Annotated in this window: 70 protein-coding genes and 5 pseudogenes (2 of these 75 cut by a window edge); 30 read left to right on the forward strand and 45 right to left on the reverse strand. The window is 72.9% G+C overall.

Annotated features, from left to right (window positions below):
• Together rsgA and Sdia_RS18355 are read right to left on the reverse strand one after the other, a co-directional pair.
• Positions 1–349 carry the start of a ribosome small subunit-dependent GTPase A gene (rsgA, locus tag Sdia_RS18345; protein WP_229831353.1) on the reverse strand. The gene continues 743 nt to the left of window position 1, outside the view, so only the first 349 of its 1,092 coding nucleotides appear in the window; it begins with the start codon at positions 347–349; its stop codon lies off the left edge, out of view.
• 932 nt (positions 350–1,281) lie between these two features.
• Positions 1,282–1,767 (reverse strand): GbsR/MarR family transcriptional regulator, encoded by a 486-nt coding sequence (locus Sdia_RS18355; protein ID WP_189500276.1) that lies wholly within the window; start codon positions 1,765–1,767, stop codon positions 1,282–1,284.
• 140 nt (positions 1,768–1,907) lie between these two features.
• On the opposite strand from Sdia_RS18355, the gene Sdia_RS18360 reads away from it, so the two are divergent.
• Entirely contained in the window at positions 1,908–2,396 is a 489-nt protein-coding gene (locus Sdia_RS18360; RefSeq protein WP_100458379.1) for a DUF6653 family protein, read from the forward strand.
• Positions 2,397–2,921: 525 nt separating this feature from the next.
• Here the strand turns inward: Sdia_RS18360 and Sdia_RS18365 are convergent.
• Together Sdia_RS18365 and Sdia_RS18370 are read right to left on the reverse strand one after the other, a co-directional pair.
• Positions 2,922–3,105, reverse strand: a pseudogene (locus Sdia_RS18365) (helix-turn-helix domain-containing protein); the annotation flags it as partial.
• Between the two features lie 118 nt (positions 3,106–3,223).
• Positions 3,224–3,514, reverse strand: a complete 291-nt coding sequence (locus Sdia_RS18370; protein WP_189500274.1) for a recombinase family protein — start codon at positions 3,512–3,514, stop codon at positions 3,224–3,226.
• Positions 3,515–4,229: 715 nt separating this feature from the next.
• On the opposite strand from Sdia_RS18370, the gene Sdia_RS18380 reads away from it, so the two are divergent.
• From Sdia_RS18380 to Sdia_RS18400, 5 genes and pseudogenes are all read left to right on the forward strand, one after another.
• Entirely contained in the window at positions 4,230–4,538 is a 309-nt protein-coding gene (locus Sdia_RS18380; protein ID WP_189500272.1) for an acyl carrier protein, read from the forward strand.
• Positions 4,498–4,668 (forward strand): annotated as a pseudogene (locus Sdia_RS30785) (beta-ketoacyl synthase N-terminal-like domain-containing protein); the annotation flags it as partial. The gene Sdia_RS18380 and the pseudogene Sdia_RS30785, both read left to right, overlap by 41 nt.
• 22 nt (positions 4,669–4,690) lie before the next feature.
• Complete coding sequence (locus Sdia_RS18390; protein WP_371874303.1) at positions 4,691–5,788, forward strand: thioesterase domain-containing protein; 1,098 nt, start codon at positions 4,691–4,693, stop codon at positions 5,786–5,788.
• Entirely contained in the window at positions 5,683–6,234 is a 552-nt protein-coding gene (locus Sdia_RS18395) for a carboxymuconolactone decarboxylase family protein (RefSeq protein ID WP_189500270.1), read from the forward strand. Before Sdia_RS18390 ends, Sdia_RS18395 begins: the two co-directional genes overlap by 106 nt.
• A gap of 79 nt (positions 6,235–6,313) precedes the next feature.
• Positions 6,314–7,231: a hypothetical protein gene (locus Sdia_RS18400; protein ID WP_189500269.1), complete on the forward strand. Its 918-nt coding sequence runs from the start codon at positions 6,314–6,316 to the stop codon at positions 7,229–7,231.
• Positions 7,232–7,387: 156 nt separating this feature from the next.
• Here the strand turns inward: Sdia_RS18400 and Sdia_RS18405 are convergent, their stop codons facing one another.
• From Sdia_RS18405 to Sdia_RS18420, 4 genes and pseudogenes are all read right to left on the reverse strand, one after another.
• On the reverse strand, positions 7,388–7,717 hold the full coding sequence (locus tag Sdia_RS18405; protein ID WP_229831333.1) for a MarR family winged helix-turn-helix transcriptional regulator: 330 nt from the start codon (positions 7,715–7,717) through the stop codon (positions 7,388–7,390).
• 249 nt (positions 7,718–7,966) lie between these two features.
• Positions 7,967–8,446: pseudogene (locus Sdia_RS18410) on the reverse strand (transposase); the annotation flags it as partial.
• Positions 8,447–8,736: 290 nt separating this feature from the next.
• Positions 8,737–10,620: a caspase, EACC1-associated type gene (locus tag Sdia_RS18415; RefSeq protein WP_189500267.1), complete on the reverse strand. Its 1,884-nt coding sequence runs from the start codon at positions 10,618–10,620 to the stop codon at positions 8,737–8,739.
• Positions 10,617–10,967 carry an effector-associated constant component EACC1 gene (locus Sdia_RS18420; protein WP_189500266.1) on the reverse strand — a complete coding sequence of 117 codons (351 nt, stop codon included), beginning with the start codon at positions 10,965–10,967 and terminating at the stop codon, positions 10,617–10,619. Before Sdia_RS18420 ends, Sdia_RS18415 begins: the two co-directional genes overlap by 4 nt.
• A 143-nt stretch (positions 10,968–11,110) precedes the next feature.
• Between Sdia_RS18420 and Sdia_RS18425 the strand changes: the two genes are divergently transcribed.
• The gene (locus Sdia_RS18425) at positions 11,111–12,049 is read left to right on the forward strand and encodes a TetR/AcrR family transcriptional regulator (RefSeq protein WP_223123495.1); all 939 of its coding nucleotides are present in this window, start codon (positions 11,111–11,113) and stop codon (positions 12,047–12,049) included.
• A gap of 400 nt (positions 12,050–12,449) precedes the next feature.
• Here the strand turns inward: Sdia_RS18425 and Sdia_RS18430 are convergent, their stop codons facing one another.
• On the reverse strand, positions 12,450–13,505 hold the full coding sequence (locus tag Sdia_RS18430) for a Gfo/Idh/MocA family protein (RefSeq protein WP_189500265.1): 1,056 nt from the start codon (positions 13,503–13,505) through the stop codon (positions 12,450–12,452).
• Between the two features lie 551 nt (positions 13,506–14,056).
• On the opposite strand from Sdia_RS18430, the gene Sdia_RS18435 reads away from it, so the two are divergent.
• On the forward strand, positions 14,057–15,202 hold the full coding sequence (locus tag Sdia_RS18435) for a calcium:cation antiporter (protein ID WP_189500264.1): 1,146 nt from the start codon (positions 14,057–14,059) through the stop codon (positions 15,200–15,202).
• 763 nt (positions 15,203–15,965) lie between these two features.
• On the opposite strand, the gene Sdia_RS18440 is transcribed toward Sdia_RS18435, so the two are convergent.
• The 6 genes from Sdia_RS18440 to Sdia_RS18465 all read right to left on the reverse strand — a co-directional run bounded on the left by Sdia_RS18440 (position 15,966) and on the right by Sdia_RS18465 (position 22,686).
• Positions 15,966–16,553: a GAF domain-containing protein gene (locus Sdia_RS18440; RefSeq protein ID WP_100454255.1), complete on the reverse strand. Its 588-nt coding sequence runs from the start codon at positions 16,551–16,553 to the stop codon at positions 15,966–15,968.
• Positions 16,537–17,415, reverse strand: coding sequence for a S8 family peptidase (locus Sdia_RS18445; RefSeq protein WP_100454252.1), 879 nt, complete (start codon positions 17,413–17,415; stop codon positions 16,537–16,539). The genes Sdia_RS18440 and Sdia_RS18445 overlap by 17 nt, the downstream gene beginning before the upstream one ends.
• Before the next feature lie 3 nt (positions 17,416–17,418).
• Positions 17,419–20,562, reverse strand: coding sequence for an adenylate/guanylate cyclase domain-containing protein (locus tag Sdia_RS18450; RefSeq protein ID WP_189500263.1), 3,144 nt, complete (start codon positions 20,560–20,562; stop codon positions 17,419–17,421).
• A gap of 92 nt (positions 20,563–20,654) precedes the next feature.
• Complete coding sequence (locus tag Sdia_RS18455) at positions 20,655–20,861, reverse strand: aroma-sacti cluster domain-containing protein (RefSeq protein ID WP_100454247.1); 207 nt, start codon at positions 20,859–20,861, stop codon at positions 20,655–20,657.
• A complete protein-coding gene (locus Sdia_RS18460) occupies positions 20,858–21,592 on the reverse strand; it encodes an iron-containing redox enzyme family protein (protein ID WP_189500262.1) in 735 nt (244 codons plus the stop codon). The genes Sdia_RS18455 and Sdia_RS18460 overlap by 4 nt, the downstream gene beginning before the upstream one ends.
• A complete protein-coding gene (locus Sdia_RS18465) occupies positions 21,589–22,686 on the reverse strand; it encodes a radical SAM protein (RefSeq protein ID WP_189500261.1) in 1,098 nt (365 codons plus the stop codon). The genes Sdia_RS18460 and Sdia_RS18465 overlap by 4 nt, the downstream gene beginning before the upstream one ends.
• Before the next feature lie 419 nt (positions 22,687–23,105).
• On the opposite strand from Sdia_RS18465, the gene Sdia_RS18470 reads away from it, so the two are divergent.
• The 3 genes from Sdia_RS18470 to lanKC all read left to right on the forward strand — a co-directional run bounded on the left by Sdia_RS18470 (position 23,106) and on the right by lanKC (position 27,414).
• The gene (locus Sdia_RS18470) at positions 23,106–23,273 is read left to right on the forward strand and encodes a hypothetical protein (RefSeq protein WP_162911630.1); all 168 of its coding nucleotides are present in this window, start codon (positions 23,106–23,108) and stop codon (positions 23,271–23,273) included.
• 175 nt (positions 23,274–23,448) lie between these two features.
• Complete coding sequence (locus Sdia_RS18475) at positions 23,449–24,783, forward strand: MFS transporter (RefSeq protein WP_185393656.1); 1,335 nt, start codon at positions 23,449–23,451, stop codon at positions 24,781–24,783.
• 39 nt (positions 24,784–24,822) lie between these two features.
• Entirely contained in the window at positions 24,823–27,414 is a 2,592-nt protein-coding gene (gene lanKC / locus Sdia_RS18480; protein ID WP_189500260.1) for a class III lanthionine synthetase LanKC, read from the forward strand.
• Positions 27,415–27,419: 5 nt separating this feature from the next.
• Here lanKC and Sdia_RS18485 read toward each other — a convergent pair whose 3' ends face one another.
• The 4 genes from Sdia_RS18485 to Sdia_RS18500 form a co-directional block, all read right to left on the reverse strand.
• Complete coding sequence (locus Sdia_RS18485) at positions 27,420–29,222, reverse strand: AfsR/SARP family transcriptional regulator (RefSeq protein ID WP_189500259.1); 1,803 nt, start codon at positions 29,220–29,222, stop codon at positions 27,420–27,422.
• Positions 29,223–29,376: 154 nt separating this feature from the next.
• Positions 29,377–32,298 carry an ATP-binding protein gene (locus tag Sdia_RS18490; RefSeq protein WP_189500258.1) on the reverse strand — a complete coding sequence of 974 codons (2,922 nt, stop codon included), beginning with the start codon at positions 32,296–32,298 and terminating at the stop codon, positions 29,377–29,379.
• A 64-nt stretch (positions 32,299–32,362) separates the two neighbouring features.
• A complete protein-coding gene (locus Sdia_RS18495) occupies positions 32,363–32,554 on the reverse strand; it encodes a hypothetical protein (RefSeq protein ID WP_100454233.1) in 192 nt (63 codons plus the stop codon).
• A gap of 78 nt (positions 32,555–32,632) precedes the next feature.
• A complete protein-coding gene (locus Sdia_RS18500; protein WP_189500257.1) occupies positions 32,633–35,656 on the reverse strand; it encodes a type 2 lanthipeptide synthetase LanM family protein in 3,024 nt (1,007 codons plus the stop codon).
• A gap of 1,020 nt (positions 35,657–36,676) precedes the next feature.
• On the opposite strand from Sdia_RS18500, the gene Sdia_RS18505 reads away from it, so the two are divergent.
• Entirely contained in the window at positions 36,677–37,903 is a 1,227-nt protein-coding gene (locus Sdia_RS18505) for a hydroxymethylglutaryl-CoA reductase (protein ID WP_229831330.1), read from the forward strand.
• A 98-nt stretch (positions 37,904–38,001) separates the two neighbouring features.
• Here Sdia_RS18505 and Sdia_RS18510 read toward each other — a convergent pair whose 3' ends face one another.
• The 5 genes from Sdia_RS18510 to Sdia_RS18530 form a co-directional block, all read right to left on the reverse strand.
• Entirely contained in the window at positions 38,002–38,919 is a 918-nt protein-coding gene (locus tag Sdia_RS18510; RefSeq protein ID WP_189500255.1) for a hypothetical protein, read from the reverse strand.
• A gap of 753 nt (positions 38,920–39,672) precedes the next feature.
• Positions 39,673–40,152: a thioesterase family protein gene (locus Sdia_RS18515; RefSeq protein WP_189500254.1), complete on the reverse strand. Its 480-nt coding sequence runs from the start codon at positions 40,150–40,152 to the stop codon at positions 39,673–39,675.
• Positions 40,149–41,165, reverse strand: coding sequence for a 3-hydroxyacyl-CoA dehydrogenase NAD-binding domain-containing protein (locus tag Sdia_RS18520; protein ID WP_189500253.1), 1,017 nt, complete (start codon positions 41,163–41,165; stop codon positions 40,149–40,151). Before Sdia_RS18520 ends, Sdia_RS18515 begins: the two co-directional genes overlap by 4 nt.
• A gap of 27 nt (positions 41,166–41,192) precedes the next feature.
• Positions 41,193–42,086, reverse strand: coding sequence for a beta-keto acid cleavage family enzyme (locus Sdia_RS18525; protein ID WP_189500252.1), 894 nt, complete (start codon positions 42,084–42,086; stop codon positions 41,193–41,195).
• A gap of 71 nt (positions 42,087–42,157) precedes the next feature.
• A complete protein-coding gene (locus Sdia_RS18530) occupies positions 42,158–43,015 on the reverse strand; it encodes a TetR/AcrR family transcriptional regulator (protein WP_189500251.1) in 858 nt (285 codons plus the stop codon).
• A gap of 295 nt (positions 43,016–43,310) precedes the next feature.
• Here Sdia_RS18530 and Sdia_RS18535 point away from each other — a divergent pair, with 295 nt between their 5' ends.
• On the forward strand, positions 43,311–43,823 hold the full coding sequence (locus Sdia_RS18535; RefSeq protein ID WP_189500250.1) for a hypothetical protein: 513 nt from the start codon (positions 43,311–43,313) through the stop codon (positions 43,821–43,823).
• Between the two features lie 294 nt (positions 43,824–44,117).
• On the opposite strand, the gene Sdia_RS18540 is transcribed toward Sdia_RS18535, so the two are convergent.
• A complete protein-coding gene (locus tag Sdia_RS18540; protein WP_189500249.1) occupies positions 44,118–46,577 on the reverse strand; it encodes a SpoIIE family protein phosphatase in 2,460 nt (819 codons plus the stop codon).
• A 228-nt stretch (positions 46,578–46,805) separates the two neighbouring features.
• Here Sdia_RS18540 and Sdia_RS18545 point away from each other — a divergent pair, with 228 nt between their 5' ends.
• The 10 genes and pseudogenes from Sdia_RS18545 to Sdia_RS18590 all read left to right on the forward strand — a co-directional run bounded on the left by Sdia_RS18545 (position 46,806) and on the right by Sdia_RS18590 (position 56,707).
• On the forward strand, positions 46,806–47,594 hold the full coding sequence (locus tag Sdia_RS18545; RefSeq protein ID WP_189500248.1) for a DUF1963 domain-containing protein: 789 nt from the start codon (positions 46,806–46,808) through the stop codon (positions 47,592–47,594).
• Between the two features lie 646 nt (positions 47,595–48,240).
• Positions 48,241–49,140 (forward strand): helix-turn-helix domain-containing protein, encoded by a 900-nt coding sequence (locus tag Sdia_RS18550; protein WP_189500247.1) that lies wholly within the window; start codon positions 48,241–48,243, stop codon positions 49,138–49,140.
• A gap of 503 nt (positions 49,141–49,643) precedes the next feature.
• Positions 49,644–49,904, forward strand: a complete 261-nt coding sequence (locus tag Sdia_RS18555) for a hypothetical protein (protein WP_124287752.1) — start codon at positions 49,644–49,646, stop codon at positions 49,902–49,904.
• Positions 49,901–49,990, forward strand: coding sequence for a K(+)-transporting ATPase subunit F (kdpF, locus tag Sdia_RS18560; RefSeq protein WP_100454211.1), 90 nt, complete (start codon positions 49,901–49,903; stop codon positions 49,988–49,990). The genes Sdia_RS18555 and kdpF overlap by 4 nt, the downstream gene beginning before the upstream one ends.
• An 8-nt stretch (positions 49,991–49,998) precedes the next feature.
• Positions 49,999–51,663, forward strand: a complete 1,665-nt coding sequence (gene kdpA / locus Sdia_RS18565) for a potassium-transporting ATPase subunit KdpA (RefSeq protein ID WP_189500246.1) — start codon at positions 49,999–50,001, stop codon at positions 51,661–51,663.
• The gene (gene kdpB, locus Sdia_RS18570) at positions 51,660–53,768 is read left to right on the forward strand and encodes a potassium-transporting ATPase subunit KdpB (protein ID WP_189500245.1); all 2,109 of its coding nucleotides are present in this window, start codon (positions 51,660–51,662) and stop codon (positions 53,766–53,768) included. The genes kdpA and kdpB overlap by 4 nt, the downstream gene beginning before the upstream one ends.
• 6 nt (positions 53,769–53,774) lie before the next feature.
• Positions 53,775–54,446 carry a potassium-transporting ATPase subunit C gene (locus tag Sdia_RS18575; protein WP_189500244.1) on the forward strand — a complete coding sequence of 224 codons (672 nt, stop codon included), beginning with the start codon at positions 53,775–53,777 and terminating at the stop codon, positions 54,444–54,446.
• Between the two features lie 93 nt (positions 54,447–54,539).
• Positions 54,540–55,223, forward strand: coding sequence for a response regulator (locus Sdia_RS18580; RefSeq protein ID WP_189500243.1), 684 nt, complete (start codon positions 54,540–54,542; stop codon positions 55,221–55,223).
• A 34-nt stretch (positions 55,224–55,257) separates the two neighbouring features.
• A pseudogene (locus Sdia_RS18585) lies at positions 55,258–55,511 on the forward strand (sensor histidine kinase KdpD); the annotation flags it as partial.
• 263 nt (positions 55,512–55,774) lie between these two features.
• Entirely contained in the window at positions 55,775–56,707 is a 933-nt protein-coding gene (locus Sdia_RS18590; protein WP_100454200.1) for a glutaminase, read from the forward strand.
• A 426-nt stretch (positions 56,708–57,133) separates the two neighbouring features.
• Here Sdia_RS18590 and Sdia_RS18595 read toward each other — a convergent pair whose 3' ends face one another.
• Positions 57,134–58,048 (reverse strand): peptidoglycan DD-metalloendopeptidase family protein, encoded by a 915-nt coding sequence (locus tag Sdia_RS18595; RefSeq protein WP_276529955.1) that lies wholly within the window; start codon positions 58,046–58,048, stop codon positions 57,134–57,136.
• Between the two features lie 258 nt (positions 58,049–58,306).
• Between Sdia_RS18595 and Sdia_RS18600 the strand changes: the two genes are divergently transcribed.
• The 5 genes and pseudogenes from Sdia_RS18600 to Sdia_RS18620 all read left to right on the forward strand — a co-directional run bounded on the left by Sdia_RS18600 (position 58,307) and on the right by Sdia_RS18620 (position 63,230).
• The gene (locus tag Sdia_RS18600) at positions 58,307–58,981 is read left to right on the forward strand and encodes an SMI1/KNR4 family protein (RefSeq protein ID WP_100454194.1); all 675 of its coding nucleotides are present in this window, start codon (positions 58,307–58,309) and stop codon (positions 58,979–58,981) included.
• A gap of 548 nt (positions 58,982–59,529) precedes the next feature.
• A complete protein-coding gene (locus tag Sdia_RS18605; RefSeq protein WP_229831327.1) occupies positions 59,530–60,519 on the forward strand; it encodes an NAD-dependent epimerase/dehydratase family protein in 990 nt (329 codons plus the stop codon).
• Between the two features lie 43 nt (positions 60,520–60,562).
• Positions 60,563–61,672 carry a DegT/DnrJ/EryC1/StrS family aminotransferase gene (locus tag Sdia_RS18610; RefSeq protein ID WP_100454190.1) on the forward strand — a complete coding sequence of 370 codons (1,110 nt, stop codon included), beginning with the start codon at positions 60,563–60,565 and terminating at the stop codon, positions 61,670–61,672.
• Positions 61,673–61,711: 39 nt separating this feature from the next.
• Positions 61,712–62,342: pseudogene (locus Sdia_RS18615) on the forward strand (dTDP-4-dehydrorhamnose 3,5-epimerase family protein).
• A gap of 186 nt (positions 62,343–62,528) precedes the next feature.
• Positions 62,529–63,230 (forward strand): Crp/Fnr family transcriptional regulator, encoded by a 702-nt coding sequence (locus Sdia_RS18620; protein ID WP_100454185.1) that lies wholly within the window; start codon positions 62,529–62,531, stop codon positions 63,228–63,230.
• A 48-nt stretch (positions 63,231–63,278) separates the two neighbouring features.
• Here Sdia_RS18620 and Sdia_RS18625 read toward each other — a convergent pair whose 3' ends face one another.
• From Sdia_RS18625 to Sdia_RS18635, 3 genes are read right to left on the reverse strand one after another with little or no spacing between them, the layout of a single operon-like run.
• Positions 63,279–65,717 (reverse strand): ABC transporter ATP-binding protein/permease, encoded by a 2,439-nt coding sequence (locus Sdia_RS18625; protein ID WP_189500240.1) that lies wholly within the window; start codon positions 65,715–65,717, stop codon positions 63,279–63,281.
• Positions 65,714–66,700, reverse strand: a complete 987-nt coding sequence (locus tag Sdia_RS18630) for an ABC transporter permease (RefSeq protein WP_100454181.1) — start codon at positions 66,698–66,700, stop codon at positions 65,714–65,716. The genes Sdia_RS18625 and Sdia_RS18630 overlap by 4 nt, the downstream gene beginning before the upstream one ends.
• Complete coding sequence (locus Sdia_RS18635) at positions 66,697–68,283, reverse strand: ABC transporter substrate-binding protein (protein WP_124287759.1); 1,587 nt, start codon at positions 68,281–68,283, stop codon at positions 66,697–66,699. Before Sdia_RS18635 ends, Sdia_RS18630 begins: the two co-directional genes overlap by 4 nt.
• A 150-nt stretch (positions 68,284–68,433) precedes the next feature.
• Between Sdia_RS18635 and Sdia_RS18640 the strand changes: the two genes are divergently transcribed.
• Together Sdia_RS18640 and Sdia_RS18645 are read left to right on the forward strand one after the other, a co-directional pair.
• Positions 68,434–69,150: a PIG-L deacetylase family protein gene (locus tag Sdia_RS18640; protein ID WP_100454178.1), complete on the forward strand. Its 717-nt coding sequence runs from the start codon at positions 68,434–68,436 to the stop codon at positions 69,148–69,150.
• A gap of 80 nt (positions 69,151–69,230) precedes the next feature.
• Positions 69,231–69,626 (forward strand): VOC family protein, encoded by a 396-nt coding sequence (locus Sdia_RS18645; RefSeq protein WP_124287760.1) that lies wholly within the window; start codon positions 69,231–69,233, stop codon positions 69,624–69,626.
• A 78-nt stretch (positions 69,627–69,704) separates the two neighbouring features.
• On the opposite strand, the gene Sdia_RS18650 is transcribed toward Sdia_RS18645, so the two are convergent.
• From Sdia_RS18650 to Sdia_RS18725, 16 genes are all read right to left on the reverse strand, one after another.
• Positions 69,705–70,937, reverse strand: coding sequence for a cytochrome P450 (locus Sdia_RS18650; RefSeq protein ID WP_229831325.1), 1,233 nt, complete (start codon positions 70,935–70,937; stop codon positions 69,705–69,707).
• Between the two features lie 102 nt (positions 70,938–71,039).
• Positions 71,040–72,233 carry a cytochrome P450 gene (locus Sdia_RS18655; protein WP_115069419.1) on the reverse strand — a complete coding sequence of 398 codons (1,194 nt, stop codon included), beginning with the start codon at positions 72,231–72,233 and terminating at the stop codon, positions 71,040–71,042.
• Between the two features lie 115 nt (positions 72,234–72,348).
• Positions 72,349–72,750: a DUF3224 domain-containing protein gene (locus Sdia_RS18660; protein ID WP_100454169.1), complete on the reverse strand. Its 402-nt coding sequence runs from the start codon at positions 72,748–72,750 to the stop codon at positions 72,349–72,351.
• Between the two features lie 38 nt (positions 72,751–72,788).
• A complete protein-coding gene (locus tag Sdia_RS18665) occupies positions 72,789–73,208 on the reverse strand; it encodes a nuclear transport factor 2 family protein (protein WP_100454167.1) in 420 nt (139 codons plus the stop codon).
• Between the two features lie 74 nt (positions 73,209–73,282).
• Entirely contained in the window at positions 73,283–74,032 is a 750-nt protein-coding gene (locus tag Sdia_RS18670) for a thioesterase II family protein (protein ID WP_223123496.1), read from the reverse strand.
• Between the two features lie 38 nt (positions 74,033–74,070).
• The gene (locus tag Sdia_RS18675; protein WP_189500238.1) at positions 74,071–75,348 is read right to left on the reverse strand and encodes a beta-ketoacyl synthase N-terminal-like domain-containing protein; all 1,278 of its coding nucleotides are present in this window, start codon (positions 75,346–75,348) and stop codon (positions 74,071–74,073) included.
• On the reverse strand, positions 75,345–75,587 hold the full coding sequence (locus Sdia_RS18680) for a phosphopantetheine-binding protein (protein ID WP_100454426.1): 243 nt from the start codon (positions 75,585–75,587) through the stop codon (positions 75,345–75,347). Before Sdia_RS18680 ends, Sdia_RS18675 begins: the two co-directional genes overlap by 4 nt.
• A 48-nt stretch (positions 75,588–75,635) precedes the next feature.
• A complete protein-coding gene (locus Sdia_RS18685) occupies positions 75,636–76,868 on the reverse strand; it encodes a hydroxymethylglutaryl-CoA synthase family protein (protein WP_100454161.1) in 1,233 nt (410 codons plus the stop codon).
• Positions 76,865–77,125 (reverse strand): acyl carrier protein, encoded by a 261-nt coding sequence (locus tag Sdia_RS18690; RefSeq protein ID WP_202854050.1) that lies wholly within the window; start codon positions 77,123–77,125, stop codon positions 76,865–76,867. Before Sdia_RS18690 ends, Sdia_RS18685 begins: the two co-directional genes overlap by 4 nt.
• Positions 77,125–78,108 (reverse strand): LnmK family bifunctional acyltransferase/decarboxylase, encoded by a 984-nt coding sequence (locus tag Sdia_RS18695; RefSeq protein WP_229831299.1) that lies wholly within the window; start codon positions 78,106–78,108, stop codon positions 77,125–77,127. Before Sdia_RS18695 ends, Sdia_RS18690 begins: the two co-directional genes overlap by 1 nt.
• Positions 78,105–97,664 (reverse strand): SDR family NAD(P)-dependent oxidoreductase, encoded by a 19,560-nt coding sequence (locus Sdia_RS18700; protein ID WP_189500237.1) that lies wholly within the window; start codon positions 97,662–97,664, stop codon positions 78,105–78,107. Before Sdia_RS18700 ends, Sdia_RS18695 begins: the two co-directional genes overlap by 4 nt.
• Positions 97,661–110,269: a non-ribosomal peptide synthetase gene (locus tag Sdia_RS18705; protein ID WP_189500236.1), complete on the reverse strand. Its 12,609-nt coding sequence runs from the start codon at positions 110,267–110,269 to the stop codon at positions 97,661–97,663. Before Sdia_RS18705 ends, Sdia_RS18700 begins: the two co-directional genes overlap by 4 nt.
• A 61-nt stretch (positions 110,270–110,330) precedes the next feature.
• Positions 110,331–111,524, reverse strand: coding sequence for an alpha/beta fold hydrolase (locus Sdia_RS18710; protein WP_185393643.1), 1,194 nt, complete (start codon positions 111,522–111,524; stop codon positions 110,331–110,333).
• Positions 111,505–112,455 (reverse strand): chlorinating enzyme, encoded by a 951-nt coding sequence (locus Sdia_RS18715; RefSeq protein ID WP_185393642.1) that lies wholly within the window; start codon positions 112,453–112,455, stop codon positions 111,505–111,507. The genes Sdia_RS18710 and Sdia_RS18715 overlap by 20 nt, the downstream gene beginning before the upstream one ends.
• Positions 112,452–114,323 carry a non-ribosomal peptide synthetase gene (locus Sdia_RS18720; protein ID WP_189500235.1) on the reverse strand — a complete coding sequence of 624 codons (1,872 nt, stop codon included), beginning with the start codon at positions 114,321–114,323 and terminating at the stop codon, positions 112,452–112,454. The genes Sdia_RS18715 and Sdia_RS18720 overlap by 4 nt, the downstream gene beginning before the upstream one ends.
• Positions 114,320–115,343: the 3' portion of a DUF6039 family protein gene (locus tag Sdia_RS18725; RefSeq protein WP_308693556.1), read on the reverse strand. The gene runs 89 nt beyond the window's last position; 1,024 of the gene's 1,113 nt are visible here — the last part of the coding sequence; its start codon lies off the right edge, out of view; it ends in the stop codon at positions 114,320–114,322. The genes Sdia_RS18720 and Sdia_RS18725 overlap by 4 nt, the downstream gene beginning before the upstream one ends.

The raw sequence follows: 115,343 nt of genomic DNA on the forward strand, positions 1-115,343 counted from the left end.
CGGCCAGGACCTGGCCCCGGGAGGTACGCGAAGCGGTGGACCGGATCAGGGCGGTGCGTCGCTCCAGTAGCGCGTGCAGCACCGGTCCGTGATGGGGGGTGGCGGGGCGGAGGGCGGCCCAGTCGCCCGTGCACGGCGCCACATTCGCCTGGCCGGCGGCATCGGGGATCTCCGCACGGACAATCCCGGCGTCGGTGACCGCCTCACACGAGCCGCGCTCGGCTCGCACGACACGGGCCGGGATCAAACCGGCGGCACGATGAGGGGTGAAGGTGTGCTCGCTCGCCTCGTCCCAGCCGTAATCCGTCAGGGAGTACGGCTGAGCATGGTCGAAAGTAGATTGATGCAACGTAGAGACCCTTGAACAGGGGCCCCGTCGAGCGCAAGGCTCAACCCCTTGCGAGTCGTCGGACTCAGGGAGATGAACGCCAGGTCAGGCCGGGGCCAGGGACGTGAGGATGGTCCGGCGTGCGCTGCGCACGGCAGCGGCCTTCACGGCAGACATCGACTCACCTCCCTCTTCCGGTCTCGCAGCTGACCTGACGGTCTCTTCTGCGTGGAGGATAACACGTGTAATCGCGAACGTCGGGCACAGCAAGGAGCGAAGGGTGCACGCCTGCCCCGTCCACGTCTCGTGCGCAGCGGCTTCCCCCTCACGACCCAGGACGGGTACCGGGTGTCGGCACCGGGAGTCTCCGCGCTCAGCGATGAGGACTGCACCCGGTTGCCCCCGCGACGGAGGCGATCCGGCTGCCCCGGACCGGACCGGGGTGGTCCCGGGCCCGGCCCGGACACGTCTTGGCTGACAAGGGCCACAGCTCGAAGGCGATCCGCATCTGGCTTCGCCGCAAGGGGCATCGCCCACACGATGCCCGAGCGGGCCGATCAGATCCGCGACCGGTCCCGGCGAGGCAGCAGCGGAGGCGCCGCCCGCCGGCCTTCGACCGCAAGAGCTACAAACGACGCAACGTCGTGCGACGGTGCTTCGACCGCCTGAGGCAGTGGCGCGGCATCGCCACCCGTACGACAAGACCGCCGAGTCCTACGAGGCAGCCGTCGCCCTCGCGTCACTCCTGATGCGGGCGTGGCAATTGACAACAGAACCCAGGGCAGCATCGGGGTGCTCCTGGCGAAAGGCCCTGCCCATGCCGCACGTGTCGGAGGTTGAGGTGTACCCCGCGATTCGGCGTGACCACGGCGGCGGCATGAAGAGGCCGGCTGACCTCCGCCCGCCGCACCTCGACAGTGCCGCCTTCGACCAGCGCCCTCGAAGGCACACGCTCAGCCGAGGTCAGCTGCTCGTTTCGCTGTGAAGTCCGTACGCCATCGGTCGATCAGCGGGGGCAGCTCGCGCAGTATGAACGCATAGAAGTCCTCCATCTCCGCCAGTCGCCGCCCAGCCGGGGTGGATGGGCCTCCGGCCGCTGCGAGTCCCTGCTCGGCGACTTCGCCCATGGTGGCCAGTAGCTGGTTCTGCTGCGACATGAGCTTTGCCCAGGCACCATCCGGGAAACGGTAGTGGTCGCGGCGGCTGCCCGGCGCCGGGACCCGCTCCAACAGGCCACTCAGGGTGAGCTGCTTCACGGCGCCGGACACCGCACCGGAGCTGATCTGCAGCTCCTCGCGCAGGTCGGCGGCGGTCGTTGTTTCCCGCTGGCTGAACAGCAGGGAGGCCATCACCCGCGCGGTGGTCTTCTGCATCCCGCCTTGCGCGAGGATCAGCGCCAGCTTCTCTGCCGCGTCCCGCAGCTGCTTGTCGTGGCCCATGCCTACACCTTAACCGAGAACTCCCCACACTCAGAGTCTTCAAAGATCTCTGAACACTGCCTATGCTCGAGGCTGCGGACGCGACTGAGCATCGCGTCCGATGAGCGCCGAATGCGTCGAGCAGAAGGGCCCACCCACCCGTGACTCGCAAGAACGCCGCAGCCACCGTCCACGGAATGTCCGACGAAACCTGGAAGAGGCACGCCAATCCGTGGAGCGTGTGGACTCGCCTCGCCGCCATCCCGGCCTTCGAGCTGGCCGTGTGGAGCCGGCAATGGCTCGGCTGGTGGTGCCTGGCCGCCGTCCTCATCGTCGTTGTCTGGCTCTGGCTCAACGTGCACCTGTTCCAGCCGGTGGAGCCCACCAGCTGGGCCGCAAAGGGCATCTACGGTGAACAGCTCCACGTCGACGGCAAGGTTCCAGCCGAGCACAAGACGACCCTCAACTGGCTGATCGCATCCGGCCTGGTCGGCTTCGCGCTGATCGCCTGGGGACTGACCGCCTTGACCATCTGGCCGCTCGCCCTGGGCACCGTCGTGGCCGTGCTCGCCCAGCTATGGCGGATCGACCGCTACGGCCTGCTGTTCCAACAGCACCTGCACGAGCAGTCCCGGGGTGACACGGCGTGAAGCACCCCCAGCCTTCAGGCGGCGCCCCATCCCCACACTGCTGCGATTTCTCGCGAACATCCATGAGGCCCCAGGCCACAAGCCGCTGCCCGAACCGGTGGACGAACGCTGCTGTTTGAATCGGACGTAGCCTGTCGGCGCCCGCGACGTCGCCAGCTCCTGGTGCGCGCCCCCGACACCACTGCCATCGCCGGCACGGGCGCGCCGCCTCCAGCGCCATGCCGGTCCTCATCTGCAACAGCCGCCCCGGGCCCGGTAGAAGCTCCGCGCAGGAGTCCCCTTGAGCGCCGCCGCTGCACGCGAGGCACGTTTTTGCGGTGGCGGAAGGGTTCGATCCGCCGGACAGGCCCTCGACGTGGCGTTCTGTGCCGCAGCAGTCGTCGCGCTCGACATCTGTACGATCACCGCCGCCAGGTAGCAGACCTCCCTGACGCAGTTCCGGTACAGGGCGCCCGACCAGGGCGGCCAGTTCTGCCCCAGAGACCCCTCACCGGCCCTGAACTGCGGCATTACGAAAGAAACACACTCGCTGATCCCGAACCCGGCGGCGATCTTCGCGAGGGTGGCGTGTTCGCACAGGTACACCAATGCCACCATCGCGCGCTGTGACGGACGGAGCTTGCAGCGCCGGTCGCCCTCACGGGTGACGATCAACATGGGTGACCCAGTCCACGAGTGCATGCGGCAGGACGAGTGCGGCAGGATGCATGACCGACGAGGCCCCCGAGCAACGTGATGGAAACGTCAGACATCTCGATCAACAGCCCGGGGGCCTCGCTCGTTGCGCTTCACGGCCCGTCACCCGATCGGTGGCCAACTCGAAGAACTCAGTGATGCTGATCCCTGGTGATGCGGTCCAGGGAGGTAACCATCAAGGCCTCCCACTCGTACCAGAGCGGGTCCTTCATCCACCGGCCCAGCTTCGGCCGCTCGTCCAGGTTCACCGCACCCGAGACGGTCGAGTCCTCGACTTCGCCTGCTACCGCGTACCGACCTGCTTCTGTGGCAGCGTCCAGCTCCTCGCCTTGGCGGGCAAGAGCAGAGCTGTCCTCGGTGTCGCGGCTGATACGCCGCACCTTGAGGGCCCGCATACCGGGCAAGAGTCGCACATTGGACATAGGTTCACCTTCTGTCACATCTGCCTTGGGCGCCAACTTTGGTGATCTTGTTTCCCCAGGACTGGGAGGCCAACCACGCGATCCAGGCCCGGCCCGCGGAACACCGGGTGTCCTGGCGGCCGTAATCCGGAGATCATCTCCCCAATGACAACCGGCCGTTCAGAAGTGCCCGAGGCCGTTCATGCCGGTTCGGGAGGATGCGGGTTCCCGATGGGCGAGGGGTGACGTTCTCCGTAGCGCCGTCGGGCCCAGGCCCCACCGGAGCGGCCGGAGCGGCGCTCGGACCCGGTGAGCCCGTCCGGCTCCGGGGCGATGGAAGCGGGCGGCGGCGCGGGGCGGCGGGTGGCCCGATGCCGCCGGGCGTCATCGCGCCACCGCCCGGCTCTTGAAGAACTCGTTCCGGGGCGCGGCTCCGGTGGCCCGGCGCACGGTGCGGGCACCATCCCTCCAGGTCACAGCCCCGCACCGTACGGAATGCGGGACTCCGTCACCGATATCAGCACGCCAACTCCCCCTTGAACACCGGTTGGTGCGAACATTTCCCTCTCCCGGACGCCGACCCCTTTGATATCGTCAACCTCGTTGACGATCATTAGGGGATTCGGGGGGTCTCCAGCATGTCTTCCGGGCTGCCGTACCGATGTACCGCCGATCCGCTTGCGGATCTACCCACTTCCGGCATCGAAACAATCCGGCCTCGCACCGGGCGGTGCGCATGACCGGCACACCGGCCGACCGGGACACGACGGCCGTCGCCGACTGGATCGCCGCGCAACTCTGCGCCGAACTGCCCCTACCCGCTGAGCAGTTGAACCGGCAAGCGACCTTCTTCTCGCTCGGCCTCACCTCGCAGGCAGCCGTGGCGATGGTCAGCCGTCTGGCGGTGCGCCTCGGCCGTGACGTCCCCGCCGCCACGCTGTGGGCCTCCCCGACGGTGAACGGGTTCGCCCGCCGCGGTGGTCTCCGCGGAGGACGGCGCCGACGTGCCGGAGGGCCGACGGACCGCCGAGACGCGGCCGGGTGAGCCCCTGGCGATCGTGTCGATGGCGGCACGGCTTCCGGGCGCCGACTCCGTCGCGCAGCTGTGGGAGCTGGTCCTCGCCGGCAAGGACGCGTTCGGCCCGCCCCCGGAGGGGCGGTTCCCGGACGCCCGGGAGGCGATGCCGGACGCGGGCTATCTCAGTCGCGCTCGGCGGGAACTCCCTGCTCGGTGTGCAGTTGGTGTCCCGGATCAGGGCCGCCCTGGGAACGACGCTCCCGCTGTCGGTGCTGTTCACCCACTCCACGGTCGCCGCCATGGCCGGGGCGGTCCGCGACGGGCGGGCGCAGCGCACGACGCTGGTGCCGATCCGCTCCGAAGGGACCGGCCCCACCTCGTACTGGATCCACCCGGTGGGCGGCGACGTCGTCTGCTACCGCGGCCTGGCGCAGCTCCTCGGCATGCCGGTGACCGGCGTCCAGGTCCCCGACGGCCTGGGCTCCTCGTTCGGTCTCGACGAGCTCGCGGATCTGTACGCCGACGCGATCGCCGACGACGCCACGGGCCCGGAGGTACGGATCGCCGGCTGGTCGATGGGCGGGGTCCTCGCGCTGGAGGTCGCCGAGCGGCTGGCGGAACGCGGCTTCGCCGTGGCACCGGTCGTCGCGCTCGACCTGATGGAGCACCCCGACGAGGACCACGGCGAGGTGTCCCACGCCGAGCTGCTGGCCTGGTTCGCCCGGGACGTCGCGCACATCGCCGACGCCCCCGACCCGCTGGCCGGGCACGACCTGGCGGCGGAGGAGGACCCGGCCGCCGTACTGACCGAGCGGCTGCGCCTCGGCGGGCTGCTCGGGCCGGACACCGACGACGAGACGATCGGCGCGCTGTTGGCCCGCTTCACCGCCAACTCCCGTGCCCTGTCGGGCCATCGGCCCGGCACCTACCGTGTTCCCGCGGTACTGGTCCGCGCCGCCGACGGGGCGTCCCAGGACGTGACGTCGGCGTGGGCCGCGGCCACCTCAAGGACCTGGTCGCCGTCCACACCCTCGGCGGTGACCACTACTCCGTGCTCCAGCCCGACCGTATCGAGAGGTTCGCCTCGGTGGTGCGCGCGAGCTGGGACGCAGAAGACCACTGAGCGACAACCCCGTCGCTCGCTTCACACCCCTCAGAAAAGGAAGTCATCATGTCTTTCACCCGTCACGACGCCGCCTCGGCCCCCGAGCAGTCCCGCCCGATCGTCGAGAACACCGCCAAGGGTTTCGGGTTCCTGCCCGCGCCGGTGGCGCTGATGGCCGAGTCGCCGGAGCTGCTGGAAGCCTTCATGACCGGCAACGGGCTGTTCAACAAGACGAGCCTGAGCCAGATGGAGCGTGAGGTCTTCGTCCTCACCATGGCCGCCAAGGTGGAGTGCCACTACTGCGTGGCCATGCACTCCTCCATGCTGACCCGCTCGAAGGCGGAGCCGGCCCTCATTGAGGCGCTGCGCGCCCGCAAGCCCCTGGACGACGCGAAGCTGGAGGCGATGCGTGTCTTCACCCTCGCCGTCATGGAGGGCCAGGGGTACGTGGAGCCGGAGACGATGGAGGCGTTCCTCTCCGCCGGCTACACCCGCCGCAACGCGCTGGAGGTCGTCCTCGGCCTGGGCGTCTACACCATCTCGACATACGCGAACCGTATGACCGAGGCCCCGCTCGACGAGCCCTTCAAGGCCTTCGAGTGGCACTCGGAGCACTGAGTCTCCGGACACTGAGGTGCGCGCGGCGTGACCCGCGCGCACCGACCAGAGGTAGGAACCAAGGGGGAGAAATCAACCGATGAAGATATCCGCAAGCCGTGTGCGCTGGTCGCTGGTGGGCCTCGCGTTCGGTGTCACCACGGTGATCGGGCTCGCACCGATGGTCTCGGCGACGAACGCCTCGGACTCCGCGGCGGTAGCGGCGGAGTCCGACCTTCCGGCGCTCAAGCTGTTCAACCAGGTCTCCCTGGGCGACGGTTTCGTCCAGACCCTGTACGCCACCGACGCCTCGAACCGTCCGAAGGTCCTGGCGGTCAGGATCGACGCGGCGGCCGTGAACACACTGCCGACGACGCCGACCCATGACGGCCAGACCTGTTTCGACAAGGACGGCGACGGCATCAACCTGGAGACGGACTGCGCGAGCGGCCACGAGCGGAACCTGTGGTTCCCCAAGCTCCCGGGGCTTCCGTTCAAGTGGCTGATGTTCAACTGGCAGCGCAACGGCCACGGCCCGACCCATGTCTTCGACAAGCCGCACTTCGACTTCCACTTCTTCATCCAGGATTTCACGGAGCGGAACAAGATCCGGACCGGGCCGTGCAACCTCGTCATCAACTGCGATGACGAGGCCACCGCGATGAAGCCGGTCCCGGCGCAGTTCATGCCTGCGGGCTGGGGCATGCCGGGCGCCGTCGGCCGCATGGGCAACCACATCGTGAACCCCAACGCGGCTCCGGCCAACGGGGATCCGTTCACCCAGGCGTTCGCCTACGGCGTCTACGACGGCCACGTCACCTACTGGGAGCCGGTCGTCAACAAGGACTGGGTCGTCGCGACCAAGCCCACCAAGGTGTGCCAGCCGATCACCCAGGCGCCGGAGGTGGAGCTGTCCGGCTACTACCCGACCCAGATGTGCACCCGCTACAACTCCGCCGGTGACGTCACGTTCACCATGGAGAACTTCGTGCAGCGCACGGCCCCCAGCGGGTCCTGACCTCCGATGCGTCCCCGTCGGATCCCGGCCCGCGCACCAGCACCCTGACGCCGGGCCCCTCGCACCGTGCCCGTGCGGCTCACCGACCGTGAGCCGCACGGGCACCACGCTTTCCCACCGCTTCCCGCGGGCCCGGCCGTCGCGGGGACGCGACGGTCAGGACCCCAGCCAGCCCATGACCCGCTCGATCCCGCCGGGCCGGGCGACCCGGGCCAGCGTGTCCTCGACCAGGGTCATCTCGGGCCCGCCCACGGTCTCGGCCCACTCCTCGCGCAACTCGTTGAGGATCTCGCCGGACAGCATGAGCGCCTCCATCCCGCGTTCCGTGAGGACGACGTCGACCTGGCGCTGGTCCCTGGCGTTCGGGGTCCGCCGGACATACCCCAGCTGCTCCAGCCCTCCGACCGTCTTGTGAGCAGCCTGCTTGGACACCCCCAGCCGCCGCCCGAGGTCGGAGATGCTCCCGCCCTGCCTGATCATTTGCATGGCGAACCCATGGGCCGGCCGCAGATCGGGGTGCCCGGCCTCGGCGAGGCGTACATGCAGCTCGTCGATCAGCGTGCGGAAAGCCTGGAGAAGAAGAAAGGGAAGCGCATTCCCGGGGCGGTGCGAAGACATAAGAGGACCCGTATATACGTGCGATCACTTTATTTAAAGTAAAACTGTATCAGCTCCTGGAAGCCTGATACGCAACCCCGCCCGGAACGATCACAGAATCTCGCCCCCGGGGTTCCATCCGGCCGACCGATATCGAACTTCGGCCACGATCGGTACGCTCTGGCGCTCGCAGATCCGGATGATCCGGTGGGTGCGGGCAGCGGTCAGGTCGTGGGTGCGGCCCGGCAGGGCGGGCGAGAGCCACAGCAGCCGGCCGCCGGGATCGGTGACGACCTGCACGTTCACACCGTGGCGCCGACGCTTGTGGGAGTAGTCGGCCCGGCCGTCGCCGACCCGGTCGCATTCGGCGAGGGTGCCGTCGAGCAGGACGAAGTCGGGTTCGTGGTCGCGCAGCGCCTTCAGCAGGCCCGGTGCACGGGTGGCGAGCAGGTCGAGGACCCCGCTGGTGCAGGCGTGGGCGGTGCACTCGCTGATCCCGAACCCGGCGGCGATCTTCGCGAGGGTGGCGTGTTCGCGCAGGTACACCAGTGCCACCATCGCGCGCTGGGACGGACGGAGCTTGCAGCGCCGGTCGCCCTCACGGGTGCCGATCAGCATGGTGACCCACTCCACGAGTGCGTGCGGCAGGTCGAGTGCGGCAGGGTGTGTGACCGACGAGGCCCCCGAGCAACGTGATGGAGACGTCAGACATCTCGATCAACACCCCGGGGGCCCTCGCTCGTTGCACTTCACGGCCCGACACCCGATCGGTGGCCAACTCGAGGAAGCTCAGTCGCTGGAGGCGGCGCGGGATGCGGAGTGGGCTTGGGGGGGGGCATAGCGGAGCGACGCGGCCCGCATTCCATGCCGGGAGTGCGGGCCACATTTCTGTCAGTGGCGCAGCACGGTCAGAAGAAGAAGTTGCGCATTTTATATTTCCATGCGTCCAGCCGGCTGCATTCCGGGAACTTCACGGTGGGCCGCGTCCATTCACTGTCCAGGTGCTTCTTTGCCATCTCCTCCAGATTGGTACTCACATTCGATTCCCAGTCCTTCGGGATCGCCCGGCACGTCAGATATTCGAAGATCGGATCGCCTGCGGTGAGGCCCACGCCGTAGGATTCAACGGTGCCGGCGAGTCGAACCACATGCCCTTTTTTCGCCTCTTCCCCCTCTCCGGTTCGATAGTCGTTCATCTGATTGAGGCCTGCGAGGATGATTTCATCCGTAATGACGACATGGACATTCTCATCATTCCAGCATTGCTGATACGAGGCCTTCGTCGTATGGTCGACATCCTCCTTCTTCAAGTAGTCCTCCGACGTCGACCCGACGGCGGTGCAGATTCGGTCCCGGTCGTACTCCCGGATGTCGTCGATCCCTTCCACCGAGGCAACGCCCTCTTCCGTTCCCCAGACCAGCGCGGACAGGCTTGTCTTGAAATAGGGGCCGACGAAACTAAGCGGTACGCTGGCGTGTTTCCTGGCCTTCGTTGCCTGGGAACCGTCCATGGTCCAGGTTGCCAGGACGAAGTCCACTTCTCCGCTCTGCAGCAGTCGGTCGCGGTCCTTCGTTTCCACGGCCCGGAACTTCACCTTGTGACGGGGGAATCCAAGGCCAGCCGCGATGTTGTATGCCAAGTCGATTTCGAAGCCCTGCCATTGTCCAGGTGTTGTTTCGCTGGCGAGGCCTGGCTGATCCGCCTTGACCCCGACCTTGATGGTGCCCTTGCCGTGGATCTGGCGGATCTGAGGTGAGTCCTCGGGCGAGACGGAGAACACGGAGTATCCCCCCAGAAGCAGGGCCAGGGCAGCCGCCGCAAGCCCCACGAGGCGGACGGCCTTCCGTTGCATCAACGGGATCGGCTTGCCGTCCGGGATGTTCGCGGTCCGCCGGGGAACTGCGGCAGCCTTTGAGGTGGCAGACGTGCGCGACGGCGGCGGCGTTCCCGTGCCGCTGGTCTCGGCGAGTGGCCGTTGCTGCGCGGGAACAGGCGGCAGGGGAGCGTCACCGGAAGGAGCGTAGGCGGCGTTCTTGATGAACGGGGCGCGGTCCAGGTGGTCGCGGCTCTGCTTCGACGGCTGGGGCCTGTTGCTGAGTGTGAGCTCTTTGCTCAGTCGGCGGAAGATGCTGTCGAGATCAAGGTAGCGAGGCAGGCCCGGGACCCCGTTGCGCAATACAGTCAGTAACGCGCCTGTGAACGCGGTGAATTCCTCGCCAGGCGGTGACACCGCGGTGGCGGTCTCGCTCGCCGCGGCGAGGACGTAGGTTCCCGCCACCTCAAAGAGGGCGGAGTCGGACTGCGACCCGAAGGCGCGGGCGGCGTAGCAACAGTCGAGGATGACGATGCGCCGCTCGGCGCGGCTCTTCTCGACGTGTTCCTTGACCCAGGCGTACGGGACCGCGGTGTCGTGCACGGACTCCCGCTCGCTGCTTCGCACCGCCAGGTGAAAGTGTCCGGACCAGTCGATGAGTCCGTGGCCTGCGTAGTACACCAGCAGGGTGTCGGTGGCCTCCTTGGCGGCCTCCTCCACGGCCCGCGAGAGATCGCGGGGCGATGCCGGGTCACGAAGGACTGTGCAGTTCGCGACGGGAAGGTTCCAGGCGGCGGTGATGAGATCGGCCAGGTCCTCGACGTTGCGGCGCGTCGCCGGCAACTGGTGGAGTTCGTTGAACCGTCCGGCGCCGATCAGCACGATGCGGGTCCCGGACGGGTCGGGCAGGCCCGTGCCGGCGAGGGGGCTTGTCGATTCGCTGCCGTCGGGAGCCGGAGGCTGCTGCGTGGAGGTCATCCTTCGAAGAGGTGTCGGATCATCGCCTCGGTCTCCTCTCCAGAAGCATCACCGGGAATCTCGATCTGCTCTCCCGCCACCCGCACGATGACGGTTTCGGGCGGGCTGGGGCGGCTGGCTCGCCAGGAAGCTATGGACACGGCCAGCGAGGCGGCACTGAATCCGCTGCTGACCAGCAGCGTGATCAGATCCAGCAGATCTCCCTGCAGTCCGGGGATCGCCGGCCGTGCCGATCCTGGTGCGACTTGCGCATGACGGCGCACGGCCGAGTCCGCCTCGAGCCACCGGCCCAACGAGCGGAGTGCGTCCTCGGCTCCGCCGCCACTGCACTGAACGACGATCTCCAAAATGGCCCCCGTTTCATGTCAGGGCGCCAAGTATAGGTAGGACGCACGGAGTTGGCGGGGCATGACCGGATCGGCCCCGGCGCCGAGACCTGGGGGCGGTTCAGCAGCTCGGCTGGGACGTCCTGGTGGACTGCGGACGCATCGTGTTGGACGACGGCTGCCTGCACCCTGTCCTCACGCCGGCGCCACTGCTGCGTCAGGCGGAGCTGGTCCTGCTCGTCGTACGGATGACGGAGGAGGCGCACTCGCTGGCGCATCCGTTGCTCCAGACGCTGCGCGCGGGAGGTGGGAACCAGGTGGGCGTATTGCGGCAGGCGGCGAGGGTGGTCCGCAGAGGGCGTGTGTCGGCGGGGCTCGACCGGGAACGCATCGCCGATGCGGCCGTCGCACTGGCCGACCGCGACGGCCTGGAGGTCTTCGGCGTACGGCGGCTCGCCCAGGAACTGGGGGTCGACCCGATGTCGATCCATCACCATGTCAAAGGCAAAGCGGCGCTGCTCGACGCGATGTCCGAGGCGGTGCTCGCCGAGGTGGCGACCGTCCCGGACGGCGACGGCCCCTCCGATTGGGAGGAAGTGGCCCGCCGGACGGCGCACGAGTACCGGGCCATGGCCTACCGGCACCCGAGGATCTTCCCGCTGCTGGTGACACGGGCCCAGACCTCACCCGTGGCCGTCTCCGCGCTGGAGAGACCGGCCGCCGCCATGCGGGCGGCCGGCCTGCCCGACCGGACGGTCGCGGACGCGCCTCTGGTGCTGTTCGGCTTCCTCGACGGGCACCTGCTGGCGCGCACCATCGAGGAGCCCGGTGCGATGCCCGCCTTCGACGCCACCGCCTACCCGGCCATGGCCGCCCTCGCCCCCGCTCATAACCGACTTCGGTTCCCTGGCGGAGTTCGACCGGATGCTCGACACCGTGCTGGACGGAATCGGCGATCCGCTCCGAATCGACGCCCAGTTCGGCGGCGTGCTCGGCAGCCCAGACCAGGACGGCGTACGCACCCGTCGTCCTCCTCGACGAGGTGGCCTCCGCACTGGACACGCGCAACGAGGCGGCGGTGCACGAGGGCATCGAGCGGCTGACAGGGGGCCGGACGGTGATCATGGTCGCCCACCGGATGCGGACGGCCGGCGCGCGCACCGGGTCGCCTTCCTGGACCGCGGCAGGATCGTCGAGCACGGAAGCCACGACGAACTCCTGCGGCAGGGCGGCCGGTACGACCGGTTCTGGGCCCTCGCCATGTCCCCCGGCCCGACCCCCGGGTAGGGCTTTCGCTGATGGTCCTGCCCCGGTCGGCGCAGGAGGCGATTGCGCACCACAGGGCACTGTCCGCGCCAGAACACCTGTGCACGGGGGGCGATTTCAGCCCCCATCCGGCTGGGGCCGACCGCCGGGGCGACGACTGGACGGAACATCCGTGCACGTTTCTTCCCGCGCTGTCGATGCCGGACGGGAACGTCAGGAACCACCCGAGCAGCTCCCTCATTCGGTCGTCATCACAGGCACCGGAACGGGACGGGAACCGTTGGCCAGCGACTCCGCGCCGGCCACGCCGACCAGTGACGCGGCCACGGCGGGCCGCACCGGTACCAGGGGTGACCCGCCTCGCTCCATCGTGGCCCGGAAGGCGCGCAGGACCCGTACGGTGCCCTCTGCTCCGCGTGCTACGGGTTTCCCGGCGAGGACGAGCGGCACGGGGGTGCGTTCCTCCTCACGGGCGTGGCCGTCCGGGGTCGCCCAGCCCTCCGTGCGGACGCGGACCGACCAGGACCGTTCGCCTGCGGCCCGGACGGACTCGGCCAACGCCTTGGTACCGCGGACCGAGAGCCAGCTCCAGTGGCTGTCGGGTTCCCCCTGGAGGAACCCGTGCCGGGTGAGGGCCATCGCCCCGGTGGACAGCCGTACCGTCATGACGACCGCGGCGCGGGGGTCCTTCTTGTCCACCGAGAACGCCGACACCTCCACCGGCCACGCGTCCGTGAGAGCCAGTACCGGTGAGAGGGTATGGGTGCAGTACGCCGTGGGAGCGATGCGTCCCCGCCAGTGGGCCGGGTCGCCGATCAGGCCCACGACATCCGCCGGGGACATGCCGTGCAGGTAGTCCGCTTCGATCAGACTGACCCGGCCCAGCTCCCCCGCCTTGATCGCCTGCCGGATGAGCCGGACGTGCGGATGAGCCACGTAGTTCTCGGCCAAGGAGTAGGTCGCTGAAGACCTGTCCGCCGCCGCGATGAGCCGCTCCCCTTCCGCGGCGTCCACGCACGCCGCCGATTCGGACAGCACATGGACTCCGCGGTCCAGGAACGCGATGGCCAACGGCGCGTGCTCATCGAAGTCGTTGGCGAGGACGACCCCGTCAAGACGGTGCTCCAGCAAATCCTCCCACCGTTCCGCCAGCACCACGCCGGGTAGCTGGGCACGTGCTGCGGCGCGGCGTTCAGCGTCACGGTCACACGCCGCCACGACCTCCAAGCCCACCTTGCGGCACCAGTCCGCCAGGTGTAGCCCCATCCCGAGTCCGATCACCCCTGTCCGCATACGGGCATCATCCTTTGCCCGCCCTTCCCTCACAGCTGGTTTTCCGCGCCGCAAGCGTGAGCAGACAAGAGCGGCCGGCCGGGTCGCCCGTCCCGACACCGGCGGAAGGACAGCAAGCCGGTCTGACGAACGGGGACTCCCAACGCCTTGGGAGAGCGACGCGCCCCTTTGCCGGCGCCGGAACCCACTGAGCCTGTTCAACCTGAGTCTGCACCGGTCAGGTGGAGGGCGAGGACCGCCCGGACGAGGCTGACGACGCGGATGGTCGAGCACCGGAGCCACCGGGCGCACCACCTCGACGACCGTTCGCGCGAGTGCGGTTCCCAACCCGCGGCAGTGGTCTTCCCGGGTGATGTGCACGTCGCACAGCCCGCCCGAGGGTCGCACCGTCCGTGATGAGGGGCACGTGTCCAGCCAGCGCGGCGACGGGGCGGCAATCGTGCATCGAGCGCCTTGACCAGTAGGATTGTCGCCGGAACGACGCCGACGGGACGGCCCGGACGGAGACGACACGCGCGGGGACGGCCCCGCAGAAGAGGCCCTTTCCTCCCGTGCTCAGAACATCCTCGCTCCGCTCCGTCCTGACCCCGATCGCAGCTGCGCGCATCGTGCTCGGCTGGGTCGCCTTTCTCACTCTGACCCTGGCCGAGCCCGTTCTGGGCGGTCACCTGTCGACCTTCGTGCTGTTCGCGGTGCTCGCCGCGATCGTGTCGGTCATCATCGTCTGCGCCTTCGGCGTCGTCACCGAGGCCGAGCATCTCGCCCGGCGCCTCGGAGACCCCTACGGCACCCTCGTCCTCACGTTGTCGATCGTGCTCATCGAGGTCATCCTCATCTCCGCGGTCATGCTCGGCCCGGGCGATCACGCGACCGTCGCCCGTGATTCCGTCATGGCCGCGACGATGATCGTGCTCACCCTCGTCGTCGGAGCGGCCCTTCTGATCGGCGGCCTGCGCCACAGCGATCTGCGGGTCAACCCGACGGGGATCTCCGCCTACCTCTCGATGCTGGTCGTCCTCGTCGCCGTCGCGTTCGCGTTCCCCGCCGTCATCGGCACCGACGGCGCCTACACGAGGGGCCAGGAAGTGCCGATCCTCGTCCTCACTGTCGTGCTGTACGGGTTCTTCCTCCACCGACAGACCGGAGCACAGAGCGCGGACTTCCAGGAGGTCACAGGCACGGAGCCCGGCGACCCGACGGATGGGAGCGAGCAGTCGGGCATCGGTGCGGTTCTGCGCGAGCACCGTGCCGAGATCGTGGCCCGGATCATGGTTCTGCTGGTCACGGTGGCGCCCATCGTCCTGCTCTCCCATGACATGGCGACGTTCCTCGACGACGGGCTCGACCGGCTCGGCGCGCCGCTCGCCCTCTCAGGCGTCCTCATCGCTCTCATCGTGTTCCTCCCGGAGGGCATCACCACGGTCCGAGCCGCCTGGACGGGAGAGACACAGCGGGTGAGCAACCTCGCCCACGGTGCGCTCGTCTCCTGCGTCGGGCTCACGCTCCCGGTGGTGCTCGCCATCGGACTGCTCACCGACCAGACCGTGATCCTCGCCGAGAGCCCGGCGAACCTCTTGCTGCTCGGCGTGAGCCTGCTCTTGAGCCTCACGACGTTCAGCGCCAGGCGCGTCACCGCCATCCATGGCGCGGCCCACTTGTTCGTGTTCGTCCTCTACGGCATCAGCGTGTTCTCATGACGGCCCCGACGCGGCCGCGTCGACACTGAGCCGACGACGTGGCCTCCACCGGGGGGAACCGGTCGACGTCTGTGGGCCTGTCATCCACGGCCTCGTCGACGACGCACGCGGGCGGCAGTCACGGTCAGGCATCGCCCGGCGCGGTGGTGGTGCGGACCGGTCGCGAGTTCGGCCTCGCTCCGCGGGACGCCGCTTTCCCGGACTCACGAGATCAGGGCGTAGGCCGGCGGCGCTGGCGCGGCCTCACGTCCTCGCCGCTGCTGTATGCAGACAGACGTGCACCTCGTGCGGGCCCTAGGATCGTCCGTACAGCTAGGAGTGTCGACAACGAGCGTTGTCGACACCGAGGGGTATTGATCACGGCGAAGGCATCCGGGGTGGTGGAGGTGTCTGGGCTCCACACCGCGCACGAAGGTCTTCTGCCCCGTATCGCCCGGTTGACCGTTCACGGCAGGCCTCCGTCCTTCCTCATCGGTCAGCCCGCGCACCGTGAAGGCTCGGCCACCGCACGCCCAGCAGTCGGCTCCGACGTCGCCGCCCCTCCGACCGTGCCGGCCACCGACCCGGCGGGCCTGTGCGGTCACAGCACTGGCGGGCCGTCCTCCTCCGGAACGGCCCGTCGGCCCGCTGGAGCCGGGCGAGGCGGGCCCGGGCAGCCAGGCAGGGCTGGCCGGCACCGCACCCACCGAACGTCCGGAAATGATCGGCACGCAGAGCTGGCCCACGGTCCGCCCCTACGCCGTCGGCGTGCAGCGGACACAGGTCAGGCCGGCTCGCGCAGGAGTTGTTCCAGGCTGCCGAGGAGGCGCAGGGCGTCCGCGCGACGGGACGGGGGGAGGTCTGCCGGAGGATCGGGGGAGACCACGCGCAGGGCCGTGGCCGCCTGGCGGGCGAAGAGGGCCAGCAGGTCGAGCTCGGGGAGGCCGGAGCGGGCCTGCGGGGACGGGTCCAGGACCTCCAGGACGCCCAGCACCCGGCCGTCGCTGACCAGGGGTGCGGCCATCAGGGCGTCGGGCACGTACTCGGTGGACTCGGCGACCGAGCGGTCGAAGGAACGGTTGGCGGTGAGGTCGTCGACGACGACCGGTTCCCCCGAGGTGGCGACCCAGCCGGCGATGCCGCTGCCCGCCGGGAACCTGTTGCCGACCAGGAACTCCTCGCCCTCGCCGGAGACGGCCGCGAAGACGAGTTCGTCGCGTTCCTCGTCGAGGAGGAGGACGGAGCCCGCCGCCGCGCCGAAGATGGCGCGGGCCACCTCGACGACGGACTGGAGGAGTTCACGGCGCCGGGCGTCGCCGGCGGCGCCGGGAAGCGGGACCGGGGCGGTGACGGGGTCAGTTCTCGGAGTCATCGGATGCCTCTCCTGCCGGAAGGTGGTGCCGCGGCCCGAGCGTCACGTTGGCCGCGGACAGATAGAGGGCGCTCTTGAGCTGGAAGGGCGTCATCCTCGGACGGGCCGAGAGCAGACGCGCGCTGAGACCGGTGATGTACGGGGTGGCGAAGCTGTTGCCGGTGGTGCGGATGGTGGCGCCGCCCAGCCAGGGAACGGTCACGTTCTGGCCGGGGGCGAAGAACTCGACCGGCGGGGACGGGTTGTAGAGGTGGAGTGCGGGGTCGTCCTCCTGGTGGCTGCCGACGGAGAGCACCGAGGCGAACCGCCAGGGGAAGCTCTCCACCGGCGTGTTGTGGGCGGAGGCGACGAGCACCGTCCGGGCGAAGTAGGCGCGGTCGGCCAGTTCGTGCAGTTGGTGGGCGAACCGGGTCCGGGTGGTGGAGAGGCTGAGGTTGATCAGGTCGAACCCCTGGTCGACGGCCCACCGCAACCCCGCCAGGAGCACGTCCCCGGTGCCGGAGAACCGCTCGCCGAGCACCCGGACGCTGGTGATCTCGCACTCCGGCGCGGTGCGGCGGATGATGCCGGCGCAGGCGGTGCCGTGGCCGCAGGTGTCGCCGGTGGTGGTGGGAAGCACCTCGGCCTCACCGGTGGCCCCGTCCTTGACAACCACCCAGGAGCCGGCGAGTGGCCCGACCAGCGGGTGGTCCCGCTCCACGCCGGAGTCGACGACGCAGACCCGCACGCCGCGCCCGGTCCCCTCGGCGGGGCCGTCCGGCGCGGCGGGGTCGGCGACGACGGGCAGGTCGTCGGGGCCCCGGCCGCGCAGGCTCCAGGTCAGCGCGGTCCCGGGCGGTGCCCCGGTGGTGGTCGTCCCCATGGGTCAACTCGCCTTCTCGGTCGTGGTCGTACCGGCCTGGACGCCGTCGGGCCCGCCCAGCAGGGCTCGGGCGGCCCGCGCCCCTGGCAGGTGGCCCTTGTCGCTGAAGTGCTCCTCGGCGCGGCGGGCCTCCGCCTCGGCCCCCTCGTGCGCGCCGAGCGAGGCAAGGACCCGGGCCCGGTCGAGGGCGGCCGTCGCCCGCAGCGGGAGCGAGTCGGTCAGCGCGGCGGTGGCCACGGCCTCGTCGGCGGCGGCCAGAGCCCTCTCGCCCCGCCCGTAGGTGGCGGCCAGCCGGGCCCGCAGCCCGGCGAGGTCGACGGTGTCGGCGCGGGAGAGCGCGTCGGCCCGGACGGCCGGCGTGAGTCGTTCGGCCGCCTCGTGAACGCGCCCCTCGTCCAGCAGCAGCCGCCCGGTCTCCAGCGCGATGGCGACCCGCATCCCGCCCGCGCCCAGGCGTTCCGCCTCGGCATCGGCGTCGGCGAGCAGCCGCAAGGCCTCGACGCGCCGCCCGGCCAGGGTGGTGACGGTGGCCCGGAAGACCGGGAGGAAGACGCCGGCCTCGGCGTAGGCGAGTTCGGCGGCGAGCCGGGCCGCCTCGGCGAGGGCGGCGTGTGCCTCGCCGGGCCGGTCGTCCAGGGCGAGGAGGACGGCGAGCGGGCAGTTGAGGGTGACGCCGACGGTGGGCCGGCCGTCGCCGTGAGCGGCGAGCAGGGCCCGGCAGCGGTGGATCGCGGCGGCGACGGGTTCGGGCCCGCGCCACAGTGAGACGCCGACGGCTCCCAGGGCCGCCGCCCGCTCGGGCTCCGCGCCCGCGGCGACCGCCTGGTCCAGGACACGGACCAGTTCGCGGTCGGCCTCCTCGTGGCGTCCGGTGGCCTGGCGTTGCTGTCCGAGACGGAGCCGGGCGCGGGCCTGGCCGATCCGGTCACCGGCCGCCTCGAAGACGGGCAGCACGGCGCGGGCGACCGACGCGAGCGCGGCCCCGGGGTCCTGGACGGCGAGGGCGAGGCGGGCGTGGGCGGCCTCGACCGGTACGGTTCCGTCCGCGGCCACCCGGCGCAGCAGGGCGGTGCCCTCCTCGGTCCGGCCGAGCGCGACGCGTACCTCGCCGAGGCGGCGCAGGGCCGTGACCGCTCCGGGCGCGTCGGGCTCGGCCAGTTCGACGGAGCGGCCCAGCAGGCTGTCGGCCCAGGTGAGGTCGGAGCGGGCCACGGCCTGGGCGCCGGCCCGGCCGAGCGCGGTGGCGGCCCGGGCGCGCAGCCGGGCGGTCCGGTCGTCGACGAGGCCGAGCGCGGTCCGCAGGCGGCAGGCACGCTCCAGGTGACCACCGACGGCGGCGTCCCCGGCCTGGGTGACGCTCGGCAGCCGGGCGGCCTGTTCGTGGCGTTCCGCCTTGGTCCGCTTGGAGAGGGAGGCGTACGCCACCTCCTGGACGAGGCCGCCGGCGAAGCGGTACGGGCTGCGGGGTCCGGTGCCCACCGGCTCGACCAGGCGGCGCCGCCGGAGGCGCTGGAGCACCGGCAGGACGGTGGGCGGTTCGTCGCCGTCCGGCGGGGCCGCCGTGCCCGGGGCGGTGGCCGCGAGGCGGGCCAGTTCGGCGGGGTCGAATTCGCGGCCGACGACGCAGGCGATGTCGAGGACGAAGCGTTCGGCCGGGTCGAGGGCGCCGATCCGGGCGCCGAGGAGGGCCTGGAGGGTCGGTGGCAGCTCGTCGTCGGAGAGCGCCGGTGTGCCGGCGTCGGCGGGCAGCAGGAGTTGTTCCAGGTAGAGCGGGTTCCCCTCGGCCCGCTCCAGCAGCCGGGCGGCGACCGGGGTGCGCGGCGCACCGATCAGGTCGGCGGCGAGGCGGGCCGCTTCCGCGCGGTCCAGCCCTTCCAGGCGCAGCGGGATCGCGGTGGCGGGCGGGGCGGCGCCACCGGGCCGACCGGCGCAGACGAGCAGTACGGGTGCGTCCCCGAGCCGGATGTGCAGGAGTTCGACGGCGCGTACCAGGGGTGGCGGGGCCCAGTGCCAGTCGTCGAGCACCAGGACCGGGCGGCAGGTGCGGGCGGTGCGGGCGAGGACCGTGGCGAGGGCCGCGCACATCTCCTCCAGGGGCACGTTGGGTGTGCCGTCGTCCAGCAGTCCGGCGGCGAGGACGCCGAGGGCGATGTCGTCCTGGTGGCCGTCGGCGGAGCGTGGTGCCTCGGCCAGGACGGTGCGCACCGCGTCGGCGAGCGGGGCGAGAGAGCCGTGGTCGCCGTAGCCTCGGCAGCGTCCGGCCCCGTGCACGAGGTGGCCGGGGCCGGTGGCGCGGGTGCGCCACTCCCGGAGCAGCCGGGTCTTGCCGGTGCCCGCTTCGCCTGCCAGGTGCAGCAGCCTGGTGCCGCGCCGGGCCGCGTGTGCCTCCTCGGCCAGGCGGGCGAGTTCGGTGCGGCGCCCGACGAAGGCGATGTCGAAGCGGCGCAGCAGTTCGGGGTCGTCGGCACCGAGGGCGAGGAGCCGGTAGGCGGGGACGCGGTCGGTCTTGCCCTTGAGGGCCAGCGGGCCGGCCTCCTCGACGGCGACGGTGGGACCGGCGGCGCTCAGCGTCTGCGGGCCGATCAGGATCTCCCCCGGACCGGCGTTCTGCTCCAGCCGGGCGGCCACGTTGACCGTCTCGCCGGAGACCAGCGCCTGCCGGGCGGTGGCGTCGGAACCGGCCACCACCTGGCCGGTGTTGACGCCGATCCGGATGCCGATGCGCAGGCCGAGGGTCCGCTCCAGTTCGGCGTTGAAGCGCTTCAGCGCCTCACGGATGCCGAGGGCGGCGGCAAGCGCCCGGCGGGCGTCGTCCTCGTGGACGTGCGGGACGCCGAAGACCGCCATGACGGCGTCGCCGATGAACTTCTCCGGTGTCCCTCCGCGCGCCTCGATCTCCGCGCTCATCAGCCCGAACCAGCGCAGGGTGAGGGTGCGCAGCGTCTCCGGGTCGAGGGCGCCGGAGAGCGCGGTGGAGCCGACCATGTCGCAGAAGAGCACGGTCACCGGCTTGCGTTTGTCCTCGGGCAGCGGGAGGCCGGGGACGGCCGGTACGGGCCGTCCTGCGCCGGGGGCGGCGGGCGTCCCGCAGGCCGGGCAGAACCGGGCGTCCGCGGGGAGCCCCTGGTGGCACGCGGAGCAGGTCATCTCTCGGGGTCCTTCCTGGCGGGGCGACGTCGGGCGGGCGGCGCCGGTGCGCCGGTCCCGGCCCGTGGGTGCGGGCCGGGACCGGCGGGGCGTCAGAACAGGGCGCCGCCGGCGATCTCGCCGTGCGCCTGCACCTCCGGGCCGACGGCGTCGAGTCGTTCCTTGATGTCGAGCAGGACGGCCAGTTCCTCCGGTTCCAGGCCGGTCAGGACCTCGCGTTGCTCCTCGGTGAGCAGGTCGACCGCGAACCCCGCCTCGTGCAGCCGGGTCAGCAGATCGGGTCGCTGGGGTGGTGTCATCCGGGACCTCCCGTCGGTGTGGGCCGTCCGGTCTCCCGCAGCGGCACGGCGGCCGGTGCGCGGCGCCCGAGCCGGACGAAGATACGGGTGAGCGCGTCCACGGTGTGCAGGGCGCTGACGGCGAGGAGCGCCTCGTCCCGCCCGGTCAGCGGCAGGGAGTCCAGGAGGGCGTACACGTCGTCGACGTGGCCCGCGTCGAGGTGCGCGTGGGCCCGGACGGTACGGAACGCCGCCTCGGGCAGGCAGGTGCGCCGGGCCAGCACGGCGCCCAGGCGCGCGGCCGGCGCGTGCCCCTCCAGGACGGCGATGTAGCCGATGAGGGCAAGCGGGTGGTGGTGCTCGGTCCAGTAGTGCTGGGCGCCGGTGAGCGCGGCGACGTCCGGCGGGGGGACGGCCCGGAGCACGGCCTTGGTGTCCACCCCGGCGGCGGCCAGGTCCTCCAGCAACCAGGCGTCGTGGCCGGTCTCCTCCAGGACGTGGGCCCGCAGGTACCGGGCGAGGGGGGCGGCGAGCGGGTCGGCACCACAGCGGGCGGCCCGGTCCGCGAGGTCGGCGGCCCGCTCCATCAGCGGCACGGACGCCCTGATCACCTGGTGCATCGTCACGAGGTAGGCCAGGTAACGGTCCCGTGGGCGGTCGGCCTGCCACAGGGCGGCGGTGGCGCCGTGCGGCCCCGCCTCGACCAGGGAGAGTTTGGCCCGCAGGCGGCCCGAGGCCGAGCCGCCGCTCACCGTACGGTCCCTGGTTCGCCGGGTCCGGGCCGCTCCACCCAGGCGGCGTACGCGGCGCAGCCGTGGGCGCGGACCAGGGCGGTGGGGCCGTGGGCGCGACGGGACCGCCCGACGGTGAGGTCCAGGAGTGCGCCGGTCGCCCCGGACGCGGTCCGTTCGGCTGCGGCGACGGCGCCGGGGAGCGCGGAGAGCTGGCGGCAGGCGTCGCAGTAGGAGGCGGCCCGGGGCGCGTCGGGGGCGTGGCGGGCTCTGAGGTGGAGGGGGCCGACGGTGCGGACCGTCCGCAACAGGGGTGAGTCGAGGGCGCGGGCGCGGACAGTGGCCCAGCTGTCCTCGGCGATGTGGCCGAGGCGCAGGTGCGGCGGTACGGGGCGGCGGTCGACGGTGTGCTGGTTGCAGCAGGCCAGCACGGTCCCGTCGAAGGCGACCACCGGCCAGGCGGCCATCGCGCAGGGCGCGGGGGCGGCCCCGTCGTCCCCGCCGACGGGGCGGGCCGGCCGTGCCCAGGTGGCGGCCCGGCCGAAGGCCCTGATCTCGTTGACCAGGACGGGCAGGGTGCCGCCGAACTCGCGCTCGACGGCGGCGGTGGCATCGGCCAGGTAGGGGTCGTCGGGTCCGGTGCCCGTCAGGTGGAGGCTGACGCGGGTACCGGTGGCGCTCAGGGCGCGCAGGGCGGCGAAGACGGCCGTGCGGGGCACTTCGCGTTCGTGGTGGAGGTCGAGGCTGGCGGAGAAGTGGTCGACGGCGGCGGCGGCGCGCAGCACGGCCCTGGGGACGCTCCGGGCACGGGCGAAGAACATGCCGCTGAGGACGGCGGTGCGCGTCCCCCTCTCCTTCGCCGAGGCGGCGAGTTCGCGCACCAGGCCGGGCATGAGCAGGGGTTCGCCGCCGGTCAGCATCATCACTTCGGGGCGGTCGCGGGCGGTGAACGAGGCGACGAAACGCCTCAGGTCGCCGGGGTGGGGCCGCTCGTCGGCGTCCGGACCCGAGGCGGTGGAGCAGTGGGCGCAGCTCAGCGGGCAGCGGCGGGTGAGCGTGACGAGCACGCCGGCCGCCGGTTCGGGCCGTAGGCCGATGATCTCCGCGAGTCGCATACGTCGCTCCTTCCGCCGCCCGCGCGGCGGGTGCCGCGGCGGGCAGGGTCCGCGCGGCTGCCCGCGCGGGCCGGCCGCGCGCCGCCCCTCGGACCGGGACCGCGCGGGCGTCACCCGTGCCGATGGAGGTTCGCGTGGCGGGGTTGGCGAACGGTCCAGGAGCGGTTGCCGAACGGTATGGCCCGAGGCCCGCGGCCCCGTGGGGCCCGGGACGGGCGGCGTCCGGGCTCCCGCCGGGGACGGGGAAGCCCCCGCGGGCTGGGGGTTAAGCGATGCCATACCGGTGGCGGGGCGTTAGTGAGGACGGGCTTCCTAACGTTCTGGTCATCGGCAGGCCGACGGCACGCCGAAGCCGGTGAGGCGGTTCCCGCTCCCCCGGCGCATCCGATGCGGCACCCCACGAGTGGACGGAGACCACCATGTCCGAGAAGACCAACCCCGAGACCCCCGAGACCGTCGAGTCCCCCGAGGTCGAGGCGCACAGCGCGTCGGTCCTGGACCTGCAGGGCACCACCTCGGTGGACCAGGAGCACATCGCCGACGGCAACTGCATCAGCGTCCTCAGCGTGGTCGAGAACCAGAAGTGACGTCCGGGCCGGGCGCCCGCCACCGCGTGGCGCCCGGCCGGCCGGATGGGGCGGCTCCGTACACACGGAGACCGCCCCGCCGGACGTCACGGGCTCTCCACGGGGCGCCCGCCGCGTTCCCCGTGAGCCTTCGCGACCCCGTCCTGACCTCACCCGACCCCACGGGAGCCGATCCATGACCGAGCCCGAGCGCGCGGTCGCGCTGCGCGCCAACCGAGACTTCCGGCTGCTCTGGCTGAGCGGCCTCTTCGCCGTGATCGGCACGCAGATGACGGCGCTCGCCCTGCCGTTGCTGGTGCTGCGCGAGACCGGCTCGGCCGTGCAGGCCGGCGCGATCGGGACGGTCTCCGTCGCCTCCCTGCTGGTGACGATGCTGCCCGGCGGCGTGGTCGCGGACCGGGTGGAGCGGCGCCGGCTGATGCGGCTCTGCGACCTCGGCAGCCTCACCGTGGTGACGGCGCTGGTCGTCGCGGTGTGGAACGGGCACGCCCCGCTCGCCCTGGTCCTGCTGGTCGCGGCGGCCGGCGCGGTGATCACCAGTCTCTACGGCCCCGCCGCGTTCGGACTGATGCGCGCCGTCGTGCCGAAGGACCAGATGGGGGCGGCGACGGCCCGGCTCCAGGCCCGCACCGCCACCGCCCGGCTGGTGGGCCCGCTGATCGGCGGGGCGCTGTTCGGCGTCCACCCCGTGCTGCCGTTCCTCGCGGAGGCGGTCGGTCTGGCGCTCTCCACCCTGTGCGTGGCCCTGGTCCGCACCCGCTCGCGCCCGGCGGCCCGTCCCGGGCGCGCCTTCAGCCGTCGCGAGCTGACGGCCGGTCTGGCCTTCCTGTGGCGGTTGCCCTACCTGCGGACGGTGCTGCTGGTCTTCGGCCTGGGGATGAACTTCGGTTTCGGGGCGATGAGTTTCACCGCCCTGTCGGTCTTCTCCGACAGCGGCCGGTCGGGGGTGGGCGGCGGCCTGGTCGTGGCCTGCACCTCGGCCGGCGCGCTGGCGGGGGCGCTGCTGGCCCCCCGGCTGCGGCCGGAGCGGCGTACCGCGCTGCTCGTCCCGGCCACCTGCTGGCTGTGCGTGGCGACGGCCGGCGCGCTGGCGGTGGTACGGGTGCCCCTGGTGGCCGGGGTGCTGGTGATGGCCTGCATGTTCCTGTCCACGGTGGCCAGCATCGGCTTCCTGTCCACGCTGCTGGTGGTGACCCCGGACGACCGGGTGGGCCGGGTGCAGAGTTCGGCCGGGTTCCTCTCCTCACTGGTGCAGCCGTTCGGGCCGCTGGCGGGCGGAGCGCTGCTCGGCGCCCTCGGCCCGGCCGGCGCCTTCACCGCGATCGGCACGGTACTCGCGGTCTCGGCCGCCGTGGTGACCTTCGCCCCCTCGGCTCGCGCGGTCCCCCCGCACGAGGGGACGGCCGAGGACGAGGGGACGCCCGGGAAACCGGCCCCGCCCCCGGCCGCCGGAGGGGACGGCCCCGGCACCGGCAGGACGGACCCCGCGGCCGCCGCTCCCCCGCACTGACCCGACCCGCTCCCCTCCCCGGCAGAAAGGCGGCGGACCGTGCCCGGCCTCCACCAGAACCAGCTCTACTCGCTCGCCGACCCGACGTACTACGAGACGCCCGCCCGGCTCCCCGACGAGGGGACCAGGTTCGCGCTGGACCAGCAGGCGGCTCCCCCCGGGTGGGGCAAGGGGCGCTCGGGGCTGTGGACCTCGCTGCGGCCCGACGGGGCGCCCCTCACCGAGCAGGGGTGGAAGGTCCACGTCTCCACGATCCCTGAGGAGGCGGCCTCGACGCTGCGGGAGACCGTGCGGATCTGCCTGCGCCACGGGGTGCCGGTCAAGTTCCTGCGCAGCCGCCAGGCGCTCGCCCTGATGTCCGACAAGTACATGGCGCGCGGCAGCAGCGGCAAGTTCGTCACCGCCTATCCGCCCGACGAGCCCGCCTTCCTGCGGCTGGTGGCCGAGCTGTCGGCGGCGCTCGACGGCCGCCGCGGCCCCTACATCCTCAGCGACCTGCGGATCGGCGACGCCCCCGTCTACGTCCGGTACGGCTCCTTCACCGACCGCTGGTGCCGGGCGGCGGACGGCAGCACGGTCCCGGCGCTGCGCGCCCCGGACGGGCGGCTGGTCCCCGACGAGCGCGACGTGGTCTTCCGGGTGCCGCCGTGGGTGACCGTGCCGCCGGAGCTGGGCCCGCACCTGGCGGCCCGCGCGGCGGCCCGGGACGACGGCTTCCCCTACGTGGTCGAGCGCGCCCTCCAGTTCTCCAACGCGGGCGGCATCTACCTCGCCCGGCACCGCCGGAGCGGCGAGCGGGTCGTCCTGCGTGAGGCCCGCCCGCACTGCGGCCTGGACTCGGCGGGCGACGACGCGGTCACCCGTCTGCACCGCGAGCACCGGGCCCTGCGACGGCTGGACGGACTGGAGTGCGTGCCACGGGTGCACGGGGTGCGAACCGTCTGGGAGCACCACTTCCTGGTCGAGGAGCACGTCGAGGGGCGCACCCTCTTCGAGGAGATCGTCGCCCGGTACGCCCTGGTCCGCGGGGAACGCTCCGACGCCGAACTCGCCGCCTACCGCGCCTGGGTGGACGAGGTGACGGACCGGCTGGCGTCGGCCTTGGCCGCCGTCCACGCCCGCGGCCTGCGCTTCGGCGACCTGCACCCCGCCAACATCGTGCTGCGCCCCGACGGCCGCCTGGTCCTCATCGACTTCGAGTACGCGACGGAGCTGGAGGACCCGAGCCCCTTCGCGGGCGCCTTCGGTATGCAGGCTCCGGCGGGCACCGCGGGCCCGGAGGCCGACGCGTACGCCCTGTGGTCGACGTGGCTGCACATGCTGATGCCGCTCACCGAGATGGCGGGCCACGACCGCCGCAAGGCCCTGGTCCTGGAGCGCTGGGCCCGCGACCGCTACCGGCTCGGCCCGGACGCGGGACCTCCGCGCCCGGCACCGCTCACCTCGGCCATGGACCGGACCGACCCGGTGGAGCGGCTCCTGACGGGTCCTGAGCCGGACTGGGACCGGCTGCGCGCCATGCTGGTGGCCGGGGTACGTGCCGCCGCCACGCCCGAGCGCCTCGACCGGCTCTTCCCGGGCGGGCCCGACGGGTTCGCCTCCGGCGGCGTGTGTGCGGCGCACGGAGCGGCCGGAGTGCTGCACGCCCTGCGTCATGTCGGCGCCGAGGTGCCCGGGGAGTGGGTGCGCTGGCTCGCCGATGCGTCTCTGCGGCGCCCGCCGGAGCGCGCGGGCGGGCTCCTGGACGGCCTGCCCGGTGCGGCGGCGGTGCTCGCCGCGTCCGGGGAGGGCGACGCGGCGGCGGAACTGCTGGAGCGGGCCTCGGCCGCGCCCCTGCCGACGGGAGCGGACCTCGCGACGGGCCGCGCCGGGCGGGCCCTGGCGGCCCTGCGGGTCACACGGGCGGCCGGAGGGCCGGGCGCTTGTCCGCCGCCCGAGGTCTTCCGCACCGCGAGCGACCTGGCGCGACTGGCGCGCGGCGAGACGGTGCCGGGGCTGACCGCGCCGCCCTCCGCCGGCCTGCTCCGCGGCCTCTCCGGCGCCGCCCTGCTCCACCTGGAGCTGTACGAGCTGACGGGTGAGCGCCACCTGCTGGACGCCGCGCGGGACGTACTGCACCGGGAGGCCGGGCACTGCGTACGGATGCCGGGTGGTTCGGTCCAGGTCAAGGACGGCCGCCGCCACCTGCTCTACCTGGACCAGGGCAGCGGCGGCTTCGCCCTGGTGGCCCGCGCCTATCTGGAACACCGCGAGGATGCCCTGCTGTCGGCGCTGCTGCCCGGCGTACGCCAGGGGTGCGTCCTGGAGTTCGTCCGCGAGCCGGGTCTGTTCACCGGCCGCGCCGGGCTGACCGCGACGGCGCACGCCCTGGACGCGGCGTCCGGCGACGGCTCTGCCCGCACGGCACCGGCGCCCGACGTCCTGGCGTCGGTGCGCAACCTGACCTGGCACCTCGTCCAGGACGGCGACCACCTCCTGGTCCCCGGCGCGGGTCTGCGCCGGTTCTCCACCGACCTGGCGACCGGTTCGGCGGGGCTCCTGCTCGCCCTCCACACCCTGGCCGCCCGTCACGGCGCCCCGGGCGCGCCCACGGGGCCGAGGGCACTGCTGTCCCTGCTCACTCTGGGGTGACGGGCTCACCCCGGCACGACGACCGGGCGCCCGATCCGCTCCTCGGCGTTCTCACGGGCGAGAAGCCAGGTCAGGCGCGGAACTTCGTAGTGTGCGGCATGGGCGGTGACCTCCCCGCCCGAGGTGGTGACGGCTCCGCTGCCGATCAGGGCCTCCACGGTGCGCAGGGCCGCCCGCACCGGGCTGCCCAGCGCGGCCGCCGCCTCGGCGAGGGTGAACGGCCCCTCCAGGCCGGCGGAGGCCAGCCCGGCGAGGGCCTGGGCCTGGGCCGCCGGGAGGTCGCGCCAGGCCACGGCGAGCCGGTCGCGCACCAGGACGTCCCCGGCGGAGAGCTCGTCGAGCGCGCAGGCGGGGTCGGCCAGCCGGTCCGCGTACTCCGCGAGCGGCAGGTGGCGCAGGACCGAGAGGCGCATACCGGCGACCCGCACACCGAGCGGCAGCAGCCCGCAGCCGTGCACGACGCGCAGCGCCGCGGCGCGGTCCGCGGCGACACGGGCCGTGCCGACGAACCGGGCCAGCAGGTCGAGTGCCTCCGCCGGGTCCATCGGCGGCACGTCCACCCGGCCGACCGGCGCGAGACCGCCGAGCAGGCCCCGGGCGGTGACCAGGACGGCGGACCGGCCGTCCGTCGGCAGCAGCCCCCGCACGGTGTGCTCCCCGGGGGCGTCGTCCAGCACCACCAGGGCACGGTGCCGGACCAGCCAGCGACGCCACGCCTGCGGGGTCGCGGGGACACCGGTGAGGCCGGCCAGCCGGTCGAGGACGGTGGTGGCCGGCTGGGCCGCGCCGGCGCTGTCGCGGAGCCGGACCAGGAGGCGGCCGTCGGGGTAGCGGTCGGCGAGAAGCCGGGCGGCCCGTACGGCGAGGGCGGTCTTGCCGCTGCCCGCCGGCCCGGTGAGCAGCACGGTCCCGCCCTCCCCGCCGGGCCGGTCCAGCGCGTCGATGAGTTCCCGGAGCTGGCCGCCACGCCCGGTGAACGCCGTTGGGTCCGGGGGCAGTTCGGCAGAGGCTGCGGACCGCGCGATGCCGTGGGACCGGGACTCGGTGAGGACGTCCCGGTAGCGGTCGGCCATGGCGCCGCCCGGCTCCAGACCGAGTTCCCGGGCCAGTTCCTGCCGGTACTCGTCATAGACGGCCAGCGCCTCGGAGCGGCGTCCGGACTGGTGCAGGGCGGTCATCCAGGCCGCGTGCAGGCGTTCACGGAGCGGGTGCCGCTCGGCCAGCTCGCGCAACTCCTCCACGACGGCCGGGCCACGGCCGAGTGCCAGTTCGCACTCGGCCCACTCCTCGTGGACGGACAGGCACCGCCGCTCCAGGCGCTCGCCCTCGGCCGCGAGGGCGGGAGAGCGCCGCAGATCGTGCAGGGGCGTGCTCTGCCACAGGCCCACCGCCTCGCGCAGCAGGCCGACGGCGGAGGCCGGTTCGAGCCCGGCCGCGGACCGGGCGAGCCGCCGCATCCGCAAGGCGTCCACCTCGTCGTCCTCCACGCGCAGCACGTAGCCGCCGCAGTCGTGGACGAGGAGGCCGGGTGAGGCGGTGCGGCCGTCACCGAGCAGGGTACGCAGGCTGCTGACGTACACCTGGAGGTTCTTGCGAGCGGTGCGCGGCGGGTCGTCGGGCCAGACGGCGTCGGTGAGCGCGTCGGTGCCGACGGGGGTGTTGGGTCTGCTGAGCAGCAGGCCGAGCACGAGGCGCTGTTTGAGCGGCCCGAGGGAGAGCGGCACGCCGTCGCGGTGGGCGGCGAGGGGCCCGAGGACGGTGAAGTGCGGTCGGGACGGGTGCGCGCTGGTGCGGGGCGCAGGGGTCACGGGCGGGCCTCCCAGCTCCGTTGGTCGGGCACGGTGGTCACGCGTGCCCGACGGCGATGCTGCCCGGCGGGCCCGGGTACGGCATCGGGGCGTTCCCCCTACCTTTCCGCCGGGTCCCCGCCCGAAAATCCCCCGCGGCCCCCAGGTGGACCGGTCAGCGGCGCACCGCGGCCGAGACGCACTCGGCCGCGAACTCGCAGAGGGCGGTGCGGTCCTGGCGGCCGGTCTTGGCGAGCAGACTCGCCATGTGCTTCTCGACGGTGCGGGGGGAGATGGAGAGGTGCCGGGCGATCTGCTGGTTACCGGGACGGTCCGCGAGGAGGACGAACACCTCGTACTCCCGCGGGGTGACACCGCTGGTGCGCAGCGGGGCGGGTATGCGGTCGCGGCCGTCGCGGCGCTGCGGGGCGCTGGCCCCGGCCCTGCGCAGGGCGGCGCGGCACGCGGAGGCGACGGGCTGGACCGCGGCCGCGTGGAAGAACTCCTCGGCGGTCCGCAGCCACGTCACCGGCTCGCCCCAGCCGTCGGCGACGGCGGCCTCCGCGACCAGCCGCAGGGCGAGGTGGCGGGCGAGCGGGAACGCCTCCCCGGTGCGCAGGGCCGACCGGACCGCTTCCGCGGCGCCCGCCGCGTCGCCGCCGCGTCCTCGGTGGACCGCGTCGGCCATGCCGAGGAAGAGCTTGTTCCAGGCGAGCTGGGCGCCGTGCGAGGCGAGGGCCGCCCGGTGGTCCGCGGTGTCACCGGTCCCGTCCAGGGCGCGCAGCAGGGGGAGCAGGCCCCAGCGGCCGCCGAGGAAGTACAGGCTGGGCCGTTCGCGTTCCCAGGCGACCGCGGCCTCCAGGTGGTCCAGGGCGCCGGGGCGGTCCTCGTCGAGGAGGGCGCCGACGGCCAGGCACAGGCCACGCTGGAGCGGCACGAGGAGCGAGTCCTCGCCGCCGGCGCGCCGGAACCGCAGCAGGGCGGCGTCCCGCTCGCGGCGGCGCCCCTGGTGGGCGGCGAGAGTGGCGTCGGCGAGGAGGAGGTAGCGGTGGGCGGAGAGGTTGCGTACCCGGGCGGCGGCGTCGACCGAGCGGTCGACGGTGGCGCGGGCCTTCTCCCAGTCGCCGCAGAGCACCGCGTTCATGGCGATCAGCCCGTCCACGGTCTGGGTCAGCGCGAGGGCGCCGAGCTCTCCGGCGGCGGTACGGGCGGCCGCCAGCCGGGTCGCGTCGCCCGTGCGCAGGAAGGCGTTGGCGCCGAGCCGGACCAGGGCCTCCGTGCGCCAGGCGGCGAGCTGGTGGCGTTCGGAGACGGCGAGCATCCGCTCCAGGCAGGCGTCTGCCTCGTCGAAGCCCTGGTCCCGGCTGAGCAGCCCGAGCAGTTGCCACGCCTGGCAGGCGACCACCGGCAGGCCGTGCTCTTCGGCGACGGCCGCGGCCCGGCGGGCGGCTTCGGCGGCGTCGGCGGTGCCCTCCTCGCCCGCGCCGCCGGGAAGCAGCACGAGGTGGCCCTCGACCACGGCGAGCGCGGCCTGCTGTGCGGGCGGCGGCGCGGGACCCAGCAGGGCGCGGGCGGCGCGCACCCGGCGCCCGGCCTCCTCGGGGTGCTCGCCCATGACGGCGGCCCAGGCGACCCTGATGTGCGCGTCGGCCCGCTCGGCGGCGGCCGGTGTGCCGGGCGGCACCGGCGGCAGCCCCGCGGCCAGGGTGAACGCCTCAGCGAGCCGCCCGGCCTCTGCGAGGGCGACGGCGAGTGAGGCGGCGACCTCGGGGCGGCGGGCGTCGGGGGTCAGTCCGTGGGCGCGTTCCAGGAGCACGGCCGCGGAGCCCGCGGCGCCCTGGCCGAGCATCCGGCGGCCGGCCTCGGCGAGGTGCGCTCCCGCGGCGGCGGCGTCCCCGGCGGCCAGGCGCAGGGTGGCGAGGAGCTGACGGGCGTCCTCGCTCATGGCGGGCCCCAGTTCCTCCAGGGCGTCGGCCGCCCGGCGGGCGGTGGCGGCCCGTTCGGCGGGGAGCAGGGCGGCGGTGAGGGCTTCGGCGGTGAGCGCGTGCCGGAAGGCGTACCGGTCGGGGGCCGCGCCGTCCGGGGCGATGATGCCGGCCTCGGTGGCGGCGCGCAGATGGGCGAAGAGGGCGCGTTCCTCGTAGCCGAGCACGGTCTGCAGGAGGGGGACCTGGAAGGTGCTGCCCAGGGTGGCGGAGGTGAGCAGGAGTTCGCGGACGGGTGGGTCGAGGCGGTCCAGGCGGGCGGCCCAGCTGCGGACGACGCCGGTGGGGACGCCGCCGTCCGGCCCGTCCTCGCACCGCCAGCCGCCGTCCGTGCGGTGCAGGGTGCCGGAGTCGACCAGGTCGGCGAGGAGCACCTCCACCAGGTACGGGTTGCCTCCCGCGCGGCGCGCGATCCTGCGGTGGGCCTCGGCGGGCACCTCGCCGGGGGCGGCGTTCAGGCACGCCTCGGCCATTCTGTGCACCTGCGTGTCGTCCAGCGGGCCGAGTTCGAGGACGGTGGCGGTCTGCCGGCCGGCGGCGGCCCGGGTGACGTCCAGGGCGGGGCCCGGCTCGGGCCGGAGGGTGCCGAGAAGGAGGACGGGGAGGTCCGCGAGGTTGTCGGCGACGTACTCGACGACCGCGATCGTCTCGGTGTCGGAGTCGTGCAGGTCCTCCAGGACCATGACGCAGCCGCGCTCCCGTCCGAGGACGGAGAGCAGACGCAGCAGGGCCTCGGCGAGTTCGACCACGGAGGCGGGGAACTCGGGGCCGTGCCGCCGCCATTCGGGCACGAGTGCGGACAACGCGGGCCGGAAGGGCTCCAGTTCTGGTTCCTCGGGGGTGCCCGCGGCCCGGAACCGGGAGGAGAGGGCCTCCATCAGCGGCCGGTAGGGCACGACGAGCCCGGTGGAGGTGGCACGTCCCCGCAGGACGGGCACCTCGCGGGCGTACGCGTCGAAGGCGCACTGGCCCGCCAGCCGCGACTTGCCGATCCCCGCCTCGCCGACGAGGAACACCGCCCCTCCTGAGGACCGCCCGGCTGCGGCCAACCCCTTTGCCAGCAGAGCCGATTCACTGTCCCGCCCGACGATGACCGAGGAAGTCGCACGCATGTGCGCAGGCTACTGGAGCGGGCCCCGGAGCGGCAGGGCGTGCCGCTCCGGACGGGCCCCGGCGTCACTGCGGAGCGGTCATGGTGGTCCACGGCAGTTCGTGGGAATAGGCCGCTCCGCCCTCCGAGGCGCTCAGGAGTCTGGAGCGCAGACCGAGGGCGCCGGTGGTGAAGAGGGTGATGGCGCCGACCGGGTGTTCCCCGGCGCTCTCGCCGGTACCGCCGGTCAGGTGGGTGGCCGCGTCGTCGATCTGCATGGGATGCCTCGATCCTTGGTCGTGAGGACGGGTGAGGTGCTCGGGCTGTCGGTGCGGTGGTGCGTGCGGGGGCCGCGGTCAGGGGTGGTGGTCGGGGGCCGCGGTCAGGGTGGGCAGGTCGAGGAGGAGCACGGAGGGCACGCGGTCGGGGAATCCGGCCCGCAGCAGCCCGTGCCCGATCCCCGCGAGGCCGGTGAGCAGCCCCGCGTGCGGGACGTGGTCGGGTGTACCGCAGCGCGGTCCGCCGTCCTCGACCGAGGCCAGCAGCGCGCCGGTGCGGTGGACGAGCCCGGCTCGGGCTCCGGCCAGGGCGCCGTGGCCGAGGAGTTCGAGCAGGCCCGCCTCCCCGTGGCAGAGGCTGTCGTCGGGGCGGGGTCCGGCGCCCCGCAGCAGGCGGGTCGTCGCGGTGAGCCAGGCGGCCAGCCGGTGGTCGGCGAGAGCGGCGGGACTGTCGGCGACGGCGAGGGCGATGCCGGCCCGGCCGTGGCACCAGCCTTCGTCAGCGGCGCCGTTCGCCGCCGGGAGCGCGGCGACGGCCTCGCGGAGCGCCTCCAGCCCCGCCTCCCGGAAGCGCGGGGCCCCGCTCCTCTCGGCGTACCGCAGCAGTGCCCATCCCGTACCGGCCGAGCCGTCCAGGAATCCGGGCCCGGCGGGTGGTCCGGCGGCCGCCAGCCGTTCCGCGCACCGTCCGGCGGCACGCAGCGTCTCCGGCCGCCCGGTGGCCCGGTGTGCGGCGAGGAGAACCGCGAGCCCGCCGGCCGTCCCGGCGCCGACGCCGGTCTCACGCTCGCCCGCTGCGGCTGCCTCCAGCAGCCGCAGCGCCGCCGGAAGCGACTCGGCGCACGCCGGCTCTCCGAGCAGCCGCTCCACCTCCAGCAGGGTGTACGTGAGCCCGCCGAGCCCGGCGAAGGCGCCCGAGCCCACGGCGGGCGGCGCGGTGGGGTCCTCGTGCAGGGCGTCCAGCAGTCCGGCCACCGGCGCCAGGGACGCGCTCGCCGTCTCCGCGTACCGGGCGACACCGGTGACATCGGCGAGCTGGGCGAGGAAGAGGGCGGGGCCGCAGTAGCCGGCCGCGAGGTCGGCGGGCATCGGGCCGAGCCGCCAGTAGCGGTCGCCCAGGAGTTCCAGGCCGAGCCAGTTGGCGCGGTCCGCCGCGCGGTAGGCGAGGGAGACCAACTGGTCCCCGAGGGAGCGGGCGGCGGCGAGGAGCCGTTCGGGCTCGGGGGCGAAGGCGGGCCGGGGGCCGCGTCCGGGCCCGGCCGGGTGGTGGGCGGGCGTGGTGGAGGCGGAGACCATCGCGGCGCGGATCACCCACTCCTGGTCCTGCCGGTCCACGGAGTCGAGGGCCGCGATCTTCCCGGTGGCCCGGGCCAGTCCGGAGATCGGCACCGTGCCGGGCACGGCGCGGCCGGTGACCCCGGTCAGGGCGGTGCCGCCGGCCCGGACGGTGAAGACGGGCACATCGTGGGACCAGAGCTGGGCGATCTCCTCGTCCTCGAGCCCGGGCAGGGCGGGGTGGCCGAGCGTGCCCTCCCGCAGCCGGGCGAGGACGGCGTCCCGCGCGCCGGCCTCGCGCATCAGCTCGGGGTGGGTGGTCTCGTCGAGGAGGGTGGCGTAGACGGCGGTGGGCCGCGCCACCACGCGCACCTCGTCCCGCCGAAACCGCTCCAGCAGCCCGGTGGGCCCGAGCAGTTCCGCGCGCGCCTCGCCGAGGGCCGTGTAGGCCGCCCGGAAGCCTTCGCACAACTCGGCCGTGTACGCGGCCGGTTCGGCGGTCCGCTCGTGCAGGCGGGGCCGGTTGGCGGACTCCCGGAACCGGCCGGGGCGGCGCACCAGCCGCATGGTGTCCGTCCCGCAGTCGGCCCACCCGGCGAGCGCCACGGGGGAGAGCGCGGCGCGGCCGCCGCCGACCGCCGACATGTCGAGCGCGCTGTCGTCGCCGAGGAGGAACTGCGGCAGCAGGCCGACCCGGTGGACGGAGTCGTGCAGTGCCCTGCTCGCCGGGTCGTCGGAGGCGGCGATCGGCAGGGCCGGGTGGAAGAGGGTCTCCACGTCGACCAGGACGGGATGCTCGCCGTGGGCGATCAGGTTCTCGTGGTGCAGGTCGGTCCCGTCCAGTGCGTGCAGCAGGGCGAGCAGCGCGCCCTGCCGCCGGTAGAACTCCCGCACCTGCGGCTCGGTCCGGCAGGGCAGCACCTCCACGAACTCGACCCAGCCGTGGGTCCCCCGGTCGAGCACGGTCAGCGTGCGCAACCGGGGCGCGCCGGGCAGGCGCCCGAGCCAGTCGGCGAGGTCGTTGAAGTGGCGGTGCGCGGCGACCGGGCGGGGCTTGTACACCAGCCGCGTGCCGTCCGCGAAACGCAGCAGCGCCACCGTCCGGCCGCCGCCGTGACTGTCGCCCGCCCCGGCCTCGACGTCGACGAGCAGGCGATCGTCCGACCCGCACGGGAGCCCGGCCTCGGCCAGGGCCACGTGGTCGGCGACGAGGCGGCGCAGCAGTTCGGCGAAGGCGTCGGCCGCGTCGAGGCTGACCCGGCCGAGCAGCCGGGCGAGCACCGGGTGGGCCTTCAGCAGAGCGGCGAGGCCCCGCCGGCCCCCCGCCCGCCGCAGGAACTCCCGGAAGCGGGCCCGGCTGTCCCCACCGGTGAGCCCGCCCGCCTCTCGTGCCCGGTGCAGTTCGGTCACGAGCACACGGGCGGCGATCCGGGCCAGTCGCGGCCCGACCGCCCGGACCAGGCCGGCGCGGACCGCTGCGAGGTCGACGAGCCCTCGCTCCTCGCCCCCGAGAGCCGCCGCCATCCGGTCCCCCGCCGCCTCGGCGAACGGTGCGAGCACGCGCTCGAAGCCGCTGAGCCCCTCGTACTCCTCCTCGGGGAGGGGGAGGGCGGCGGGCGTGGCAGCGAGCACCTGCTCGACCCACTCCGCCCAGTCCGGTATCCGCCCGGCCCGCTCCTCCGTGCGCAGGGCCGGTGCCCACCAGGCCCCGCTCGCCGTGCGCTGCTCACCGTTCTCGAGCAGGGCGACCGCCCCCCGTCCGGCGGGGTCCGGTCCCGGACCGGGGCGGGCGGCGCCGCACCCCGGTCGCGAAGCGTTCCGCTCCAACGTCCCACCCCCTCGGTCCGACGCGGGACCTGTCGGCCCGCGGCGTGCCCCATCGTGCCGCGCGGAGGGTGGGGGCACATGGGGGTCGGTCCCCCATCTTTCTGGGCGGCCCGCAGTCGGTCGCCCCTCGGCGGTCGCGGCCAGGACACGCGGGCGGAGCCGGAGGAGGGCGGCGGCCACCTGGTCCAGGAGGCTCTCCACGCCGAGACCTGCCAGGAAGGCGCCGGTGGCCTCGGCGAGCGCCCCGCACGTGGACGGGAACTCCGTCACGCCCGGCGCCGAGGAGTGCCCGAAGCGGATGGGGCCGGGCGCGCTCACCCGGTACGCACCGGCCGGCGCCGGGAGCAGGTGCCGGAACGTGTGCGAGCTGCCGGACACCCGTGCGGCAGCAGGAGGACGGGGGCGCCCGCCGGGCCCGCCTCCCGGTGCAAGAAGGTCAGCAGCACGTCGAGAATTTCCTGCGCTCCGTGCGGTCTGTGCCTGCCCGGTGCGCATCCGACGATCGCGCGCGGCAGAGCACCGGCTTCCGCGCCGTCCCGTGTCCTGGGGCGGGCAGAGGTCACTCCACCTCGTCGCCCGGGTTCGGGCCGTGGGTGCCGCCCTTCCTCTTGCGGGGGTGCCGGGAGCTGCCGCGGGGTGAACTCGCGTAACCGGTGGGCAGCCGTGTCGTTGAGCTGGCACCGGGCCTGCCGCCGGGCACGGGGGTGGGGAGCAGTGTGAGCGCGTCCGAAGCCAAGTCCCTGCCCGGAACGTCACGTCGCCGGTCTGGCGACAGGGTCCCCCCGCAGACGCGTTGTGGACGGGGCCACTCCTCGCCCCGACTGCGACCAGCGGTGTGAACCGCTCTCCCCCGGTCGGACCGCCGCAGAAGAAGGGTGCTGCTGTATGAGTTCCGGAGAAGCTTCCGGTCGGCCCGTTCCGCCGCGCCCTCCCGGGGGGTTCGTGCCCGCGCGCGGGGTCTACACGGAGGCGGCGCGCCTGCAAAGGCTGAGCTGGCTCCGTGCAAGGACCCAGTCAACGTTGAACTCTCTACAGCACACACGGCTCGATGCCGGCAAGCTGACCGGGAACATCGAAGGGCTCGTCGGCGCCGTCGAGATCCCGATCGGAGTGGCCGGGCCCCTGCTGTTCTGCGGGACGAACGTCCGAGGTGAGAGGTACGCGCCTCTGGCGACCACGGAAGGTGCCCTGGTCTCGTCAGCGACACGTGGGGCCCTGGCCGTCACGATGGCGGGCGGCGTCAGCACTCACGCGGTCTCACAGGCGATGACGCGTGCCCCGGTCTTCGCGTTCTCCCGCCTGGCAGACGCCAGCCGCTTCGCCGCGACGGTCCCCCAGCACATCGGCGACCTCCGGACGGCCGTCCGGCAGGTCTCCAGCCATGCGGTGCTCGTCTCGATCGAACCCGTGATCCTGGGCAGGGCCGTTCACCTGAGGTTCAGGTACACCACCGGGGATGCCGCAGGGCAGAACATGACGACTGTCTGTACCTGGCACGCGTGCCAGTGGATCTTGCGGCAGTCGCACCTGGTCACGGATGACGCACTCGAATTCTTCCTCATCGAAGGGAACTCGTCCGGCGACAAGAAGGCGTCAGCCCTGGCCATGGCGGAGGGCCGTGGCATCAGGGTGGCCGCTGACTGCGTACTACCGACAGGTGTGATCGAACGGGTACTCAGAACCACCCCTGACGAGCTGGTGCGCGGGTATCAGCACATCGCAGCCGGGGCGGTCCACAGCGCGATGCTGGGCTCCAACGCGAACTCGGCCAACGTCGTGGCGGCGATCTTCACCGCGACCGGCCAGGACATCGCCTGTGTCCACGAGTCGGGCATGGGCCATTTCGTCCTCGAACGCACGCGGGACGGGGTCCACGCGAGCATGACCCTGCCGGGTCTGGCACTCGGCACGGTCGGAGGCGGCACCCATCTGCCCACGCAGCACGAGATGTTGGCGCTCATGGGATGCACCGGCCCGGGAAGTGCCGTCCGGCTGGCGGAGATCATCGCGGGCTTCGCTCTGGCCTTGGACCTGTCGACGGTCTCCGCGGCCGTATCGGACGATTTCGCCAGCGCGCACGAACGTCTCGGGCGCAACAGGCTGCCTCACCAGAGCGACACCGGGCGCCACGTCACACCGTCGGCCGGCGCCGAAGGCCCGGTGACGGAGGCAGCAGGGCCGCTGTCGCCCCCACCGGACGTTCACACACAGGAGCGTGAGGCGAGCGCCGAAGGCGGGGCCCGCTGAAACACGACGCGCGCTCTCGGCGACTCCGACCGCCAGGAGCGCCTGCCTGATCGGCTCATACCCGGCCCCGGCCCCCACCGGCTTCTGCGGTGCAGTGGTCAGGCTGTGGCCGCCGGCGGTGGCAGGGCGACGAAGGCGGCCTTCCTCGCGGATTCCAGCGCGGTCGTCAGGCTCTCCGCCACGGCAGCGGCCTGGCCGGTCAGTCCCTCGATCTCGGCCACGGCCATGTCGTCCCGCGCCGTCCGGGCAAGGAGATCGAGTACAGCGTCCGCGTCCTCGGACAGCTCCTCGATCTGCTTCCATTCCTCGTACCGCCGGTCGGCTTCCACAACCTGGTCGGCGTACTTCTCCAGGGCCACAACGCGCCGTTCGACGCCGTCCAGGCTTGCCCGCAGGGCGTCGCGTCGCCGCTGGAGGAGGGTGACGACCTCGGCGCCGGCGGGCTTGCCGGGTTCGGCTCCGGCGAGGCGGCTGTAGTCGCGCAGAGTGGTGGCGAGCTCCCATTCCTGGCGAGGCAGTGCCGCCTCGTTGTGGGCCTTGTCGATCAGGCCGTGGCGGTGGACGCGCGATCTCATGACCGTGGTGGTCGCCTTCTGGCCACGTGCCAGGAGCCCGCGGCACTCGTCCGTCAGCTCCTCCGGATCGACGACGTGGTCGCGGACGGCCGCCCAGTACCTTTCGGTCAGCCGCCTTCTGCGGGCGCGGCCGGTCACCAGGAGGACCCCGTACGCCGCGGTGGCCATTCCGGCGACCAGAGCCCCCCACCCGATGACGGTCTCGGCGGTGGAGAGGGCGTCATGGATCCTGGCGAGAAGCACGCCCGGAATCGGGCGGTCGCTGGAGCCGAAACGATGCGTGACGAAGTAGGCCCCCAAGGCGGTGGTCGAGACGACGGCGACCACGATGCGCTTGGTGTGGGTCGGTGCGCCCGAGCCGGAAAGGTCGAGAGCGGCCGGGTTTCGTCGAGCAGTCCGCAGAAGCTGCTTGTCGGCTTCGGGCGCGTCAGGGTTGATCACCGCGACAGCGGACGTCGGTCGCGGTATCCACGGATTCCTGGCCATCTCGGTCCCCTCCCCCAGGCACCGCGTCCCACCGCACGGGGCCTCATTCTCTGTTCACTGTAGTTACTGCGGATGACAGGCTGCTGTGCTCGTCCTTCAGCGCGCGAGGTCAAGGTGCCGATCCTGTCGCGCTCCGACGCCGCCTGGCCCCATCGCCTCATCGGCTGGGCCGGACAGCCCTGTCGTTCCCGCAGCACCGCGCCCGGGACCAACACCGCGACGCCCACGAGGATGAGCCACGCGCGCGGAGAAGGCGTGAGCGACCAGGTGACTTCGGAAGTCGCCGATGAGCAAGCGTAGTCGGCCCGGCCGTGGGTTGTCGGCCGTGCTGGTGAAGAGGCGGCCGCCGGTCGCGCACATCTGCTCGGCGTCGCCGTGACGGAGCTGGGCGAGGGCGAGCCGGGCAGTGGTGTGGGCGCGATGACGGCGACAGGTCCGCGGCCGTGCGGCCAGGACTCGGTGCGATGCGGCTTCGGCCTCTGCCGGGCGGCCGACGGGGTCGTGGACGATCACGGTCAGCGAGGGGAGTGAGTGACCTTCCAGGCTTCGCCAGGTCGGCATCGGATGGCTGAGGAGGCCGGTAGTCGCCTTCACCCGGACGGACGGGTCGACCCAGCAGGCGCGCGTCGCGCGGGAGTTGTTCGCCCCGGCGGTGATGGCGCCGGGGAGGCACAGGGGCCCGACACGCGGTTCGAGCCCCTGTACACCTCAGGCCACGGCGGCGATGGAGCGGCCCGCCCAGACCGGAGCCGGCTCGGTCAGCTCGGTGAAACGGCGCCTGACCGCGTCCGGGAACGCGGCGGCCCGGCCCGCCCGCTGGTCGACGTGGACCGCGAGCAGCTCCGTCGTCGCCACCGGAGCCGCGGCGGACGCCGGCTCCGACGCCGGGTCGGACACCAGGTACATCTCGTGCGCGAAGTGCGCCTTGCGGACTGCCGCCCCCAGCACGCGGGTGCGGACGGCCAGGTGTGCGGTGTCGGGCACGTCCTGGAGGAAGCGGATGTGAGACTCGACCGTGTAGAGGGAGCAGCCCGTGGACTCGCGGTAGCCGGAGCCCAGGCCCGTCTCATCCATCAGCGCGTCGGTGGCGTGACCGAAGACGAGGACGTAGAAGGCCTCGCTCATGTGGCCGTTGTAGTCGATCCACTCCGGGCGGACCGTGCTGTGGAACAGAGGGAGCCTCGTCATCGGGCGCCCCCCTCGCGCCCCAGACGGCCGGTGGCGCGCAGCACTTCGATGACCCCCTGGTCCCGTTCGGCCACCAGGTCCGCGATGGTGCGGCCGTCCGCGGCCTCGTCGCAGCCCGTCACCACGGCGTCGTACAACTCCGTGTCCAGCTCCGGCGCTTCGAGGCGAGTCCAAGGCGACTTCAGGGACGGGCCGAAGTGGTCCAGCATGTGCGCCATGCCCCCCTCGCCGCCGGCGAGCGCGAAGGTCAGCATGGGCCCCATCACCGCCCAGCGGAGCCCGGGCCCCTCGGTGATCGACAGGTCGATGTCGCGGACCGTCGCCTCGCCGTTGGCGACCATGTGCAGCGCCTCGCGCCACAGGGCCTCCTGGAGACGGTTGGCGATGAAGCCGGGCACCTCGTTGTCCATCGTGATGACGGACTTGCCCGCGCTCTCGTAGAAGCGGGCGGCCCAGGCGACCGCCGCCGCGTCGGTGCGCTCACCGCCGACGACCTCGACGAGCGGGATGAGATAGGGCGGGTTGAACGGGTGGCCGACGACCAGGCGCGACGGATCGGCGGCCGTGGTCTGCATGTCGGTCATCGGGTAGCCGGAGGTGGAGGAGGCGATGACGACGCCGGGCGGCGTGGCCGCGTCCAGACGGGCCAGCAGATCGCGCTTGAGGTCGAGCTTCTCGGGCGCGCTCTCCTGTACGAACTCGGCGTCGGCCACGGCCTGTTCGAGGGTCGCGGCAACGGTGAGCCGGTCGGCCGACGCGCCCTCGGCGAGGCCGAGCGAGGTGAGCGCCGGCCACGCGGCGTCGACCAGGCGGCGCAGCTTCTGCGCGGCGCCGGGCGCGGGGTCCCAGGCGGTCACGTCGTAGCCGCGCGCCAGGAAGTGGGCGACCCAGCCGCCGCCGATGACTCCGGCGCCGACGCAGGCCACGCGGCGGACGTTCTCCGGAGGGGTGATCCCGGATGACGTCGTCTTCGGGGACGTCGGGTCGGGCGAGGTCTTCTCGGGTGAGGTCATGAGGGGGCCCTTCGTCGTCACCGCGGACTACTTGCGCGTCTTGAGGCCGAGCGTGGCGCGGGCCTCGTCCGGTGTCGCGACACGTGCGCCGATCGACTCGGTGAGGGTCACGGCACGCTCGACGAGCTGGGCGTTGGTCGCCTTGTTCCCCTTGCCGAGGTACAGGTTGTCCTCCAGGCCCACGCGGACGTGGCCGCCGAGCAGGATCGACTGCGCGACCCACGGCATCTGCGTCCGTCCCAGCGCGAAGCTCGCCCAACGCGCACCGTCCGGCAGCATGTTGACCATCGACTGGAGCACTCCCGGATCCGCCGGCGCGCCCCACGGGACGCCCATGCACAGCTGGAACACGGTCGGGTCGTCGAGCAGCCCCTCAGCGAGCAACTGCTTGGCGAACCAGAGCTGGCCCGTGTCGAAGATCTCCAGCTCGGGCCGTACGCCCAGCTCCTGGATTCGCCGTGCGCCCGCACGCAGCATGTCGGGCGTCGAGACGTAGAGATTGGAGCCGTCGCCGAAGTTGAGCGAGCCGCAGTCCAGTGTGCAGATGTCGGGAAGCAGGTCCTCGACGTGCGGCAGGCGCTCCAGACCGCCGACAAGGTCGGTGCCGGGGAGGTGGGTGAGCGGGTCGTCCGGGTCGATGACCAGATCGCCGCCCATCCCGGCGGTGAGGTTGATGACGATGTCGGTGCCGGTCTCCTTGATGCGCTCGACGACCTCCCGGTAGAGCTTCGGGTCGCGGGACGGGCCGCCGGTCTCCGGGTCGCGCACGTGGATGTGGACGACGGCCGCTCCGGCGGCGGCCGCCTCCACGGCGTTCCTTGCTATCTGCTCCGGGGTGACGGGGACGTGGGGGCTTTTGCGGACGGTGTCGCCGGCGCCCGTGAGCGCGCAGGTGATGATGACGTTCTCGGTCATGGGCATGTGGAGGCCTCCCGGATTCTTGTCTCCGCGGCGATGGCGGGGCAGGGGGCGGGGCTTCCGTGGCTTCTGGGCTACGGAGCCAGGATCGTGTGGGTGACGTGGGCCGTCAGTGTCGCGTGCATCGCGTCGGCGGCCGTGGCGGAGGACGGCCCGCTCGCCGAGAGGACGTGGGTCGCCAGGCCGTCGATCAGAGCGGTCAGAGTCAGTGCCGCCGCATCCGGATCGATCCCGGCGCGGAACACCCCCTGCCCGACGCCCCTGCGCAGGACGTCGGTGACGGTTTCCCGCCACTGCCGGTAGTACTCGGAGTGCAGTCGGCCCACCGCCGTGGAGCGGGCGGCCTCGGCCCACAGGTCGAGCCACACCGCCCACTGGCGGCGCTGCTGAGCGGTGCGCGGCGTCTGCAGCGCGATGAGCTGGCGCAGCTCCGCCGCCGCGTCGTCCGCCTCGGCGAGGTGGGCAGCACGGCGCGCGGTGTCCTCGTCCATGCACCAGCGAACGGCTGCTTCCAGGAGCTCGGCGCGGCCCGGGAAGTGATAGTGGATCGCGGCACTGCTGGTGGCGCAGGCGCGGGCGATGTCGGCGACCCGCACCGCGCGGAAACCGCGCTCCGCGACCAGCCGGACCGTCTCGCGGACGATCTGCAGCGGTCGCCCGCCCTCGATGCCGACGGCGGGCGCCGTTCCCTTCTCGCGTGGCCGGCTGCCGAGCAGCCAGTCGGCGTCGACCCGCCCTTCGTCTGCGATCCGCGCCAGTTCCGCGACCGTGAAGCGGCGGGTGCCGCTCAACGCACGCGAGAGCTTGGACGGGTCCATCACGACACGGCGCGCGAACTCGCGCTGGCTGACGCCCGCGTTCGCGATGACCGCACGGACGCGAACGGCGGCGTCGGCAGTCGGTGCGCTCGTCGGGCCCTCGTCGCTCTTCACAGGCAACACCCTAGGAGTGCGTTGCGATAATCTCAACACCCGAGGAGGGTGGAGTAGCTGTTAAGAGAGCAGATTGAGGTCCTGACTGATGAATCAGTCAGAGAGGCAACGTCTCCTGCGGCCTTGAGGTGTAAGCCGTCTGCCGGTGCCAGGCTCGTCCGCACTCCGACGAGACCGTCACGGCCCGGACGGAACGCCGGCGCCGGGCGGCGGGCAGCCCTTGACCAGCGCCTCAGACGGCACGTTTCGGACCCGGTGACACCGCCCCCAGGTCATCCGTTCGACAGGGGCGACAATGCTGTCGGGACCGCCGCCCGGGCCCGAGATGAAGCTGCCGGCCGACCTCAAGGTCACCTTCGAGGAGACGAAGCTGAAGGACCCCGACCAGGCTGCGGCTCTCCGGGACGCCCAGCTCTGCGCCAAGTCCACCGTCTTCGGCATCGCTGAGCCGGACCCCGAGTCGGAGGCGTACGGCTACTACGCCGTGACCGGCAGCCAGGCCGAGAAGTACGCGAAGGCCCGGATCGGCGTCTACGTCGACGGCGGCCTGACGATTGCCGGCGAGCGGCAGCACAGCCGCGCCGAGGTGCGGCCCGGGAAGAAGGACGGGTACGTCGTCACCTTCTGCAGCGATGAGAGCAAGGTCAAGGGCAAGCAAGAGGCGAGCGGTGAAACCTTCACGGGCGACCCGGGCCCGACGAACCTGTGGCACTGGACGCTCGACATGGTGCCCTCTCCCAAGATCGACGGCCTGTGGCTCACCCAGGAGGCGATCGTGAAGGGCCGTGCCTCCGCCGAGTGCGGCTGACCGCCGCCCTGGCCGCGGTGAGGGCTTCTCCCCTTCGGCCCGCCCCGGAGGCGCGCGGCACGACGCGGGGTCGGACCTTGCCGACGGGGCCCGGGTCGCCATGGGAGACCCTGCGACCAGGGCTGTCACGGTGAGGGGCATCTGGCACCGTGGCACCGGGCCGGCCCGTCACTTCCTGTCCCGGCCCGGAGCCCGGGGTCGGCATCAGTCACGCGCCGGATGAGGTCCAAGGGGGCTTCTTGACCGGAGCAGGCGGCTGCGGAGCGTCGTCGGCGAACTGGACGAGATCACGGTTCAACGAGTGGCCGCTCCGTCGAACCCCGCGTAGCTGTCCGGCAGCTGGAGTTCCGCCCAGATGGTCTTGCCGTCGGTCGAGTGCCGGGCGCCCCAGCGCTGGGTCAGCTGAGCGACCAGCATCAGCCCGCGTCCGCCCTCGTCGAAACCGGCCGCCCGGCGCAGGTGCGGGGCGGTGCTGCTCGTGTCGGAGACCTCGATGATGAGCGTGCGGTCCAGGATCAGCCGCAGCCGGATGGGGCCGGACGCGTGCCGGATGGCGTTGGCGATCAGCTCGGTGACCACCAGCTCGGTGGTGAACACCGCTTCCTGGAGCTCCCACCGTGTCAACTGCTCGTCGATGTCCTTACGGGCGGTACCGCAGCTCGCCGGGTCGTCGGGGATCTCCCACGTCGTCACGTGCGCCGCGTCCAGCACCCGGGTGCGCGCCATCAGCAGGGCCACGTCGTCGTCCGGCGCCCCGCCCGGCAGCAGCGCCTCGATGACCGCCCCGCACTGGGCGTCGAGCGAGGCGGTCGGCGGGGCGGCCACCGCCTCGTGCAGCAGTCGGTAGCCCTCGTCGATGTCCCGGTCGCGGCGCTCCACCAGGCCGTCGGTGAACAGCGCCAGCACCGAGCCCTCGGGCAGCGAGAACTCCGCTGACTCGAACGGCAGCCCACCCAGACCCAGCGGCGGCCCAGCGGGCAGCTCCATGGTGGTTCCGCCACCCGTTTCCGGGTCGATCAGGACGGGGGGCGGATGCCCGGCCCTGGCTACCGTGCAGCCGCCGGCGACCGGGTCGTAGACCGCGTACAGACAGGTCGCGCCGATGTCCCCGGCCGGCTCCTCTCCCCCGGTCTCGTCGGAGAGACGGAGCACGAGGTCGTCCAGGTGGGTGAGCAGTTCGTCCGGGGGCAGATCGACGTCCGCGAGCGTGCGTACCGCGGTACGCAGCCGGCCCATGGTCGCCGAAGCCTGCACCCCGTGCCCCACCACGTCGCCCACGATCAGTCCCACCCGCGCCCCGGACAGCGGGATCACGTCGAACCAGTCGCCGCCCACACCGGTCCGCCCGGCCGCCGCCAGATAGCGGGAGGCGACCTGCACGGCGCTGCGTTGCGGGAGCGTCCGCGGCAGGAGGCTGCGCTGGAGCGCCAGCGCCGTCTCCCGCTCCTGAGTGAAACGCTGTGCGTTGTCCAGGCACACTGCGGCCCGGGCCACGATCTCCCGGGCCACCAGTACGTCGTCCGGCGTGAACGGATCCGGGCGCCGGTACCGAAGGAACTGCGCGACCCCCAGCGTCACCCCGCGCGCCGACAGCGGCACGGACAGGATGGAGTGCACCCCCAGCTCCCTGGCGTGACGTGCTCGCTCCGGTTCCTGCTCCGCCCAGGCGCGAAAGGCCTGATCGTCCTTGTGCAGCACCAGCGACTCACCCGTGAGCACGGCCCGCACCGGCGAGGACGCGATGGCGTGGTCCCACTCCTGCCCGGTCTCCACCAGCGCCTCGGGGGTGTCCTCCCGGGTGGAGCGGTGCGCGGCCCGGCGCAGGGTCAGCACGCCGAGCGACGGCGGGGTGTCGCTGTGCGGCTGCGGGGTGATGAGCAGGTCCACGCTGCCGAAGTCGGCCAGCCGGGGCACGCACACGTCGACCAGTTCCTGGGCGGTGCGGCCGACCTCCAGAGTGCTGCCGATCCGCCGGGTGGCGTCGTTGACCAGTTGGAGCCGCACCTGCGCCCGGGCCTCGTCGGTGATGTCGACGGCGGACAGTGCGACCGCCACCAGCTCGCCCTGTGCGTCCCACACCGGAGCGATCCGCGCCAGCCAGGCGTGCTCGCGCGACTCGCCGCCGCTGCGCAGCCGGGTGCGGACGTCCCTGGGCCTGCCGCTCTCCATCACCTGGCGCAGTTGCTCCTCCAGTTCGACGCTCTGCGGCTTGCCGCCGATCTCCGACAGCCGCAGCCCGCGGGCCTCGTCCTCGGTGAGCCCGATGACCTCCTCCATCGCGCGGTTGGCCCGCCGCAGCCGGACGCCGGTGTCGTACAGGGCGAGGGCGTTGGGCGCGTAGAGGAACGCCGGGCGGGGCAGCTGGTCGTCCTCCACGGTGCGCTCGGCCCCGGCCAGCGGGCTGACGAGCAGCCACCCGTCGGGGTGACCTTCGTATCGCGGAAGCCAGTGGGCCAACAGCCGCACGGTCAGCCGTCGGCCGTCGCGGTGCCGCAGGTCCACGGTGCCCTTCCAGCGCAGCCGCCGCTCGTCGCCGCACGGGGCGGTGGCGGAGGGGTCGGCGAGGAGTTCGCGGGCCGGGCGGCCCAGCATCTCCGCCGCGGTGTGACCCAGCAGCCGCTGGGCGCCGTCGTTCCAGTGCGTGATCCGGCCGGAGCCGTCCAGGAGGACCCGGGCGGTGGCTCCCTCGTCCGGGGCCCGCCCCCAGGGGTCGTCTCCGCGCCAGGAAGGGCGTCCATGGCCGACAGTGCTCACCTTCCCAGCCTGAGGCACCAGTGAGGGGGGCGGCAATCCGGGAACGCCAGGCGGGGGCTCGGACACGGACCGTGAGACGTCGCAGCCCGTCGGCAAGCAGGCCGTTAGCCCGGGTAAGCCCGCTGGAGGCGCGTTGAGCACCACGAACAGAGACTCCGGCGAAGCTGCGTACCTGAACCGAGACCCGCTCACGGAGATCGTGTCCGAGACGGCCCATAGAGTGCGCCCATGATCGAACACAGGAACACCGACCGAGTGCATCGCTTCCGCGCCGAAGCCGCTTCCCGGGGACTGCCGGCCCACGAGACGGAGGAGTGGCTGAAGGCTGTCAAGCCCGCGGTCTTCTGGACGTACAAGGGTGACGGGCCCGTCGCGGCACGGTTGGGCGGGGACGCGCTGCTGCCCCGAGAGGCACCGACCCCGACCGCCCCCCTGGTCGCCACCGTCGACTGCTCACTGCTGCCGTCCGACACCGGGCTCCCCTTGCCCGCCGACGGCCACCTGCTGTTCTTCGCCGAGCCGAACGTGAGCTTCTACGGCTCGAAAACCGACATCGTGCGCTACGTCCCCGCCGGCACTCGGACGACCGCACGTCCTGCCGATTCTTGGTACGACGCGTACCCGTCGCACGACCTGCGCATGGCATGGTTCGGTACTTCCACACCGGACACGGACACCTACGCCTCAGCGAAGTGGGGCGACGACCTGGACGATGAGGAACTCGACCGCGTCACGCGACTCGTGGAAGACATGGACGGCGCCTGGACGAGCACCGGCGGCCTGTGGCCCATGTGGACCCTCGCGCTTGGCGGCAACACCATCGCCCTGAACTGCGACCCGCTGGACAGCGTCCGGGAGGACGAACCGGAGGACGCCGAGAACTGGGTGCTGCTGGCCACCTGGCGCTGCGGCGAGGAGGTCAAGCAACTGGACCAGGGCATCATCAGCTGGCTGATCCGCCGCACAGACCTGGCCTCTCTCCGCTTCGACCGCGCCTATCTCTGGGTCGACATGTGACACCGCGGCAATGCGCCCCTGCCGGTTCCCGACTGGCGCGGCAGGGGCCTGCTCGATGGAGTCTGGTGGCGGCCCCCACCACGCCGTGGGCGACGGCTGGTCCATGGGAATCACCCTGGCGCCGGGCCACAGGAGCCGTACGGCGCCGGGCGCCCGGCGGCCGGGGCTCCCCGGCGCGGCCAAGGCCGCGGTTCACGGACTGCGCCCGGCTGGAGCACGCGCTGAGCGACGGCCCGGGGCCGAACCGGAACAGTTCTGGCGGGCAGAGGCCGACGGTGCCCTACGTCGTGCCGGTCGCGTCCAGCGCCGATCGCGCCGCGCGCGAACGGGCAGGAGCGGGGGTCTGGGGACGCCTTCAGCCACGCGCCCGGCTCGGCGAGGCCGACGCCTTCGCCGACCTGGTGAGGTCCGCTGACACCGCGATCACAGGTCTCACAGATCTCGGGTCGGTCAGCAACGCCGGAAGGACCTCCCCGCAGCCGCGGCGTTAGCCGGTCACGGTCCCGCTGCGGGTGACCCGGGAGAGGAGGGCGGGTGACCACGAAAGACCCGCGAGCCCGATCGCCCTCGGGCGCGGACGGGACCGGCCCCGCACGAGGCCGTGGCAGTTGAGTCTCCCGCCACTGGAGGGTTCAGGATCTCGCTCATGGACGAGACATTCACCATCGGTCAGCTCGCGCGCCTCACCGGGCTTTCGGTACGGACGCTGCGCTACTGGTCGGACGAAGGAGCGATACCGCCCGTGGCCCGCTCCGTGAGCGGCTACCGCTTGTACGATCCCCTCTCCGTGGCACGCGCCGAGTTGGTCCGCGCCCTGCGGGAACTGGGCCTCGGGCTCGACGACGTGTGTGGCGTCCTGAGCGGCCGCAGCACGGTGGCAGAGGTCGCCGAGGCGCATGTGCACGCGGTCGACGCGCAGATCCGTGCCCTCAGGACGAGCCGGGCAGTCCTGTCCGCAGTGGCGGAACGTGGTGCCTCCGCCGAGGAGGCGACGCTGCTGAACCGGCTCGCACGACTTTCCGGCGCCGAACGCGAGCGCGTCATCGAGGAGTTCAAGGAAGAGGTGTTCGGCGATCTCGACGACCCGGGTCTCCGCGAGCGTATGCACGCCTACACCGTCGAGCTGCCGGACGATCCCACACCTGACCAGCTCGCCGCCTGGATCGAGTTGGCCGAACTGGTAGGGGACTCCGGCTTCCGTGCCCGGTTGCGCACCTGGACGGAACTCAACACGCCTGTGCCCGGGCGGGGTCGTCCACCCGGCGCCTGCGTCTGGTGGGCCAGGCAGGTCGTCCACACCGTCGCGGAGGCCAGGGATCGTGGCACCTCTCCCCGCGAGCCGGCCGCGAGGGACCTGCTGACCTCGTTGTTCCCCGACACCGACTGGCCCGCCGTACTCCGCAGCGTCGAGGCAGGACTCGCCGCGGAGGCGGAGCGCTACCGCGGACTGCGCGCCCGGGTCCGCGGGCTGCGGACGTCACCCGACGCGACCGGAGAGCTGGAGTGGCTCGCCGAGGCCCTGCGTTCCGCTCTCCGGGCACGGTGACCGGGCCACGACCTACTCCTGGCGCTGCGGATGGCCGGCGGAGGCGGTACGGGCATCCGGAGGTCCGGACCTGTACCTCACTGACGGACCCATCCGGCGAGCCGCGGCCCGGGGGCTTCGGCCAGCGCTGCTTCGACCGGCCGGTCCGCACGCCGCATTGGCGCCCAGCCCACATCAGGCCGTGCACGGTGACCGGAGGGCGCGTGGTCGGGCCGATGGCCCGGACCAGCGACAGCCACGGCGTCCCCGTGCCGGGCCCCGCCTCGGCGGGCACGCGGTCGCCTGCCGGCCGGGAGAACCCGCGCTCGGCCCGGCCGCAGTCGCCCGCCGCCTGAAGGCGGCGCTCACCGGGACAGCTGCGCGGCAGCTGGACCGCCCGTGCCGAGACTGGCCGGCGGCCCGGTATCGGCGCACAGCCGGTACGAAACGGGGCCGTCGCCGGGCTGTCGCCATGCCCCGGGCGACGCGAGCACCAGAGAGGGCGGCGCGGGTCGCTACTGTCCGTGGTGCGGCTCGAAACGCTTCGTGGCGTCAACCGCCTTCCGCGTCAGGCCGGCGTCAAGGATTCCGCGTATTCGTATGGACCGCATCAAGGCTGCTTGTCTCAGGGACGAAGCCGGGGTTTGCTCTCCATGGCCAGAAGGCCGAATTCCTTTCCTTACGTCAATCAGGAGCTCGCGATGGCCGACCTGGCCTTCGTCGTCGCAATACTCGCGGTGTTCGCACTGGTGGCTCTCGTCGCCCGGGGGGTGACCAAGCTGTGACCGTCGAGGACATCATCGGTCTCACCGTGGCCGTCTTCCTGCTCGGACATCTCATCCTGGCCCTCCTCGCCCCGGAGAGGTTCTGAGGACCGGTATGAGCCCCCAGATCGCTGGCCTGCTCCAGCTCACAGCGGTGATCGCCGCCCTCGGTCTCGCATACCGCCCACTGGGCGATCACATGGCAAAGGTCTACTCCTCCGCGGATCATCACAGACCGGAGAAGTGGATTTACAAGACCATCGGCACCGACCCGGCCACCGAAATGAGGTGGCCCGCATATCTGCGCGGCGTTCTCGCCTTTTCGGCGGTGAGTGTCCTCTTCCTTTACCTGATGCAACGGGTTCAGGGCTCGCTCCCCGGGTCGCTGGGCTTTTCCTCCATCGATGCGGACCAGGCGTTCAACACCGCCGCGTCTTTCGTCGCGAACACCAACTGGCAGTCGTATGCCGGCGAGCAGGCCATGGGCCATGTCGTGCAGACCGGTGGCCTCGCGGTGCAGAACTTCGTCTCGGCGGCCGTGGGTATGGCCGTCGCGGTGGCACTCGTGCGGGGCTTCGCCCGGTCCCGTACGGGAGAGCTCGGTAACTTCTGGTCCGACCTGGTGCGCGGGACCGTCCGCATCCTGCTCCCGATCGCGGTGGTCGGCGCGCTGGTGCTGGTCGCCTGCGGCGCGATACAGAACTTCGCCGGCATCCATGAGGTCGGGCAGTTCGCCGGCGGGACGCAGCAGTGGAACGGCGGGGCTGTCGCCTCGCAGGAGGCCATCAAGGAGTTGGGCACCAACGGCGGAGGCTACTTCAACGCCAACTCCGCCCACCCCTTCGAGAACCCCGACGGGCTGTCCAACCTGTTCGAGATCTTCCTGATCCTGCTGATCCCGGTCTCGCTCACGCGGACCTTCGGCCGGATGGCCGGCTCACTCAAGCAAGGGTACGCGCTCCTCGGCGCGATGGCCGTCATCTGGCTCGGGTTCTCGCTCCTGATGATGTGGACCGAGTTCGCCCACCGCGGCCCGGCGTTCGAGATCGCGGGCGGGGCCATGGAAGGCAAGGAGACCCGTTTCGGGATCGCCGGCTCGTCGCTGTTCGCCGTCGCCACCACCCTCACCTCCACAGGAGCGGTGAACTCGTTCCACTCCTCCTACACCGGTTTCGGCGGCGGTATCACGATGCTCGGCATGCAACTCGGCGAGATCGCTCCCGGTGGTGTCGGCTCCGGTCTCTACGGCATGCTGATCATGGCGATCATCGCGGTGTTCATCGCCGGGCTGATGGTCGGCCGCACCCCGGAGTACCTCGGCAAGAAGATCGGCACCCGCCAGATCACGTTCGCCGCCTGCTACCTCCTCGTCACCCCTTCGCTCGTGCTCGGTTTCACCGCGCTCGCCATGGCCCTGCCCACCCCGGGCACCTCGATGACCCACACCGGCGCCCACGGCTTCTCCGAGATCCTCTACGCCTACACGTCCGGCGCCAACAACAACGGCTCCGCCTTCGCCGGGCTCGACGCCGATACCCCGTGGTTCAACACCACCATCGGGATCGCGATGCTGCTGGGCCGGCTCCTGCCGATGGTGTTCGTCCTGGCTCTGGCCGGCTCGCTCGCCGAGCAGAAGCCGGTGCCCGAGACCTCGGGGACGCTACGCACCGACAAGCCCCTCTACGTCGGCCTGCTCCTCGGCACGATCCTCGTCATCACCGGTCTCACCTACTTCCCGGCCCTGGCGCTGGGACCGCTCGCCGAAGGGCTCGCCTCATGAGCACCCCAGCTCCGGCCCGCACTCCGCTCGGAGACCTGCCCCGGGCCGGTGGCCACGGGCCCGACGACCGTGTCGGCAGCGGACTCCTCGACCCGAAGCAGCTGACCAGGTCGTTCCCGGACGCGCTGCGCAAGCTCGACCCGCGCGTCATGGCCAAGTCGCCCGTGATGTTCGTCGTCCTGGTCGGCTCGGTGCTCACCACGGCGCTCGCGGTCACGGACCCGACCGACTGGTTCGGCTGGGCGATCACCGCCTGGCTCTGGCTGACCACGATCTTCGCCAACCTCGCCGAGGCGGTCGCCGAGCGCCGGGGCAAGGCACAGGCCGGTACCCTGCGCCAGGCCAGGACCGCCACCATCGCCCGCCGGATCATCGGTACGAGCGAGGAACGAGTCGCGGGGACGGACCTGCGCGTCGGAGACCTCGTCGTCTGCGAGGCCGGCGACACCGTCCCCGGCGACGGGGACGTGATCGAGGGGGTCGCGTCCGTCGACGAGTCCGCGATCACCGGTGAGTCGGCTCCGGTCATCCGGGAGTCCGGCGGTGACCGCAGCGCGGTGACGGCCGGTACGAAGGTGCTGTCCGACCGCGTCGTCATCAGGATCACCACCGAGCCGGGCGAGACCTTCATCGACCGGATGATCAGCCTGGTCGAGGGCGCCGCACGGCAGAAGACGCCCAACGAGACCGCTCTGAATATCCTGCTGGCGTCCCTCACCATCGTCTTCCTGCTCGCCGTCGTCAGTCTGAAGCCCTTCGCGATCTACGCGGGGGCCGACGACCAGACCTCGCTGATCGTGCTGGCGGCGCTGCTCGTCTGCCTGGCCCCCACCACCATCGGGGCCCTGCTGTCCGCGATCGGGATCGCCGGCATGGACCGCCTCGTCCAGCGCAACGTCCTGGCCATGTCCGGGCGCGCGGTCGAGGCCGCGGGCGATGTCTCCACGCTGCTCCTCGACAAGACCGGCACCATCACCCTGGGCAACCGGCAGGCGGCCGGATTCCTGGTGGTCAAGGGTGTACGGGAAGCCGAACTCGCCGAGGCCGCGCAGCTCTCCTCCCTCGCCGACGAGACCCCGGAAGGCCGGTCGATCGTCGTGCTGGCCAAGGAGAGGTACGGACTGCGGGGACGGGACCCGGGCGAGCTGACGGGCGCCGCGTGGGTGCAGTTCACCGCGCAGACCCGGATGTCGGGCGTCGACCTGGAGGGGCGGAAGATCCGCAAGGGCGCGAGCGGTTCCGTCGTGACGTGGGTGAGGGAGCGGGGCGGGAGTGTCTGTGAGGAGGCGCGGGCGCTCACGGACCGCATCGCCGAGGCGGGTGGTACACCGCTGCTGGTGGCTGTGGAGGATGGGCGTGGCCCGAGGGTCCTCGGGGTGGTCCATCTCCAGGACGTGGTGAAGGAGGGCACGCGGGAGCGGTTCGAGAAGCTGCGCCGGATGGGAATCAGAACGGTCATGATCACGGGTGACAACCCGCTGACCGCGAAGGCGGTCGCCGACGAGGCGGGGGTCGACGACTTCCTGGCCGAGGCGACGCCCGAGGACAAGATGGCCCTCATCAAGCGGGAACAGGCCGGCGGCAAGCTCGTCGCGATGACCGGCGACGGCACCAACGACGCCCCCGCCCTGGCCCAGGCCGACGTCGGCGTCGCGATGAACACCGGGACCTCTGCCGCCAAGGAGGCCGGCAACATGGTCGACCTCGACTCCGACCCCACCAAACTCATCGAGATCGTCGGGATCGGCAAGCAACTCCTCATCACCCGAGGCGCCCTCACCACCTTCTCCATCGCCAACGACGTGGCGAAGTACTTCGCGATCATCCCCGCCATGTTCGCCGTGGCGTACCCCTCGCTCGACAAGCTCAACATCATGGGGCTCGCCTCGCCCGAGTCCGCGATCCTCTCGGCGGTCGTCTTCAACGCGTTGATCATCGTCGCGCTGGTGCCGCTCGCCCTCAAGGGCGTGCGCTACCGGCCCGCGAGCGCCGACCGGATGCTGCGCCGCAACCTCGGCCTGTACGGGCTCGGCGGCCTGGCTGCCCCGTTCGCCGGCATCAAGATCATCGACGTGCTCCTCTCCCTCATCCCCGGAATCGGTTGACCCGCCATGGCCGACAACACCGTCAGCAGCACCGCGCGCGTGCTCGGGGCAGGTCTGCGAGCCCTGCTCGTCCTCACCCTCGTCTGCGGAGTGATCTACCCGCTCGCCGTCACCGGCGTCGCCCAGGCCCTGTTCAACGACAAGGCCAACGGCTCCGAGATCGAGGACTCCGGCGGGCGGGTCGTGGGCTCCTTCCTCATCGGACAGCGGTACGACCTCCCGCTGAAGGACGGCGAGGAGTCACCCGACCCGGACCTGAGGTGGTTCCAGCCCCGCCCCTCCCACGGCCTCGGCAGCAACAACGTCAACACCCGGTACTCCCTCGTCGTCTCCGGCGCCACCAGCCGCTCCGGTGACAACGAGGAGCTGGTCCAGTGGGTGAAGGACGCCAAGGCAGCCGTGGTCAAGGACAACTCCACCCCCACGTACAGGGTGAAGCCCGCCGACGTACCGGCCGACGCCGTCACCTCGTCCGGCTCCGGACTGGACCCCGACATCTCCCCCGCGTACGCGAAGCTCCAGGCACACCGGGTCGCCGAGAAGAACGGTCTGGCCCTGGCGGAGGTCGAGGGCCTCGTCGCCGAGCACACCACGGGCCGGGTCCTCGGCTTCATGGGGGAGCCCCGGATCAACGTACTCGAACTGAACACCGCGCTCAGGGACCTGACCCACGCCTGACGGAGCGGAGACAAGGAGCCGGGGTACCGGCGGGGCATCAGGAGCCCCTCCGGCGCCCGGTTCGTCCCACAACCACGGAAAGAGTGCACAGCCATGCCCCGGGTAATCGTGGCGGAAGACGACGTGCAGTTGATGCGTGCCCTGCAGATCAACCTCCAGGTACGCGAGTACACCGTCGTGCAAGCCACCGACGGCGAGTCGGCGCTCCGGCTCGCCTCGACCTTCAAACCGGACGTCATCGTCCTCGATCTCGGTCTGCCGGACATGAGCGGCGTCGAAGTGATCAAGGTGATCCGGAGCTGGAGCCGGGTACCGATTTTGGTCCTGTCCGCGCGTCACATGTCCGAGGACAAAGTGCGAGCCCTGGACGCGGGAGCAGATGACTATGTGACCAAGCCCTTCAGCATGGACGAACTGCTGGCCCGGCTGCGGGCGGCCACGCGCCGACGGCAGGATTCCGCCGGGGCGGAGGCACCGGCCGCCGTCACCACGGACGAGTTCACCATCGATCTGGTGGCGAAGAAGGTCCATCGCGAAGGCCGCACCGTCCGGCTCACCCCGACTGAGTGGCATCTGCTCGAGATGCTGGTCGCCCGCCCCGGTCGCCTGGTGTCCCAGCGGCAGCTCCTGCGGGAGGTCTGGGGTCCCGCCTTCGAGGAGAACACGAACTACCTGCGGGTCTACATGGCCCAGCTACGGCGCAAACTCGAAGCGGACCCGGCCCGCCCCCGGTATCTGATCACCGAACCAGGCATGGGCTATCGCTTCGAACCCTGACCCCCTACCCGAGACGGAGGAACGAGAAGACATCATGGGACGCGGAAGGCTCCGCCTCCACCTCGCGGCGGCACCAGGCGTCGGCACGCCATGCACGATGCTCTCCGCAGCACACCGCACGAAGGAGCGCGGCACCGACGTGGTCATCGCCTTCGTGGAGCACCACGACCGGCCGCGCGCACCGAGGCCGTGCTGCACGGACTGGAACTCGTACCGCGCCGGCGGCCGGGGCACCGGGGCAGGGCGTTCACCGAGACGGGCGGCGACGCGGTCTTGGGACGTGCGCCCCCGTGGCACCGGTGGACGTGAACCGAACCGACCCGCATGACGAGTCCGAGGCCCTACAGACTGCCGGCCGGTGCTCGTCCGAGCCGCTGCCGGACCGCTGCCCGGCCTGAGGCGGTATCCCCACGAAACGCCCGACGTGCGGCGGTCCGTCCCCCGCCCTCCGAAGACGTCAGCCCCACCGGCCCACCGGCCCACCGGCCCACCGCAGGGGTCATGGGCCGTCACCACCCGGCGACGACGAGAGAGCCGCAGCAGTGAGCACAATGGGCGCCGTGACGTCGACGATGAACTATCAGCAGGTTCTGGAACAGATTGCCGAGGAGATCGCGCGGACGCCCGGCCGGGGCCGGTCCGCCGACTACATCCCGGCGCTCGCCACCCGTGACCCGCGCGCCTTCGGCATGGCCGTGGCCGAGCTGGACGGCACCGTCCACGGGGTGGGCGAGTGGCGCGAGGCCTTCTCCGCACAGTCCATCACCAAGGTCTTCACCCTGGCCCTGGACCTGGCCCATGAGGGCGACGAGCTGTGGGAGCACGTGGGCCGCGAACCTTCCGGCAACCCGTTCAACTCCCTGGTACAGCTCGAGTACGAGAACGGCATCCCCCGCAACCCGTTCATCAACGCCGGCGCCCTGGTCGTCACCGACCGCCTCCACACGCGCACCGGTGACGCGGCGGGCGGGCTCCTGCGGCTGCTGCGTGCCGAGAGCGGGAACCCGGACCTCGGTTTCGACCTGGCGGTCGCCGGCTCGGAGGCCGCGCGCGGTGACCGCAACGCCGCCCTCGGCCACTTCATGGCCTCCTACGGCAACATCGACAACCCTGTGCCGCTCCTGCTCGACCAGTACTTCCGCCAGTGCTCGGTCACCGCCTCCTGCGCCGACCTCGCGTTGGCGGCCACTCTCCTGGCCCGCCACGGCGTGCGCGCCGACGGCACCCGGCTGCTGACCCGCAGCCAGGCCAAGCAGGTCAACGCGGTCATGCTCACCTGTGGAACCTACGACGCCGCCGGTGAGTTCGCCCACCGCGTCGGCCTGCCCGGCAAGAGCGGGGTGGGCGGCGGCATCATCGCCGTCGTACCCGGCCGCTGCGCACTGTGCGTGTGGAGCCCCGGTCTGGACGAACGGGGCAACTCCGTGGCGGGGGTGGCCGCGCTGGACCTCTTCACCACGCTCACGGGACTCTCGGTGTTCTGACCCCGCCCGGGCTGGAGGGGTTGCGACGCTTCGGGCTTGTCGATGGTCACGTATGAGCGTGGCGGGCCCTCTGAGGCGGTGCCGCAGAACGCGGACGCCAGGGCCGATGTCGAGGCGGCACGCCAGAAGCGCGTCTGCTGGGGAACCGCCTCCCCACGCCCCGCCGGCTTGCGCCACGCGGAGCCGCCGTCCCGCTCGTCCGGCCGCCTGCCCTGACCGCACAGCGGCTCACGGGGACCCGGGCGGAACCGGAGCCGGTCCTCCCTGGAGCGATCCGCCCAGCGCGACGCCGGGCAGTGGCGGCGTGGTCGCCGCCTACGGCTTGGGGCGCTCTGCCACGACTTGCGCCGCGGCAGAGCGGACGCGCAGATCATCGGCTCCGGGGAGAGGCCCGGCCCACCTCGAAGATCAGCGCGTCGGGAGTGCTCAGCGCCCGGACTTGAGCGCGGACCAGGTGCTCGGGCCGACCACGCCGTCCGCGGCCAGGCCGCGCGACTTCTGGTAAGCGACCACCGCGGCCTTGGACGCGGAGCCCAGCTTGCCGTCGACGGCGAGGGACCTTCCCAGGGTCGCGTTGAGGCCGCGCTGAAGGTACTTGACCTCCGTACCGCTGGAACCCTCGCGCAGTTTTGTGCCCTTGGCCGGGGCGGTCACCAGCGCTCCCCAGGTCTTCGGGCCCACCACCCCGTCGGCCGCCGTACCGATCTTCTTCTGGAACGCCTTCACCGCCTGGAGCGTCTTCGCGCCGAACACCCCGTCCTTCTCGACGCTGTGCCCGGCGGCGGCCAGGTGTGTCTGCAGGTTCTTGACGGCATCGCCCCGGTCGCCCTCACGCAGCTTCGGGTAGGCGTCCACCGCTCCGCCCCCGCCCGGCAGACCGGGGAACGCGTAGGCGATGGTCCTGCCCTGCGACACGGTCGAGCCGCAGCGGAAGTCGTCCAGCAGCGACGCGTCGCGGATCACCACGTCGTTCCGCTCGACCTGGAAGTGGAGGTGCGGCCCCGTGGAGTGCCCCGTGCTGCCGATCGTGCCGATCACCTGGCCCTTCTTGACCTTCTGCCCGGTGGAGACGGCCCGCGAGTTCAGGTGCAGGTACCTGGTCTCCCAGCCGCCCGCGTGGTCGATCACCACCCGGTTGCCCGGGCTCGCCGCGTGGTCGGACTGCCGGACGGTCCCGTCCGCGGCCGCCTTCACGGAAGCCCCGGTCGGGCCCGCGATGTCGAAGCCGTCGTGCGGGTTGCCGGAACGGCAGTAGCCGTTGGGCGATCCCGTGATGGTGCCGCCGGCCGGGACGATCATGGCGCCCTGCTCGGCCGCCGCTGTTCCACCGGTCAGTGCCACACTCCCCGTGGCCAGGACCGTCACGGTGACGAGCCCGGAAACGGCTCGCGCCGCAACGCGTCTCGTCGACCGGAAGTTCCCTCGTTCTGGCTGACGCATCATCATCTACCCTTTTGGTCGTGGGGGGTTCGCGTGGTCAGTACGTGGCGAGAGCCTAGCTTTCGGCCGCGCCGACAGGGATCCGCTGTTCGACCGACCCACCGGCGACCGCGCCCCTGACCGCAGAGGTCGCCAGTCGCCCACCGGTACGGTGCCGCGATGACAGATCACCCACATCCGAGAGAGGCGTCCGAACAGGTCGCCTTGGCCTGGGAGCGCATCGGGAGATGGCTGCGGGCGCACGCTCCGGCGTCCGCGGCCCTGCTGCGTCCCCCGGCCGGCGAGGCCGCGATCGCCTCCGTGGAAGAGTCGATCGGGTGGCCCCTCCCACCTGCGCTGCGCGCCTGGTACCAGCTGAGTGACGGCATCAACGATCCCGACGGGGCCGCCAGTCGGTGGCCGACGGCCTTTCTGCCGGGGCGACAGGCGTGGTACCGGCTGGACCAGTTGCAGGACGCCTACGTGATGCAGACCCGTGACTGGGAGCGAGAGCCGGGACGTGTACCGGTCTCGTGCGTGACAGGGGACATCTGGCACGGTCTCTACGTCGACGCACGTCCGAAGGAACCGTCGTACGGGGCGATGGGCCGGTGGACGATCGAACTGGAACCCGAGCTCCTCGCGCCAGGCTCCGCCGCCGGATGGCCCTTGGAGACGTGGTTGGGCGCGGTGGCCGACGCCCTGGAGCAAGGCCGCTGCCTGGTCGAGCCCGGTGGCCGACGCGTCGAGGACATGTGGCCGGCGCTGACCGTGTGCGAGGGGCTGACCTGGGTGGACCCACACGACCCACGCGGGATCCCCGAGGGGCGAGCCCTTCTCGACGGCCCACGCTGAGACGGCGGGGCCGGCCGGCCACCGACCGCCGGCACCCTGTTCCGCAGGCTTCACCGCTCAGGGACGCACGACGGCCGGCTCCTGTACGGCGGGACGCCCGTCGCGGCCAGGGCCCCCTGGCCGCGCGGTCGGGGACCGTGCGGTGCTGTCGCGTCCCGAGCCGTCGTGGTCGCCTGTCTCCGCGGAAGAGCCGCTCGGGCGGACGGCCACATCACAGTCCGGCCACCTCTTCGGCGATCGGACCGGCAAGCACGCGGCACCGCTCAAGAATGAGCATCTGTGAGCCGGGGGCAGGCGTCTACGATACGCGTGATATCCGGGTGGACACCGGCGAACTGGTGAGCTGTGAGCCGTGCGCCGACCTGGTGCGCGGGGGCGATGGGGGACACCGTGAGATACCCAGTGTGCGACCGTTCGGGCGGTGCCGTCCGCCCTCGTGCGGGCGTTCGGCGCCGTTGCTCCGGCGGAGGCGGCCCCGGCTCGCGCGGCACCGCCCCGACGCGGCCCGGGCCGCTCGCCCTGTCGCGGATCTCCTGGAGCGCGGTGCTGTGAACGGCAGAAGCACAGCCTCGGCCCGCCCCGTCGTCACGGTCCTCGGCTCCTCCGGGTTCGTCGGCTCCGCCGTGCTGGCCGCCCTGGCCACGCGCCCCGTCCGGCTGCGGGCTGTGGCTCGCGGGCCGAGCGCCGTGCCGCACGGGGCCGCCACCGTCGACGTGCGGCAGGCCGATCTCTCGTCCGGGGCGCTTCCCGAGGCGGTGGCGGGCTCCGACGTGGTCGTCTGCCTCGTCACCCACAGCGGCGGATGGCGGGCGGCCGAGAGCGACCCGGAGAGCGCGCGAGTCAACGTCGGGATCATGCGGGACCTTCTCGCGGCGCTCGGTGCGGAACGTCCCGCAGGCCCGCCTCCTCTGGTCGTGTACGCCGGTGCCGCCTCCCAGGTGGGTCTGCCGCCCAGGAGCGTGCTCGACGGCAGCGAGCAGGACCGGCCCGCGACGGAGTACGACCGGCAGAAGCTCGCGGCGGAGGAACTGCTCATGGCGGCCGACGCCGAGGGCACGGTGCGCGGGGTGAGCCTGCGCCTGCCGACGGTCTTCGGAGAGGCGTGTGCGCCCGGGGCGAGGGACCGTGGCGTGGTCTCCGCGATGATCCGGCGCGCGCTCCGCCATGAACCGCTGACCATGTGGCACGACGGCACCGTGAAGCGGGACCTGGTGCACGTGGCGGACGTGGCGGACGCGTTCGCGGCCGCGATCGACCGGCCTTCCCCGCTCACGGGCCGGCACTGGCTCCTGGGTGCGGGACGGGGCGACGCGCTCGGGGACGTGTTCCACGAGGTGGCACGGATCGTCGCCGCGCGTACCGGCCGGCGCCCGGTGCCCGTGGTGTCCGTCGACGCTCCCGCGGACGCCCCCGCCACCGACTTCGCGGACGTCACCATCGACTCGTCGCCGTTCCGGGCGGCCACCGGCTGGTCGCCCCGTCTTCCGCTGCGCGAGGGGCTGGACCGCACGGTCGCCGCTCTGTCACAAGAATCCTGAGTGTTCCTGCCTCCACCATCGCTCGTGAAGGGACGGTCCACGGATGACAACCCGGGTGTGGGACTACCTGCCGGAGTACGAGAGTGAACGCGAGGACGTCCTCGACGCCGTCGACACGGTCTTCCGCTCCGGGCGGCTGGTGTTCGGCGAGAGCATGCGGGGTTTCGAGAGGGAGTTCGCGGCCCGGCACGGCGTAGCGCACTGTGTCGGCGTCGACAACGGGACCAACGCCCTCAAGCTGGCGCTCCAGGCACTGGGCGTGGGCCCCGGCGACGAGGTCATCACCGTGTCCAACACGGCCGCTCCCACGGTGGTGGCCATCGACGCCGTCGGCGCGACCCCGGTCTTCGTCGACGTGCGCGCCGACGACCACCTCATGGACACCGGCCAGGTGGACGCCGCCGTCACCGACCGCACCCGCTGCCTGCTGCCGGTGCATCTGTACGGGCAGTGCGTCGACATGGCCCCGCTGGAGCGGGCCGCAGAACGGCACGGGCTGGCTCTGCTGGAGGACTGCGCGCAGGCGCACGGCGCCCGGCACCACGGCCGGCAGGCCGGCGCCATCGGGGACGCGGCGGCCTACTCCTTCTACCCGACCAAGGTCCTGGGCGCCTACGGGGACGCCGGAGCCGTGCTGACCCCGGACGACCACGTGGCCCGGCGGCTCGCGCGGCTGCGGTACTACGGGATGGAGGAGCGCTACTACGTCGTCGAGACTCCCGGGCACAACGCGCGGCTCGACGAGGTCCAGGCGGAGATCCTGCGCCGCAAGCTCCGTCGTCTCGACTCCTACGTCGAGGCCCGCAGGGCCGTGGCCCGCCGCTACGCCGAGGGGCTGGCGGACACCGGTCTCGTCCTGCCGCGGACGGCTGCCGGGAACGACCACGTGTACTACCTGTACGTCGTACGCCATCCTCAGCGCGATCAGATCATGAGAGCACTCAGCGCCCGCGGCATCGAACTCAACATCAGCTATCCGTGGCCGGTGCACACCATGTCGGGGTTCTCCCGCCTCGGACAGCCCCGTGGCTCCCTCCCGGTCACCGAGAAGCTGGCGGACGAGATCTTCTCGCTGCCGATGTACCCCTCGCTCCCCCGTGAGCGGCAGGACGAGGTGATCGAGGCACTGCGCGTCGTTCTCTCCCGTCTCTAGGAATTCCGCGGTCACGGACCCCGTCCCACCGGAGTTGGTATGAGATCACGAAGGCTCGCCGTCGACGGCGCGATCGAGTTCACCCCCCGTGTGTTCCCCGACGAACGCGGTCTTTTCGTCTCCCCCTTCCAGGAGGCGGCCTTCCTGGAGGCCACCGGGAGCCCGCTGTTTCCGGTGGCGCAGACCAACCACAGCCGGTCCCGGCGGGGCGTGGTGAGGGGCGTGCACTTCACCACGACACCGCCCGGCACGGCCAAGTACGTGTACTGCGCCCGGGGCCGGGCACTCGACATCGTGGTCGACATCAGGGTCGGTTCACCGACGTTCGGGCGGTGGGACGCCGTCCTGCTGGACCAGCGGGACTTCCGCTCCGTCTACCTTCCGGTGGGCGTGGGGCACGCGTTCGTGGCGCTGGAGGAGGACACCGTCGTGTCCTACCTGCTCTCCAGGGCCTACGTACCCGAGCACGAACTGGCCCTCTCCGCTCTGGATCCGGCGTTGGGGCTTCCCATTCCGGACGACACGCCACCACTCCTCTCCGACCGGGACCAGGCCGCCCCCCACCCTCGCCGAAGCCGGCGAGCGAGGTCTGCTCCCGGACTACGCGGCGTGCCGCTCCCTCGAACACACCACAGCGTCCGCCGCCTCCGAGGCCCGTCACCGTCCGTGACGCGCGCACCGTGGGACCGGGCTCCGCAAGACCCGGCGGGAAGAATTCCGCCGACTCGGTAGTCACTGACCGTGACCGAATTTCAGGAAAGGGGGAGGGTGTGGGCTCCAGGCACGGGAAGGGAGGCCGGCACTCAGGTGAACGGGCCATTCTCGGACGCCCGGGCGCGCGTGCCCTTACATTCGCATGGTCCAATCGCTACACCTTACGGAAGTCCGGAAGTTCACCGAGCTGATCGCCGCCAGGATCCAGGGGGACGGACAGCGGCCGCAAGGCGCTGTCGTGCTGCGGGGGGAGCACATATACAACTGCGCGGACACCGACCGGAACGTCTACTTCGTCAAGTCGGGGCAGGTCAAAACCATCATGGTGACGGCGAGCGGAAAGCGATGTCTGCTCGACCTCTACCTGCCGGGAAACGTCTTCGGAGAGCTCTGCCTCACCAATCCCCGCCGCACCGACACGGCCGTGGCCATGGCGGACACCGAACTCGTCCGGGTCTCCCACCAGCGGCTGCTGGCCATCCTGGACCGTGAGGGGCTGCTGGAGCTCTTCACCGCGTACCTGACCGACCGTCTGGCCGAGCAGCAGAGGATCATCGCCGACCTGGTGACCCTGGAGAGCGAGATGCGCCTGGCGGCCAGGCTGCTCCAGCTCTCGAAGCGCTTCGGCCAGCGGTGCGACCGGGGGATGCTGATATCCGTCCGGCTGACGCAGGAGGAGCTCGCCGAGATGGTCGGCACGACACGGTCCCGCGTGGGTTTCTTCCTCAAGACGTTCCGGGAGGCCGGGCTCCTGGTCTCCAGCCGGGGGCCGATCATCATCAACCAGCCGAATCTGGCCAGCTACGTCGGGGAGCGTCTGCCGCTGGGCCGCGGGCTCCTCTGAAAGGAGCGGGGAAGGCGTCCGGCCGGACGCCTTCCCCGCTCCGTCCGGTCACACGCTCGTGGCCGGTCTTCCCGTGTCCGCGTGCAGGAGCACGCCGTCCACGACCTCGGCGGTCAGGCCGCCCATCCGGTCCACGACCGTCCGGTCGTGTGTGACGACCACCAGCGCGGTCCCGGACTCACGGCACACCTCGTCCAGCAGATCGAGGACCACGACGGCCGTGGCGGGGTCCAGGGCGCTGGTCACCTCGTCGCACAGCAGCACGTCGGGCCGGGCCGCCAGCGCCCGCGCCAGTGCCACCCGCTGGCGCTCACCCCCCGAGAGCGCCGCAGGGCGGCGCGCCGCGTGCTCGGGGGTGAGCCCCACGCGGGCCAGCAGCTCGCGCGTCTCCTGCTCGACCGCCTCGTCGGGGACGAGGCCGAACTGTCGCAGCGGGCGGCCGACGATCCGGCGGACGCTGTGCCGCGGATTGAGCGAGTCGTACGGGTTCTGCGGCACCAACTGCAACCGTCCGAGCTGGGCCGTGTCACGGCGGGCGAGCGCCGGCGCCAGCGGTTCGCCCGCGAGCAGCACCCGGCCGCCGACGGGCTCCACCAGGCCGGTGATCGCGCGCAGCAGCGTGCTCTTGCCGCTGCCGGAGGGGCCGATGACGCAGAGCCGGCCGCCCGGAGGCAGCGTGAGCGAGGCGTTCGACAGCACCCGCCCGGACGTCCCTCGCTCCACCGTCAGGTTCTCGACCCGCAGCAGATCGCCTTGACCGGTGGCCTGCTCCCGCGGCCGGGCCGGGAGAGGCGGTGCGGCGGCCTCCTGCGGAGCGACCAGTGTCTCGCGCAGCAGCTCCGGAGCGCTGGAGTCCACGATCCGGCCCTCGCTCATCGCCACCACCGTGTCGGCCACCTCGGCGACCGCGTGGAGGTCGTGGGAGATCAGCAGCACCGCGGTGGCGGAGTCGCGGCACAGCGCCACGACCTCGGCGAGCAGCCGTGCGGTGTTCTCCGGGTCGAGCGCGCTGGTCGGCTCGTCCAGCACCAGCAGTCGGGGATCGCGTGCCAGAGCCGCGGCGATGGCCAGCCGTTGCCGCTGTCCCCCGGAGAGCTGGTGCGGGCGGCGGGCCAGGAACGCCTCGTCGGACGGCAGGGAGAGTCTGCGCAGCACGGCCCGGGCCTTCTCCCGCCGTGCCCGGGCGGGGACCGCCAGGAGGCGCAACTGCTCGTCCAGCAGCGTTCCGACCCGCAGGTGCATGGGCAGGGAGGTACGCGGGTCCTGCGCGACGTACGCGACCGAACGCGCACGCAGTTCCCGCAGTGCCCTGCCGGTGAGCCGGCCGACGTCCGCGCCGAGCAGCCTGACGGTGCCCCGCTCCTGCTCCAGCCCGGGGGCGGTGTGCCCGAGCAGCGCCAGCGCCGTGCTGGTCTTGCCGCTGCCGGAGTCCCCGATGAGCGCCACGACCGTTCCGCGCGGCACCGAGAGGTCCACGTCGCGGACCACGGGCCGGCCGGTCTCCGCGACGCTCAGGCGCAACCCTCGCGCCGAGGCGGCCGAGCCGTCGTCCGGGGCTCCGGCCGGCTCGCGGGCAGGCCGCGCCTCGGCCGTCCGCGCCCTGTGCCGCGGTCGCCCGGTGCGCACCAGCCGGCGCGCGGCGGAGACGGGGCCGAGACCGTCGACCATCAGCCCGGCGGTCAGGAGCATCGCCAGCAGCATGGCGCTCGGGGCGAGCACCGCCAGCGGCTGCAGCGCGAGGCCGCCGCGGTTCTCCAGGATCATCAGTCCCCAGTCGGGGGTGGGCGGCTGGGCCCCGAGCCCCAGGAAGCCGGCGGTGGCCACGGCGTACGCCGCTCCGACGAACCGCACACCGGCGTCGGCGCCCAGGGTGACGGCCAGGTTGGGGAACACCTCGCGGAACAGCACCGAACGGGTCGTCTCGCCGCGTGCGACGGCCACCTCCACGTAGTCGTGGGCGAGGGCCTGCACCGTGGCGGCCCGGACGATCCGGGCGATGTCCGGCAGCATCACCGCGACCACCGAGACCGCGACACCGGAGACACCCGGTCCGGTGCCCGTGGTGATGACGGCGATGAGTACCAGGGGCGGCAGGCCCAGGAGCACGTCGGCCAGCCGCATCACCAGGGTGTCCACCCAGCCGCCCCGGTAGGCGGCGAGCATGCCCGCCGCGGTGCCCAGCACGTACGCGATCAGCAGCACGGCGAGGGTGACCAGGATCAGCACCCGGCCGCCCGCCAGAACCCTGCTCAGCACGTCGGCGCCCAGATGGTCGGTGCCCAGCGGGTGGTCACCGCTCGTCGGCGCGAACGGCATGTCGGCGCCGGTGAGCGGATCGTACGGGGCGAGCCAGGGGCCGCACAGGGCCAGCAGCACCAGGATGCCGAACAGCACGGCGGCGACGGGCCGGCGGCGGGCCGGCCGCTGGGGCGGTGTTGCGGCGGACGCGGCGGCCCCGGCGGCGGAAGAAGGAGGGGTCACGGTCATCTCGGCAGCCTCCGCAAGGGGTCGAGGAGCACGCCGAGCAGGTCACCCGCCAGGTTCACCAGTACCGTCAGCGCGGCCACGAGCAGGCCGATCGCCTGGACCGTGGGCACGTCCCGCCCCACGGACGCCTGGACGAGCACCGAGGCCAGTCCCGGAAAGCCGAAGAGGGTCTCGGCGACGAGGGCGCTGCCCACCAGCAGCGCCGTGTAGCGGGCCAGGAGCGGGATGACGGGCGGGAGGGCGGCGGGCAGGATGTACCGCAGGACGATCCTGCGCTCGGGCACGCCGTTGAGGCGGGCCGTCACCACGGCGTCGCTCGTCGTGCTCTCCGCCACCCCGATCCGTACGAGCCGGGTGTTGTGCGCGATGCAGCCGACCAGCAGCGTGGCCACCGGGAGGACGAGAATCTGCGGATTGCTCAGCACTCCTTCTCCGGGCCCGATCAGCGAGACGGCCGGCAGCCAGCCCAGATGGACGGCGAAGACCAGGACGAGGACGGCTCCCGTGACGAATTCGGGGACCGAGACCAGCGTGAGCGTGGCCAGGGAGATGCTCCGGTCGGCCGCGCGGTTCGCCCGCAGCCCCGCCCAGACACCGAGCCCGACCGCCAGCGGCACGAGGAGTGCCATGGTGATCCCCGCCAGCACCAGGGAGTTGACGGCCCGCGAGGAGACGAGTTCCATCACGGAACCGCCGGACACGTAGGACGTGCCCAGGTCTCCCCCGACGGCGTGCAGCAGCCAGTCCGCGTACTGCACCACCGCCGGCCGGTTCAGGCCCAGCTCCTCGCGGCGCGCGGCGACCGCCTCCTCGGTGGCCTCCGGGCCCAGGGAGGCGGACGCCGCGTCTCCGGTCGCGAGTCCGGTGGCCGCGAAGACGACCACGGACACGGCGCCCAGCACGACGGCGCCCAGGGCCAGCCTGCGGCCCAGGAAGCGCCACAGGGTGCCTCGTCCGCCGGAGAGGTGCGCCGGAGCCCTCATGCCAGGTACGCGTCTCGGAAGCTGGGGAAGGTCGGGTAGCCGAGTGACTTCACGTCGTGCACCTTGGGGGTCGCGGCGGCCAGTACAGGCGCCTTGGCCCAGACCATGTCGCCACCCTCTTCGTAGAGGTGGTGCTGGATGTCGCTCAGGGACTTCTTGCGCTGCTCCTCCGTGACGGCCGAGCGCACCGCGTTCACCAGCGAGTCGGTCCGGTCACCGGCGAGGCCCGTGAACGGCAGCAGGGCGTCGCTGCCGTAGAAGAACAGCACGTCCAGCGGGAGCGGCCGGGGCTTGCGGTTCGCCGACTGGAAGTGCGCGCCGATGAAGACCTTCGGGTCCGCGAAGAAGTCGCCCGGCGGCACCTTGTCGAGCTTGATCCTCACGCCGGCCTGCTTGGCCTGTTCGGCGAGGATGACGGCGCCCTCGGTGAGGCCGTACTCGTAGTCGCTGGTGCGGATGGTCAGGGTCAGGTGCTCCGCGCCCGCCTGCTTGAGCAGCTTCCTCGCCCGCTCGGGGTCGTACTCCCGCTGGGGCAGGTCGTCCGCGTAGTGCGGCAGGTGCTTGCCGAACAGGTCGTTGCCGAGTTCGCCGAAGCCGAGAGTGACCCTCTTGATCATCTCCTCACGGTCCACGACGTACTTGAGGGCCTCCCCCACGCGCGGGTCGTCGAAGGGCTTCTGGTTGCGCTTCAGCATGGCGCCGAAGTTGGGCCACTCCCACTTCGGCGGCGTGAACAGCTGGATCTGGTCGTTCTTCCGCTCCGCCCGGCCGGCCACCAGGGAGATGCTCGCCGCGTAGTCGACCTGGCCGGCCTTCAGCGCGTTGAGGCGGGCTTCACCGTCGGCGATGGACAGCAGCTCCAGCTCGTCCAGGTAGGGCCCCTTGTCGCTCCAGTAGTCAGGGTTCCGCTTGAGCAGCGCGCCCTGGCCGACACGGTGGTTCTCGATCACGAACGGCCCGCTGCCCGGCGCCTTCTCGAAGTTCTTGGTGCCTTCGGGGAAGACGAAGACGCCCTGGGTGAGCACCTGGTCCAGGAACCCGTGCGCGCGCTTCATGGGGATCACCGCGGTACGCCGGTCCTTGCGCCGGACATTGGCGATGTCGACATCGGCCAGCAGCGGGGCCGTGTTGGCCTCCTGCTTCATCTGCGTGCTCAGGGTGTACAGCACGTCGTCGATGCCGAGCTTGCGGCCGTCGCTGAAGCGCACCCCGTCGCGCACCCGCAGCGTCCACTCGGTGCCGTCGGCGTTGGGCTCGATGACCTCGGCGAGCTGCATCTCCACACTGCCGTCGGCGCCGACCACACACAGTTCGTCGTAGACCACGCGCGCCCGCACGTAGTCGATCGGGGTGTTGGCCGCCTGGATGATGTTGGCCGTCTCGTTGCTTCCGCCGATGAAGGCGGCGCGCAGCCTGCCCCCTCGCTTGGGGTCCGATCCGGTCTTCTTGCCGTCCTCCGCCGTCGACCTGTCGCCGTCCGCGCCGCAGCCGGCCAGCGCTCCCGCCACAGCCGTACCGGCGGTCACCCCCGCCGCGGTCCGCAGGAGCGTTCTCCTGGCCACCGCGCGCTCTGACTCGGTCATGGTTCCTCCCTCACATGTGCCATGCCTGGCGCGGGGAACCTACGTAATCGCGCCACCCTCCTTCTGCGCACCATTGAGCATCCGGGCCATCTTCCGCGGCCGCTCAGTTGAGAGCAGACACGGTCGGCGGCAGCCGCGAGGGTCGGCGCCATGACGAAGCAGCTGGATGAGATGCCGATGGATTTCGAGCGGGCTCTGTGCGTGGTCGCCCACCCCGACGACATGGAGTTCGGTGGCGCCGGGGCGGTGGCGTCGTGGACGGCCGCCGGGAAGGAGGTGGGCTATGTGCTGCTGACGCACGGCGAGGCAGGCATCGACGGGATGCGGCCGGAGGAGGCGGTCCGCGTCCGTGAGGCGGAGCAGCGCGAGAGCGCGGCGATCGTGGGCGTGGGCAGCGTGGAGTTCCTCGGCCACCCGGACGGTGTGGTGGAGTACGGAGTGGCCCTGCGCCGCGACATCGCCGCGGCGATCCGGCGCCACCGCCCCGGACTCGTCGTCGGCTACAACCACCGCGACACCACGCACACCGGCCGGTGGAACACCGCGGACCACCGCAACACCGGGCGGGCTCTGCTCGACGCGGTGGCCGACGCGGGCAACCGCTGGATCTTCCCGGACGCCGGGGAGCCGTGGGGCGGCGTGCGCTACGTCGCCATGGCCGGTTCCCCCGATCCGACCCACGCGGTGGACGTGACCGGAGCCGTCGACGCCGCGGTGGCCTCCCTGGAGGCGCACCGCACGTATCTGGCGTCCCTGGGCGGCGGCGGACCGGTTGATGTGCGCACCCCGCTGACGGGGCTGTTCCGGGCGACGGGCGAGCGGTTCGGCGGCCGGTTGTCGATCCCCTTCGAACTCGTGGTCGGCTGATCCGTCCGAGAGCCGGAAAAGCGCTCCGGGTGCGCAACTTTGGCCAGGCGGACCCGGGCCGCGTCCCTACTCTCGGCCGCATGGCAGCTATCCCATACATGAAGTACGAGGACGTGGCCCGGGCCCTGGACTGGCTGAGCGAGGCGTTCGGTTTCACCGAGCGGGAGCGGTTCGCGCACCCGGAGGGCCCGGTCTTCCACGCAGAGATGCTGACGCCCGCCGGCGATCCGGTGTATCTGGCCGGGCCGGGGGACGACTACCGTTCGCCCGCCCGCACCGGCCACCTCAACGCGATGGTCTCGGTCGACGTCGAGGACGTGGACGCCCAGTACCGGAGGGCACAGGCCGCCGGCGCCAAGCTGGTCTTCCCGCCGACGGACACCCCGCAGGGCACGCGGGTGTGCAAGGTGGAGGACCACGAGGGCCAGGAGTGGTTCTTCAGCCAGAAGCTGACCGCAACGGGGCAGCGGACGTAGGAGTCCGCGTCGCGCGCCGGCGAGAACAGGGGAAAGGGACCGGGAGCGACTCCCGGTCCCTTTCCCCTGTCCGGCCTCTCACCAGGCGACCGGCAGGGCCTTTAGGGAGTGGATCACGACGTTCTTCTTCCAGGGCAGCTCCGTCTCAGGCACGGCGAGCCGCAGCCCGGGGAAGCGGCGCAGCAGCGTGGCGATGCCGATCTGCAGTTCCAGCCGGGCGAGCTGGGCGCCCACGCAGTGGTGGATGCCGTGGCCGAACGAGGTGTGGGAGCCGGGCTTGCGGGTGATGTCGAACCGGTCCGGGTCCTCCCAGACGGCTTCGTCGCGGTTGGCGGAGTTGGTGATGGCGATGACGCCGTCCCCGGCCTTGATCAGCTCGCCCCCGACCTCGACGTCCTCGACGGCCACCCGCATCAGCCCTCCCGCGGCGCCGCCCGGGATGAAGCGCAGCAGTTCCTCCACGGCGTCGCCGATCAACTCGGGGTCGGCACGCAGCGCCTCCAGTTGGCCGGGGTTGCGCAGCAGCACCAGGACGGCGTTGGCCAGGCGGTTGGCGGTCGTCTCGTAACCGGCGACGATCAGGCCGCCGGCGAAGGAGACGAGTTCGCGCTCGCTGAGCCGGTCGTCGTTGTCGCGGGCGGCGATCAGGACGCCCAGCAGGTCGTCCGCGGGCTCGGCACGGCGCTCCTGGACCATGGCGGCGAGGTAGCCGATCAGGGCGTTGCGTGCCGCGACGGCCGACTCCAGCTCGTCGGGCGAGGTACGGAACATCATGTCCGACCACTCGCGGAACCTGTCGCGGTCACTCGCCGGCACACCGAGCAGGTCGCAGATGGTGATGATCGGCAGCGGCGCGGACAGTGAGGAGACCACGTCACCGGGTGCGCCCGCCTGTTCCATGGCGTCCAGCAGTCCGTCGACGGTGGTCTGGATGCCCTGCCGCATCCCCTCGATGCGCCGGACCGTGAAGGCGGGGGCGACGAGCCGGCGCAGCCGGGTGTGGTCGGGCGCGTCCTTGCTGACGATGGAGTCGGGGTCCCCCTCGACCCCCGGCATCAGCTTGGGCGCCTCGGGGCGGGTGGCGGCCTGGCGGCTGAACCGGGCGTCGTTGAAGACGAACCGCACGTCCTCGTAGCGGGTGACGACCCAGGCGATGTCACCGCTGGGGAGGGTGACGCGGCTGACCGGTTTCTCCGTGCGCAGCCTGGCGTACTCGGGCGACGGGTCCAGGGCGGAGGTGATCGGGAAGGGAAAGCGCGGCGGCGCCCCGCCCTCTTCGGCCGGGCGGGCGACTTCGTCGGTGCGGGCCACGACGGCTCCTTGTCTCCGGGGCGCGACACGTCCCGGGCAGTCGGTGGGGTACGAACGGAAGGTGGGTCGACGGGGCGTACGGGCCCGGCGGGACGCCCAGGGTCACCAGGCCACCGGCAGTTCGTGGACCCCGTGGACGAACATGTCGGTGCGGAACGGGATCTCCTCGTCCGGCACCGCCGTGTGCAGGGTGGGGACGCGGGCGAACAACGTGCGCCACAGCACGCCCAGTTGCAGGCGGGCCAGGAGCTGCCCCAGGCACTGGTGGAGGCCGTGCCCGAAGGCCAGGTGGTCATGGGCCGGGCGGTGCGGATCGAGCCGGCCGGGGTCGGGGAAGACGCTGGCGTCCCGGTTCGCCGAGGACAGCACGACGACGACGCCCTCACCCGCGCGGATGGTGCGCCCGGCGATCTCCACGTCCTCCACGGCGACCCGCCGCAGCCCGTAGTCGATCACCGTCTGGTGGCGCAGGGTCTCCTCGACGAGGCCCGGTACCACGGAGGGGTCCTCGCGCACTGCCGTGAGCTGCTCCGGGTGCCGCAGCAGCGTCAGCGTGCCGACGCCGATCTGGTTGGCGATCGTCTCGAACCCCGCGATCATCAGCAGAGTGGCGATGCCGACGACTTCGTCGTGGCTGACGCCGTCCCGCTCACGGTGTGCGGCCACCCTGCTCAGCAGATCGTCCTCGGGCTCCTCGGTCTTGCGTCCGACGAGGCGGTCCAGGTAGGCCCGGAGTTCGTCGCGTACGGCCTGGCGGCGCACGGGGGTGGCGGACTGGTCGCCGATGACCGCGGTGCATTCCTGGAAGAAGTCGCGATCCGCGTACGGGACGCCGAGCAGTTCGCAGATGACCAGCGTCGGCAGCGGCAGGGCGATGCGCTGTACGAGGTCCGCGGGGGCGCCGTGCTCCAGCATGGCATCGATCAGGTCGTCGACGATCTGCTGCACGGCCGGGCGGAGCGCCTCGATCCGTTTCTTCTTGAACTCGTCGACGACGGCCCGCCGCAGCCGGCTGTGTTCCGGGGGGTCCATGCGGATGAACGTCCCCGGCCCCGGGGGCCGGACCGTCATGCGCGCGGGGAAGCCCTCACGGGAGAAGTCGGAGCTGAACCGGTGGTCGGAGAGGACGGCGCGGGCGTCGGCGTGGCGGGTGACGAGCCACACGTCACTGCCGTCGAAGTCGAGCCGGGCCCGGTGCAGTGGCCGGTTCTCGCGCAGGTCGTCGAAGACGGGTGCCGGATCGAGCGGGCACGTGCGCGGAACCGGGTACGACGTCGGCAGATTCGAGTCGTCCAAGGTCGCGTCCTTTACGTCCAACGAGGGGCCGCCGGGCGGAGTGCCCGGGGGCCATCCTCGTCAGCGGACGCTTCCGGATCTGCTCAACTTTGCGCGACCCCTGGAACGGGCCGGCTCACTCGACGGTGTAGTCGAGCCGGTAGGTGGCGTTGCCCGCCTCCTCGTGCATCGCGGTGAAGCCGCCGGTGCCCGTCAGGCCGGCCAGTTCTCCCGTGCCGGAGCCGGGCACGACGCTCCAGGTGACCTCGGCGGCCTCCCCGGTCAGCTCGCCGGTGTGCTGGAGCGCGAAGCTGCCGGACCTGCCGCCGACCCGCCCCACGATCTGTTCGAGGCCGACGAACGTCGTGGACTCCTCACTGCGGTAGAACATGACGTACTGCTGCACTCCGTCACCCTCGATGTCTCCGGTGTAGGAGTACGAGATGGCCGAACTCGTCAGTTTCCTGCCGTCGGCCTCGGTGAAGTCCTTCTCGTCCCAGCTCTTCAGGACCCGGGTTCCGGTGGCCTGGTGCCCCATTCTGTTCCCCTCGTGGATGCCGGATGTTGTCGTGTCGCTCAGCGGTGCCCGCCGGACGCGCCGGGCTGCTCCTGAGCATGCCCTGCCGGTCCGCCCTGCGTGAACCAGTCGCGCATACCGCCCTCGATCCCGGCGACCTGGCGCCAGATCAGGCCGTCGCGCAACACGTAGGCCCCGAATCCGAGTTCCCTCTCGCCGCGGACGCTCATCACGGCGCGCATGAAGATGGTGTCCTCGCTGTGCGTGTACTCCAGCAGGCGCTCGTACTTGGCCTGGATGTCCATGTACCGGCCGAAGGTGTCCCGGATCTCCTCGAAGCCGTCGAGGATGCCCTGGAAGCGGACGACGACGGCCTCACGGTGGTAGGTCTCCATGAGGCCGTCGATGTCCTTGTTCTGGAGGCAGTCGATCTGGCGCACGAAGACGGGGTGGCAGCCGGACAGGTCGAGCGTGGACATGGGTGTCTCCCTTGTTCGGGTGGACGTTCGACCGGTCATCGGCCGAACGGTGGGCTGACGGGTGGTCGGTGGGCTCACGGGGCCGTCGCGGCGTCCAGTGCGCCGCGGACCGTCGCGAGCGGTTCGTCCGCGGCCTCCCTGAGGTAGAAGTGGTCGCCGTCCACGACGCGCAGGTCGAAGCCGCCGCGTGTGGTGTCGCGCCAGGCCGCCATCTCGTCGGTCCCCACCTGGGGGTCGCGGGCGCCGACGAGTGCGGTCACCGGGCAGGACAGCAGTCCGCCGGGCAGCGGCACGTACGTCTCGTGCATCTCGAAGTCGGCGCGCAGCGCGGTGCCGAACGCCTCCAGCAGGCCGGGGTGTTCGAGCACCTCCGGCGGGGTGCCGCCCATGTTGGCCACCGCGGCGAGGAACTCCTTCCGCGGCAGCGGATGCAACGGCGGCCGGCGGGCGGGCAGGTGCGGGGCGCGGCGCGCGGAGACGAACAGGTGCCGGGGCTCACCCCAGCCGCGCGCGACGATCTCCCTGGCCGTCTCGTAGGCGACCGCCGCTCCCAGGCTGTGGCCGAAGAAGGCGAAGGGGCGGTCGAGCAGCGGGAGCAGACCGTCACACAGCGGCCCGAGCAGCTCGGGCACTCCTCGGTACGGTTTCTCCCTCAACCGCGTCTCCCGGCCCGGCAGCAGCACCGGGCGAACGTCGGCCGTGGGCGCCAGACGCCGCTGCCAGGGCCGGAAGACGGCTGCCCCGCCGCCCGCGTGCGCGAAGCAGAACAGCCGGACACCGGCGCTGTCCGCTTCACCGTTCTCCGCGGTCCAGTTCTCTCCCACGACGCTGTCCTCCCTTCTCCTCTTCTCGTGCCCGGGCCTCATCCGGACCGGGCTGACAACAGGACGGACGTTCCGACACCGCCGAAGCCGAAGCTGTTCGACAGGGCGTGAGCGAGGTGCGCCGGCTCGGCGCGCCGGCCCGCGAACCGCAGGGCTGCGTCGACGGGCCGGCGCAGGTGCACGTTCGCGTGGACGAAGCCGCCCGTCATCTGGACCACGGTGGCGACGGCCTCGACCACTCCCGCGGCGTGCAGACAGTGGCCGGTGAGTGCCTTGGTGGCGTTGATCCACGGCCCGTCCGGACGTGCGCCGAACAGCCGCCGCAGGGCCGCGGCCTCGGTGCGGTCGCCCAGCACGGTGCCGGTCCCGTGGGCGTTGACGTAGTCGACGTCCTCAGGGGAGAGCCCGGCCATCCGCAGGGCGGCCGACATCACCCTGAACTCCCCGTTCTCGTCCGGGTCGGCGAGAGCGTTGCCGTCGAGGGCCAGGCCGTAGCCGGCGATCTCGGCCAGAACGGGGACCTGCCGCCGCCGGGCCGACTCCCGGGTCTCCAGCACCAGGGCTCCGCAGCCCTGGCCGGGTACGGTTCCGCCGCCGTCCTCGTCGAAGGGCGCGCACACGGGCGGGTTGTCACCGTCCCCGCCGCCCGCGATCACCCCCAGGTTGAACAGCGCCTGCCGTTCCAGCGTGGAGAGCTCGCTGAGAGCACCGACGACCAGGCAGACGTCGACAGCGCGCAGCGCCAGCAGCCGGGAACCGGTGATGATGCCGACATTGCCGCTCGCCGACGCGCCCCCGACGGTGCACCCCTCCCCCGTGATGTCCAGCACCTGGCTCAGTACCCCGACGTGGTCGGTGTCGAGCAGGTGGAGGGCGGCTCGGCCGGGGACGTAGGAGCGCCCGGCCCGCAGTTTGGGATACAGGCTCTCGGTGTAGCTCCCGGTGAGGTTGCTCCCCGCCACGACCAGGCCGATCCGGTCGGCCGGCGGCCCGTCCCGGCCGAGTCCGGCACTCTCCCATGCCTCCAGGGCGGTCACCACCGCCACCTGGATCCCCAAGGGCGCGCGGCGGGCGGCCCGCAGCGCCGAGTGCCGCAGGCCCGAGGAGAGACCGGACCGCCGTTCCAGCGCCGCCGCGAGGTCGAACGCCGCCAGTTCGGCGCCGGCCGCCGGCTCGCCCGGGCCGGTGCGGGAGCACCGGGCGGTGCCGCACCGGCCCTCACGCAGGGCGGTCCGGAAGGACTCGGTGTCCTCGGCGACGGAGGTGCGCACCCCCGTCCCCGTGATGACGACCGCCGTCCCGGGGACGGGCGTCAAAGGTGTTTCCGCAGGAGGTCGACGAGGCTTCCGATGTCGGGTATCCCCTGGAACTCGGCCACCGGTACGGCGACGCCGAGCTGTTCGAGCGTCAGGGCGACCACCTCGGCCCGGTCGATGCTGTTGCATCCCAGGTCCGCCATGGACACCTCCCGCCGCACCTCGGCCGGGTCGATCTCCGGTACCACCGTCACGATGTTGCTCCGCACGATCTCCAGAACCTCCGGAGCAGAGTTCACGTTCAACGTCCCTCGTCCTCCTTCTCGGCCGTCCGGCCGCCGTTGTCGTCATCGCCACGTGTAGCGCCGGTGGTAGTCCTCCACCCCGGTCAGCACCAGCAGCCGGTCGGGGCGGCCGGGCGTCGCGAGGTACTCCGACCACTGCTCCACCTCGATCCGGCGCTCCCGCCGCGGCACGAGGCACCGGCGGCTCTCCTTGAGCAGGCGTGTGTACTCCTCGAAGCTGATCAGCCGCCGCGCGTCCAGCCGTTCCCTGATCCGCAGCGGGGCGAGCTCGCGGGCCGCGCCCGGCCCGACCACGCCGCTCAGGAACTCGGCCGCGCATCCAGAGCCGTACGAGTACAGCCCCACGCGCTCCGGGCCGCCGGGGGGCGCGTTGTCCACCGTGGAGGCGAGCGCGAGGTAGACCGAGCCCGAGCAGAGGTTGCCCACGGTCCGGGGATAGACCAGGGAGGGCGCGACCCGGCGGGCGAAGTCGGCCTCCACCTCGGCCGGGTCCGCGCCGGTGCGCTCGCGCATCAGCTTCCGGTGCGCCGCCCGGACCAGTCCGGCGAACGGTGTGTGCAGCACCAGGCGGTCGAAGGTGGCGGCGAAGTCGACGCCCTCGACGCGTCCGCTGTAGTCGGCGTAGCTGTGCGACAGCCCGTCGAGGTAGGCGAACAGCGAGCGGTCCGCGTCGGCGATGTCCAGGTCCGGAAGGGGCCGGGCCGAGTCCAGCGTCTCGTGGCTGTGCAGGCCGAAGGCACCCGGGTCCAGGGCCATGATCCGCGGATCGTCGCCGATCAGCAGGGCGGCCGCGCCGTGCCCGGTGGCGGGCTCGGCGTACTCCGCGTACTCGTCGACCACGGCGACGTCGGTGGCGATCACCAGCGCCTTGGCCCCGGGCGACATGCCGGAGGCCAGGTACCCCGCCGCGAGCTGCATGGCGCCGGTCGCCGCGTAGCACGCCTGCTTGGCCTCCATGACCCGGCAGCCGGCGGGCAGGCCAAGGTGGTGGTGCACGTACGAGGCGACCGATTTGCTGTAGTCGATCCCGGACTCGGTGGAGGTCACGAGCAGTTCGATCCGGTTCCGTTCGGCCGGGTCGAGCGCCTCGATGAGCGGCAGGGCGGCGTTGACCGCGTTGGTGACCGGGTCCTCGAAGGGCAGTCCGACCGAGCGGCGCTCCATCATGAGGTTGTCGAGTCGCGCCCTGTCCAGCCCCCGGCCGTCGAACAGGTCGGGCAGCGGGAGCGCGGCCAGACCGCAGTAGACGTTGAGTGCTTCGATGCCGACCGTCATGCCCGCACCGCCTGGCTCAACCGGTCGACCAGCGCGTCGATGTCCGGGATGTCGCTGAAGGAGGACATCGGGTCCCTCACCCCGAGCCGGGTGGTGACCTCCAGGATGATCTCGATCCGGTCCACCGAGTCCGCTCCCAGGTCGCGCAGGTGCTTGTCCCCGGTGACCAGGCCGGGCCGCACGGTCGGCAGGACCACGCCGATGGCCTCGCGCAGGGCCTGCTCCACACGTCGCCTCCGGTTCTCGTCGGATTCCACTACTCCCCCTCCTCCAGGTCCCGCAGCACGCGCTGCGTGCCGACGGCGATGAGCTGGTCCGTCCCCGCCACCCGCACCACGGTGTCCACGACCTCCTCGGCCGGGTCCGCGGCGCGGGCGCGGACGGTCACGGCGATCTCGAACTCGGTGCCGACGTCGGCGTTGCCGAGGAAGCACAGTTGCTGGTCGACGACGCGGCGCCTCAAGAAGGCCCGGTCGTCGCGTCCCAGGGCGTGCCACTGCCGCAGCACGGCCTGGTCGACGATGGAGAAGTAGGCGGCGAAGTAGACGAGCCCCACGCCGTTGAGGTCGCGGGTGACGTCGACGGCGTACCGCGTGGTGAATCCGTCGGCCACCGTCACGTACCGTCCGTCCGGGTCCTCCACGAAGGTGTGGACGCGCCGCGCCCGCCCGTAGGCCAGGCGCGGCGAGTGGGCGTCGGGCAGCCTGGGCAGGTGGGCGTGGCGGAAGCCGGGGGGCGAGGAGAGCACCAGCTCGCGGTTGCTGTGCGCCTCCTTGCGTGCGATCCACCGGTTGAAGGTCTCCACCCGGAGCGTGGCCGGGGGCGGGGGCCGGTAGAAAGCGTCGGGTTCCACCCCGGCCGGCGGCTCTCCGCCGGCCGTGGTGGAGGTGATGTCGTGCAGCGTCAGCACCGACTCGCTGCCGAAGCCGAAGCACCGGGAGAGGACGGTGAGTTCGTCGCCGAAGGTCAGGCTCCGCAGGTGGAAGTCGCCGCTGCCGCGGACCCGGTAGTAGTGGAAGGCCAGGTAGGTCGGGGAGCCGGCGGCGTCGCGCGCGCCGAGGACGTCGGTGTCGCACAGTGCCCCCACCGCCTCCCAGCTCCAGTCCCCCACCTGTCCGAGGAAGAGTGAGTTGTGTCCGCACATGGCGGGCTTGACGGCCAGTCTGCGACGCACCGTGCCGGAGCCGAGCACGTCGAACGCGGGTGACACGCCGTGGTCCGCCTCGGGGTGCCGCGTCACCGCCCCTCCTTCCGGACCGCCCGGTCGCGTTCCTCCAGGAACCCGGCCAGCAGGCGGTTGAAGCGCTCGGCGGAGGTCAGGCTGGGGAAGTGCCCGGCGTTCTCGAACTCCTCGTAACGCACGTCCGGCAGTGTTCCGTGGAGCAGGTGCCCGGTCTTCAGCGGCACGACGGTGTCGTGCCGTCCGTGCACGATCAGCGCGGGGACACCGAGACCACCGAGTCTCGGCAGCAGGTTCGGCGCGGCGTCGAACTCGTCGAGGTAGCGCAGCCCGATCCGGCCGTCCAGGCTCTCGCAGCGCAGCAGCAACTGCTCGAAGTGCGCACGCCGTTCGGCGGCCTCCTCGGTGCCCGGCTGGGCCAGGAGCCGGTCGAAGTCCTCGCCCGCCACCAGTTCGAGACGGTTCATCTCTCCCCGGCGGTTGCCCACCTTGTACGAGCCGCCGATCAGCGTCACCGACGCCGTGAGGCGGGGGTGCCGCAGCGCGAACTCCAGCGCGGGCAGCGCGCCGAAGGAAGCACCGGCCAGATGGACCGGTCCGCGTACGTCCAGGGCGTCGAGCGTGCGTCCGAGGACGTCGGCCATCCCTTCGACGGACAGGTCCGCCGCGACCGTGGTGGCTCCGACTCCCGCGTGGTGGACGGAGATCACCCGGTGGCGGTCGGCGAGTGCGGCGAACTGCGGCGCGAAGAAGCCCGCTCCTATGTTGAACGGGTGGAGCAGGACGAGCGGGGTGCCCTCGCCCGCCACGAACGCCTCCGCCTGGCCCTCGGACAGCGCCACCAACTGGCGTACGACGGCCGGCTGGTGCTCCTTCAGCACGGCGTGGTTGTCGCTCAGGGGCGTGTGGCCCTCGTGCATGGCGGCCAGGACGTCCTCGGGGAGGGTGTCCGCCGGCCGGTACTCCGCCCGTGCGGGGTGGGCTCGGGTGCCGACCGGAGCCAGTTCCGGCGCGGGTCCGCGTTCCCGCACAGCCGCCACGATGCGCCGTCCGGCCTCCTCCGCCGCCTCGACGCCCAGCCCCACGGGCACCGCGAGGCGCACGACGTCGCCGGGGGCTTTGTCGGGGGCCGGTACCAGGTGCGGGGCCGCCCGGACGCCGGTGTGCAGGTAGAGCCAGGAGAGCCAGCCGGCCGTCCGGTGGCGCGGGTCCCCGGCGGCTCCCAGTCCGGCGGTGTCCAGGAGGACGCAGTGGCCCGCTGCCGGGCCGAGGACCGGCAGACCGGCCTCCTCCAGCCGCTTCCACAGCGCTCGTACCGCCGCCATGCGTGCGGTGACGCCCTCGGCGGCGCGCTCCCGGTCGGCGAGCGCGGCCGCGATGAGGCGGCGGTGGGCGGCGCCGGGTTCGGCGCCGCGCAGCATGACGTCCTCGCGGAGCCGGTCGCCGAGCACGTGGTCGTCGGTGGCGACGAGACCGCCGCAGTCGACGCCGAAGTCCTTGGACAGGCTCATGGTCACGGTGTCGGCCAGGCGCAGGATCTCGTCGGCCACGTCCCAGAGGGGACGGCGCCGGCCTTCCTCGTGGGCCGCGACGAAGGCGGCGTTCTCCAGCAGCCGGGTCGCGTCGAGTACCAGCGGCACCCCGTGTGCCGTCGTGATCTCCTTCACCCGGCGCAGGCCGGCGAGCGAGACGGGGTAACCGCCGGTGGCGTTGGTACTGGTCTCCAGGCACACGAAGGACACCCGGCCGGCGTTCTCGGCCAGCGTCCGGTCGAGTACGCCGGTGTCCGGATCGGCCCGGAAGAGGTGATCGGCGTCCGCTGCGGCCGGCGGGACGGTGAGCGGGGTGAAGCCGTGGTCGAGCTGGCTCATCGCCCAGGTGGGGAAGAGGGCGTTCTGCACGACCAGGCCACGGGGTCCGGGCCAGGCACGGCACAGCAGGGCCTCCGCGGACCTGCCGCGCATGGTCGCGACGGCGTGGGCGAACGGCAGTCCGGCGCCCTTCTCCAGATCCACCGCCGTCCGCCCGTGTCCCGCGGCCCTGTCGCGCAGCGCGTCCATCGCCTCGGTGACGTAGGGGGCGTCGATCTCGGCCCACGAGTCGGTGACGAGGTCGATCTCCACGGCCCCGGGCTCCAGGCGCAGGGGGTTGAAGCCGTGGTCGGCCAGCAGGCGCTCCCTGTCACCCGCCGCACCGGTCAGCGGGCCGGGGCCGGAGTGCGTGGGCGTCCGGGAGGGCCGCGGCACGGCCGCCTCGCAGGCGGCGGCGTCCGGAGTCCCTGCCGTCCCCCGCGCTTCCCCCACCTCGGGGTCGGCGATCATCAGGATGACCTCGGACACGTCCGTCGGGTCGGCGTCCGCGGGCCTGCACAGGTAGATGGGCAGGTTGACCGGCCGGAACTTGTTCTTGAAGCGGAAGTTGCCCTCTCCGGTGAAGACCTCCCGCGAGCGAAGCTCCGCCAGCGCCCGCTCGGTGGCGGGGTCGGCGTTCTCGGAATCGCCGAACCGCACACCGAGGCTCGCGCCGAAGCTGAACAGGGTGCGCCCCTCGGCGACCAGCAGCCCGATGATCCGGACGATGGTGTACTCCAGGCTCCCCCGGGGTGCCGCGCCGGAGTAGAACTCCAGGTCGAGCAGGTAGCCGTCCTCGGACGGGATGCGGGTGACGATCACCGCGTTGTGCAACTCGCCGCCCGCGTAGGTCAGGAACATCCGGTGGCGCTCACCGAGCACGCCACGACCGATCTCGTCCCGCACCGTGGAGACGTACGGGTTGACCATGTCCTTGGTGGCGCACCATCCGTCGATCAGGCCGACGATCCGCAGGTCGGTCGCGGGATCGGAGCCGACCTCGTACTCCTCGGTCCGCGCTCCCACCATCCGCTCGAACTTGTGCACGAGGTGGCGCACGCGCTGCATCCGGGAGCCTTGCAGGGTGAAGCCCGGGAGGTCCTCCAGGCGCTGCACGACGCCGAAGGGCGTCGCGCTGAAAGGACGGTCACCGACCCGCTCCAGGCGGACCATGGACAGCAGGTTGGGCCGCAGACCACGGCGTTCCGCGTGCTCGGTCCATTCGGCGACGAGCCGCGGCAGCTCCTCGCGCGAGCCGACGTAGCTCCAGGCCAGCAGCGAGCCGCCACGCTGGGAGAAGTTGAAGTAGGCGGTGCGGCGCGATCCCAGGAAGATCAGCGGGGCGATGTCGCGACCGGGCAGTCCTCCTTCCTTGGCGTGCCGGCTGTCGATGTCCTCGATGAGGGCGGCGGTGGAGGCGTCGGAGACCAGGTCGCTCTTGCGGAGAACGGCGGGCCCGTCCTCGGGCCGCCCGGCCGGCGGCTCCGCCGCCAGGTCGGTCCCCGGCGGCGACGGAACGTGCTCGGGCTCTCGCGCCAGCGCGGCGGCCGCGCGGGTGCCGTGGGCCTCGCGCAGGTGCTCCGCCAGCCTCCGCACGGTCGGGTGGTCGTACAGCAGCGTCTTGCGCTGGGCTCCGAGCCGCTGTTCGAGGGCGACGACGGACTTGAGCATCTCGAACGAGGTGAAGCCCTGGTCGGTGAAGGGCCGTGCCGGGTCGACCTCCCGGCCGACCGCCTCCGCGAGCACCGCGGTGAGGGCCGGCACGAACCGCTCCCCGTCCTGCCCGCCGGCCGGCGCCACGGGAGTGGTCCGCTCCCGCCGCTCCTCAGGGAGGCTCGGCCCGGACACCGTCACGGGCACGGGCGGAGGCGAGGGCGGGGACGGGGGCGGGGGCGCGTCGTCCGCCAGTTGGTCCACGACGATCCTGGTGAGGCGCTCCACGGTGTCGTGCTCGTAGAGCTCGGCCGCCTTGAGATCCAGACCGTGGACCTCGTTCAGCAGACGCACCAGGTCCATCCGGAAGATCGAGTCCAGGCCCAGTTCCGCGAAGGGCGTGTCGACGCCGATGCCGGATGCCGGGGCGCCCAGGATCTCCGCCAGTCTTCCGGTGATCGTGGCGGCCACCTCCCTGGCGGCGGGAGGCCGGGCGGCCGTGGCGGGGGCCGCCTCGGGTGCGGGCAGCGGCGCGAGGGTGTGCCCCGGCCCGGCGGGTGGGGCGGCGGCCCTGTCCAGGGCCGCCAGCCTCACCTTGCTGCGGCGCGGCGCGGCCTGCGGCTCGGTGGCTCTCCTGAGCGGTTCGATGACGGCCTCCTGGCTCGGGCGGGACGGGGCGGACGGGAACCAGTGACGGGTGTCGGCGAGCGGGAACGCCGGCAGTGGGACGCGGCGGGGCAGCGGGCCGGTCCACAGGCGCTCCCATGCGACGGCGGCGCCGTCGCACCACGCACGGGCCAACGCGTCGAGGTCCCCGTGGTGGGTGGCGGGCGGCGCGTCGGACCGTGCCGTGCCGCGGTGGACGCCGGGCGGGTGCTCCTCCCGGGCCACCGCGCCGAGCGCCCGCACCAGTTCGGGGACGTCCCGGACCACGACGGCGAGCCGCTCGGGCCATTCCTGCCGTCCGGTCTGCAAGGTCCGGGCCACCTCGTCGAGCGTCGGCCCGCGGTCCTCCAGGTGCCGGGCGAGCCGCTCGGCGTACCGGGCCAGCCGGGCGGTGGACGGCGCGGACAGCACCACCAGTCGCGGACCACCGTCGCGCGGCGCGGACGGCCGGGGCGGGGCGGACTCCAGGACGACGTGGGCGTTGGTGCCGCCGAAGCCGAACGAACTCACCCCCGCGATCCGTGCGGCACCGCCTGCGGTACCGGGCGGTATGTCCCACGGAACGGTCCCGGTGTTGATCCGCAGCGGGGTCCCCGCCAGACGGATGTGCGGGTTGAGGCGGTCGAGGTGGAGGCTGGGCGGCAGTGTCCCGTGCTCCATGGAGAGCAGGACCTTGAGCATGCCCGCCATGCCCGCCGCCGCCTCCAGGTGCCCGATGTTGGTCTTGACCGAACCCACCGCGATGTGGGCGGTGTCCGGCAGTTCCTGGCCCCGGTCGGCGTAGAGGGCGGTGAGGGCCCGTTTGAGTCCCTCGATCTCCACCGGGTCACCGAGGCCGGTGCCGGTGCCGTGGGCCTCCACGTACCCCAGCGCGTCGGGGTCGGTGCCCGCCCGCCGGTGCGCCCGGGTCACGACGTGCGCCTGCGCCTCGGGGCTGGGGGCCGTCAGAGAGCTGGACCGGCCGCCGTGCCCCACCGCGGTGCCCGTGACCACACCGTGGACGTGGTCGCCGTCGGCCAGCGCCCGGTGGAGTGGTTTGAGCAGGACGACCCCGCACCCCTCGCCCCGGACATAGCCGTCCGCGGCGGCGTCGAAGGTCTTGCACCGGCCGTCGGCGCTGAGCATCCCCGACCGGTGGAAGGCGGTGAACAGCGCCGGGCTCAGCAGGGCTCCCACCCCTCCCACCAGCGCCTGGTCGCATTCTCCCGAGGCGAGTGCCTGGACCGCCCGGTGAACGGCGACGAGGGAACTCGAGCACGCGGTGTCGACCGCCTCGCTGGGGCCGCGCAGGTCCATCAGGTAGGACACGCGGTTGGCGAGGACGGCGTGGGCCACGCCCGAGGCGGAGTGCGCCTCCACCGGTACCTCGTTCCGGGCGAGCAGATCCGCGTAGTCGGAGGTCGACGTCCCCGCGAAAAGGCCCGTGGCGGTACCCGCCAGTTCCGCGGGCCGGTAGCCCGCGTCCCAGACGGCGTGCCACGACGTCTCCAGGAACAGCCGTTGCTGAGGGTCCATCAACGCCGCCTCGCGGGGCGCGATGCCGAAGAGTCCGGCGTCGAAACGGTCCACGGCGTCCAGGAAGCCTCCCCGGAGGTCCGCGGCGCCGGGGTGCCGGAGCAGATCGGTGCGGTCTGCGGGCACCTCGGTCACCAGGTCCCGGCCCGCCGCCAGGTGCTCCCAGAACGTGGCGGTGTCGGCAGACCCGGGCAAGACACCGGCCATGCCGATCACGGCCACCTCGTACCGCGCCGCCCCGGGCCGTACGCCCGAGGAGAGCGGCCCGGGGGGCCTGTCGGTCGCCTCCGGTCCAGCGGCTCCGGCGGAGTACGGGGACCCGCCGGGCGCAGGCGGCTCGGCGGGTCCGGCCGGTTCGGCTGTTCCGCCCGGTCCGGCCGCGCCGGCTGTTCCGTCCTGCCGAGCGGGAGGCCGGGCGGGTTCCGGGGCGGCCTCCGCCCCCGTCCGCGCACCGGCACGGGAGAGTTCGTCCGCGTGGTGCTCCTGGAGATAGATGGTGAACGACGCCAGGTCAGCGCATTCGAAGAGCACCGTCGGCAGCAGGTCCAGGCCGTAGGTCTCGTTCACCAGGACGATCAGTTCGGTCAGGGTGATCGAGTCGAATCCCAGCTCCAGCAGTTGCGCGTCCATGTCCACGTCGTCCGGGCCGACCATCAGGAAGTCCGCCGCGGCGGTCCGCAGCAGCCGTTCCACGTCCGCCGGCGGCGCATCAGGGGACGCCGGAGGCGGTTCCTCACCCCCGGTCCGGTCCTCCGCGTCGGTCCGCCCTCTCCCCCCTCCGCCGCCGGACGCCTCGTCCGGGTCGCGCACGGTCTGCACGACGGTGAGGCACGGCTTCCGGCACGTCAGGGCGACCTCCAGGGCACGCAGCCCGTTGGCCGTACTCATCGGCTCCATGCCCCATCTGCGGACGAGGATCTTCTCGGTGGCCTCGTCGACGGTGACGCCGCCCTCGGCCCACAGCGGCCATCCGATCGAGACCGTGCGCCCGGAACGGAGTCCGGCCGTACGCCGCTGCTCCCGCTGCCGGGCGAACTCGTCGAGGAACGCGTTGGCGTAGGCGTAGTCGAACTGGCCCGGGTTCCCGCTGTGCGCCACGACGGAGGAGAACAGCACGAAGAAGTCCAGCGGCTGCCCGAGGGTGGCCTCGTCGAGTGCGACGGCTCCGGACACCTTCGGGGCGAGGACGGCCTCGATGTCCGCCTTGGTCTTGGTGGTGGCCAGCGAGTCGCGGGTGACGCCCGCGGCGTGCACCACGCCGTGGACCGGCCCGTACTCGCCGGTCACCTCCGTGACCAGCCTGCGGACCTCCTCACCCGAGGAGACGTCGGCCCGCAGGTAGCGGACCGACCCGCCGGCACCGCTCAGGCCGTCCACCAGGCGCGCCCTCTCCGCGTCCAGCGGGGAGCGGCCGACCAGCACCACGTTCACCGCGGCCTGTTCGGTGAGGTGGCGCGCGACGTGCAGCCCCAGGGCCCCCGCCCCGCCGGTGACCAGGTACGTGCCGCCGGCACGCAGCGGCACCGCCGCCGGCTCCTCGGGGGTGAAGTGCGCCAGGACCTTCACCTGGCGCTCGCCCGCGCGGTAGCGCACGTCCTCGGCACGGCCGGGCCGGCAGCCGCGCACTTCGGCCAGGAGCCTGGCCGCCCGGAGCGCGGGGTCCGTCAGCGCGTCGCCGCCCTCGAAGGCCACGGCGGCTCCGCCGAACCCGCTGCGCTCCAGGGAGAGGGTGCGCAGGGCTGCACCGACCGCGGCGTCGTACGGCCGGGAGGCCGGTGTGGGCGCCGTGTAGCCGAACACCACCCGCAGTTCACGTGTACCGGGGGCAGCCGCCAGCAGGGCGGTGACGACGCCGAAGAGGGTGTGGAAGCCCCGCTCCACGTGGCCTGGCACCTCGCTCGCGTCGTGCCAGGCCGGCCCCTCCGGAGCGGTGCAGACGACGGTGTCGGGGAGGGGTCCGCGCCGGGTCAGTTCGGCGACCAGGCGCTGGCACTGCCCGGGGTCCGCGGCGTCCATGCGGTAACCGGCCCCGTACGGGCCGAACGCGGCGCCGGGCACCACCGGGACGGGGACGGAGCCGCCGGACGCGAGTTGCTCGGCGAGTTCCTCGGCGACCCGGCTGTCCGGGCCGACGACCAGGACCGTGCCGGCGGGCGCCTGCTCCGTGCCGTCCAGCGGTGACGTCTGCCACTCAGGGTGCCCGAAGCGGCACCGTCCGGCCTCTTCGGTGGGCACCGTCCGCGCCCCGGCGGCCACGTCCCGGCGTTCTCCGCCGGCGTCCGGCCGGGAGCCGGTCCGTGGCCGGTCCTCCGTGTCGGCGTCCGGCCGGGAGCCGGTCCCCACGACGCGCAGCCAGTGACGGCTCCGTGCGAAGGGGTAGGTCGGGAAGGGCACACGCCGGGGCCGCGGGCCGGACCACAGCGCCGCCCAGTCGACCTCGGCGCCTGTCACCCACGCCTCGGCCGCCGCGGCGGGCGCCTGGCCCCGCCACCGGCGGGAGGCGCCGCCGGCCACCGTGCCCGTCCGCACCAGGGGGGAGGGCTCCCCTTCGGCGAACAGGCGCAGTGTGCCGGCGAGCGTGTCGAGCCCGTCGGCCATGACGGCGAGCCGCTCGTTCATCTCCCGCCGGCCCGTCTGGCTCGTCCACGCCAGGTCGCGCAGCCGCAGCCCGTCCCGGGGAGCGCCGGCGACGTACGTGGCGACGCGCCGGGCCAGTTCCCTCAGCCGCTCCCCGTCCCGGGCGGACAGCAGGAAGACGAGCGGCCCCTGGTCACGCCCCTCCGCTTCTTCGGACGTTCCGTGCTCCGCCCGGTACTCCTCCACGACGAGGTGGACGTTGGCGCCGCCCGCCCCGAACGAACTCACCCCGGCGCGCCGCGGATACTCCCTCGGCCGCCCCTCCTCCTCCAGGACCGGGCGGGGCCACTCGGCCAGGGTGGTCTGCGGCACGAACGGCGTCGCCTCGAAGCCGATCTTCGGGTTGACCCGTTCGAGGTTGGCGTTGGGCGCGATCCGGCCGTGGCGGAGCTGGAGCAGGACCTTGGTCAGCCCGGCGATCCCCGCCGCCCCCTCCAGGTGACCGATGTTGGACTTCACCGATCCGACGGCGCAGCGGTGGCCGTCCCGCTCCCCCTGGTGCCCGGGGCCGTCGAAGGCCCGGGTGAGCGCGGCGATCTCGATGGGGTCCCCCAGCGCGGTGCCGGTGCCGTGGGCCTCCACGTAGCCGATGGTGCGCGGGTCGGTCCCGGCCCGCCGCAGCGTCTCGCCGATCAGTGTGGACTGGGCCTGGGGGCTGGGGACCGTGTAGCCGCTGGTCTTGCCGCCCGCGTTGGCCCGGCTCGCCTTGATGACGCCCCAGACGGTGTCGCCGTCCGCCACCGCGTCCGCCAGCGGTTTGAGCAGGACGGCGCCCACCCCCTCCCCCGGGACGTAACCGTCCGCTTCCGCGTCGAAGGGCCGGCAGCCGTCGCCCCCTGCCAGCATGTTCATCCCGGAGAGCGCCACCAGGTGGGCCGGGTGGAGGACCAGGTTGACCCCGCCCGCGATGGCCATGCGGCACTCGCCCCTGCGGATGCTGTCGCACGCCAGGTGCACCGCGGTGAGGGAGGACGAGCAGGCCGAGTCGACGGCGAGGCTCGGTCCGTTGAGGTCGAAGAAGTAGCTCACCCGGTTGGCCACCGACCAGTACGCCGAGTGCGCCCCGCCGAACTCGCCCCTCGGCCATCCCTCGGCCGCGGCGATCTTCCCGTACGAGCCGTACATCAGCCCGGCGAAGACCCCGGTCTCCGGCACCCGGTGGTGCTCGCCCAGGTATCCCGTCTCCTCCAGCAGGTTCCAGCAGGTCTCCAGGAAGAGCCGTTCCTGGGGGTCGATGGCGGCGGCCTCGCGCGGCAGGATTCCGAAGAGCCCCGGGTCGAACCGGTCGACGTCCTCCAGGAATCCCGCCCATCTGCCGTACGCCGTGTGCGGCTGACCGCGCCGGGGGGAGAAGTGCTCGCGCCAGTCCCACCGCTCGGGTGGCACCTCGGTGACGCAGTTGCGGCCCTCGGCGAGGTTGCGCCAGAAGGCGTCGAGGTCGGGTGCCTGGGGGTACCGTCCGGCGACGCCGACGACGGCGATGGCCTCCTCGGCGCGGTCGGCCACCGCGAGGCTGCCGGCGGCCGGTGTGGTCGCCGACGGCCTGGCTCCCGCCTCTCCTTCCTGGTCGACCGCGTGGCCGGCGTCCCCACCGGGACCGGACGGCCCCTGTCCTTCGGCCGCTTCGTCCGCTCCCCCCGCCTCGTCGCCGCCACCGTGCGGCGGCAGCCGGTCCCCGCGGAGGGCCAGCAGGTGGTCGGCGAGGCGTTCGATGGTGGGGTGCTCGAAGAGCAGGGTCGCCGGCAGTTCTCCGAGGTCGCGGGAGAGGAGGTCCACGATCTCGGCACCGCTGAGCGAGTCCACGCCGAAGTTCTCGAACGTCTGCCGGTCCCGGAAGTCCTGCTCCTCGCACTTGAGCACCTGCGCGAAGACACGCCGGAGGTAGGAGCGCGTCCGCTCGGACGCCTCCTCGCCGGACCGCTCGGCGAGCGGCATCCCGTGCTCCGCCATACGGGCCGGGTCGGCCTTGATGACCAGCGTCTGCCCCTCCCCGGCACGCAGTGCGTGCCGCAGCGCGGTGAAGCCCTCGCCGGGATCGACCGAGCCGACCCCCAGGGCCAGGAAGGACCGTCGGTACCGTTCGTCCGCGACGGCGCCGACCCCTCCCCAGTAGCCCCAGTTGAGGACCGCCACGGGGAATCCGGTACGGCTGCGCCCCCGCCAGGCGTACGCGTCCTCGATGGTGGCGGCAGCCGCGTAGTTGGCCTGGCCGGCCGCCGCGACGAACGAGGCGGCCGAGGAGAAGAGGACGCAGAAGTCGGGCCGTTCCCCTTCCGCTTCCAGGGCCGACAGCAGGGCGCCGGCACCGGCCGTCTTCGGCTCCAGCACCTCGGTGAACTCTTCCTCGGTCATCCGGGCCAGTGACTTGTCCCGCAGGACGCCCGCGGCGTGCACCACCCCGTGCAGCGCTCCGAACGAGCGACGCGCCTCGGCCACCGCCGCGCGCACCGCCGCCGGGTCGGCGACGTCACCCCGCACGTAGCGGGCCCGCCCTCCGAGCTCCTCGATCTCCGCGATGCCGGCGGCGACCTCCGCGGCGTCTGCCGGGCGTCGTCCGAGCCACACCAGGCGCGCCTGGTACTCGGACGCCAGCCGGCGGCCGACCGCGAGGCCGAGCCCTCCCGTCCCGCCGACGATCAGGTAGGCACCGCCGGTGCGGAAGGGATCAGCCTCCCCCACCGGCTCGGGCACCGGCTGGAAGCTCCGTTCGTACCGGCGTCCGCCGCGCCACGCCACGACGGAACCGTCCGACTCGGCCGCGATCCGCGCGGCGGCCTCGCCTGCCAAGTCCTCGCCCTCTCCGCACCCGACGTCGACGCAGTGGACGCTCCACGCCGGGTGCTCGGCCGCCACGGCGCGGGACAGGCCGGTCAGGCCCGAGCCGTGGAGGCGTACCTCGTCGTCCTCCAGGACGCGCAGCGTCCCGTGGACGGCGAACTTCACCGTCAGCGGATGCCGGCGGGCCCGGCCGTCCGCCGCCATCCGGCCGAGCACACGGAAGGCACCGAGAGCGGCGGGGTCGCCGGAGGGATCCTCGCCCTCGCGCGGGCCGCTTCCGGCGAGGAGGTAGACGATGTCCGGTGTCCGCTGTCCACCACCACGGTGCGGGTGGCCCGCCCCGGACAGCGGGACGCGGACCACGTCGTCCCGCTGGTGCAGCGCCGCCAGGGCGTCGGCGAGACGGCCGGCGTCGGCGTCGTGCACGAGGACGACCCTGCGTCCGGTCCCCGGGGCGGTCTGCGGTGCGCGCGGCCCCGGTGCTTCCCGCCAGCTCGGGCGGCAGACCATCAGCCGGTGGGCGCCGGTGCTCTCCCCCGGGGGTTCTGGCGCCGCTCCTTCTTCCTCCGGTCCGTCCGTCGCGGTCACGGCCCAGTGTCCGGTCACCGCGAACGGGTAGGTGGGCAGCGGCACGTTCCGCCGGGGCCGTCCGGCGTGCAGCCGTGACCACCGCACCTCGCGGCCCGCCAGGTAGTCCTCGGCGAACCGCCGCAGCTGTGCCCCGTGCCGGTCCAGGGCGGGTGTACCGCCCGCCAGCACCACGGCCGCCTGCTCGCGCGCCTCCCGCACCGTGGCCGCGACCAGCACGGTCCGCACGGGGAAATGCGTCCGGGACAGCGCCAGGGTCCGGGCGACGTCGCCGAGGTCGTGCTCCTCGGAGAGCGCGTCGGCCATCCGCCCCACCAGGCGGTGCAGGCCCTCGTCGGTCATGGCCGACAGGGGCAGCACCACCGCGTTCCCGTCCTCGGTGGCCCTCCTTGCCGGCGGGGCCGCGGGCGCCTCGGCCAGCACCACGTGGGCGTTGGTGCCGCTGAAGCCGAAGCTGCTCACCGCACCGACCCGGGCGCCGGAGGGCCCCGGCTGCCACGGCACCGTCTCAGTGGCGACGCGGAGCGGCCCGCCCGCGAACGAGATCTTGGGGTTGATCCGGCCGAAGCCGGGGGTCGGCGGGACGACGCCCCGGCGCAGCGCGAGCACCGTCTTGAGGAAGCCCGCCATCCCGGCGCCGATCGTGGTGTGCCCGATGTTCGCCTTCACCGAGCCGACGTGGCACGGGCCCGCTCCGGGGTCCCGGCGGCCGAAGACCCGGACGAGAGCCTTCGCCTCGATCGGGTCGCCGAGTGGGGTCCCGGTGCCGTGCGCCTCGACGTAGCCCACCTCGTCCGGGGAGAGACCCGACCGTGTGTACACCTCGTCGAGCAGCGCGGCCTGGGCGTCGGCGCTGGGGGCGGTCAGTCCGTTCGTCCGGCCGTCCCCGTTGACTCCCGTCCCCTTGATCACGGCGTGCACCGTGTCTCCGTCGGCGAGAGCCCGCTCCAGCGGTTTGAGCACGACGGCCCCCACCGCTTCGCCGAGGACGATGCCGTCGGCCGAGGCGTCGAACGGGGCGCACCGGCCGGTGGGCGACAGTACGCCGGTGGCGCTGGTCCACACGTGCATCCGGGGGGTGATCATGAGCGCCACGCCTCCGGCCAGGGCCATGTCGCACTCGCCGGAGCGCAGGCTCGACACCGCCTGGTGGATCGCCACCAGGGAGGAGGAGCACGCGGTGTCGATGGATACCGAAGGCCCCTTGAGGTCGAGGTGGTAGGCGATGCGGGCGGCCAGGATCGAGGACGAGTTGCCGAGGAACGCCTGGCCGGCGCCGTCCTTGCCCGCCCGCTCCAGCAGACTGAGGTAGTCCCCCGCCCCCGAGCCGACGAAGACGCCGCACCGGGCCGGCTCGCCACCGGGCGCCGCGTACCCGGCGTCCTCCAGGGCCGACCACGCCTCCTCGAGGAAGAGCCGCTGCTGGGGATCGATCAGCTCGGCCTCCATCGGCGAGAGGCGGAAGAAGGCCGCGTCGAACCGGTCCACGTCCGGGAGCAGCGCCGCCCACTTGCTGTACGTGCTCCCCCGCGCCCGCCGGTCGGGGTCGTAGTGCCGCGCGGTGTCCCAGCGTTCGGCGGGCACCTCACGGATGCTGCAGCGGCCCTCGGCGAGGTTCTCCCAGAACGCGTCGAGGTCCGGGGCGTCGGGGAACCGGCCCGACATGCCGATGACCGCGATGTCCGCCGGCCCGCGTCCCGCCGGGTCCCGGTCGCCGGCCTCGGACGGCGGAACGGTACGCAGGGGCGCCGGTCGCGCGGCGGCGCCGGCGGGCACCGGGGCGAGGACGACCGGTGCCGGAGAGGCGGCCGGGGGGCTTTCCGGCGCGGCGGTCGGCTCCGGCGGGCGCGCCGGTCCGGGTCCGAGGGGCGGCTTCGGTGCCTGTTCCCGGGCCTCGGGCAGGTGGACGGCCGGGGCCCGGGTGGCGGTCCTGACGGCCGGCTCCCGGGGACTGAGGGCCGCGGTGCGCAGCGCGCGCCCCCGGTCCGCCTCGGCCAGGACGAAGTCGGCGAGCCGGTCGAGCGTGGGGTGGTCGTAGACGGCCACGGAGTCCAGGCCGACGCCGAACCGCTCGTCGAGGTCCCGGACGATCTCGACGGCGCCCAGCGAGTCGACGCCCATCTCACTGAAGCTCAGCCGCCGGTCGATCTCCTCCGCGGTCAGGTAGAGGTGGCCGCACAGGATGTCCACCACCGCGGCGATCACGGTCTCGCGGTCCGGTCCGGCGGGCTCGGACGGCGGCGCGGCGCGCCGCTCCTGCGGGGCCGGGGAAGAGGCCTCCCGCGGCGGGGCGGCGGCCACGGGCGCATCGCCGTCGGCGTAGCCGCGTACCCTGCCGGTGTGGTCCCGGACCCGGGTCACCGCCTCCTGGCCGAGCACCCTGGTGTGGAGTTCCGCCTCCTTCTCCACCGCGCCGGACAGCTCGTCCAGCGTGCGGCTCGCGAGTTCCCGCTTGAGGGCCCGTACCGCCGCCGGGGGCCTGCCCGCGACCGACCGCGCGAGGTCGAGTGCCGCGGGCAGTACCTCGTCCCGGGCCAGGAAGGTGACCTGGGCTCCCCTGCGTTCCAGTTCGGCACCGCTGAAGGGCTTGGCCGAGTAGAACATCTCGGCGGCGGTGGAGCGTCCAAGACGGCGTTCCAGGATGTAGGTGGCGCCCATCCCGGGGGTGAATCCGTAGTTCAGGAAGTTGGCCGCGTACATGCCTTCGCGGGCCATCAGCACGATGTCCGCGTGCAGGCCGAAGGCGAGGCCCCCGCCGGAGGCGTGGCCGGACAAGGCGGCGATCACCGGCCGGTCGCAGCGCAGGAGCCCTTCGTAGAGGAAGGGGACGTCCGTGAAGCTGCCGTGCCCCTCGGCGAGCCGCTCCAGGGCCTCGGGGGTGCCCCCCATGCTGAACGCCTGGCCACCGGTGAGCACGACGACCTTGACCGTCTCGTCAGCGCCCAGCCGTTCGAAGGCGGACTCCAGCCCGCGCACGGTCTCCTCGGTGAACATGTTGCCGCCGCCCGACCGCATGACCACGAGAGCGATCCCGGGGTCGAGGACACGCAGTTCGACCGCGGGTCCGTCGTCAAAGGCGCGGGAGACCGGTGGTGCCGTGCCGGCGGCCGTCGGCCGTGTGGCGCTCCCGTCCCCGTCCGCCTCGCCCGCGTTCCCCCGCGGGGCGGGTGACGGGACGGCCGGCGTCGGTGCCCCCACGGTGCCGGTGCCCCGGCGCCAGTTGCCGATCCAGCAGCTCTCCTCGCGGAGCGGCGGGTGCGGGAGCGGCGTGCGGCCTGGCGGCCGGCCGGTCCCGGCCCGGCTGAGCTCGGCCCACGGAACGTCGGCTCCGGCGACCCACGCCGCGGCCAGCTCCCGCACCCGGCCCCGGCGGTGCAGCTCGGCGCACTCCTCCCGGGACACCTCCGCCCGGCCGGCCCGGTGCGCGGCCGGCCAGTGGTGGCGGTCGTCGGGGGCGCCGCCGGCGAGGAACCTGTCGAGTCCCGCGCGCAGTCGTCCGAGGGCGGCGGGCCCGGGGTCGAGGACGATCGCCATCCGGTGGGGCATCGCCGTCCTGCCCACCTGGAGGGTGTGGAGAAGGGCGTCGAGGGGGATTCCGGGGCCGGCGTCCGGGCCGGTCCGCGCGGCGAGGCCGCGCAGGGTGGCCTGGGGAGCCCACGCTCCTGGCGGCGGGGCCGCCCCGAGGCGCTCCTCGGCCCGGCGCGCCAGTTCGCGCAGGGATGAGGCGTCCAGGCCGAGATCGCCCAGGGGAACGTCCGGATCCGTCTGCGCCGGGGTGATCCCCAGCAGCTCCGCGGTCAGCGCGGTCAGCGCGCTCTCCCCGGGCTCCACGGGGGCCGCCGTTCCGGCCGGTGCCGCGGCCTCCAGGTGATCGCGCAGCCGCTCGGCGTACTCACGCAGAAGGGCGTCGTCGCGCGCCGAGAGCACGAAGAGACGGGCGCGGTCGCCCTGGTCCCGCGGGCGGGGCGGGGCGGTCGGGTACTCCTCCACCACCAGGTGGACGTTGGCGCCGCCCGCCCCGAAGGCGCTGACGCCCGCGCGGCGCGGTGAGCCGTCGAACGGCGCGGGCCACGGCGCGCGTTCACGCTGGATGCGGAAGGGCGTCCCATCGAGGTCGAGATGCGGGTTCAGTTCCTCGGCGTGGAGCGAGGGGACGAGCGTCCCGTGGCGCAACTGCAGGAGGACTTTGGTCAGTCCGGCGATCCCGGCAGCCGACTCCAGGTGCCCGATGGAGGACTTGACCGACCCCACGGCGCAGCTGCCCGGGGCCGTTCCGGCGCCCTCGAACGCCTTGCGCAGCCCCTCGGCCTCCACGGGGTCGCCCAGGGCCGTGCCGGTCCCGTGGGCCTCGACGCAGCCCACGGTGTCCGGGGCGATCCCGGCCCGCCGCCAGGCGTCCTGGATCAGCGCGGCCTGCGAGTGGGGGCTGGGGACGGTGAACCCGCTCGTCCGTCCGGTGTGGTTGGCGCTGGTCGCCCGGATCACGCCGAGGATGTGGTCGCCGTCCGCCTCGGCCCGGTGCAGCGGCTTGAGCAGGACGGCGCCCACTCCCTCGCCGGGTACGTAGCCCGTGGCGCCCTTGCCGAAGCTGCGGCAGCGGCCGTCCTCGGCGAGGAAGCGGCCCTGGGCCAGCTGGAGGTACTTCTGCGGGTGGATCGTGACGTTGACTCCGCCGGCCAGCGCCATGGTGCACTCGCCGCGGCGGATGCTCTCCACGGCGAGGTGGACGGCCGTCAGCGAGGAGGAGCACGCCGTGTCCACGGCCATGCTGGGTCCGGTCAGGTCGAAGCAGTACGAGACGCGGTTGGCCACCGCGGCGTGCATGGCGGTGGGAGCGACGCCCTGCTCCTCGAAGAGCTGGTAGTGGTTCCACATGACCCCGGCGAAGACTCCGACGGTCTCGTCCGTCAGGGCCTGCGGCGGGTGCCCCGCGTTCTGGAGCGTCTTCCAGCAGGTGGTCAGGAAGAGCCGCTCCTGCGGGTCCATCCGCTCCGCGTCCCGCCGCGATATCCCGAACATCGTCCGGTCGAAGCGGTCCACCCCGTCGAGGAAGCCGCCCCACCGGCTGTAGGTGGTGCCCGGCCCGGCTCCGGGGCCGGTGTCGAAATACACCGAGTGGTCCCAGCGGTCGGCCGGGATCTCGGTGACACAGTCGCGGCCCTCGGCCAGGTTCCGCCAGAAGGCCTCCACGTTCGGGGCCTGCGGATAGCTGCCCGCGACGCCGACGACGGCGACCGGGACGCGACGGTCCGGTCCGGAGCCGGACCGGTCGGTGTCATGAACCTGCTCCGCGGCGGCCTCGTGTGCCGCGCCCGCCGCGGACGCGGGGCGGGGCAGGGCCCGCGCCACCCCTTCCGCCGACCCGTGGACGGCGACGGCCGCTCCCTCGGGACCGGCCAGGACGCGATCCAGCAGGCCGAGGCCCTCGTCGGTCGGCATCGGCCAGGTGCCGAGGACCTCCCGGGAGTGCCGCACCGCTTCCGGGCTCAGCCGCATGCCGCCCTCGGCCCACATGGGCCAGGCGATCGCGTGGGTGCGTCCCGGCCGGTCCGGCCGGGACGCGCGCTCCTCGGCGAAGTGGTCCAGGAAGGCGTTGGCGAAGGCGTAGTCGCTCTGCCCCAAGGTGGCCTGGGAGGCGGAGAGCGAGGAGTACAGGACGAAGAGGTCCAGGTCGTCGCCTGCCGTGGCGGCGTCCAGGTGCACGGCCCCCAGCGCCTTGGGCGCGACCACCTCCGCGAGGATCTCGGGCGTCTTGTTCCTGAACAGTGAGTCGGCCATCACGCCCGCGGTGTGGAAGACACCGTCGATCCGGCCGTACCGGGCGCGTACACGGACGAGCGCGTCCTCCACCTCCTCGCGCCGCGTCACGTCGGCCCGCAGGTACTCCACCTCGGCCCCCAGGGCGCGCCAGTGCGTGATGCGCTCCCGCAGCTCCCCGGAGGCGGGCCCGCGCGCGAGCAGGGCGATGCGGGCGCGGTGGGCGCCGGCCAGATGGCCGGCCAGGACGGCGGCGAGGCGACCGGAACCGCCGGAGATCACGTACACCCCGCGCTCGGTGAGGGCCGGCCGCCGCGCCGTCTCCACCGGTTCCTGCCCCTCGGGGCGGAAGACCCGCGCCTGGCGCGTACCGCCCGCGTACCGGATCTCGGGCGTCCCGCCGGGGGCGCGCAGTTCACGGGCGAGGACGTCCGCCGTCCGGGACGCGGTCCACGTGCCGACGCCCACGGCGCGGCAGTCCAGGTCCGGGGCCTCGGCCGTCAGGGACCGGGCGAGGGCCCCCACGGCGAGGTTCTCGGCTGCCGCTCGGCCGTCGACCGTGCGGTGGACGAAGAGCAGGGTCCGGCGCCGGCCGGGCCGGGTTCCGGCCATCGCTCCGGCCATCCGGAGGACGGCCGCGGCGGGCCGTACCGGCTCCCCCTCGTCCGGTTCCGCGCCGAACACGACGCACGCCACCGGCCGGACCCCCCGCGCGGTGAGTTCGTCCCACCGCTGTCCGCCGTCCTCGTCGCCGGCCGGCCCGGCCTCGACGACCCGGCACCGGTCACCCAGACGGGAGCGCAGCTCCCGCGCGACGTCCTCGAGGGCCGCCGGGTCACCGCCGGTCGCGCACAGGACGATGTCGCCCTCGGGCATGTCGCCCTCACCGTCCGGGGCGGGGGCCCACTCGGGCCGGAACAGTCCCGTCGTCCCGGGGCTCTCTGCCTCCTGGGGGGAGCCCTCGCCACCGTGCGTGTCCTCGTCGGCCGCCTCCCGGTAGGCGTGGGCGGCCCCCAGGTGAGCGGCGAGGCCGTCGATGTCGGTGAACTCGAAGAGGAGCGTGGGATAGAGCGCGTCACCGACCGACTCCTCGAGCTGCCGGCTGATGCGCACCATGGCCGCGGAGTCCAGGCCGAGTTCGTAGAATCCGGTGTCCGTACGCACCTGTGCCGGGTCCGCGCCGAGCGCCCGGCCGACGAGCCGGCGCAGCCGGGCGGTGAAGGCCGCCACCGCCTCCCGAGGGGGCTCGGGGACGGCGGAGTCCCGCTCGGCGGCGGGGCGCGCCGGTGTGCTGCCCGTGCCGGTGGCCGGGTCGGGTGCCCCGTCCTCCGCCAGCAGCCTGGTGATCAGTTCGGGGCGGCGGATGCGTTTGCACGTCAGTCCGGTGAACTCGGCCAGCAGGCGGCCCTGGTGGTCGTGGAGGGAGTAGTCGCTGCTGATCACGTCGCCGGAGGCGGCGAGGCGCTCCTGGGCCGGCACGTGCAGCAGCACGCTCCGGCCCAGTGGGCGCAGGGCCCGGAACCGGTCGATGTAGACGGGGATGAACGGCTCCCGGGACGCCGCCTCGGTCTGGCCGTACGCCGCGATGGTGGAGGCGTCGAGCAGGGCGGGGTGCAGCAGGAAGCCGTCGAGCCCGGCCGCCGAGGAGTCCACGCGCAGCTCGGCGAGGAGGTGGCCGTCGCCGACGTGCACGGTGCCGTGGCAGGCCATGGCCGCGCCGTGGCGGATGTCCTCGGCGCGGGCCCGCGCGTACAGGTCGGCCATGTCGTAGCTGCGCACGGCGGCCGCACGCAGGGCCGGGACGTCCAGCGGACCGCTCTCCGGCCCGCCGTCGAGGCGCAGGGACGCCTGGAGGTTCTCCCGCCACGGTGAGCCGGGGGTGCCCAGCCGCCTGCTCTCAGCGCGGACGGCGCGGGTGCCGTCGGCGGCGGGCGCGGAGACGGTGACCCGGATCTCCCGTCCCACTCCGGGGGCGGTGGCCACGGCCTCGCGGAAGAGGATTCTCTCGAGGACGGCCTCACGGTGGTCCAGTCCCCGGTCCTCGATGACCCGGCAGATGATGTCCAGGAACGTCACGCCCGGCATCACCGAGACCCCGTGCACATGGTGGTTGCGCATGATGAAGTCGCCGTCCGACAGCACCACGACGCACTCGATCGCTTCGTCGGTCATGACCGTGTCCCCCTCCGCATCGTTTGCTCCGCCGTGCCGCCGCCGTCCGTGAAACTCAGTCGCAGGAGCGAGGCGACGGGGGACGGGGCGGGGTCCTCGACTGCCGGCTCCGGGGCACGCCGCAGCCAGTACCTTCCGCGCCGGAACTCCGGCGGGGGCAGTGCGCGCCGCTCCTGGTGGTACGTCTCCCGCCACGCGGGGTCCGGTTCGGCGACGATCGCGTGGGCGTTGGTCCCGCCCAGGCCGAAGGCGCTGACCCCGGCCAGCCTGCGGCCCTCCGGCCGCCAGGGGGACGGCGCTCGCTGCACGCGGAAGGGTGAGCTGTCCAGCCTCAGACGGGGGTTGGGGCGTTCACAGCCGACCGTCGGCGGGATGGTCCCGTGTTCCACGGCCAGCACCGTCTTGATGAGGCCGGCGATCCCGGCGGCGCTGAGCAGGTGTCCCACGTTGGACTTCACGCTGCCGATGGCGCAGAACCCGGTCCGGTCGGTCGTCTCGCGGAAGACGTCACTCAGCGCCCGCAGTTCGATCGGGTCCCCGATGACCGTCGCGGTCCCGTGTGCCTCGATCATGCCGATGTCCGTGGCCCGGAGCCCGGCCTTCGCCAGGGCGCCGCGCACGACGGCCGACTGAGCCTCGGGGTTGGGCGTCGTGAGCCCCATCGTGCGTCCGTCGTTGTTGACCGCCACGGCCTCGATGACGGCATGGACCCGGTCGCCGTCGCGCAGGGCGGCGTCGAGCCGTTTGAGGAGCAGCACCCCGCAGCCCTCGCCCGGGACGAAGCCGTCCGCACGCTCGTCGAAGGTCCTGCACCTCCCCGACGGGGAGAGCGCCCCGGCCGCGCTGAACTCCAGGTACGGCTCCTCGTCGAGCAGCACCTCCACGGCACCGGCGAGCGCCAGTTCCGACTCGCCCTCCAGCAGACTCCGGCAGGCGAGCCCCACTCCGACCAGGCCCGAGGAGCAGGCGCTGTCCACGACCATCGCCGGGCCTCGCAGGTCGTAGTGGTGCGCCGCCCACGCCGCGATGAAGTTCTGGTCGCCGCCGAGCTGCGCGCTGCCTCCCCGTGCTCCGGCCCTGCGGCGGTACCCCGACATCCTGGCTCCCGCGAAGACCCCCACGGCTCTCCCGGCCAGTTCCTCGTCGCGGTAGCCGGCGTCCCGCAGCGCGGTCGCCACCCCCTCCAGGAACAGCCGTACCGCCGGGTCGAGGCAGGTCGCCTCCTCCTGCGACATCCCGAACCAGCCGGCGTCGAAGTCCTCCAGACCCTCGACGAAGCCGCCCCACCGGCTGACGCTGCGTCCGGGTTCCGGTTCGGGCCGGTACAGGCGGGCGGTGTCCCAGCGTCCGGGCGGAACGTCACCGACAGCGCTGGTTCCGGAGGTCAGCAGCTTCCAGTAACCCTCGATGTCGGCGGCCCCGGGGAACCGGCAGGCCATCCCGATGACGGCGATCCGCTCCGCGGTTCCTCCGCCGGACCCGGCGGACGTCCCCGGGGACGGTGCGGCCGGTCCGGGCAGCGGCTCGCCGTCGGGCACCGGGCCGAACCGGTCGGAGAGGTACGTCGCGAGCCGTTCGAGCGTGGAGTGCTCCAGCAGAGCGGTCGGCTCCAGGGGCCGGCCCGTCGTCTTCTCGATCCCCACCACCAGTTCGGCCAGCATCACCGACCCGATTCCCAGGTCGTGGAAGGAGGCGGCCGGGTCCAGTTCGCCACGGGGCACCCCCACGACCGTCTCGAACAGTCCGGCCAGCCAGTCGGGCACCTTCACCGTTCCGCGCGCCTTCCCCGTCCGCGCCTCCGTCCCCGTGGCCTCCCGTCCCGCGGACTCGGTCCGGGGAGCGACCGGTGTCCTCCCGGTGAGCTGCGGCGCGGCCATGACGACCGCGGGGCCCGGAACGGTGGCGACCCGCTCCAGGAGTGCCAGCCCCTCGGCGTCCGTGAGGGTGCCGATGCCTTCGCGGGCGCACGCCGCCCTGGCGGCCGGACCGGCCGAGCCGTTCTCCCACACCGGCCACTGCACGGCGCGGAACCAGGTGCGGCCGAGGCGCGCCTGGTGACGGACGACGCTGTCGGCGTACGCGTTGGCCGCGGCGTAGTCGCTCATCCCGGCGGCCAGGCCCGGCAGCGCCGACGAGACGGAGGAGAACACCACGAAGAACGACGGGCGGTCCTCCTCGCACAGGCCGACCAGCGTCTCCAGCCCCTCAGCCTTCGGTTCCATCACCGCGCGGATGTCCTCGAGCCCCTTGTCGGCGAAGGGCGCGGGGCCTCTGGTGGCCGTGCCCGCGCAGTGCACGACACCGCCCAGGGAGCCGAGTCCGGAGCGCACCTCGTCGAGGAAGGCGGCCAGTGCGGGCCGGTCGGTGAGCGGGCCTGCGTACACGGCGACCCGGGCTCCCTGGTGTTCGAGAGCGCGGACGGTCCGTACCGCCTCGCGCTGCGCGGAGGTGAGTTCCGGGCTGTCCCAGTCCGCCCGGTCGGGCAGCCCGGACCGGCTGGTCAGGGCGATACGGCGGGCTCCCCGGCCGGCCAGGTGCCGGGCCACCAGGGACCCGAGCCCCCGGGTGCCGCCCGTGACGAGGTAGACCCGGTCCGGGTCGGTGGTGAAGGGCGCGGGGCCCGGGTCCGCCACCGCGTCGCGGAGCGGTACCGGCCGTGCCACCAGGCGTGCCGTGCCCCGGTGGCACACCTCGGCGGCGGGGTCCGCCGCGTGCCACTCCGCGACGATGCGGCCGGGGGTGGGGACGGCCGTGTCCAGGTGGGTCGCGGAGATCCCCGGGCGCTCGGCTCCCAGCATCCGCACGAAGGCGGCCAGCCGCGCACCGGCCATGGACACGGGGGCACCCGGCAGGTCCTGGAGCCCTTGGGTGACCAGCAGCAGGCGCAGGCGTCCGGTGGTGGTGCGGACCACCTCCTGGAGCAGCGCCAGCCGGGCCTGCCAGGGCCCGGGGCCGTCCTCCGAACGATCGATGTCGGCGAGGTCCAGTACACCGCGTACGTCCCGGAGTCCGGCGACGGCCCGCACGGCGCCCGCCGGATCGTGGAAGGCGGTGGTCTGCCCGTCCGTCTCTCCACCGGCACGCAGCAGCAGCGTCCGGCCGGCGCCGAGCGCCGCGGAGGTCTCCCGTCCCAGGGCCTCGGTCGCCGCCGACACCAGGACGATCACGGTGCCGTCCTCCTCGGCCCGCGCAGGCGCCGCGGAGGTCCCACCCTCCTCCCAGACACGTGTGACGAGTGGTGGCACGCCGCTCCCCCCTGATCCGGTGGTGTCCGCCGGCGGGGTGAGCGCGGCGGGGCCCTCCGCTCCGGTCCCCGGACCGGCTTCCCCCCGCGCGTACGGCTCCGCGTCCGGCGGCCAGCAGCGGCGACGGGCGTAGGGGTAGGCGGGCAGGGGGACGATCCCGCGGGGGGCCGTGTGCCACGCCTCCCAGTCCCATGCCGCGCCGTCGACCCAGGCGCGGGCGATCTCCTCGGCCGTCCGGCCGCGCGGGTCCCGCTCCCGCTCCGAGGTGTCGCGCGCGGTGGGGCCCTCCGCCCGCCCGCGCAGGACGCCGTCCCGGCGGCCGGCGGCGAACGCGGCGAGTCGGTCCGCCAGTTCCGGCAGCGACGACACCACCACGGCCAGGCGCTCGCGCAGGGGCTCACGGCCCACCTGACTGGTGTAGGCGACATCCGCCAGCGTGACTCCGGGTTCCTCGTCCTGCCGCGCCCGCAGCCACCTGGCGGTGCGTTCGACGAGCAGGGCGAGCGCCTCCTCGGTCCGGGCGGAGAACACCACCGGTTCCGGCCGCGCCCGCTCCGGTTCCGTTTCCCGGACCGCGCGCGCCGGGACGTACTCCTCGACTACGGCATGGGCGTTGGAGCCGCCCGCCCCGAACGAGCTGACCCCGGCGCGGCGTGGCCGGCCGGCGGGGCGCGGCCAGGGGGCCGTCTCGCGCTGTACGCGGAAGGGCGTCGAGGCCCAGTCGATCCGGGGGTTGAGCTCTTCGGCGTGCAGGGAGGGCACGAAGCGGCCGTGCTCCATCTGGAGCAGCACCTTGGTCAGTCCGGCGATGCCCGCCGCCGCCTCCGGGTGGCCGATGTTGGACTTCACGGTGCCGATGGGGACGGAACCGGGCGGCAGTTCGCCGTAGACCAGGTCCAGACCCGCGATCTCCACCGGGTCTCCCAGCGCTGTGCCGGTGCCGTGCGCCTCGACGTAGTCGATGCTCCCCGGGGCGGCGTCAGCAGCCCGCAGCGCGTCGGCGACGACCCGTGCCTGGGCCGCCGGGTCCGGCACCGTGTAGCCGTTGGTCCGCCCGCCGTGCCCCACCGCCGTGCCCTTGATCACGCCGAGGATCCGGTCGCCGTCGGCCACTGCCCTGTGAAGAGGCTTGAGCAGGACGGCTCCCGCGCCCTCGGCGGGCGCGAACCCGTCTCCGCCCGCTCCGAAGCCGCGGCACCGGTGGTCGGCGGAGGTCATCCCCATGGCCTGCTGCTGGACGAACTTGTTGGGGTGCAGGGAGAGGTTGACCCCGCCCGCGAGGGCCACCCGGCACTCGCCCCGCCGCAGACTCTCCACGGCCAGGTGGAGAGCGGTGAGCGAGGAGGAGCACATGCTGTCCACCGTCATGCTGGGCCCGTGGGCGTCCAGGTAGTACGACACCCGGTTGGCGATGCCCGCGGGCGTCCCGCCGGTGGCGACGGGGCGGCCGGCCAGAGTCCGCTCCACCCCGAGGTACGGGTACTCGTTGTGCATCGAGCCCACGTAGACGCCGACCCTGGCGTCATGGGCCCGGCGCAGCCGCTCGCGCGGGTACCCGGCGTCCTCCAGTGCCTCCCGGACGACTTCCAGGAACAGGCGTTCCTGGGGGTCCATCAGGTCGGCGTCGTTCGGCGCGATCCCGAACAGCAGAGGGTCGAAGCGGTCCACCTCGTCGAGGAATCCGCCCCTCATCAGATGTTCCTGGGGGTGGCCCGTGCGGCGGCCGCCGGGCAGCCGGGAGACCCGGTGCTCGCCGGCCGCCAGCCGCTCCCAGAACTCGCGCGGACCGGCGGCGCCCGGGTAGCGGCCGCCCAGGCCGATCACCGCCACGTCGGTCGCCGCCCGGCGCTCGGGCGGGGTGGGGGCCTCGGCCGGCACCGGTGCGGCCCCGGGGAGTGCGGCAAGGCGCTCCGCCGCGCCGCGCAGGGTCCGCTGCTCGAAGAAGAGCGTCGCCGGGGCCCGGGGGAACTCCTCCTGGACGCGGACGTTGAGGCGCGCCACGAGGTAGGAGGTGAGCCCGTACCGTTCGAGGAGTTCTCCGGGGTCGAGCCGGTCGGCCGGTGTCCCTGAGACCTCCGCGTAGAGCCGCACCAGACGCCGTGCGATCCGCTCCACCGCCTCCGGCTCGTCGCCTCGCGGTGCGGGGTGCGGGGCGGCGCCGGACGTGGGGGCTGCCCTCTGCCGGTCGGCGAAGAGCCCCGTCGGGAGTGGTGTGCGGCGGGCCGGGCGGGTCCAGAGCGCCGCCCAGTCCACCTCCTCCCCGGCGAGCCAGCGGGCGACGCGGGTGTCGTCCGGGGCGGGGCGCTCGTGACGCTCCAGCCAGGCGTCCAGCCCCTGCCGCAAGGCGTCGGTGTCCTCACAGCGGAGGGCCAGCCGGTGCTCGTGGTGGACGCGGCCGGTCTGGAGGGTGTAGGCGACGGAGGCCGGGGACGGGACGGTGCCCTGCGCCGCGCACACCTCCAGGTGGTCCCGGAGCCTGCGCGCCGTCTCCCGCAGCCGGCCCGGGTCGGGTGCGGACAGCAGGACCACCGGTGGGCCGTCCGGGGCCCGGCCGTCCGGGGCCGCGAGGTCCCCGGCCAGGGGCGAGCGCACCACGGCGTGCGCGACGGAGCCGGTGGCTCCCACGGCGTTGACCAGCGCCCGCAACGGCTCGCCGGGGGCCGGCGGTGTCCAGGGGACACGCCGGTCCACGACCCGCACCGGCAGGTCCTCCCAGGCGACGAGAGGGCTGCGCTGCTCGGCCATCGGGGTGGGCGCCAGGCACCGGTGCCTCATCTGCAGCAGCGTCTTGGTCAGCTGCGCCATCGCGGAGGCGGACTCCAGGTGCCCGATGACGGGTTTGAGGGTCCCCACGGGGACGGCCTGCCGGGTCCGGCCACGGAAGAGCTCACCGAGCGCCTCGATCTCGGCCGCGTCGGAGAGCGCGGCTCCGGTGGCCGCGCACTCGACGTAGGAGATGGCGTCCGGCCGCAGACGAGCGCGCTCCAGGGCGCGCGCCATCGAGTCCTTCAGCAGGAGCACGTCGGGGGCTCCGAAACGCTCGGAGCTCCCGGCGAAGTCCGCCCAGGTGCCCTCGATCACGCCGTGCACATGGTCACCGTCCCGTCGGGCGTCCTCGGCGCGGCGCAGCAGCAGCACACCGGCCCCTTCGCCGGGGGACCAGCCGCTGGTGACGGCGTCGAAGGCGCCCTTGACCCCGTCCGGGGCGACGAGTCCGAGGCCGCGGAGCACAGCGGTGTGGTAGGGGTGGGCGACCACGTTGACCGCGCCGACGACGGCGGCGTCACACTCGCCGCGCCGCAGGGACTCCGCGGCGAGGTGGAGGGCGGTCAGCGAGGACGAGCAGGACGTGTTGACGGCGATGCTCGGTCCCCGGAAGCCGAAGAGGTGCGAGATCCGGTTGGGGATGTCCGACGCGACACCGGAGATCTCCGCCTGGCCGGTGCGCTCCCAGAGGTCGGCTCCCACGTGCTGGTGGTCGTTCCACATCGCGGCGACGAACACCCCGGTGCGCGCAGCGGCCTCGCGCAGGGAGCGGGCGGTGTGGCCCGCGTCCTCCAGGCATTCCCACACGCCGCGCAGCAGCAGCCGGAGCTGGGGGTCCAGCGTGCGGGCCTCGTTGGGCGACAGCCGGAACAGTTCGTGGTCGAAGGCGTCGATGTCGCCGAGGTATCCGCCCGGGGTCGCCCCGACGGCGTCCGCCCGGCCGGCCGGCGCCGGTCCGACGCCGGTCCGGCCCTGGCTCAGGTTGTCCCAGAAGGCGTCCAGGGAGGCGGCGCCGGGGTAGTGCCCGGACACCCCGATGACGGAGACCCCGGCGGCGGGCGTCGCGCGCGGCGTGTCCGCGAGTGGTCCGCACAGGAACGACTGGAGGAAGCGGTGGCTGTCGTCGAGGCGCAGCCCCTCCCGCACGGGGTCGAAGGCGATACCGCCCACCGGGCACATCCCGACGCCCGTGGTCTCCTGGGCCGCCATGAGGACCTGGCCGAGGTATCCGGCCTCCAGGCTCAGGAAGCGTTCGCCGTCGGGCCCGTACAGCGGTGTGATGCCGTGGGTCCGGCCGATCAGGTACACCTCGAAGGAGGCCGCCTCGAAGACCGGCCGGTTGTAGACGAAGTGCGCCGTGCGGTCGACGGCGGGGTGCGCGTCGATCAGGCGCAGGACGTGCCGAAGGGGGTCGTAGTAGTAGAGGCCCGCCGGAACCGACTCCACCGCGTCGGGGCGGACGTGCAGATAGGTCTGTACGGCGTAGGTGTCGCCCGCCGACGGGTAGGTGCGGCGCTCCCGCCCGTCGACACGGGCGGCGCGCAGCAGGCCGAGGAAGCCGGAGAACGCCTCGTGGGTGAGCGGCCCACCGGCGAACGTGCGTCGGCTCGCCCGGGAGGTGTACTGCGCCTCCGGGGGCGAGGCCGGGGCGAGGGGCAAGACCGCCTCGTCGGGGTGGTCCGGGCGGAGGTTCCACCGGGCGGCCTTGAACGCGGCCAGGGCCTGCGGGTCGAGCAGGTCGACGTGGTCCAAAGCGGTGGCCGCCTCGGGCGGGCCGGCGGGGGCGGTGGGGGCGGCGGCCCGCGGCGCTGTCCGCCGGGGCCCGTCCGGTCCGCTCCCGTACACCGGCGTGGGGGCGGGGGCGTCCGCCGGGGCCGAGCCGCCCAGCTCGGCGGAGAGCCGCCCGGCGATGCCGTGCGCCGTCGGGGCGTCGAGGAGCGCGCTCACCGGTATCCGCACGCCGTGCCGCCGGCGGAGGGCTTGGGAGATGCGGACCATGGTGAAGGAGGTGGCACCCTGGTCCCAGAGGTCCCGTCCGGGGTCCACGGGAGCGCCCAGCAGGCCGGCCGCGATCTCCGCGATCTCCTGTGCGAGCCGCTCGGGCGTCTCCCGCGCCTCCGGGGCCCGTGCCCCCTCGGCCCGGGCCGGGGGGTCCGTCGCGGGCGCGCCCGCGGAGGCGTCCGCGGGGCCGGGTGGCGGCCAGGGCAGCGCGTCGCGGTCCAGCTTGCCGTTGGACGTGGCCGGGAAGGTGTCGAGGAAGACGACATGGTTGGGGACCATGTAGTCCGGCAGGGCCCGGGCGGCGTACGACCGCAACGCGCGTGCCGGGGGCGCCGCGCCCTCGGGCAGCACGTAGGCGACGACCTTGCGGTCGCCCGCCGCGTCCGGGCGGGCCAGGACCACGGCGTCCTTGACCTCGGGATGGCCTCGCAACCGGTGCTCGATCTCGCCGAGTTCGACGCGGAAGCCGCGAATCTTGACCTGGGTGTCGGACCGGCCCAGGAAGGTGATGACGCCGTCCGGCCCGAACGCCGCCCGGTCGCCCGTGTGGTACATGCGCCCGGGGGGCCCGGCGAACGGGTCGGGCAGGAACCGCTCGGCCGTGAGTTCCGGCCGGCCGTGGTAGCCGACGGCGAGGCAGTCCCCACCGATGTAGAGGTCACCCTCCACCCCCGTCGGGCAGGGCTGCCGGTCGCCGTCGAGGATGTAGTAGCGCGCGTTGTCGATGGGTCTGCCGTACGGGATGCTCCGCCACTCGGGGTCCACCTCCCCGACGCGGTGGTAGTTGGACCACACCGTGGCCTCCGTCGCACCGCCCAGACTGACCAGTTCGGCGGAGCGGAAGACCGCTCGCAGGTCGTCGGGGAGGGAGAGCGGTGTGTAGTCGCCGCTGAGGAAGACGAGCCGGAGGTCGTCCGTCCCGGCTGAGCCCGCGGCGGGTTCCGGCAGGAGCGGCATGAGCTGTGCCAGCGTGGTCGGCGCGGAGTTCCAGAAGGTGACCGGTTCGGCGAGCAGCACGTCGAGCAGTTCGGCGGGGTCCTTCTGCTGCCTCTCGTCGGCGACGTAGAGGGCCGCGCCGCACCCCAGCAGGCCGAAGATGTCGAAGACCGACAGATCGAACCCCAGCGAGGTGACCATGAGGCCCGTGTCGCCCGGGCCCAGGTCGAAGGTGCGCCACGCCCAGTTCAGGAGGTTCCGCAGGGACCGGTGGGCGACGGTGACGCCCTTGGGCCTGCCCGTGCTCCCCGAGGTGAAGATGACATAGGCGACGTCGTCGGCGCCGGCCGTGGGTTCGGGCGCCGTGCCGGAGGGCTCGGTGTCCCGGTCGACCTCGATGGTGAGTATCCCGTCGGGGGCCGGCGGACGGTGCGTGTCCGATGTGGTGAGCAGCAGCCGGGTACGGGTGTCCTCGAACATGCCGGCGGCCCGTTCGGGGGCCAGGGAGGGTTCGACCGGCAGATAGGCGCCTCCGGCCTTCAGGATGCCGAGCACGGCGGCGATCATCTCGGGGCCCCTGCGCATGCTCACGCCCACCGTGGTGCCCGGAGCGACCGCCAGGGATCGCAGCTTCCGTGCGATGCCGTTGGCCCGGCGGTCCAGCTCGCCGTAGGTCGTCCTGCCGCCCGGGTACACGACGGCGACGGCGTCGGGCCTCTCACGGGCCCGGTCCTCGAAGAAGTGATGGGCGGGCCGCTCGTCGGGGAGGACCGTGGCGGTGTCGTTCCACGTGTACAGGACGAGTTCACGTTCGCGGGGGTCCAGGCCCGGTTCCGGGGCGGGTCCGGCGGGTTCCCCGCCGAGTTCCGCGACGAGGCCGGCCAGCGCCCGCTCGTACTCCGCGAACATCCCTTCCACGTCGCCGGGCGGAAAGTCGGCGTCCACGCTGTCCCAGTGGTAGTGCAGTTCGCCGTCCTCCTCGACGCAGATGGAGTCGAGGGACACGTCGGGGGTGCAGGTCATCCACTCCCCTGGGCGCACGGCGGCCGGCGGGGTGTGGCCGGTGAGTTCCAGCAGGCCGGTGTGGACGACGGGGAAGCCGAAGTCCGCCGCGGCCCGTTCCCTCATGACGACCTTGCGCAGTTCGGCCAGCCCGTCGGCCGCGGCGCCCCGCCGGTCGTCCTCGTCGAACTGCCGCTGGATTTCGGCTGCCCGCTCTGCGGGCCGCAGTCCGGCCGCTCCCCGTGTCACCCAGCCCAGCCGGGTGAACTCACCCGGGCGGAGCGCGTCGGAGCCGGGCAGCCAGCGCACGGCCGCCACCGCGAAGTCCTCGTCGGTCCGCGTCGCCAGAGCGTGGGTCAGGGCGGAGAGCAGGACGGCGTCGCAGCTCAGCTCCGCCCGTTCGGCCGCCCGCCGTACCCGCTTCCAGCCCGGGAGGGCGCCGGAGCGGCGGGTACGCCGCCGCTCCGGCGAGCCCGCCGTCGGCGGACCCGGCACCATCGAGGCGAACCTCTCGCGCCAGTACGCGGCCGAGGCGGCCCGGGCCTCGCCGGAAGGGGCGGGGGCGGTCGTGATGTGGGGGCCGCCGCCGGGCAGGGCGGGCTGCCACGGCCCGTCCGCGACGCACCCGGCCATCAGCTCCCGGACCAGCAGGTGCAGGCTGCGACCGTCCGCGACGGCCAGGTCGATCGCGCAGTGGACGGTGGCGCGACCGGACTCCTCGCGGACCACGCACAGCTCCGTGAAGGGCCAGCGGCCGAGCGGGAAGGCCCGTCCGGCCATCCGCTCCCGCAGCGCGGCTCGCACGGCGGCGTGCTCGCCGGGCCCGCCGCACTCCACGACCGGTATCCGCCGCCTGGGTCCGGCCTGGCGGCGCACGCGCAGCTCGCCGTCGTGCGACAGGTGGCTGCGGAGTACGTCGTACCGCTCGGTCATGGCATGCCAGACGTCTTCCAGCCGCCCGGTGTCGAGGCCGGAGACCTCGTACGTGAAGAGGACCTGGCAGCCGTCCCAGGCGGACGGCTCGCGGAAGCGCGCGACGTAGTAGGCCTTCTGCAGTTCGTTGAGCGGCCGTGCCTCCTGTGCGGCGGAGTCCGGTGAGGCGAGGTCGCGCAGGGTGTTGCCGAGCGCGGTGAAGAGGATGTCGGCCGCCCCGGGCGCCAGAAGGCCGTCCGCCACGTCCCAGTGGTAGTGGAGGGCTCCCCGTGCTTCCCACATCTGGTGGTCGATCGCGACCCCGGCGGTCCTACTGCCGGTGCGGACGAGGTGGGCGAGGAGCCCTTCGGTGCCTCCCGCGGCCGAGTCGAGCAGGCTGGTGAAGACCACGGGCGGCATGTCAGGGGTCTTGCCGTCGGCGGTGCGCAGCTCGCGCAGAGCCTCCACACCCGACACTCCCGCGTGTTCGAGGTCCTTCCACAGCTCTGTGTGCACCGCCCTGGCGGCGTCGTCGAAGGAGCCGTCGAAGGAGGGAGCTGCCAGGAAGAGCAGAGTGGACGTGAACGGCCCGGCCAGTCGGTCGGTGCCGCGCGGCAGTCGCACCCGGTCGCTGGTGGTGAGGACGAGGGAGAGGTGCCCGGAGCCGGCGTATCCGGCCAGCGCCTCCGTGAAGGCGGTGAGCACCAGCGCCGTCGGGGTGATGTCCAGGCGCGCGGCACGCTCCTTCAGGCTCCGCCACTGCGCCGGGGTGAGCGCCGCGTCCAGCGAACGGCGCGGGTGCCCTTCCGGACGTTCCTCGGGCCGCTCCGCGGTGATCGGGGGGCCTGGCGGCATCGCGGCGAGCCGGTCGTGCCAGTGGGCGAGGTCGGCACGGTGGGCGTCGGTGGAACGGCGGGCGTGGAGGGCGAGAACGGTCTCCCGCAGGGAGACACCGACGCGCGGCAGGGGGCGCTCGGGGTGCTCGTACCGGTCCCACCACTGGCCGAGCAGGACGCCGAGACCGTGGCCGTCGGTGACCATGCCGTCGATCGCGAGGTGGACCAGGGTCTCGTCGGGGCCGAGCGACATCTCGACGGCGTGCATCGGCCAGGCCCCCGGCCGGCCGGCCGGGCGGGCCAGCCGCTCCCGCACCTCGCGCACGTGGCGCGCGTACTCCGCGGGACCGGCGGCGGTCAGATCGTGGACCGGCACGTGGACCGGCGGCGGGTCCTCCAGGATCCGCTGCCGGCCGTGGTCGTCGACGTCGAGCCGGAGGGCCTCCTGGTGGGCGACGAGCGCCCGCCAGGCCGCCGCCAGCCGGGCCGGCTCCACGGCCGGCGGGCGGAACTCCCGGTACAGCCGGCATCCAGCCGGGTCGGGGGTGAGGTCCGGATCGCTCCCCACCATGTACGCCTGCTGCACGGGAGTCAGCGGGAAGGGGCCGTGCCGGTCGCCGGGTCCGCCTCCCCCGTCGCGCACGTCGCCGGCCGGGGCCGCGGGCTCCTCCGACGGGGCGAGCCGCGCCACCCGGTCGATGAGGCGCCGGAGCGTCACCTGGCCGCCGAGCCACTCCAGCGGCACCGCGACACCCAGCCGGACCTGGAGTTCCAGGAGCATCCGGGCGGCGGCCAGGGACGCCAGTCCGTAGTCGCGCAAGGGCTTGTCCAGCGACGGTTCCGATCCTGTGGGCAGGGTGTCGGCGACGATCCGCAGCACTGTCTCTGCGACCTGGTCCTGATGCATCGCGTCCTTCTTCACGGCCCAACGGGCGGGAGGGGCGGGGCGGGGTCGGATCGGTCCGGTCTCAGGCCGGAGCGGGGTGCCGGTCGAGGAAGGCGGCCATGCGGTCCAGCAGCCCGGGGGCCCCGCGGAAGAGCGAGACGTGGTCCCCGTGCGGGCGGATCCAGGTGTCCGCCCGGTCCAGGCGCCGGGCCACCAGCAGGGAGCCCTCCGGGTGGGCCGTGCTGTCGTCCTCACTCGTCACGACCAGCACCGGTGCGGTCACCGAGGAGAGGTGGGGACGCAGATCGGTGCCCATGACCGCGCCGTTCAGCGCGCAGTAGCGGGAGAACAGCTCGACGGTGGCGTACGGATGGAGCACCAGGTGGGCGAGGTCGGCGGGGACACCACCGCTGATCGCCCGGCACAGCGTGCCGTGGATGGCCCCGGCCGGGGCCCGCCCGTCGGTCACCATCGCCATCAGGGCCTGGAGGTTGCGTTGGTGCTCGGTCTTGGGGCTCTCCGGCCCCAGCTCGAAATCGCCGTGCCACAGGCTGAGCGACACCACCCGTTCGGGGTGCAGCGCCGCCGCCACCACCGCGAGCACCGCGCCACCGCACAGGCCCATCACGTGGGCTCGGGCCATTCCGGCGCTGTCCATGGCCGTCACCAGGTCGGTGCTCTGCTCCGCCAGGCCGTACGCCGTGGCCGCCGAGGCTTCCGGCGGGCCGGACAGTCCCCTGCTCTCCCACGTCACCACGTGGTGGGTGGGGGCCAGCGCCCGGATCCACCACTCGGCGAGACGCGCCGGCATCCCGGGAGCGGAGGCCAGCACGACCGCCGGGCTGCCGGGGCGGCCCGCGGTGTGCACGCGCAGCGGTGTCCCGTCCGGTGTCTCGACGGTGCGCCGGGTTGCGAAGCGGTCGAAGTCTCCGGCCGCCGCGGCGTCCACGATCCGGTCGACCACCGCGGGGTCGTCCAGCTCCGCGCACGGCTCGCCGTGCGCGGGACCGGTCAGGCCGAGCCGCTCGCCGATGATCCGCGGGAACGTCCCCGGCTCCTGGCCGGGCACCGTGCCACGGAGGTCGAGGGCGGGCAGGGCGAGCCGCCTCGTGATCCTCTCCACCAGTTCGGCCGACGCCCCGGCCCGGGCGTCACGGGAGACGGCCACGGGCGCGGGCAGGACCTCCAGCAGCGGACGCAGGGACAGCGCCGCCCGGGCGAGCCGGGCCACCGGCTCGCCCGGGGCGCCGGTCCCCTCAGCGGACCGGGAAGGCATGGCCCCGCGTGGTGCGGTCGGTGAGCCGGTTGTGCCCGTAGGCGTCCTGGCCCGCGACGAGGACGGCGCCGTACCGCTCCAGCGAGACGGAGCCGCCGTACTCCTCGATGACCTCCGTGTCCGGGTACACGCGGACCGAGGTGGGCACGTACCGCGAAGCGAAGCCCATGCGCATCCGGTCGCTCTTCCCGTCGTGCGGGTGGGACGCGTGCATCAGCGTGGACCAGAACATGATCGCCTCACCGGGCTGCATCACCATGGAGACCGCCCGGGACTCGTCGGGGACGAAGTCGGGGTCCTTCTGCAGTTCCCGGTAGTCGTAGCCGAAGAACCCGCGCCGGACGCCCTGCTTGCTCTCGTGGTTGATGCGGTCGGGCGCGTAGTGCATCCGCTTGGTCTCGTCGTAGTTCATCTGCTGGTGGGTCCCGGGGATGAACTGCAGGCACCCGTTCTCGACGGTGGCCTCGGTGAACGCCGTCCACACCGTGATCGTCCCGCCGAACTCCTCGTGCTCGTCGGGCCAGCGGATCTGCGGGGTGCCGGAGGCGTTGGCGAAGGTGTCGGCCTGGTGCCAGTCGGTCCCCTCGTCCCCGGGGTACTTGGGGAAGAACTCGGTGCGCCAGCACAGGGCGTCTGGGCCCAGCACGCTGACGACCCGGTCGACGACCCGCTGGTGGCAGACGTGGTCGGCCAGGAAGGGCGAGTCGAGGTGCCGGTCGTAGTTGGAGATGTTGGTGTTGCCGGACGCGGCGCCCTTCTCCCCGTACACCGCCATGGAGCGGTCCATGAGTTCCAGGCGCTCACGCCGCCAGCGGTCCCGCATCTCCTGCGGCTCGTAGACCTTGAACGGCCCGAAGTAGCCGTTGGCCCGGAAGCTCTGCAACTCCTCGGGGGACAGTGCGTGGACGCGGTTCTCTCCGGAAACGGTCACTTCCGCTCCTCAGCGATGTCGTCGTGGGCCGGGCTCGTGCCGTCGGCCCGGTGTGCGGTGCGTTGCTCCACGCAGGCGGTGATGCGGGAGATCGTGGCCTCTCCGTCGAGTTCGCTGCCGGTCAGCTCCAGGCCGAAGCGCTCGTTGACGCCGGCGATGATCCGTACGAACGCCAGTGACGTGGCGCCTACCTCGAAGAGGTCCGTGTCCGGTCCCGGGGACCGCGAGCCGCCGAGTACCTCACCGACGACGGCCGTGACCGCCGCCCGCGTCCCTTCCGCACCGTTCGCCGGGCCCTTTGCCGGTACGGGGCCCAGCGCCGGCAGGAGGCGCAGCGCCGCCCGGTCGGTCTTTCCCTGGGGGGTCAGTGGCAACGCGTCGGTCACCCGGTACTCCGAGGGCCTGAGGTGACGTGGCAGGGCGGCCCCGGCCAGCTCCGCGAGCTGCTCGGGAAGGGCCTCGCGGTCCGCCTCTCCGGTCTCGCTCCGCGGCACGACGAAGGCGGCCAGGCGCAGATCGCCGCCGCCGTGGTCGCGGTCGACGACCACCACGGCCGCCACGGACGGATGGCCCAGGAGGCACTCCTCGACCTCGCGTGGCTCGATGCGGTAGCCGCGCACCTTCAGCTGGTCGTCGTCGCGCCCCAGGTACCGCAGTTCGCCCTCGGCGGTGCGTACGGCCAGGTCGCCCGACCGGTAGGCACGCACCACGGGTCCGCCGTCCGGGGACCGGGTGACGAAGCGCTCGGCGGTCGACTCGGGGCGGTCGAGGTAACCGCGCGCCACGCCCGGCCCACAGACCATGATCTCGCCGGGCCGCCCGTCAGGCACCGGGCGTCCCTCGTCGTCGGCCAGCCAGACGCCGAGGTGGGGCAGTGGTACCCCGATGGGGCTGTGTTCCGGCCGGCGCAAGTCCGCCTCGCGGAGCCGGCGGTGGGTGACGTGCACGCAGGTCTCGGTGATGCCGTACATGTTGACCAGCCGGGGCCGCTCGTCGCCGTGGCGCTCCAGCCAGCCGGCCACGTCGCGCACGTCCAGCCGCTCCCCGCCGAGGACCACCAGGCGCAGGGCCGTCCCGCCGTCGGCCGGCGGACCGGCCGCCTCGTCCGCGGCGGCCAGTTGCCGGAAGGCGGAGGGTGTCTGGCTGAGGACCGTGACCTGTTCGGCGGCGAGCAGGGCGAGCAGTTCGGCCGGGAGGCGCGTCGTCCGCTGCGGGACGACGACGAGCCGGCCACCGTGCAGCAGCGCGCCCCAGATCTCCCACACGGAGAAGTCGAAGCTCACCGAGTGGAAGAGCGCCCAGACGTCCTCGGGGCCGAAGCCGAACAGGCCGGCCGAGGAGTCGAAGAGCCGGACGACGCTGCGGTGTTCCACCAGTACGCCCTTGGGCCGGCCGGTGGAACCGGAGGTGTGGATGACGTACGCGAGGCTGTCGTCGCGCACGGCGACACGGGCCCGGGCCGGTGCTCCGCCACCGCCCTCCGGGGCGGCGATCGGCAGGACGCGCGCGGGCGTTCCGTGCGGCAGTGCCCGCGCGCCGCTCTCGGTGGCGACCACGACCGGCACCTTGGTGTCGTCCAGCAGATGGCCGAGGCGGGCCGGCGGGTAGTCCGGGTCCAGCGGGACGTAGGCCGCGCCTGCCATCAGGATGCCCAGCATCCCGACGACCAGGTCGCAGCCGCGTTCCGCGCACAGCCCCACCAGCGTCCCGGGCTCCACGCCCGCGTCCGCCAGGCGCGCGGCCAGGGCGCCCGCCCGCGCGTCGAGTCCGGCGTAGGTCAGGTCGCCGTCCGGGGCGGTGACGGCCGTCCGGTCGGGGGCCTCGCGCACACGGTCGGCGAAGATCTCGTGCAGGCACCGGTCACTCACGACGCCTCGCCCTCGCCACCGGTGACCACCGTCTCGTCCACCTGGTCGCCGGTGGCGTACAGGCCCCAGTGGTGCGGGGTGAGCGCGGTGTCCAGGTAGCTGCCCTGGGTGAACATCCGGGCCCAGGTGACACCGCCCTTCTCGGGGGCGCGCTCACGGAAGAAGATGTCCCGCACGCTCTCGTTCTGCACGTGCAGTTGCAGCAGCCGTTGGTAGGTGCTGAGCGACTTCATGTGGATCAGCCAGTGGATGCGGTCCATCGGTCCGAAGGCTTCCTCGTAGAGGAGGACCGTGGCCTCCCCCGCCAGATTGTCGTTGATGGCCTCCGCCGCCTCACGCGCGAACTGGCGCGCCTCGGACCTGAAGTCGTAGAGGATCTCGGCCGTGCGGTGGATCAGGATGCCGGCGTTGCCCGAGTGCAGCAGCAGTTCGTCGGGTTGCGTGGTCTGGTGACGGGCGGGGGGCAGCGTCACCTCGGTGCCCTGCCGCCGGTAGACCTCGCTCTGCCGCTCCGTCTCGCCGTCCACGTGGGTGCCGTACATCCCCCAGAACTGAGGGAGCAGCACCGTCTCCCGGAGCGTGCCGTCGAGGACCATCCGGGCCCAGCCACCGCCGCCCTTCTCCTCCGGGACCCACTCCCGGCCGAACAGGGCCCGGTAGTCCTCGTCCCGGCTGCCCATCCGGACCATGGTCTCGTAGTGGTCCATGGACTTGAGGTGGATCAGCCAGTGGATGAGGTCCTTCGTGCCGAAGGTCTCCTCGTACACGAAGACCCCGGCGACTTCCTGGTACCTGGTGTTGATGTACTCGGCGAGCTCGCGAGCGAAGCGACGCGACTCGGAGTGGAACTCGCCGCGCACCTGGACGGTCCGCTCCACGATCATTCCGCTGTTCGCCGAGTGGAGCATCTTTTCCGCTCCCACCGACGTCTGGCGCTGAGCCGGAGTGAGGACCAGGTCCGACTCTCCGTCTGTTTCCGCTCCAGAACTCTTCTCCGTGCTCACAGAACCCCCTGCCCGA

The organism is Streptomyces diastaticus subsp. diastaticus (assembly GCF_011170125.1).
Taxonomy (GTDB): Bacteria; Actinomycetota; Actinomycetes; order Streptomycetales; family Streptomycetaceae; genus Streptomyces; species Streptomyces diastaticus.

Excerpts from the sequence above, each read along its gene's own strand:
- Sdia_RS18355 (WP_189500276.1), bottom strand. The coding sequence starts at position 1,767 with ATGGGCCACGACAAGCAGCTGCGGGACGCGGCAGAGAAGCTGGCGCTG.
- Sdia_RS18370 (WP_189500274.1), bottom strand. The coding sequence starts at position 3,514 with ATGTCCAATGTGCGACTCTTGCCCGGTATGCGGGCCCTCAAGGTGCGG.
- Sdia_RS18380 (WP_189500272.1), top strand. The coding sequence starts at position 4,230 with ATGACCGGCACACCGGCCGACCGGGACACGACGGCCGTCGCCGACTGG.
- Sdia_RS18395 (WP_189500270.1), top strand. The coding sequence starts at position 5,683 with ATGTCTTTCACCCGTCACGACGCCGCCTCGGCCCCCGAGCAGTCCCGC.
- Sdia_RS18400 (WP_189500269.1), top strand. The coding sequence starts at position 6,314 with ATGAAGATATCCGCAAGCCGTGTGCGCTGGTCGCTGGTGGGCCTCGCG.
- Sdia_RS18405 (WP_229831333.1), bottom strand. The coding sequence starts at position 7,717 with ATGCAAATGATCAGGCAGGGCGGGAGCATCTCCGACCTCGGGCGGCGG.
- Sdia_RS18415 (WP_189500267.1), bottom strand. The coding sequence starts at position 10,620 with ATGACCTCCACGCAGCAGCCTCCGGCTCCCGACGGCAGCGAATCGACA.
- Sdia_RS18430 (WP_189500265.1), bottom strand. The coding sequence starts at position 13,505 with ATGCGGACAGGGGTGATCGGACTCGGGATGGGGCTACACCTGGCGGAC.
- Sdia_RS18440 (WP_100454255.1), bottom strand. The coding sequence starts at position 16,553 with ATGACTCCGAGAACTGACCCCGTCACCGCCCCGGTCCCGCTTCCCGGC.
- Sdia_RS18445 (WP_100454252.1), bottom strand. The coding sequence starts at position 17,415 with ATGGGGACGACCACCACCGGGGCACCGCCCGGGACCGCGCTGACCTGG.
- Sdia_RS18450 (WP_189500263.1), bottom strand. The coding sequence starts at position 20,562 with ATGACCTGCTCCGCGTGCCACCAGGGGCTCCCCGCGGACGCCCGGTTC.
- Sdia_RS18455 (WP_100454247.1), bottom strand. The coding sequence starts at position 20,861 with ATGACACCACCCCAGCGACCCGATCTGCTGACCCGGCTGCACGAGGCG.
- Sdia_RS18465 (WP_189500261.1), bottom strand. The coding sequence starts at position 22,686 with ATGCGACTCGCGGAGATCATCGGCCTACGGCCCGAACCGGCGGCCGGC.
- Sdia_RS18470 (WP_162911630.1), top strand. The coding sequence starts at position 23,106 with ATGTCCGAGAAGACCAACCCCGAGACCCCCGAGACCGTCGAGTCCCCC.
- Sdia_RS18475 (WP_185393656.1), top strand. The coding sequence starts at position 23,449 with ATGACCGAGCCCGAGCGCGCGGTCGCGCTGCGCGCCAACCGAGACTTC.
- Sdia_RS18490 (WP_189500258.1), bottom strand. The coding sequence starts at position 32,298 with ATGCGTGCGACTTCCTCGGTCATCGTCGGGCGGGACAGTGAATCGGCT.
- Sdia_RS18495 (WP_100454233.1), bottom strand. The coding sequence starts at position 32,554 with ATGCAGATCGACGACGCGGCCACCCACCTGACCGGCGGTACCGGCGAG.
- Sdia_RS18515 (WP_189500254.1), bottom strand. The coding sequence starts at position 40,152 with ATGACGAGGCTCCCTCTGTTCCACAGCACGGTCCGCCCGGAGTGGATC.
- Sdia_RS18520 (WP_189500253.1), bottom strand. The coding sequence starts at position 41,165 with ATGACCTCACCCGAGAAGACCTCGCCCGACCCGACGTCCCCGAAGACG.
- Sdia_RS18525 (WP_189500252.1), bottom strand. The coding sequence starts at position 42,086 with ATGCCCATGACCGAGAACGTCATCATCACCTGCGCGCTCACGGGCGCC.
- Sdia_RS18535 (WP_189500250.1), top strand. The coding sequence starts at position 43,311 with ATGCTGTCGGGACCGCCGCCCGGGCCCGAGATGAAGCTGCCGGCCGAC.
- Sdia_RS18545 (WP_189500248.1), top strand. The coding sequence starts at position 46,806 with ATGATCGAACACAGGAACACCGACCGAGTGCATCGCTTCCGCGCCGAA.
- Sdia_RS18550 (WP_189500247.1), top strand. The coding sequence starts at position 48,241 with ATGGACGAGACATTCACCATCGGTCAGCTCGCGCGCCTCACCGGGCTT.
- kdpA (WP_189500246.1), top strand. The coding sequence starts at position 49,999 with ATGAGCCCCCAGATCGCTGGCCTGCTCCAGCTCACAGCGGTGATCGCC.
- kdpB (WP_189500245.1), top strand. The coding sequence starts at position 51,660 with ATGAGCACCCCAGCTCCGGCCCGCACTCCGCTCGGAGACCTGCCCCGG.
- Sdia_RS18575 (WP_189500244.1), top strand. The coding sequence starts at position 53,775 with ATGGCCGACAACACCGTCAGCAGCACCGCGCGCGTGCTCGGGGCAGGT.
- Sdia_RS18580 (WP_189500243.1), top strand. The coding sequence starts at position 54,540 with ATGCCCCGGGTAATCGTGGCGGAAGACGACGTGCAGTTGATGCGTGCC.
- Sdia_RS18590 (WP_100454200.1), top strand. The coding sequence starts at position 55,775 with ATGGGCGCCGTGACGTCGACGATGAACTATCAGCAGGTTCTGGAACAG.
- Sdia_RS18600 (WP_100454194.1), top strand. The coding sequence starts at position 58,307 with ATGACAGATCACCCACATCCGAGAGAGGCGTCCGAACAGGTCGCCTTG.
- Sdia_RS18610 (WP_100454190.1), top strand. The coding sequence starts at position 60,563 with ATGACAACCCGGGTGTGGGACTACCTGCCGGAGTACGAGAGTGAACGC.
- Sdia_RS18620 (WP_100454185.1), top strand. The coding sequence starts at position 62,529 with ATGGTCCAATCGCTACACCTTACGGAAGTCCGGAAGTTCACCGAGCTG.
- Sdia_RS18625 (WP_189500240.1), bottom strand. The coding sequence starts at position 65,717 with ATGACCGTGACCCCTCCTTCTTCCGCCGCCGGGGCCGCCGCGTCCGCC.
- Sdia_RS18630 (WP_100454181.1), bottom strand. The coding sequence starts at position 66,700 with ATGAGGGCTCCGGCGCACCTCTCCGGCGGACGAGGCACCCTGTGGCGC.
- Sdia_RS18635 (WP_124287759.1), bottom strand. The coding sequence starts at position 68,283 with ATGACCGAGTCAGAGCGCGCGGTGGCCAGGAGAACGCTCCTGCGGACC.
- Sdia_RS18640 (WP_100454178.1), top strand. The coding sequence starts at position 68,434 with ATGACGAAGCAGCTGGATGAGATGCCGATGGATTTCGAGCGGGCTCTG.
- Sdia_RS18645 (WP_124287760.1), top strand. The coding sequence starts at position 69,231 with ATGGCAGCTATCCCATACATGAAGTACGAGGACGTGGCCCGGGCCCTG.
- Sdia_RS18660 (WP_100454169.1), bottom strand. The coding sequence starts at position 72,750 with ATGGGGCACCAGGCCACCGGAACCCGGGTCCTGAAGAGCTGGGACGAG.
- Sdia_RS18665 (WP_100454167.1), bottom strand. The coding sequence starts at position 73,208 with ATGTCCACGCTCGACCTGTCCGGCTGCCACCCCGTCTTCGTGCGCCAG.
- Sdia_RS18685 (WP_100454161.1), bottom strand. The coding sequence starts at position 76,868 with ATGACGGTCGGCATCGAAGCACTCAACGTCTACTGCGGTCTGGCCGCG.
- Sdia_RS18700 (WP_189500237.1), bottom strand. The coding sequence starts at position 97,664 with ATGACCGACGAAGCGATCGAGTGCGTCGTGGTGCTGTCGGACGGCGAC.
- Sdia_RS18705 (WP_189500236.1), bottom strand. The coding sequence starts at position 110,269 with ATGCATCAGGACCAGGTCGCAGAGACAGTGCTGCGGATCGTCGCCGAC.
- Sdia_RS18710 (WP_185393643.1), bottom strand. The coding sequence starts at position 111,524 with ATGCCTTCCCGGTCCGCTGAGGGGACCGGCGCCCCGGGCGAGCCGGTG.